Annotated in this window: 97 protein-coding genes and 2 tRNA genes (2 of these 99 only partly in view); 66 read left to right on the forward strand and 33 right to left on the reverse strand. The window is 65.7% G+C overall.

Annotation, left to right across the window (positions count from 1 at the left end; all coding sequences use genetic code 11):
- From GTP77_RS08735 to GTP77_RS08790, 12 genes are all read left to right on the forward strand, one after another.
- Positions 1–170, forward strand: the end of a protein-coding gene (locus tag GTP77_RS08735; protein WP_161071787.1) for a methyl-accepting chemotaxis protein. The gene continues 1,579 nt to the left of window position 1, outside the view; 170 of the gene's 1,749 nt are visible here — the last part of the coding sequence; its start codon lies off the left edge, out of view; its stop codon occupies positions 168–170.
- Between the two features lie 189 nt (positions 171–359).
- Positions 360–2,474 (forward strand): sodium-translocating pyrophosphatase, encoded by a 2,115-nt coding sequence (locus GTP77_RS08740; RefSeq protein ID WP_161071788.1) that lies wholly within the window; start codon positions 360–362, stop codon positions 2,472–2,474.
- Positions 2,475–2,671: 197 nt separating this feature from the next.
- Positions 2,672–3,160, forward strand: coding sequence for a hypothetical protein (locus GTP77_RS08745; protein WP_161071789.1), 489 nt, complete (start codon positions 2,672–2,674; stop codon positions 3,158–3,160).
- Positions 3,161–3,231: 71 nt separating this feature from the next.
- The gene (locus GTP77_RS08750) at positions 3,232–3,990 is read left to right on the forward strand and encodes a 3-hydroxyacyl-CoA dehydrogenase (RefSeq protein ID WP_161071790.1); all 759 of its coding nucleotides are present in this window, start codon (positions 3,232–3,234) and stop codon (positions 3,988–3,990) included.
- 72 nt (positions 3,991–4,062) lie between these two features.
- Entirely contained in the window at positions 4,063–5,838 is a 1,776-nt protein-coding gene (gene ggt / locus GTP77_RS08755) for a gamma-glutamyltransferase (protein ID WP_161071791.1), read from the forward strand.
- An 18-nt stretch (positions 5,839–5,856) separates the two neighbouring features.
- Complete coding sequence (locus GTP77_RS08760; RefSeq protein WP_161071792.1) at positions 5,857–7,026, forward strand: patatin-like phospholipase family protein; 1,170 nt, start codon at positions 5,857–5,859, stop codon at positions 7,024–7,026.
- Positions 7,027–7,080: 54 nt separating this feature from the next.
- Positions 7,081–12,030, forward strand: coding sequence for a two-component regulator propeller domain-containing protein (locus tag GTP77_RS08765; protein ID WP_161071793.1), 4,950 nt, complete (start codon positions 7,081–7,083; stop codon positions 12,028–12,030).
- Positions 12,031–12,135: 105 nt separating this feature from the next.
- Complete coding sequence (locus tag GTP77_RS08770; protein WP_161071794.1) at positions 12,136–12,858, forward strand: response regulator; 723 nt, start codon at positions 12,136–12,138, stop codon at positions 12,856–12,858.
- 78 nt (positions 12,859–12,936) lie between these two features.
- Positions 12,937–14,598 carry an AMP-binding protein gene (locus GTP77_RS08775; RefSeq protein ID WP_187358658.1) on the forward strand — a complete coding sequence of 554 codons (1,662 nt, stop codon included), beginning with the start codon at positions 12,937–12,939 and terminating at the stop codon, positions 14,596–14,598.
- Positions 14,599–14,611: 13 nt separating this feature from the next.
- Positions 14,612–15,100 (forward strand): MarR family winged helix-turn-helix transcriptional regulator, encoded by a 489-nt coding sequence (locus tag GTP77_RS08780; RefSeq protein WP_161071795.1) that lies wholly within the window; start codon positions 14,612–14,614, stop codon positions 15,098–15,100.
- A gap of 100 nt (positions 15,101–15,200) precedes the next feature.
- Positions 15,201–15,902, forward strand: coding sequence for a PEP_CTERM-anchored TLD domain-containing protein (locus GTP77_RS08785; RefSeq protein ID WP_161071796.1), 702 nt, complete (start codon positions 15,201–15,203; stop codon positions 15,900–15,902).
- Between the two features lie 89 nt (positions 15,903–15,991).
- Positions 15,992–16,438: a hypothetical protein gene (locus GTP77_RS08790; protein ID WP_161071797.1), complete on the forward strand. Its 447-nt coding sequence runs from the start codon at positions 15,992–15,994 to the stop codon at positions 16,436–16,438.
- Positions 16,439–16,440: 2 nt separating this feature from the next.
- Here GTP77_RS08790 and GTP77_RS08795 read toward each other — a convergent pair whose 3' ends face one another.
- The gene (locus GTP77_RS08795) at positions 16,441–17,874 is read right to left on the reverse strand and encodes an aldehyde dehydrogenase family protein (protein ID WP_161071798.1); all 1,434 of its coding nucleotides are present in this window, start codon (positions 17,872–17,874) and stop codon (positions 16,441–16,443) included.
- A 483-nt stretch (positions 17,875–18,357) separates the two neighbouring features.
- Between GTP77_RS08795 and GTP77_RS08800 the strand changes: the two genes are divergently transcribed.
- Positions 18,358–18,603 carry a hypothetical protein gene (locus GTP77_RS08800; RefSeq protein WP_161071799.1) on the forward strand — a complete coding sequence of 82 codons (246 nt, stop codon included), beginning with the start codon at positions 18,358–18,360 and terminating at the stop codon, positions 18,601–18,603.
- 255 nt (positions 18,604–18,858) lie between these two features.
- Here GTP77_RS08800 and GTP77_RS08805 read toward each other — a convergent pair.
- Positions 18,859–18,933 (reverse strand) — tRNA-Arg (locus GTP77_RS08805).
- Between the two features lie 132 nt (positions 18,934–19,065).
- Here GTP77_RS08805 and GTP77_RS08810 point away from each other — a divergent pair.
- From GTP77_RS08810 to GTP77_RS08875, 14 genes are all read left to right on the forward strand, one after another.
- Positions 19,066–20,976, forward strand: a complete 1,911-nt coding sequence (locus GTP77_RS08810; protein ID WP_161071800.1) for an ATP-binding cassette domain-containing protein — start codon at positions 19,066–19,068, stop codon at positions 20,974–20,976.
- Between the two features lie 122 nt (positions 20,977–21,098).
- A complete protein-coding gene (locus GTP77_RS08815; RefSeq protein WP_161071801.1) occupies positions 21,099–21,794 on the forward strand; it encodes a CAAX prenyl protease-related protein in 696 nt (231 codons plus the stop codon).
- 5 nt (positions 21,795–21,799) lie between these two features.
- Complete coding sequence (gene epsL / locus GTP77_RS08820) at positions 21,800–22,999, forward strand: XrtB/PEP-CTERM-associated polysaccharide biosynthesis outer membrane protein EpsL (RefSeq protein ID WP_161071802.1); 1,200 nt, start codon at positions 21,800–21,802, stop codon at positions 22,997–22,999.
- 8 nt (positions 23,000–23,007) lie between these two features.
- Positions 23,008–24,390, forward strand: coding sequence for an undecaprenyl-phosphate glucose phosphotransferase (locus GTP77_RS08825; RefSeq protein WP_161071803.1), 1,383 nt, complete (start codon positions 23,008–23,010; stop codon positions 24,388–24,390).
- A gap of 106 nt (positions 24,391–24,496) precedes the next feature.
- Complete coding sequence (locus GTP77_RS08830; protein ID WP_229202129.1) at positions 24,497–25,462, forward strand: EpsD family peptidyl-prolyl cis-trans isomerase; 966 nt, start codon at positions 24,497–24,499, stop codon at positions 25,460–25,462.
- A gap of 36 nt (positions 25,463–25,498) precedes the next feature.
- Positions 25,499–26,296 carry a polysaccharide export protein EpsE gene (gene epsE, locus GTP77_RS08835; protein WP_161071804.1) on the forward strand — a complete coding sequence of 266 codons (798 nt, stop codon included), beginning with the start codon at positions 25,499–25,501 and terminating at the stop codon, positions 26,294–26,296.
- A 9-nt stretch (positions 26,297–26,305) separates the two neighbouring features.
- Entirely contained in the window at positions 26,306–27,709 is a 1,404-nt protein-coding gene (epsF, locus tag GTP77_RS08840; RefSeq protein ID WP_161071805.1) for a chain length determinant protein EpsF, read from the forward strand.
- A gap of 13 nt (positions 27,710–27,722) precedes the next feature.
- Positions 27,723–28,592 carry a chain length determinant protein tyrosine kinase EpsG gene (gene epsG / locus GTP77_RS08845; protein WP_228896590.1) on the forward strand — a complete coding sequence of 290 codons (870 nt, stop codon included), beginning with the start codon at positions 27,723–27,725 and terminating at the stop codon, positions 28,590–28,592.
- Positions 28,593–29,540, forward strand: a complete 948-nt coding sequence (gene xrtB, locus GTP77_RS08850; protein WP_161071807.1) for an exosortase B — start codon at positions 28,593–28,595, stop codon at positions 29,538–29,540.
- Entirely contained in the window at positions 29,537–30,226 is a 690-nt protein-coding gene (gene epsI, locus GTP77_RS08855; RefSeq protein ID WP_161071808.1) for an exosortase-associated protein EpsI, B-type, read from the forward strand. The genes xrtB and epsI overlap by 4 nt, the downstream gene beginning before the upstream one ends.
- A 3-nt stretch (positions 30,227–30,229) precedes the next feature.
- Positions 30,230–31,816: an oligosaccharide flippase family protein gene (locus GTP77_RS08860; RefSeq protein WP_161071809.1), complete on the forward strand. Its 1,587-nt coding sequence runs from the start codon at positions 30,230–30,232 to the stop codon at positions 31,814–31,816.
- Positions 31,817–32,015: 199 nt separating this feature from the next.
- A complete protein-coding gene (locus GTP77_RS08865; RefSeq protein WP_161071810.1) occupies positions 32,016–32,843 on the forward strand; it encodes a heparin lyase I family protein in 828 nt (275 codons plus the stop codon).
- 19 nt (positions 32,844–32,862) lie between these two features.
- Positions 32,863–33,738 (forward strand): polysaccharide lyase family 20 protein, encoded by an 876-nt coding sequence (locus GTP77_RS08870; protein ID WP_161071811.1) that lies wholly within the window; start codon positions 32,863–32,865, stop codon positions 33,736–33,738.
- A gap of 94 nt (positions 33,739–33,832) precedes the next feature.
- Entirely contained in the window at positions 33,833–35,437 is a 1,605-nt protein-coding gene (locus tag GTP77_RS08875) for a hypothetical protein (RefSeq protein WP_161071812.1), read from the forward strand.
- A gap of 70 nt (positions 35,438–35,507) precedes the next feature.
- On the opposite strand, the gene GTP77_RS08880 is transcribed toward GTP77_RS08875, so the two are convergent.
- Positions 35,508–36,431 (reverse strand): glycosyltransferase family 2 protein, encoded by a 924-nt coding sequence (locus GTP77_RS08880; RefSeq protein WP_161071813.1) that lies wholly within the window; start codon positions 36,429–36,431, stop codon positions 35,508–35,510.
- A gap of 135 nt (positions 36,432–36,566) precedes the next feature.
- On the opposite strand from GTP77_RS08880, the gene GTP77_RS08885 reads away from it, so the two are divergent.
- From GTP77_RS08885 to GTP77_RS08910, 6 genes are all read left to right on the forward strand, one after another.
- Positions 36,567–37,712: a glycosyltransferase family 4 protein gene (locus GTP77_RS08885; RefSeq protein ID WP_223149317.1), complete on the forward strand. Its 1,146-nt coding sequence runs from the start codon at positions 36,567–36,569 to the stop codon at positions 37,710–37,712.
- A 71-nt stretch (positions 37,713–37,783) separates the two neighbouring features.
- Entirely contained in the window at positions 37,784–38,920 is a 1,137-nt protein-coding gene (gene wecB / locus GTP77_RS08890; RefSeq protein WP_161071814.1) for a non-hydrolyzing UDP-N-acetylglucosamine 2-epimerase, read from the forward strand.
- Positions 38,917–39,654 carry a WecB/TagA/CpsF family glycosyltransferase gene (locus GTP77_RS08895; protein ID WP_161071815.1) on the forward strand — a complete coding sequence of 246 codons (738 nt, stop codon included), beginning with the start codon at positions 38,917–38,919 and terminating at the stop codon, positions 39,652–39,654. The genes wecB and GTP77_RS08895 overlap by 4 nt, the downstream gene beginning before the upstream one ends.
- A gap of 22 nt (positions 39,655–39,676) precedes the next feature.
- On the forward strand, positions 39,677–40,957 hold the full coding sequence (locus GTP77_RS08900; RefSeq protein WP_161071816.1) for a nucleotide sugar dehydrogenase: 1,281 nt from the start codon (positions 39,677–39,679) through the stop codon (positions 40,955–40,957).
- A gap of 49 nt (positions 40,958–41,006) precedes the next feature.
- Entirely contained in the window at positions 41,007–42,149 is a 1,143-nt protein-coding gene (locus tag GTP77_RS08905; RefSeq protein ID WP_161071817.1) for a nucleotidyltransferase family protein, read from the forward strand.
- A gap of 15 nt (positions 42,150–42,164) precedes the next feature.
- Positions 42,165–43,592 carry a mannose-1-phosphate guanylyltransferase/mannose-6-phosphate isomerase gene (locus tag GTP77_RS08910; protein WP_161071818.1) on the forward strand — a complete coding sequence of 476 codons (1,428 nt, stop codon included), beginning with the start codon at positions 42,165–42,167 and terminating at the stop codon, positions 43,590–43,592.
- A gap of 75 nt (positions 43,593–43,667) precedes the next feature.
- Here the strand turns inward: GTP77_RS08910 and GTP77_RS08915 are convergent, their stop codons facing one another.
- The 3 genes from GTP77_RS08915 to GTP77_RS08925 form a co-directional block, all read right to left on the reverse strand.
- The gene (locus tag GTP77_RS08915) at positions 43,668–45,524 is read right to left on the reverse strand and encodes a PhoH family protein (RefSeq protein ID WP_161071819.1); all 1,857 of its coding nucleotides are present in this window, start codon (positions 45,522–45,524) and stop codon (positions 43,668–43,670) included.
- A 224-nt stretch (positions 45,525–45,748) separates the two neighbouring features.
- Positions 45,749–46,213: a peroxiredoxin gene (locus GTP77_RS08920; protein ID WP_161071820.1), complete on the reverse strand. Its 465-nt coding sequence runs from the start codon at positions 46,211–46,213 to the stop codon at positions 45,749–45,751.
- Positions 46,214–46,311: 98 nt separating this feature from the next.
- A complete protein-coding gene (locus GTP77_RS08925) occupies positions 46,312–46,686 on the reverse strand; it encodes an Mth938-like domain-containing protein (protein WP_161071821.1) in 375 nt (124 codons plus the stop codon).
- Between the two features lie 223 nt (positions 46,687–46,909).
- Between GTP77_RS08925 and GTP77_RS08930 the strand changes: the two genes are divergently transcribed.
- The 3 genes from GTP77_RS08930 (at position 46,910) to GTP77_RS08940 (ending at position 50,960) form a co-directional block, all read left to right on the forward strand.
- Positions 46,910–48,142 carry a pyridoxal phosphate-dependent aminotransferase gene (locus GTP77_RS08930; protein WP_161071822.1) on the forward strand — a complete coding sequence of 411 codons (1,233 nt, stop codon included), beginning with the start codon at positions 46,910–46,912 and terminating at the stop codon, positions 48,140–48,142.
- Between the two features lie 54 nt (positions 48,143–48,196).
- On the forward strand, positions 48,197–49,519 hold the full coding sequence (locus GTP77_RS08935) for a homoserine dehydrogenase (RefSeq protein ID WP_161071823.1): 1,323 nt from the start codon (positions 48,197–48,199) through the stop codon (positions 49,517–49,519).
- Positions 49,520–49,706: 187 nt separating this feature from the next.
- Positions 49,707–50,960, forward strand: coding sequence for a right-handed parallel beta-helix repeat-containing protein (locus GTP77_RS08940; RefSeq protein WP_161071824.1), 1,254 nt, complete (start codon positions 49,707–49,709; stop codon positions 50,958–50,960).
- A 91-nt stretch (positions 50,961–51,051) separates the two neighbouring features.
- Here the strand turns inward: GTP77_RS08940 and GTP77_RS08945 are convergent, their stop codons facing one another.
- Entirely contained in the window at positions 51,052–51,378 is a 327-nt protein-coding gene (locus GTP77_RS08945; RefSeq protein ID WP_161071825.1) for a BON domain-containing protein, read from the reverse strand.
- 307 nt (positions 51,379–51,685) lie between these two features.
- On the opposite strand from GTP77_RS08945, the gene GTP77_RS31040 reads away from it, so the two are divergent.
- Positions 51,686–53,287: a methyl-accepting chemotaxis protein gene (locus GTP77_RS31040; protein ID WP_161071826.1), complete on the forward strand. Its 1,602-nt coding sequence runs from the start codon at positions 51,686–51,688 to the stop codon at positions 53,285–53,287.
- A gap of 42 nt (positions 53,288–53,329) precedes the next feature.
- Here the strand turns inward: GTP77_RS31040 and GTP77_RS08955 are convergent, their stop codons facing one another.
- The 5 genes from GTP77_RS08955 to GTP77_RS08975 form a co-directional block, all read right to left on the reverse strand.
- Positions 53,330–54,691: a sigma 54-interacting transcriptional regulator gene (locus GTP77_RS08955; RefSeq protein WP_161071827.1), complete on the reverse strand. Its 1,362-nt coding sequence runs from the start codon at positions 54,689–54,691 to the stop codon at positions 53,330–53,332.
- The gene (locus GTP77_RS08960; protein ID WP_187358659.1) at positions 54,691–55,284 is read right to left on the reverse strand and encodes a hypothetical protein; all 594 of its coding nucleotides are present in this window, start codon (positions 55,282–55,284) and stop codon (positions 54,691–54,693) included. Before GTP77_RS08960 ends, GTP77_RS08955 begins: the two co-directional genes overlap by 1 nt.
- Positions 55,274–56,695, reverse strand: a complete 1,422-nt coding sequence (locus tag GTP77_RS08965; protein ID WP_161071828.1) for a sensor histidine kinase — start codon at positions 56,693–56,695, stop codon at positions 55,274–55,276. The genes GTP77_RS08960 and GTP77_RS08965 overlap by 11 nt, the downstream gene beginning before the upstream one ends.
- A gap of 165 nt (positions 56,696–56,860) precedes the next feature.
- Entirely contained in the window at positions 56,861–58,300 is a 1,440-nt protein-coding gene (locus tag GTP77_RS08970) for a sensor histidine kinase (protein WP_161071829.1), read from the reverse strand.
- Positions 58,300–58,995: a response regulator gene (locus GTP77_RS08975; protein ID WP_161071830.1), complete on the reverse strand. Its 696-nt coding sequence runs from the start codon at positions 58,993–58,995 to the stop codon at positions 58,300–58,302. Before GTP77_RS08975 ends, GTP77_RS08970 begins: the two co-directional genes overlap by 1 nt.
- Positions 58,996–59,185: 190 nt before the next feature.
- Here GTP77_RS08975 and GTP77_RS08980 point away from each other — a divergent pair, with 190 nt between their 5' ends.
- The 6 genes from GTP77_RS08980 (at position 59,186) to GTP77_RS09005 (ending at position 66,376) form a co-directional block, all read left to right on the forward strand.
- The gene (locus tag GTP77_RS08980; RefSeq protein ID WP_161071831.1) at positions 59,186–60,256 is read left to right on the forward strand and encodes a porin; all 1,071 of its coding nucleotides are present in this window, start codon (positions 59,186–59,188) and stop codon (positions 60,254–60,256) included.
- A 22-nt stretch (positions 60,257–60,278) separates the two neighbouring features.
- Positions 60,279–61,268, forward strand: a complete 990-nt coding sequence (locus GTP77_RS08985; protein ID WP_161071832.1) for a tripartite tricarboxylate transporter substrate binding protein — start codon at positions 60,279–60,281, stop codon at positions 61,266–61,268.
- 30 nt (positions 61,269–61,298) lie between these two features.
- Entirely contained in the window at positions 61,299–62,384 is a 1,086-nt protein-coding gene (locus GTP77_RS08990) for an ABC transporter substrate-binding protein (RefSeq protein WP_161071833.1), read from the forward strand.
- A gap of 67 nt (positions 62,385–62,451) precedes the next feature.
- On the forward strand, positions 62,452–64,227 hold the full coding sequence (locus tag GTP77_RS08995; protein ID WP_161071834.1) for an ABC transporter permease: 1,776 nt from the start codon (positions 62,452–62,454) through the stop codon (positions 64,225–64,227).
- A gap of 40 nt (positions 64,228–64,267) precedes the next feature.
- Positions 64,268–65,335, forward strand: coding sequence for an ABC transporter ATP-binding protein (locus tag GTP77_RS09000; RefSeq protein WP_161071907.1), 1,068 nt, complete (start codon positions 64,268–64,270; stop codon positions 65,333–65,335).
- A 6-nt stretch (positions 65,336–65,341) separates the two neighbouring features.
- Positions 65,342–66,376 (forward strand): AbrB family transcriptional regulator, encoded by a 1,035-nt coding sequence (locus tag GTP77_RS09005; RefSeq protein WP_161071835.1) that lies wholly within the window; start codon positions 65,342–65,344, stop codon positions 66,374–66,376.
- Positions 66,377–66,382: 6 nt separating this feature from the next.
- Here the strand turns inward: GTP77_RS09005 and GTP77_RS09010 are convergent, their stop codons facing one another.
- Positions 66,383–67,018 (reverse strand): energy transducer TonB, encoded by a 636-nt coding sequence (locus tag GTP77_RS09010; protein ID WP_161071836.1) that lies wholly within the window; start codon positions 67,016–67,018, stop codon positions 66,383–66,385.
- 147 nt (positions 67,019–67,165) lie between these two features.
- Here GTP77_RS09010 and GTP77_RS09015 point away from each other — a divergent pair, with 147 nt between their 5' ends.
- Together GTP77_RS09015 and GTP77_RS09020 are read left to right on the forward strand one after the other, a co-directional pair.
- Positions 67,166–67,807 (forward strand): response regulator transcription factor, encoded by a 642-nt coding sequence (locus tag GTP77_RS09015; RefSeq protein ID WP_228895528.1) that lies wholly within the window; start codon positions 67,166–67,168, stop codon positions 67,805–67,807.
- Complete coding sequence (locus GTP77_RS09020; RefSeq protein WP_161071838.1) at positions 67,807–69,090, forward strand: sensor histidine kinase; 1,284 nt, start codon at positions 67,807–67,809, stop codon at positions 69,088–69,090. Before GTP77_RS09015 ends, GTP77_RS09020 begins: the two co-directional genes overlap by 1 nt.
- An 8-nt stretch (positions 69,091–69,098) precedes the next feature.
- On the opposite strand, the gene GTP77_RS09025 is transcribed toward GTP77_RS09020, so the two are convergent.
- The 4 genes from GTP77_RS09025 to GTP77_RS09040 all read right to left on the reverse strand — a co-directional run bounded on the left by GTP77_RS09025 (position 69,099) and on the right by GTP77_RS09040 (position 75,021).
- Positions 69,099–70,553, reverse strand: coding sequence for a DUF3999 family protein (locus GTP77_RS09025; RefSeq protein ID WP_161071839.1), 1,455 nt, complete (start codon positions 70,551–70,553; stop codon positions 69,099–69,101).
- A complete protein-coding gene (locus tag GTP77_RS09030; protein WP_229202130.1) occupies positions 70,550–73,738 on the reverse strand; it encodes a DUF2339 domain-containing protein in 3,189 nt (1,062 codons plus the stop codon). Before GTP77_RS09030 ends, GTP77_RS09025 begins: the two co-directional genes overlap by 4 nt.
- Before the next feature lie 72 nt (positions 73,739–73,810).
- Positions 73,811–74,608: a DUF2145 domain-containing protein gene (locus GTP77_RS09035; protein ID WP_161071841.1), complete on the reverse strand. Its 798-nt coding sequence runs from the start codon at positions 74,606–74,608 to the stop codon at positions 73,811–73,813.
- A gap of 2 nt (positions 74,609–74,610) precedes the next feature.
- Entirely contained in the window at positions 74,611–75,021 is a 411-nt protein-coding gene (locus GTP77_RS09040) for a hypothetical protein (RefSeq protein ID WP_161071842.1), read from the reverse strand.
- Between the two features lie 128 nt (positions 75,022–75,149).
- Between GTP77_RS09040 and GTP77_RS09045 the strand changes: the two genes are divergently transcribed.
- The gene (locus tag GTP77_RS09045; RefSeq protein ID WP_161071843.1) at positions 75,150–75,881 is read left to right on the forward strand and encodes a helix-turn-helix domain-containing protein; all 732 of its coding nucleotides are present in this window, start codon (positions 75,150–75,152) and stop codon (positions 75,879–75,881) included.
- A gap of 95 nt (positions 75,882–75,976) precedes the next feature.
- Positions 75,977–77,863, forward strand: a complete 1,887-nt coding sequence (locus tag GTP77_RS09050) for an MFS transporter (RefSeq protein WP_161071844.1) — start codon at positions 75,977–75,979, stop codon at positions 77,861–77,863.
- An 87-nt stretch (positions 77,864–77,950) separates the two neighbouring features.
- Here GTP77_RS09050 and GTP77_RS09055 read toward each other — a convergent pair whose 3' ends face one another.
- Positions 77,951–79,465 carry a hybrid sensor histidine kinase/response regulator gene (locus tag GTP77_RS09055; RefSeq protein WP_229202131.1) on the reverse strand — a complete coding sequence of 505 codons (1,515 nt, stop codon included), beginning with the start codon at positions 79,463–79,465 and terminating at the stop codon, positions 77,951–77,953.
- Positions 79,466–79,467: 2 nt separating this feature from the next.
- A complete protein-coding gene (locus GTP77_RS09060) occupies positions 79,468–80,961 on the reverse strand; it encodes an ATPase domain-containing protein (RefSeq protein ID WP_161071845.1) in 1,494 nt (497 codons plus the stop codon).
- Between the two features lie 185 nt (positions 80,962–81,146).
- Between GTP77_RS09060 and GTP77_RS09065 the strand changes: the two genes are divergently transcribed.
- From GTP77_RS09065 to GTP77_RS09080, 4 genes are all read left to right on the forward strand, one after another.
- Positions 81,147–81,902, forward strand: coding sequence for a hypothetical protein (locus GTP77_RS09065; protein ID WP_161071846.1), 756 nt, complete (start codon positions 81,147–81,149; stop codon positions 81,900–81,902).
- A gap of 170 nt (positions 81,903–82,072) precedes the next feature.
- Positions 82,073–83,239 (forward strand): efflux RND transporter periplasmic adaptor subunit, encoded by a 1,167-nt coding sequence (locus GTP77_RS09070; RefSeq protein WP_161071847.1) that lies wholly within the window; start codon positions 82,073–82,075, stop codon positions 83,237–83,239.
- Between the two features lie 12 nt (positions 83,240–83,251).
- Positions 83,252–86,386 carry an efflux RND transporter permease subunit gene (locus GTP77_RS09075; protein WP_161071848.1) on the forward strand — a complete coding sequence of 1,045 codons (3,135 nt, stop codon included), beginning with the start codon at positions 83,252–83,254 and terminating at the stop codon, positions 86,384–86,386.
- Position 86,387: 1 nt separating this feature from the next.
- On the forward strand, positions 86,388–87,797 hold the full coding sequence (locus GTP77_RS09080; protein WP_161071849.1) for an efflux transporter outer membrane subunit: 1,410 nt from the start codon (positions 86,388–86,390) through the stop codon (positions 87,795–87,797).
- Between the two features lie 23 nt (positions 87,798–87,820).
- Here GTP77_RS09080 and GTP77_RS09085 read toward each other — a convergent pair whose 3' ends face one another.
- Entirely contained in the window at positions 87,821–88,309 is a 489-nt protein-coding gene (locus GTP77_RS09085; RefSeq protein ID WP_161071850.1) for a GNAT family N-acetyltransferase, read from the reverse strand.
- 125 nt (positions 88,310–88,434) lie between these two features.
- Between GTP77_RS09085 and GTP77_RS09090 the strand changes: the two genes are divergently transcribed.
- Together GTP77_RS09090 and GTP77_RS09095 are read left to right on the forward strand one after the other, a co-directional pair.
- Complete coding sequence (locus GTP77_RS09090) at positions 88,435–89,046, forward strand: TetR/AcrR family transcriptional regulator (protein WP_161071851.1); 612 nt, start codon at positions 88,435–88,437, stop codon at positions 89,044–89,046.
- Between the two features lie 8 nt (positions 89,047–89,054).
- Positions 89,055–89,765, forward strand: a complete 711-nt coding sequence (locus tag GTP77_RS09095) for a fumarylacetoacetate hydrolase family protein (RefSeq protein ID WP_161071852.1) — start codon at positions 89,055–89,057, stop codon at positions 89,763–89,765.
- Here GTP77_RS09095 and GTP77_RS09100 read toward each other — a convergent pair.
- Positions 89,762–90,604 carry an SIR2 family NAD-dependent protein deacylase gene (locus GTP77_RS09100; protein WP_161071853.1) on the reverse strand — a complete coding sequence of 281 codons (843 nt, stop codon included), beginning with the start codon at positions 90,602–90,604 and terminating at the stop codon, positions 89,762–89,764. The two genes, GTP77_RS09095 and GTP77_RS09100, sit on opposite strands and share 4 nt — an antisense overlap.
- Before the next feature lie 62 nt (positions 90,605–90,666).
- Here GTP77_RS09100 and GTP77_RS09105 point away from each other — a divergent pair.
- Positions 90,667–90,743 (forward strand) — tRNA-Pro (locus GTP77_RS09105).
- A gap of 421 nt (positions 90,744–91,164) precedes the next feature.
- The gene (locus GTP77_RS09110) at positions 91,165–91,878 is read left to right on the forward strand and encodes a sulfite exporter TauE/SafE family protein (RefSeq protein WP_229202132.1); all 714 of its coding nucleotides are present in this window, start codon (positions 91,165–91,167) and stop codon (positions 91,876–91,878) included.
- Positions 91,879–91,889: 11 nt separating this feature from the next.
- Here GTP77_RS09110 and GTP77_RS09115 read toward each other — a convergent pair whose 3' ends face one another.
- On the reverse strand, positions 91,890–93,401 hold the full coding sequence (locus tag GTP77_RS09115; RefSeq protein ID WP_161071855.1) for a CYTH and CHAD domain-containing protein: 1,512 nt from the start codon (positions 93,399–93,401) through the stop codon (positions 91,890–91,892).
- A gap of 288 nt (positions 93,402–93,689) precedes the next feature.
- Here GTP77_RS09115 and GTP77_RS09120 point away from each other — a divergent pair, with 288 nt between their 5' ends.
- Positions 93,690–94,055, forward strand: coding sequence for a hypothetical protein (locus GTP77_RS09120; RefSeq protein ID WP_229202133.1), 366 nt, complete (start codon positions 93,690–93,692; stop codon positions 94,053–94,055).
- A 45-nt stretch (positions 94,056–94,100) separates the two neighbouring features.
- Here GTP77_RS09120 and GTP77_RS09125 read toward each other — a convergent pair whose 3' ends face one another.
- Both GTP77_RS09125 and GTP77_RS09130 read right to left on the reverse strand, forming a co-directional pair.
- On the reverse strand, positions 94,101–95,057 hold the full coding sequence (locus GTP77_RS09125; protein WP_161071856.1) for a PDR/VanB family oxidoreductase: 957 nt from the start codon (positions 95,055–95,057) through the stop codon (positions 94,101–94,103).
- A gap of 12 nt (positions 95,058–95,069) precedes the next feature.
- Positions 95,070–95,999: a pyridoxamine 5'-phosphate oxidase family protein gene (locus tag GTP77_RS09130; RefSeq protein ID WP_161071857.1), complete on the reverse strand. Its 930-nt coding sequence runs from the start codon at positions 95,997–95,999 to the stop codon at positions 95,070–95,072.
- A 97-nt stretch (positions 96,000–96,096) separates the two neighbouring features.
- Here GTP77_RS09130 and GTP77_RS09135 point away from each other — a divergent pair, with 97 nt between their 5' ends.
- The 3 genes from GTP77_RS09135 to GTP77_RS09145 all read left to right on the forward strand — a co-directional run bounded on the left by GTP77_RS09135 (position 96,097) and on the right by GTP77_RS09145 (position 98,509).
- Positions 96,097–97,032: a LysR family transcriptional regulator gene (locus GTP77_RS09135; protein ID WP_161071858.1), complete on the forward strand. Its 936-nt coding sequence runs from the start codon at positions 96,097–96,099 to the stop codon at positions 97,030–97,032.
- Between the two features lie 103 nt (positions 97,033–97,135).
- Positions 97,136–97,507, forward strand: coding sequence for a DsrE family protein (locus GTP77_RS09140; protein ID WP_161071859.1), 372 nt, complete (start codon positions 97,136–97,138; stop codon positions 97,505–97,507).
- Positions 97,508–97,519: 12 nt separating this feature from the next.
- Positions 97,520–98,509 carry an alpha/beta fold hydrolase gene (locus GTP77_RS09145; protein ID WP_161071860.1) on the forward strand — a complete coding sequence of 330 codons (990 nt, stop codon included), beginning with the start codon at positions 97,520–97,522 and terminating at the stop codon, positions 98,507–98,509.
- Between the two features lie 25 nt (positions 98,510–98,534).
- Here GTP77_RS09145 and GTP77_RS09150 read toward each other — a convergent pair whose 3' ends face one another.
- The 3 genes from GTP77_RS09150 to GTP77_RS09160 form a co-directional block, all read right to left on the reverse strand.
- Positions 98,535–99,257 carry an apolipoprotein A1/A4/E family protein gene (locus tag GTP77_RS09150; RefSeq protein WP_161071861.1) on the reverse strand — a complete coding sequence of 241 codons (723 nt, stop codon included), beginning with the start codon at positions 99,255–99,257 and terminating at the stop codon, positions 98,535–98,537.
- Between the two features lie 83 nt (positions 99,258–99,340).
- Positions 99,341–99,655, reverse strand: coding sequence for a PEP-CTERM sorting domain-containing protein (locus GTP77_RS09155; protein WP_161071862.1), 315 nt, complete (start codon positions 99,653–99,655; stop codon positions 99,341–99,343).
- Positions 99,656–99,761: 106 nt separating this feature from the next.
- Entirely contained in the window at positions 99,762–99,941 is a 180-nt protein-coding gene (locus GTP77_RS09160) for a hypothetical protein (RefSeq protein WP_161071863.1), read from the reverse strand.
- Positions 99,942–100,027: 86 nt separating this feature from the next.
- On the opposite strand from GTP77_RS09160, the gene GTP77_RS09165 reads away from it, so the two are divergent.
- On the forward strand, positions 100,028–101,092 hold the full coding sequence (locus GTP77_RS09165) for a patatin-like phospholipase family protein (protein WP_161071864.1): 1,065 nt from the start codon (positions 100,028–100,030) through the stop codon (positions 101,090–101,092).
- Here the strand turns inward: GTP77_RS09165 and GTP77_RS09170 are convergent.
- On the reverse strand, positions 101,058–101,984 hold the full coding sequence (locus tag GTP77_RS09170) for a LysR family transcriptional regulator (protein ID WP_161071865.1): 927 nt from the start codon (positions 101,982–101,984) through the stop codon (positions 101,058–101,060). The two genes, GTP77_RS09165 and GTP77_RS09170, sit on opposite strands and share 35 nt — an antisense overlap.
- A gap of 99 nt (positions 101,985–102,083) precedes the next feature.
- On the opposite strand from GTP77_RS09170, the gene scpC reads away from it, so the two are divergent.
- From scpC to GTP77_RS09195, 5 genes are all read left to right on the forward strand, one after another.
- Positions 102,084–103,589: a succinyl-CoA:acetate CoA-transferase ScpC gene (scpC, locus tag GTP77_RS09175; RefSeq protein ID WP_161071866.1), complete on the forward strand. Its 1,506-nt coding sequence runs from the start codon at positions 102,084–102,086 to the stop codon at positions 103,587–103,589.
- A gap of 101 nt (positions 103,590–103,690) precedes the next feature.
- On the forward strand, positions 103,691–105,157 hold the full coding sequence (locus GTP77_RS09180) for a catalase (protein WP_161071867.1): 1,467 nt from the start codon (positions 103,691–103,693) through the stop codon (positions 105,155–105,157).
- A 147-nt stretch (positions 105,158–105,304) separates the two neighbouring features.
- Positions 105,305–106,429: a M14 family metallopeptidase gene (locus tag GTP77_RS09185; RefSeq protein WP_161071868.1), complete on the forward strand. Its 1,125-nt coding sequence runs from the start codon at positions 105,305–105,307 to the stop codon at positions 106,427–106,429.
- Between the two features lie 2 nt (positions 106,430–106,431).
- Entirely contained in the window at positions 106,432–106,896 is a 465-nt protein-coding gene (locus GTP77_RS09190) for a CYTH domain-containing protein (RefSeq protein WP_161071869.1), read from the forward strand.
- A 28-nt stretch (positions 106,897–106,924) separates the two neighbouring features.
- A complete protein-coding gene (locus tag GTP77_RS09195; RefSeq protein WP_161071870.1) occupies positions 106,925–107,224 on the forward strand; it encodes a CCDC90 family protein in 300 nt (99 codons plus the stop codon).
- A 71-nt stretch (positions 107,225–107,295) separates the two neighbouring features.
- Here GTP77_RS09195 and GTP77_RS09200 read toward each other — a convergent pair whose 3' ends face one another.
- The 5 genes from GTP77_RS09200 to GTP77_RS09220 all read right to left on the reverse strand — a co-directional run bounded on the left by GTP77_RS09200 (position 107,296) and on the right by GTP77_RS09220 (position 114,181).
- Positions 107,296–108,561: a DUF2863 family protein gene (locus tag GTP77_RS09200; RefSeq protein ID WP_161071871.1), complete on the reverse strand. Its 1,266-nt coding sequence runs from the start codon at positions 108,559–108,561 to the stop codon at positions 107,296–107,298.
- 203 nt (positions 108,562–108,764) lie between these two features.
- Positions 108,765–111,473, reverse strand: coding sequence for an aconitate hydratase AcnA (gene acnA / locus GTP77_RS09205; protein WP_161071872.1), 2,709 nt, complete (start codon positions 111,471–111,473; stop codon positions 108,765–108,767).
- Positions 111,474–111,530: 57 nt separating this feature from the next.
- Complete coding sequence (locus GTP77_RS09210; RefSeq protein ID WP_161071873.1) at positions 111,531–112,052, reverse strand: lysozyme inhibitor; 522 nt, start codon at positions 112,050–112,052, stop codon at positions 111,531–111,533.
- Positions 112,052–113,056 carry an HpcH/HpaI aldolase/citrate lyase family protein gene (locus tag GTP77_RS09215; protein ID WP_161071874.1) on the reverse strand — a complete coding sequence of 335 codons (1,005 nt, stop codon included), beginning with the start codon at positions 113,054–113,056 and terminating at the stop codon, positions 112,052–112,054. Before GTP77_RS09215 ends, GTP77_RS09210 begins: the two co-directional genes overlap by 1 nt.
- 135 nt (positions 113,057–113,191) lie before the next feature.
- Positions 113,192–114,181, reverse strand: coding sequence for a malate dehydrogenase (locus GTP77_RS09220; protein ID WP_161071875.1), 990 nt, complete (start codon positions 114,179–114,181; stop codon positions 113,192–113,194).
- A gap of 289 nt (positions 114,182–114,470) precedes the next feature.
- Here GTP77_RS09220 and GTP77_RS09225 point away from each other — a divergent pair, with 289 nt between their 5' ends.
- On the forward strand, positions 114,471–115,048 hold the 5' portion of the coding sequence (locus GTP77_RS09225; protein WP_187358660.1) for a GntR family transcriptional regulator. 268 nt of this gene lie beyond the right edge of the window; the window shows 578 of its 846 coding nt (coding positions 1–578); the start codon lies at positions 114,471–114,473; its stop codon lies off the right edge, out of view.

A 115,048-nucleotide genomic window follows, 5' to 3' on the forward strand; every position in this document is an offset into this window, starting at 1 on the left:
CGCCTGCCTCCGCTGCGCGCAAGCCGGCGGCCCGGCCGGTGGTCAAGGCCGCCGCCAAGCCAGCCGCCAAGCCCGCCGCGCAGCTGGTCCGTCCTGCCCCGGCGGCCAAGGCCGGCCCCGCGCGCAAGCCCGCCCCTGCCGCCGCCGGCGACGATTGGGAGGAGTTCTGACCGGGCGTTCACAAAATCCCCACATTGGAGAAAAATCAATTCACGTGTGAATTGCTTAATTTTCCACGTTTGCTGTAGACTCGATATCAACTTCTGTTTTAGCCCGCCAACAACCGGCGGGCGCGTCAGCGCAGTACGCAGTTCGTAAGGCTGTAGTGATCGAGCTTGATAACAAACGAAGGGGACAATATGACAGCAAGCCTTTGGTTCGCGGTAGCCTGCGGCGTGATCGCCGTGGTGTATGGTTTATGGGCGCGCAGCTGGATTTTGCGGCAGGATGCCGGCAACGCGCGCATGCAGGAAATCGCAACGGCGATCCAGGAGGGCGCCGCCGCCTACCTGGGCAGGCAATACAAGACCATCGCCATGGTCGGCATCGTACTGCTGATCGCCATCGGCGTGTTGCTGGACGTGAAAACCGCGCTCGGCTTTCTGATCGGCGCGGTGCTGTCCGGCGCCTGCGGCTTCATCGGCATGAACGTGTCCGTGCGCGCCAATGTGCGCACCGCGCAGGCCGCCACCAAGGGCATGAACGAAGCGCTCGACGTCGCCTTCCGGGGCGGCGCCATCACCGGCATGCTGGTGGTGGGCCTGGGCCTGCTGGGCGTGGTGCTGTTCTACGCGCTGCTGACCGGCCTGGCCTCCAACGGCTACCCCAATCCCACGCTGACCCCGCACGACGTGATCAAGCCGCTGATCGGCCTGGCCTTCGGCGCTTCGCTGATTTCCATCTTCGCCCGCCTAGGCGGGGGCATCTTCACCAAGGGCGCGGACGTGGGCGCCGACCTGGTGGGCAAGGTCGAAGCCGGCATCCCCGAGGATGACCCGCGCAACCCGGCCGTGATCGCCGACAACGTGGGCGACAACGTCGGCGACTGCGCCGGCATGGCGGCCGACCTGTTCGAAACCTATGTGGTGACCCTGATCGCCACCATGCTGCTGGGCGCGCTGATGATCGTCAATGCGCCGACCCAGGCCATCGTCTATCCGCTGCTGCTGGGCGCGGTGTCCATCCTCGCGTCCATCGTCGGCTGCTCCATGGTCAAGGCCAAGCCGGGCAAGAAGATCATGTCGGCGCTGTACACCGGGCTGTGGTGGGCGGCGGGCCTGTCGCTGGTGGGCTTTGCCGCCGTCACCTGGCAGGTATGGCCGGACGACGCCATGCGCTACAAGATGATGGGCTCGACCGTGGTCGGCATCGTGCTGACCGGGCTCATGGTCTACATCACCGAGTACTACACCGGCACCGACTTCCATCCGGTGCGCCACATCGCCGAGGCTTCCACCACCGGGCACGGCACCAACATCATCGCCGGGCTGGGCGTGTCCATGAAATCCACCGCCTATCCGGTGCTGGCCGTGTGCGCGGCCATCCTGGTGTCCTACCAGCTGTCCGGCCTGTACGGCATCGCCATCGCCGCCACGTCCATGCTGTCGATGGCGGGCATTGTGGTGGCGCTGGACGCCTATGGCCCGATTACCGACAACGCCGGCGGCATCGCCGAAATGTCCGGCATGCCGGATTCGGTGCGCGCCATTACCGATCCGCTGGACGCGGTGGGCAACACCACCAAGGCCGTCACCAAGGGCTACGCCATCGGCTCGGCCGGCCTGGCTGCGCTGGTGCTGTTCGCCGACTACACGCACGCGCTGGAGTCGGTGGGCAAGAGCATCACCTTCGACCTGTCCAACCCCATGGTGATCGTGGGCCTGATCATCGGCGGCCTGATACCGTACCTGTTCGGCGCCATGGCGATGGAGGCGGTGGGCCGCGCGGCGGGCGCCGTGGTGGTGGAGGTGCGGCGCCAGTTCCGCGACATCAAGGGCATCATGGATGGCACCGGCAAGCCGGAATACCACAAGGCGGTGGACATGCTGACCGCGTCGGCCATCAAGGAGATGATCGTGCCGTCGCTGCTGCCGGTGCTGGTGCCGGTGCTGGTGGGCATGCTGCTGGGTTCGGCGGCGTTGGGCGGGCTGCTGATGGGCACCATCATCACCGGCCTGTTCGTGGCCATTTCCATGACCACCGGCGGCGGCGCCTGGGACAACGCCAAGAAATACATCGAGGACGGCAATTTCGGCGGCAAGGGCTCGGACGCGCACAAGGCGGCCGTCACCGGCGACACCGTGGGCGATCCGTACAAGGATACGGCGGGGCCGGCGGTCAATCCGCTGATCAAGATCATCAACATCGTGGCGCTGCTGCTGGTGCCGCTGCTGCCTGCGTCGGGCTGGCTGTCGGTCACGCCGCAAGCGGCACACGCACCGCCAGCGCTGGTGGCGCCCGCGCCGGTACGGTAAGCGCAGGGCGGGTTAGGCCGAGGCGCAGCCTTGGCCGTAACCCGCAGGAGCCGCCGGAGCCGCCGCGCCGGCGGGTTACGCGGTTCCCGCTAACCCGCCCTACGGCCTGCGGCGTCCGGTGCCCGGTCCCCGGTCCGCGCGCCAAGGCGGGCCGGGTGGCGGTATCATGTCCTGTCGCCGCGCTGCGGGAGGATGCCATGAAGACCGTGTTTGCCGCACTGCTGGCCTGCCAGCTCATTTCCCCGGCCGCCGATGCCCGGCAGCCCGCCGCGCCGCTGCCGCGCGTGGTGCCGGATGCCGCGGGCGGCGAAGCGGCCGCCGAAGCCTTCCGCAGGCTGCCAGTCTGCTCGCTCGCCCCCGGCGGCAAGAAGCTGCTGGTCGAGCCTTGCCGCCCCGCGCCTTACCGCAACTTCGCCCAGCGCCGCCAGGCGGAGCAAACCGCGCCGCAACCCCGCTTGGCTCCGCCGCCATCCTCCCAGCCGCTGCCGCAGCTTTCGCGTCCGCCTGCCACCGCCTATGTTCCCGCCCCGGCGGCCCCCGCGCCATCCTCCATCCGTCCCCTGGGCACGTGCGACGCCGCCGGCTGCCGCGACGCCAGCGGCACCCGCTACCAGGGCACCGGCCCGGTGGTGCTGGACCCGTCCGGCCGTCCCTGCCGCACGGATGGCCACTGGGTGCAGTGTTGAGCTACAATTGGCATTTACGCTTACGTAAACGTAAAGTATGGTTTTCGCAAAACAACCGGATAGGGGAAGACATGCAAATCAAGGACAACGTATTCATCATCACCGGCGGCGCGTCGGGCCTGGGCGCCTCGACTGCGCGCATGATCGTGGACGCGGGCGGCAAGGTGGTGCTGGCCGATGTGCAGGCCGAAGCCGGCCAGGCGCTGGCTGCCGAATTGAAGGGTGTATTCGTCAAGTGCGACGTCACGTCGGAAGCGGACGGCAAGGCCGTGGTGGAAGCAGCCGCCGCGCTGGGCACGCTGCGCGGCCTCATCAACTGCGCCGGCGTGGCGCCGGCCGTGAAAACCGTGGGCAAGGACGGCCCGCATCCGCTGGACGTGTTCCAGCGCACCGTGAACATCAACCTGGTGGGCACCTTCAATATGTGCCGCCTGGCGGCGGACGCCATGGGCAAGACCGAAGCGGCCGAGCACGGCGAGCGCGGCATCATCATCAACACCGCCTCCGTGGCGGCCTATGACGGCCAGATCGGCCAGGCGGCCTATGGCGCCTCCAAGGCCGCCGTGGTGGGCCTGACGCTGCCCATGGCGCGCGACCTGTCGCGTAGCGGCATCCGCGTGATGACCATCGCCCCCGGCATCTTCGAAACCCCCATGCTGCTGGGCATGCCGGCCGAAGTGCAGGACGCGCTGGGCAAGATGGTGCCGTTCCCGCCGCGCCTGGGCAAGCCGTCCGAATACGCCATGCTGGCCAAGTCGATTATCGAAAACGTGATGCTGAACGGCGAAACCATCCGCCTGGACGGTGCTATCAGGATGCAACCGAAATAAACTTGCTGTAGGATGCGAAAGTCATCGGGCGCGCAGCCTTGGTTGCGCGCCCGATTTATTTTTGGAGCTTACATGATCAAGTTGCACGCGCTGGCATTGGCCGCACTGTTGGCCGCACAATCGGCATCCATCGCTTACGCCCAGGACAGCGCCCAGCGCGCGCCTGAAATCGCCACCGGCTACACCGAGAAAACCGGCGTCGTCGCCGAAAAATACATGGTGGCCTCGGCCAACCCGCACGCCTCCGCGGCGGGCTACGAGATGCTCAAGCAGGGCGGCAGCGCGATCGACGCGGCCATCGCCACCCAGCTGATGCTCACGCTGGTCGAGCCGCAGTCGTCTGGCATAGGCGGCGGCGCCTTCGTGATGCACTTCGACGGCAAGCGCGTGCAGGCTTATGACGGCCGCGAAACCGCGCCTTCGGCCGCGACCGAAAAACTGTTCCAGGACGCGAACGGCAAGCCGCTCTCGCGTGAAGCGGGCGTGGTGGGCGGCCGCTCCACCGGCGCGCCCGGCGTGCTGCGCATGCTGGAGCTGGCGCACAAGGAGCACGGCAAGCTGCCGTGGGCCACGCTGTTCGGCCCCGCCATCAAGCTGGCGGAAAACGGCTTTGCCGTCAGCCCGCGCCTGAACGGCCTGCTGACCTGGGACAAATACATCTCCCGCGACCCGGTGGCCGCCGCCTATTTCTACGGCCCGGACAAGAAGCCCTGGCCGGTGGGCCACGTGCTGAAGAACCCCGAGCTGGCGCGCACCCTGCGCGAAGTGGCCAAGGGCGGCGCGGACGCGTTCTACAAGGGCCGCATCGCCGGCGACATCGCCGCCAAGGTGGCGTCGCACCCGGGCAATCCCGGCCTGCTGACGGCGGCCGACATAGCCGCCTACCAGGCCAAGCGGCGCGACCCTGTGTGCTCCGACTATAAAACCTGGACCGTGTGCGGCATGCCGCCGCCGTCTTCCGGCGGCATCGCCATCGCGCAGATGCTGGGCGTGCTCGAGACCAAGGGCATGGAGCGCTACGCGCCGGTGAACGGCCAGCTGGGCGTGGAAGCCATCCACCTGTTCTCGGAAGCGGGCCGCCTGGCCTACGCCGACCGCGCCCGCTATGTGGCCGACACCGACTTCGTGCCGCTGCCCGGTAAGGGCGCGGCGGCGCTGCTGGACAAGCACTACCTGCAGCAGCGCGCCTCCCTGATCGGCGAGCGCTCCATGGGCAGTGCGCGCTTTGGCGTGCCGGACTCCGTCAATGTGGCCTGGGGCGTGGACAACGCCATCGAAAGCCCGGCCACCTCCCACCTGTCGGTGGCGGACGCCTACGGCAACGTGATCTCCATGACCACCTCGGTGGAAGACGCATTCGGCTCGCGCCAGATGGTGGACGGCTTCATCCTGAACAACCAGCTGACCGACTTCTCCTTCGATTCGGTGGACGAGAACGGTCCCATCGCCAACCGCGTCCAGCCGGGCAAGCGCCCGCGCAGCGCCATGTCGCCCACGCTGGTGTTCGACAAGGCCACCGGCAAGCTGGTGCTGTCGACCGGTTCGCCGGGCGGCTCGGCCATCATCAACTACGTGGCCAAGGTGCTGGTCGGCACGCTGGACTGGAAGCTGGACGTGCAGCAGGCCATCAGCCTGCCCAATTTCGGCAGCCGCAACGGCCCCACCGAGCTGGAAGCGGCGCGCGTGGCGCCGGCCGTGGTGGACGCGCTCAAGGCGCGCGGCCACGAAGTGCGCCAGTACGAGCAGAACTCCGGCCTGCAGGGCATCATGCGCGTCACGCGCAACGGCAAGGAAGTGTGGTTTGGCGGCGCCGATCCGCGCCGCGAGGGCGTTGTGCGCGGCGACTGACCCTGCTACTCTTGTCAGATGGGAATGAAAAAGAAAACAGGTCTGGTCCTCTCCGGCGGCGGCGCGCGCGCCGCCTACCAGGTGGGTGTGCTGCAAGCGATTAACGAGATCCTGTGGGAAGAAGGCTGGCCGCCTTCGCGCAATCCGTTCAACATCATCTGCGGCACATCGGCCGGCGCCATCAACGCCACGGCGCTGGCCTGCCGCGCCGACAATTTCAGCGAGGGCGTGCAGAAGCTGCTCGACGTCTGGCAGAACTTCTCGGTGGAGCAGGTCTACCGCGCCGACTCGCTGGGCGTGATCCGCTCCGGCGCGCGCTGGCTGTCACTGCTGTCCTTCGGCTGGCTGCTGCGCAAGTGGCGCGCTGCGCCGCCGCGCTCCCTGCTCGACAACACCCCGCTGGTCAGCCTGCTGCACCGCATGCTGGACCTGCCGCGCCTGGACACGGTGCTGCAGGAGGGCCTGCTGCACGCGCTGGCCGTCACCGCCTCGTCCTACACCGGCGGCCAGCACGTCACCTTTTTCCAGACCGCCGCCGAGATCGCGCCGTGGGTGCGCACCCAGCGCATCGCCATGCAGGACCAGATCGGCGTGGAGCACCTGCTGGCCTCGTCGGCCATCCCCTTCATTTTCCCAGCCACGCCGCTTTACCTGGGCGGCCAGCACGAATACTGCGGCGACGGCTCCATGCGCCAGCTGGCGCCCATCTCGCCGGCCATCCACCTGGGCGCCGACAAGGTGCTGGTGATCGGCGCGGGGCGCCTGTCCGAGCCGGTGCAGCAGCGCAGCGAGACCGCGCGCTACCCCAGCCTGGCGCAGATCGCCGGCCATGCGCTGTCCTCGATTTTCCTCGACAGCCTGGCGGTGGACATCGAACGCCTGGAGCGCATCAACAAGACCTTGTCGCTGCTGCCGCCGGAGTACCTGTCGCAAACACCGCTCAAGCCGGTCGAGCTGCTGGTGATCGCGCCGTCCGAGCGGCTGGACGATATCGCCAGCCGCCACATCGGCAGCCTGCCTGCGCCGATACGCACCATGCTGTCGGGCATAGGCGCCACCGAAACGCGCGGTTCCTCGCTCGCCTCCTACCTGCTGTTTGAATCGACGTACACCTGCGAGCTGATACGCCTGGGGCAGCGCGATACGCATGCGCGCAAGGCCGACGTGCTGGCCTTCTTCAATAGCTAGGACCTGCCTGTGCTGCTTGCGCTGCCTGTCCGCCGTGTTCTCTGCCTCGCAGCCATGCTGGCATGCGGCCTGCTGCCGCCGGCGCAGGGCGCCGCGCCGCCGCGCACGCTGCGCTTCGAGCAGCTGGACGTGCAGGACGGCCTGGCGCAGGAGTCGGTGCTGGCGGTGGCCCAGGACCAGCAGGGCTTCATGTGGTTCGGCAGCCAGGCCGGCTTGAGCCGCTACGACGGCGCGCGCATCCTGACCTACCGCAACGCCGTGTCCGACCCGCGCAGCCTGGCCGACAACTGGGTGCGCGTGCTGCACGTGGACCGCGCCGGCCGCATGTGGATAGGCACCGACGGGGGGCTGGACCGCTACGAGCCGCTTACCCAGAGCTTCACGCATTTCCCGCCCAGCGAGCCGGCCAAGCGCGGCAACGGCAACCGCCACGTGCGCGCCATCGTCGACGACGGCAGCGGCGGGCTGTGGATAGGCACCTCGGATGGCCTGCAGCACTTCGATCCGGCCACCGGCCGCTACACCTACTGGCACCACGACGCCGAGCTGCCGGGCAGCCTGGGCAGCGACCAGGTGAACGCGCTGGCGCGCGACGCCGCCGGCCGGCTGTGGGTGGGCACGGCGGCGGGCCTGGACCTGCTGGAACCCGGCGCGCAGGCCTTCCGCCACTTCAAGGTGGAGGCGGCGCCGGACACGCGCTTCGAGGCCGTGCTGTCGCTGTTCGCGGACAAGAACCATGTGCTGTGGATAGGCACCATGGCCGGCATCGAGCAATGGAAGCTGGCCAAGGGCGCCGAGGCGCCGCAGCGCCGCCGCCTGAGCGAGAAGCAGGGCCTGAAGCCGGGCGTGGTGACGGTGATCTACCAGGACGTCGAAGGCACGCTGTGGGCCGGCAGCCAGACCGAGGGCCTGTTCCGCTGGCGCCCTGCCGAGGACCGCTTCGTGCAGTACCGGCACCAGGTCTCCGACCCGCACAGCCTGGCGGACAACTACGTGTCGGCGCTGTTCCGCGACCGCCTGGGCACCATGTGGGTGGGCACCTGGTACAGCGGCGTGAGCCGGGTGGACCTGGGCAGCGGCGGCTTTGCGCGCCTGGTGCACGACGCCGAACGTCCGCGCTCGCTGAGCGACAACAAGGTGCGCGCCATCGTCGACGCCGGCGGCGGCAAGCTCTGGCTGGGCAACAACGACGGCCTCACCCTGTACGACCCGATCAGCGGCGAGGGCCAGGTGTTCCGCGATCCGGCGCCCGACTTTGCCGACGTGCGCGACCCGCAGGTGATCTCGCTGTGGAAGGAGAAGAACGGCAGCACGCTGTGGGTGGGCGGGCGCAACGGCCTGCGCCGCTTCGACACGGCCACGCGCCGCTACCAGCGCGTGCGCGCCTGGCACAGCGATCCCGACGGCGACAACGTGCGCAACATCGTGGGCGACCGCGGCGGCGTGCTGTGGGTGGCCACGCGCGGCGGCCTGCACCGCTACGATCCGAAGACCGGCGCCAGCCACACCTACCGCCACGACCCGGCCGACAGCAACAGCCTGGCCGACAACGTGGTGCGCCCCATCCTGGAGGACAGGCGCGGCGCGCTGTGGGTGGGCACGTTCAACGGCCTGGACCTGCTGGACCGCCAGAGCGGCCGCTTCCGCCACTTCCACCACGACCCCAAGGATCCTGCCTCCCTCAGCCATGACGAGGTGCACTACCTGTTCGAGGACAAGCAGGGCGTGATCTGGGTCGGCACGGCGGCGGGCCTGAACCGCATGGAGCAGGCCGCCGACGGCACGGTGCGGTTCAAGCGCTACCAGCGCAAGGACGGCCTGGCCGACGACGCCATCGCCGGCATACTGGACGACGAGCAGGGCCACCTGTGGCTGAGCACCAATACTGGCATCACGCGCTTGTCCGTGCCGGGCGGCGAGGTGCGCAACTACGCCGGCGCCGACGGCACCATCGAGGGCGCCTACTTCGACGGCGCGGCGCTGCGCACGCCCGACGGCACCATGTATTTCGGCGGCTTCAACGGCGTGACCGCTTTCGCGCCGGGCGAGATCCGCGAGAACAGCGTGGCGCCCACGGTGGCCATTACCGATTTCCAGATCTTCAACAAGTCGGTCAAGGCCGGCCAGGACGGCGAGCGCAGCGTGCTCAAAAGCGCCATCGAGCACACCGCCGCGCTCACGCTGCGCGAGGAGGACTCGGTGTTCTCGCTGGAGTTCGCCGCGCTGCACTACGCCGCACCGCAGCGCAACCGATACGCCTACCAGCTGCAGGGCTTCGACCACGACTGGGTGGTGACCGACGCCGGCAAGCGCTTCGCCACCTACACCAACCTCGATCCGGGCCGCTACGTGTTCCGCGTGAAGGCGGCCAACAAGGACGGCATCTGGAACGACAACGCGGCCACGCTGGAGATCACCATCCTGCCGCCGCTGTGGAAGACCTGGTGGTTCCGCGGCGGCATGGCGCTGCTGCTGCTGGGCAGCGCCTACGGCGTGTACCGCGTGCGCATGCGCCAGCTGCGCGGCCAGAAGACCCGCCTGGAGCAGCAGGTGGGCCTGCGCACGGCCGAGGTGGAGCTGAAGAACCAGCTGCTGCAGCAGCAGAAGATGGAGCTGGAAAAGCGCCGCCTGGAAGCGGAGGCGCAGCGCGCCGAGGCCGAGCAGCGCCATATGGACGCCGAGCGCCAGCGCCAGGAAGTGGAATTGCAGAAGGAGGCGGTGGAGCAGGCGCACCGCAATATTTCGGTGCTGAGCGAGATCGGGCGCGAAATGAGCGCCACGCTGGACATCGAGAAAGCCATGCGCACGCTGTACCGCCACGTGCGCCACCTGATGGACGCGCACATGTTCGGCATCGGCTTCTACCGCGAGGAGGAGGGCGTGCTGGAGTTCCCGTTCTCGATGGAGCGCGGCGTGCGCAGCCTGCCATACAGCCGCAAGGTGGACGACCCGGACCAGCTGGCCGTGTGGTGCTTGCAGCACCGGCACGACATCTTCATCAACGACTTCTTCGCCGAATACAGCCGCTACATGGGGCCGGCCGGGCTGGAAAAGCTCAAGCCGGTGCTGCTGGCCGACGGCAGCGAGCCCGATTACGCGCAGTCCATGCTGTACACGCCGCTGATCGTGAACGACCGCGTGGTGGGCGTGCTGTCGGTGCAGAGCAAGGAAACCCACGCCTACCGCCAGGTGCACCTGGACATGCTGCAAACGCTGGCCGCGCACGCCGCCGTGAGCCTGGACAACGCGCTGGCCTACCAGCGCCTGGAGGAAACGCTGCAGGAACTGCGCGAGACGCAGGTGGAGCTGATGCAGCAGCAGGCCAAGGTGCGGCTGCACACCGAGGAGCTGGCGCTGGCCAACCGCGCCTTGCAGGACAACGAGGAGCGCCTGCGCTACGCCAAGCAGAAGGCGGAAGACGCCACGCGCCAGAAGTCCGAGTTCCTGGCCAATATGAGCCACGAGATGCGCACCCCGCTGGCCGGCGTGATCGGCATGCAGGGCTTTGCGCTGCGCGACGCCACGCTGCAGGACGTGACGCGCGAGCAGATCGAACGGGCGCAGGTCAACGCGCAGGCGCTGCTGGGCATCATCAACGACCTGCTGGACTTCTCCAAGATCGAAGCGGGCAAGCTGAGTATCGAAAATATCGACTTCGCGCTGGCCGGCATGGTGCAGAACGTGGCCGCGCTGTTCGACGAGCAGGCCGCCGCCTACAGCGTGGGCTTCTCGGTGGAGCTGGACGAGAACCTGCCGGTGTACGTGCTGGGCGACCCGACCCGCTTGCGCCAGGTGCTGGTCAACCTGGTGGGCAACGCCTTCAAGTTCACTCAGCGCGGCGAGGTGCGCCTGCGCGTGGAGCGCTTGCCCGCGCCGCAGCCGGCGCCGGTGCGCCCGGGCGACAACCTGATCCGCTTCACGGTGGAGGACACCGGCATCGGCATCCCGGCCGACGCCATGCCGCGCCTGTTCCAGAAGTTCGAGCAGGCCGACACCACCACCACGCGCCGCTACGGCGGCACCGGCCTGGGGCTGGCCATCTGCCGCCAGCTGGTGGAGCTGATGGGCGGCGAGATCCGCGTGGCCAGCACGCCGGGCGTGGGCAGCGTGTTCACCTTCGAGCTGCCGCTGGCCGACGGCGTGGCGCCGCCCACGGTGGTGCATATGCCGCGCGAGCCGCACAGCCACCAGCTCAAGGTGCTGTGCGCCGAGGACTATCCCACCAACCAGATCATTATCCGCATGATGCTGGAGGAGCTGGGCCACAAGGTTGACGTGGCGGCCAACGGCCTGCTGGCGGTGGCCGCCTGCGCGCGCACCCGCTACGACCTGATACTGATGGACGGCCGCATGCCGGAGATGGACGGCCCCACCGCCACCCGTTTGATACGCGAGGGCGGCCCGGACGGCGCGCCGGTGCGCGACCAGGAACTGATGATCATCGCGCTGACCGCCAACGCCAGCGAGGAAGACCGCAGCCGCTACCTGGCGGCCGGCATGGACGATTTCCTGACCAAGCCTATCGACGAAGCTGCGTTGCACTATCAGCTGAGCCGCGCCATCGAGCGCCAGCTGCAGCGCGGCATCGTGCTGCAGCGCATGGGGCCGCGCGCGCCCAGCATCGATGAACTGGACGCCATGTTCGGCGTGCCGTCCGCGCCGGTCGCGCCGTCCGTCGCAGCCGCCGTGCACGGCCCGCGCGGGCATGACGACGATCCCTTGAAGGCGCGCCTGCGCGCCGCCTTCCTGGCCGACCTGCCTGCGCGCCTGGCCGACCTGGACGAGGCCATCGTCCACGGCGACAGCGACGGCGCGGCGCGCCTGTTCCACGGCATGAAGGGCAGCGCGGCCTACCTGGACGAACCGGAACTGCGCGACCTGTGCGGCGAACTGGAAGAACGCGCCGACCGCGCCGCGTGGGAAGAAATCGCCTTGCGCATGCCGCAGCTGCGGGTCCTGCTGGCGGCGACGGCCGGCATGGACGGCATGGCTCAAGCGGACTGACAGCGAACCGCTTATCGGTTATATTGACGTTAGTGCCACAGAACGGCGACAACTGACTGACAGCGCGTATCTGCAAAGGGGTACGGCAGGGCACTGGAGACCTACATGAAAGTTTTGGTAGTGGATGACGACGTGGTGTCGCGCATGGTGCTGATGCACCTGATCGACAGCTGCGGAAAATTCGACATCGTGGAAGCGGAAGACGGCGCGGACGCCTGGCAGCAGCTGGAAGACGGCTTGCGGCCTGCCATCGTCTTTTGCGACTTGCGCATGCCGCGCCTGTCCGGCATGGAGCTGCTGCAGCGCGTGAAAGGCAACCACGCCCTGAACGCCGTGCCCTTCGTGCTGGTGTCCTCGGCCACCGACAAGGAGACCGTGCAGCAGGCCACCAAGGCCGGCGCGGCCGGCTACATCGTCAAGCCCTTCCAGGCCGACCAGGTGCGCATCCACCTCACCGCCTTCCTCGACCAGGCCGCCAGCGGCTACGAGCACGTAGCTGAAACCCCGTCCGCCACGCAGCTGCGGCTGGGCATCAACGCCGACCGCCTGCTGGTCTACCTGACCGGCTTCCAGAACCAGCTCACCGTGGCCAGCGGCGAACTGGACGCCTTGTTCGCGCGCGGCGAGCAGCAGGAGGCGCAAGCCCGTATCGACCGTTTGCACGCCGGCTGCGTCACGCTGGGCCTGCACGGCGCGGCGGCGGCGCTGAAGAGTTTCGCGCCCGGATTTCTGTCCAGCGACGCGGTGCAGGCCGTGCTGTCGGACGTGATACGCGCCGTTATCCACCAGTCCGCGCTGGTGCGCAAATCGATTGGCGGCGGCAACTGAATCTGCTTGTGGCAGAAATGGTTTAGGTTTAAATTAGCCGTCAGGCTGACTTGAACCGACCATCTATCCAGGGCGACCATGAACAGACCCAATGCCGCACCCTTACCGGGGTTGAGCGACAGCGCACACGAAGACCCCTTCACGCGCATGAATCTGCCAGCAGCGGACCTGTGGCCCGAGCTGCGCTTCGACCTCCCCGAACTCAACTATCCGGAACGCCTGAACTGCGTGGCGGAACTGCTGGACCGCGCCCTGGCGGCAGGACAGGGTGGCCGCATCGCCATCCACTACGCGCACGGCGGCGCGGACCGCAGCTGGACCTATGCGCATCTGCTGGAGCAGGTGGACCGCATCGCCCACGTGCTGCGCGGCCCCATGGGACTGAAGACCGGCAACCGCGTGCTGCTGCGCGGCGCCAACAATCCCATGATGGCGACCGCCGTGCTGGCGGTGCTCAAGGCCGGGCTGGTTGCCGTGCCCACCATGCCGCTGCTGCGCGCGCGCGAACTGGGCGCCATCATGGCCAAGGCCAAGGTGGACGCGGTGCTGTGCGCCGCCAGCCTGCGCACGGAACTGGAAGCGGCCGAAGGCTTGCCCGCCCAGGTGGTCTGGTTCAACGCCGAGGCGGCGGATGATGCATCGCTCGAAGCCATGATGACGCTGCAGCCCGCCGGCTTCGCCGCCTGCGATACCGCTGCGGACGACGTCTGCCTGATCAGTTTCACCTCCGGCACCACCGGCGTCCCCAAAGGCACCATGCATTTCCACCGCGACGTGCTGGCCATTTGCGACTGCTTCCCGCGTTCGGTGCTGCGCTCCGAACCCGGCGACATCTTCATCGGCACGCCGCCGCTGGCGTTTACCTTCGGCCTGGGCGGCCTGCTGCTGTTCCCGCTGCGCGTGGGCGCCGCCACCGTGCTGCTGGAAAAGCTCACGCCCGAAACGCTGCTGCAGGCCATCCAGCAATACCGCGCCACGGTGTGCTTCACCGCTCCCACCTTCTACCGCCAGATGGCGCCGCTGGCCGCCAGGTACGACATCGCCAGCCTGAAAAAATCCGTCTCGGCGGGCGAAGCGCTGCCGCTGGCCACGCGCGAGGCCTGGCAGCAGGCCACCGGCCTGCGCATGATAGACGGCATAGGCGCCACCGAAATGCTGCACATCTTTATCTCGGCGGCGGACGGCGACATCCGCCCCGGCGCCACCGGCAAGCCGGTGCCCGGCTACCAGGCCTGCATCCTGGACCGCGACGGCAATCCGGTGGGGCCGGGCATGGTGGGACGGCTGGCCGTGAAAGGCCCGACCGGCTGCCGCTACCTGGCCGACGACCGCCAGCGCGACTATGTCCACCATGGCTGGAACCTCACCGGCGACGCCTATGAAATGGACGCCGACGGCTATTTCTTCTACCGCTCGCGCACGGACGACATGATTATCTCCGCCGGCTACAACATCGCCGGCCCCGAGGTGGAGGACGCGCTGCTGCGCCATCCGGCGGTGGCCGAATGCGGCGTGGTCGGCACGCCGGACGAGGAGCGCGGCCAGGTCGTCGAAGCCCACGTCGTGCTCAAACCCGGCTATGATGCGTCGCCGCAGTTGGCCGCCGAATTGCAGGAGTTCGTGAAGGGCCAGATCGCGCCTTACAAATACCCGCGCGCCATCCGTTTCCTGGCCGCCTTGCCGCGCACCGAAACGGGCAAGCTGCAGCGCTTCAAACTGCGCGCCAGTCCAAGTAAATAAGCAAGGAAGACTTATGCCATTACCCGAAAACCAGGACCTGGACCTGGCCAGCCGCCTTACGCAGGAACACCACCAGTCGCTCAAGCTGTGGCTGCGCATGCTGTCCTGCACGGTGAAGATAGAGAATGAAATCCGCAGCCGCCTGCGCACCACCTTCGGCATCACGCTGCCGCGCTTCGATCTGATGGCGCAGCTGGAACGCCACCCCGAGGGGCTGCGCATGGGCGAACTGTCCAAGCGCATGATGGTCACCGGCGGCAACATCACCGGCATCACCGACCAGCTGGAGCAGGAAAACCTGGTCATGCGCGTGCCCGATCCGAAGGATGGCCGCGCCTACAGCGTCAAGCTCACGCAGGAGGGCCGCAGCGCCTTCGCCAGGATGGCGGCGGTGCATGAAAGCTGGGTAGCCGAACTGCTGCAGCCCATGCCGGCGGCCGACAAAGGCCAGCTGATCGACCTGCTGTCGCAGATGAAGCGCCACCTGAACGCGCCGGAATAGGCGCTGTCTGCGGTGCGGCGGGCATTCTAATCCAATCGTGGCGACAGGCGCGCACCATTGTGATAGCGTTGAATCTTTTGCAATGGTTGATGGAGGTTGTATGTTGAACGCTGTGAAGGCCGCCACTGTGGCGGGCCTGCTCTGGAGCCTGGGGGCGGCGCCGGCGTATGCCACCCCCATCATGACGTCCGAATTGAAGACCCAGCTGCTGGGCTGGCTGGGCAGCGCGAATACTGAGCTGGACCAGCTGTTCGTCCGCAAGGACGGCGACAGCGCCGCGCAGTTCCATGCCGCCGCGGACGGCAAGGGCGCCACGTTCTCGCTGCTGCGCGCGCGCGACAGTGCCGGCAACATTTGGGTAATCGGCGGCTACAATCCGCAAAGCTGGAGTTCGGTGGACGGGGAGAACATCACCATACCCGAGTCCGAGCGCACCGCCTTTATCTTCAACGCCACCGCGGGCCATATGTACCGCCAGGTGCCCGCTCCGCCGGACCAGGGAGTGCCGGACTACGGCTCGCACCAGACCTATAACTGTGCCAAGTGCGGACCGGCCTTTGGCAGCGGCGCGGACCTGCTGGTGAATGAGGACCTGGCCACCGGCGGCAGCTCTTATCTGACCTCTTACTACAGCTTCGAGCCGGGCGCCGAGCCCTTTGGCGGCAGCGTGGCGGGCACCGGCCAGTTCACCTACCTGGCAATGGAGGTGTACGCCGTGCGTGCAGTGCCGGAACCTGGGACGCTGGCCTTGCTGGTGGCCGGATTGGGTGTCATGGCCTACGCCTGCCGCAAACCGAACTGAACGTTAGAGGGGAAAAAAATTCCCGCATCACGCGCGTTTCTTGGTGATATACTGCATTTGTTCTTGTCATTTGGAAATATATATTTCATATGGGCAATATAAATAAAGACGAAATCCTGCTCATGCTCGAGCGGATGGAAGACGAGCTGATGCTCGCCGAAGTGGAGCGCATGGCTGGCCTGGCCGAGGCGGGCGCGGTGCGCACCGAGCTGGCGCAGCGCGCCGATGCGGCCTTGCGCACGTGCACGGCGGTGATCGCGCGCGCGCAGGGCGGCTGCCTGGTGAGCGAGGCGAGCCGCAAGCTGTTCGACACGCACGCCGGCGTCACGCTGGAAGTGCGCCTGCGCGGCGCGGCCGACAGCCTGCTGACGGTCAGCCTGCACCTTCCAAGCGAAGGCGAAGCGTCGCTGGTGGCCGAGCGTTCCAGCGGCGGCCTGCGCTACTTCAGCGGCAAGCTGACCTTGCCCAGCGGCGCCGAACCGCAACTGAGCGCCATGCTGTCGCAGGCGCTGGAACACGCACTGCAGCCAGCCTGACGTTACAGCATCGGCAGGCGCAGTGCATCGACGATGGTGCGCATCAGGCCGGTGCGCCGCCCGGTGTAGGGTGGGAAAAACAGCTTGATGAGCATGAGCGGCGAGGCGCGCAGTACCGCGCGCTCGTGCGAGAAAGCCTTGAAGCCATACTCGCCGTGCGCGCTGCCCATGCCTGAATTATTCACGCCGCCGAACGGCAGATTGCCGTGCGCGAAATGTGCCACGCAATGGTTCACGCAGGCGCCGCCCGAGCTGGTCTGCTCCAGCACCTTTCCCACCGCGCGCCGGTCTGTGCTCCACACGTACAAGGCCAGCGGCTTGGGCGCCGCGTTGATGGCGGCGATCACCTGGTCCAGCTCCGTGTAGCCGATAATGGGCAGCAGCGGACCGAAAATCTCCTCCGACAGTATCGCCGCGCCGGCTGGTATCCGGTCCAGCAGCGTGGGCGCGATATAGCACTGATCTTCATCCACTTCGCCGCCTGCCAGCAGGCGCGCGCCGCGCTGCTGCGCATCCGCCAGCAGACTTGCCAGGCGTTGCGTGTGGCGCCGGTTCACAACGCGCGCCAGATCGGCGCTGGCCTTCTGCGCCGCCGGACCGGCGCCGTAGCGCTGCTGCAACACGGCGCGGCAGGCATCCACGAAAGCGTCTTTCACGGACGCGTGCACATAGACATGGTCGGGCGCCACGCAGGTCTGGCCGTTGTTCAGGAACTTCCCCCACATCAGCGTTTCCGCCGCCAGCTTGAGGTTGGCGCTGGCGTCCACGATGCTGGGCGACTTGCCGCCCAGCTCCAGCGTCACGCTGGCCAAGTGCCTGGCTGCGGCCGCCATCACCAGCTTGCCCACGGCGGGCGAGCCGGTGAAAAAGATGTGGTCGAAAGGCAGCTCCAGCAGCACCCGCGAGGTAGGCTGGCTGCCCTCGAACAGCGCCACCTCGTTGGCCGGGAATACGCTGGCGATAATGCGGCCCATCAGCGCGGACACGGCAGGCGTCATCTCGGACGGCTTGATGATGGCCGTGTTGCCCGCCGCCAGCGCCGACACCAGCGGTCCGAAGCACAAACTCAGCGGATAGTTCCACGGCGCCACGATCAGCACGCGCCCGCGAGGCTGGTACTGCACCGACGCGCGCGTGCCCAGCATGGTGGTGGTGGGCCATACCGTGCGCGGCTTCATCCAGCGTTTCAGGCGGCCCAGCGCATGGCGGATCTCATCCATCACCGGCAGGAATTCAGACGCCTCCACCTCCGCTGGCGGTTTGCGGTAATCCTGCGCGAACGCTGCGTAGAAAGCCTCGCGCTGCGCCATCATCGCATCGCGCAGGCGGCGGATGCGTCGCAGCCTTTGCTGCGCCGTGGACGTGCGCCACGCCAGCGCAGTGGCCAGCTGCGCATCAAATGTGGCCTGGATATCGAGAGGATCAGCTTCGCTCATGGGGCTGGAATGGTAAAAGTAATCCGGCCAGCGTAGCACGGCGGCGTTGCCGTTTTTTACATAAACCCTCTAATCGCCTCGCCAGGCAATGAACTTTTTGCGGCGGAGATTGTCTGTCATCAAACCGGCGGCTCCAATCGGGTTGTAGATTGACTTTTTCAACCCGGCAGACGATTAAATCATATGCGGGACGATAGCGCGGCTCGCCTGGAAATCTACTTTCGTCAGTATCGTGGCATTGCTCGTGCAATAGTTTTAGAAGAGCTACTTACGAGACACCCTGCGTTGCGCTTGAGCGATATCGGCCCCGGAGCACTGGAGCAAGCATCCGAATGGCATGATCGGCGGGTCGGGTGGAACTGGGACAGACTGTTGCGGCGAGCAAGGAAGCGGCCGAGGCGAATTGAACTGGCAATTTGGGTTCACTCCAGACTGTGTGGGTTGGCACTTGGCAGAGTCAGCGATGGCAAAGTCGTGGCGAGCTTGGACTGGCTGGAACGTGATCCGCATGCTGTGCATTTGGTTCGCTTCATCGAAGCGATCGCTACGCGCTACATTGAGACTATGGGCGCGCTCACTGGCTGCGATCAAGCTGTGCTGTGGCGGCCCGCGCCGGATCTGCTGGACTTCTATATAGACTTGGGCTACACCAGTGTAATAAGGCGAGGTGGTGCGGTGCTGGGCCTGCGGAAACGTCTTACTACGGCGCAAACGGCAACTGAGGACTGAATATGAAAGTTCGGATTGCAGGGAAAAAAATGGCCGCTGCATGCTTTAAAGATCGTGCAGTCGAGCAGCGAAAATTAGCTATGGAAATCGATGTCAGTAAGGAGGTCGAGCGCGCAAAGCCCTACGCTGACGCTACCAGAGACGATTTTTGGTCGAGAGTTGCATCGGCAGCGAGCCCAGTCAAAGGCTCCGAGGGAGCTTGCTTGGTGGGCGCGCCAACCCAGCATGGCGAATCTGCGCAGAGGAAGATGCTGGTGGTCCCCCCGACTGGAATCGAACCAGTATCCCACGCTTAGGAGGCATGTGCACTATCCATTGTGCTACGGGGAGGACGCTAGGCGAGCGCAATTATAGCCGATGGGCAGGCAAAAAATAGTCCCGCCTCCCCGATGTCGGTACAATGCTGGCTTCATTCATCTTTTCAGCGGCTTCCTCACCACGCCGCGCGCAGGCTTACTCACTATGGCAGTCATCTCTCTTTCTTCCGCGCAACTGGCGTTCGGCCACTTTGCGCTCCTTGACCATGCGGAATTTTCGCTGGAAACGGGCGAACGCGTCGGCCTGATCGGCCGCAACGGCACGGGCAAGTCGTCCCTGCTGAAAATCATTTCCGGCCGCTTCAAGCTCGACGACGGCTTGCTGGTGATGCAGCAGGGCCTGAAGATCGCCTACGTGGAGCAGGAGCCGGTGTTCGAGCCGGAGATGACGGTGTACGAGGCGGTGGCGTCCGGCATGGGCGACCTGCAGGACCTGCTGAAGGAGTACGACGCGCTGACCGGCCAGTTCGGCCAGGGCGACGACGACGCGCTGATGGAGCGCATGCACGACATCCAGGTCAAGCTGGACGCGGCCGATGCATGGAACCTGAAAAACAAGGTGGAAGCCACGCTGGACCGCTTGAACCTGGCCGCCGAGTCGCTGATGAAGACCCTGTCCGGCGGTATGCAAAAGCGCGTGGCGCTGGCGCGCGCGCTGGTGTCGGCGCCGGACGTGCTGCTGCTCGATGAACCGACCAACCACCTGGACTTCACCTCCATCATGTGGCTGGAAGGCCTGCTCAAGGACTACAAGGGCTCGGTGCTGTTCATCACCCACGACCGCTCCTTCCTGGACAACGTGGCCACCCGCATTATCGAGCTGGACCGTGGCCGCCTGCTGTCCTATCCGGGCAACTTCACCACCTACCAGGTGCGCAAGGCCGAACAGCTGGAGATCGAGGAAATCGAGAACGCCAAGTTCGATAAATTCCTGGCCCAGGAAGAAGTGTGGATACGCAAAGGCGTGAAGGCGCGCCGCACCCGCGACGAAGGCCGTGTGCGCCGCCTGGAGCGCCTGCGCGAGCAGCGCGCCGTGCGCCGCGACCAGCAGGGCCAGGTCACCCTGCAGGTGTCGGCCGGCGACCGCTCGGGCAAGATCGTGGCGGAACTGGAGAACGTGTCCAAGTCCTACAACCGTAAGATCGTCAACAATTTCAGCGCCACCATTCTGCGCGGCGACAAGGTGGGCCTGATCGGCGCCAACGGCGCCGGCAAGACCACCCTGCTCAAGCTGATTCTGGGCGAGGAAACGCCGGACAGCGGCACCGTCAAGCAGGGCACCAAGCTGCAGGTGGCGTACTTCGACCAGATGCGCACCCAGCTCAACGAGGAAGCCAGCCTGCTGGAAACCATCGCCCCGGGCAGCGACTGGGTGGAAGTGAACGGCCAGCGCAAGCACGCCATGAGCTATCTGAGCGACTTCCTGTTTGCGCCGGAACGCGCGCGTTCGCCGGTCAAGACCCTGTCCGGCGGCGAGCGCAACCGCCTGCTGCTGGCGCGCCTGTTCGCCAAGCCGGCCAACGTGCTGGTGCTCGATGAACCGACCAATGACCTGGATATCGACACCCTGGAGCTGCTGGAAGAGCTGCTGGAAGACTACCCGGGCACCGTGTTCCTGGTCAGCCACGACCGCATGTTCCTGGACAATGTGGTGACCCAGGTGATCGTGGCCGAAGGCGAGGGCAACTGGCGCGAATTCGTCGGCGGCTACACCGACTGGGAGCGCGTGCGCGACACCACGGCCACCGCCAAGGCCGCCGCCGCCAAGGCCGCCCCGAAAGTGGAGGCCGCCCCGGCCGCCGCTGCCGCCGCGCCTGCTGCTGCCAAGAAGAAACTGTCCTACAAGGAACAGCGCGAGCTGGACGAGCTGCCGAAGCAGATCGCCGCGCTGGAGGACGAGCAGACCGCGCTCAATCTGCAGCTGTCGGATCCCGATTTCTACAAGAAAAACGCGGCCGAAGCCAAGCGTGTGAACGCGCGTATTGAGCAAATCGAGGGCGAACTGCTGGAAGCTCTGGAAAAATGGGAAGCGATCGAGGCTCGCGCTAAGGGCTAGCAGCCGCCGCGCAGGCGTGCGCTGCTGCAGAGCGGAAAATTGTAAGATCTGCATTGTTGCTTAGCGGCCCGACCGGGCTGCGGCAGCAATGCAGATCTTTCAATTGGCCGAGGCGCACGACTGTGAAACCCTACCTCTCTACCGCCGAGCCCGCAGGTTCGGCCCCCGCCCTGGCACGGATTGTTCCGTTCGCCGTCTATCTGTTCTTTATTTTCATTGCCGACGTGCTGGTCCGCCTGGGCTATAGCGCGCAGGACACGCGCTGGCTGTACGGCGCAAAAATTCTCGCCGTCAGTGCCGCGCTGATGTTCTACTGGCGCCACTACGCCGAGCTGGCGTGGAAGGGCATGCGCGCGTCGCTGCTGGCGGCCAGCGTGGCCTTGGGCCTGCTGGTGTTCGTGCTGTGGATCAGCCTCGATGCGGGCTGGATGCAGATCGGCTCCGCGGCCGGTTTCGATCCGCGCGGCGCAGGCGGCGCCGTCAACTGGGGCCTGGTGGCGCTGCGCATCGCGGGCGCGGCCCTGGTGGTGCCGGTGATGGAGGAGCTGTTCTGGCGCTCGTTCCTGCTGCGCTGGCTCGATTCCCCCGATTTCCTCTCTGTCCGCGCGGCCGCCGTGTCGCTGAAGGCGCTCGCCATCACCGTGCTGCTGTTTGGCTTTGAGCACAACTTGTGGCTGGCCGGCATGGTTGCCGGCCTGGCCTACAGCCTGCTGTATATGCGCAGCGGCAATCTCTGGGCCGCCATCGTGGCGCACGGCGTCACCAATGGGGTGCTGGGCGCGTGGATCGTGGCCACCGGCAATTGGCACTACTGGTAAATCCCATGCGACTCCCTTACAAAAAACCACATCTGGCGCTGCTCATCAGTGCGATCGGCGCGGCGGCCTGCCTGCCGGCCGCGGCCGGCGTCAGCGACACCATCCACCCCTACCTGGCCGTGACGCGCTCCTACGACGCCAATCTGTTCCGGCTGGACGACAACACCCCCGGCCTGCTGGGGCCGCGCGGCGACACGCTGACGCAGACCCAGTACGGCGTGCTGATCGACATGCCCATCAGCCGGCAGAAACTCACCGGCCAGTTCAAGCAGTCGCGCGTGAAGTTCAACCATTACAGCGAACTGGACTACAGCGGCAAGGATTACCTGGCCGACCTCGAGTGGCACATCGGCAACCACCTGGAAGGCCACCTGGGCGGCCTGTATGCGCAAACGCTGACCTCCTTCAGCGACTTCCACAGCAACCAGCGCAACCTGCGCGTGCAGAAGCGCGAATACGTGGACGGCGCCTGGCGCTTCCATCCCAGCTACCGCGTGCGCGCCGCCGCCAGCAGCCAGAAATTCACCTACGACCTGCCGCAGCAGCAGTTCAACAACCGCACCGAGGACCAGGTCGACCTGGGCTTCGACTACCTGCCGCCCAGCGGTAGCCGCTTCGGCCTGCAGGCCAGCCAGCTCAAGGGAAAATACCCCAACCACCGCATCCTGGGCGGCACGTCCATCGACGACGGCTACACGCAGAACGAGCTGAAGGCCAATGTGTACTGGCTGTTCTCCGCCACTTCGCAATTCACCATGCTGGCCGGCTGGGCCGAGCGCAAGCACAGCTTCTTTCCCGAGCGCGACAGCAGCGGCCTGAACGGCCGGGCCTCGATGAACTGGTCCATGCTGCGCAAGCTGCGCATGCAGGCCTCGGCCTGGCGTGAATTCGCGCCGGTGGAAAGCAATGTCGTCAACAACAGCTTGAACAAGGGCGCGAGCTTCAGCACCACCTGGGACGCGACCGCCAAGATCAACGTGGTTGCTGCGGTGCGTCGGGAAAAGCGCGATTTTAGTACGCTGGAGGGCAGGATCGCGCCGCCCAATCTGCACGACAAGAGCCGCAACGCGTCCCTGGGCGTGAACTATGCGCCGCTGCAGTCGGTACGGCTGTCCGCCAATGTGTTTCATGAAGTCCGCAGCGGAAACGCCTCCACCAACTACCGCACGCACGGCGCCGCCGTCAGTGCCAGCATACAGTTTTGAGAATGACCATGACGGTTAACGACATTCCCCTGATTTCCTTCTTCCAGCGCGTGCTGGACCCGCTCATTATCATGGGCACGCTGTACCTGTTTTCCATGCTGTTCGCCGAACCCTTCACCGGCTATTCGCTGGTGCTGATGATACTGGCCTTCTTCATCTCGTCCTCGGTGTACCAGTACGTCGACCCTTACCGCACCTGGCGCAGCGGCCGCATGATGGCCTATGCGCGCGACATCGTGGTGGGCTGGGTGGTCACCGCGCTGATCCTGGTGTTCCTGGGCTCGGTCAGCGGCCTGTCCTACCACTACGACGAGAACGTGGTGCTGGTGTGGTTCTTCGCCACGCCCTTCGTGCTGCTGCTGAGCCACCTGGCCGCGCGCAAGCTCGGTTCCGATCCGGCCAAGGACAGCGAACTGCGCTCGGTGCTCATCATCGGCGCCAACGACGTGGGCGTGAAGTTCGCCAACACCATAGACCGTTTCCCGAACCTGTACATGAAGGTGTGCGGCTTCTTCGACGACCGCACCGACGTGCGCCAGCCGCGCACCATGCGCCACCCGGTGCTGGGCACGATGGACGACATCGCCGCCTATGTGCGCGAGCACCAGATCAAGATGATCTTCATCAGCCAGCCGATCTCGGCGCAGCCGCGCATCCGCCGCCTGCTCGACGAGCTGCAGGACACCACGGCCTCGGTCTATTTCCTGCCCGATATCTATGTGTTCGACCTGATGCAGGCGCGCTTCGACAACGTGGGCGGCATGCCGGTGATCGCCATCTGCGAAAGCCCGTTCACCGGCTTTAACAGCCTGGTCAAGCGCAGCAGCGACATCGTGCTGGCCGCGCTGATCACGCTGGCGCTGGTGCCGGTGATGGCGGTGATCGCCGCCGCCGTGCGCATCAGCTCGCCCGGCCCGGTGATCTTCCGGCAGCGCCGCTACGGCTTGTACGGCGAGGAAATCATCGTCTACAAATTCCGCTCGATGACGGTGGCCGAGGACGGCGCGAAAGTGGTGCAGGCGACCAAGAACGACCAGCGCGTGACGCGCGTGGGCGCCTTCCTGCGCCGCTCCTCGCTGGACGAGCTGCCGCAGTTTATCAATGTGCTGCAGGGGCGCATGAGCATCGTCGGTCCGCGCCCGCACGCGGTGGCGCACAACGAGCAGTACCGCAAGCTGATCAAGGGCTACATGCTGCGCCACAAGGTCAAGCCCGGCATCACCGGCTGGGCGCAGGTGAACGGCCTGCGCGGCGAGACCGAGACGCTGGACAAGATGGAGGCGCGCATCCGCTACGACCTGGACTACCTGCGCAACTGGTCGCTGTGGATGGATCTGCTGATCGTCATGCGCACGGTCAAGGTGGTGGCGGCGCGCGAAAACGCGCACTAGGCCGGGCGCCGGCGGCAGCGCCGCCAGTCGTGCGTCACGGTTGGCAATGTTTCGCTAAGATGTTTGTCTAATGACAATGTTGCAAAGCTTTCACAAAGGAACGATCATGAAAAATGCTTCCCCATCCAGCCGTTCGGCGGCCGTCTTGATGCTGGCGGCGGCGCTGGCCCTGTCCGCGTGCGGCGAGAAAGCCAAGAAGACCGGCCAGGCCCTGGCCAGCGTCAATGGCGAGGAGATCACGGTGCTGCAGCTGAACGAGGAAATGCAGCGCTCCGGCGTGCAGGCGGCGCAGCAGGAGACCGCCCGCAAACAGCTGCTGGAAGGCCTGATCGACCGCCAGTTGCTGCAAAACGAAGCGGCCAAGGACAAGCTGGAGCGCGACCCGCAGGTGATGCAGGCCATCGAGCGCGCCAAGGCCATGATCGTGGCGCAGGCGTATATGCAGAAGCGCATCGGCAGCCAGGCCCGTCCGGCCAAGGGCGAGGTGGAGCAGTACTACCAGCAGCATCCCGAGTTCTTCGCGAACCGCAAGCAGTTCGACATGCGCCAGCTGGTGCTGGCCACCAAGGACGTCAGCGAGCAGCTCAAGAGCCAGCTCGACAGCGTGAAGTCGCTGGAGGAGGCCGCCGCCTGGCTGGACGGGCACCAGATCAAATACGTGCGCGCCGGCCTGACCCGCACCAGCACCGATTTGCCGCCGGAACTGGGCGCGCGCCTGGCGGCCATGCCCAAGGGGCAGCTGTTCATCATCCGCGAAGGCGAGCGCAGCATGCTGATCCAGATCACCGACGTCAAGGACAGCCCGCTCAGCCTGGACGCGGCCACCGCGCAGATCGAGCAGTTCCTGTTCAACAAGAAGAACAAGGAAGCGGCCGAGGCCGAGATCAAGCGCCTGCGCTCGACCGCCAAGATCGAGTACTTCAACAAGGCGGACACGACCGCCGCCGCCGCGCCTGCGGCACCTGCCGCACCTGCCGCCGCTGCCAGCCCAACGCCGCCGGCCCAGCAGGCCGCCGCATCGCAGTCCTCCGCCGACGAGGCCGCCGCGCGCGGCGTGGCCGGCCTGAAATAAACGACCCGCATCCACCCCTCATCAAGTGAGCTCATCATGAAAAAACTCATCCTGTGGCTGGCCCTGGCCGCCAGCCTGGTCATGGCGCTGGTACTGCGTCCGGCCATGGCGGCCGACATTGTGCTCGGTTCCGGCGACGTGCTGAAAATCTCGGTCTACGGCAGTCCGGACCTGGCGCTGGAAACCCGCGTCAGCGACAGCGGCGGCATCACCTTCCCGCTGATCGGCCAGGTGGCCCTGGGCGGCCTGACGGTGCCGGCGGCGGAAAAGAAAATCGGCTCCCTGCTGGAAAGCGGCGGCTACGTGAAGCGGGCGCAGGTCAACATCCTGGTCACGCAGATCCAGAGCCAGCAGGTGTCCGTGCTGGGCCAGGTGAACCGCCCCGGGCGCTACCCGGTGGACGGCAAGCGCAGCCTGATGGACATGCTGGCCCAGGCCGGCGGCATCGGCCCCGAGGGCGGCGACACCGTGTCGCTGATACGCACCCGCGACGGCAAGACCACGCGCGAAGTGATCGACGTGGTGCAGATGGTGCAGGCCGCCGATTTCGGCCGCGACTACCAGCTGCAGCCGAACGACATCATCTACGTCGAGCGCGCGCCGCGCTTCTACATCTACGGCGAAGTGCAGCACCCCGGCGCGGTGCGCCTGGAGCGCGGCATGACGGTGCTGCAGGCGCTGTCGGCCGGCGGCGGCCTGACCCCGCGCGGCACCGAGCGCGGCATGCGCATCAAGCGCAAGGACGCCAGCGGCCAGCTGCAGATCATCAACGTGAAGCACGACGACCCGGTACAGGTGGACGACATCGTGTACGTCAAGGAAAGCCTGTTCTAAGGAAACGCCATGAATTTCGCCCAATTTTTATTGATACTGCAAGCGCGCAAGAAGATCGTGCTGGCCACGCTGATCGCCACCGTGGCGGTCACCGTGCTGGTCAGCCTGCTGCTGCCGGCCACCTACAAAGGCTCGTCCTCGGTGCTGCTCAACACCAAGGGCGTGGACCCGGTCACCGGCATGACCATGCCGGGCCAGCTCATGCCCAGCTACGTGGCCACGCAGATCGACCTGATCTCCAGCAAGAACGTGGCGCTGCGCGTGGTGGACCAGCTCAAGCTGGCGGCCAACCCGGCGGTGCAGGAGCAGTTCCGCGAAGACACCGGCGGCAAAGGCACGGTGCGCGACTGGCTGGCCACGCTGCTGCTGAAGAAGCTGGACGTGGTGCCCTCGCGCGAGAGCAGCGTGATCGAGATTAATTTCAAGGGCGCCGACCCGGCCTTCGTGGCGGCGGTGGCCAACGCCTTCGCCGACGAATACCAGAAGCTCAGCGTGCAGCTGAAGGCCGACCCGATGAAGAAGGCCACCGGCTACTTCACCGAGCAGATCAAGGGCCTGCGCGACCAGCTGGAGGCGGCGCAGAGCCGGCTGTCGAAGTACCAGCAGGAGAACGGCATCGTCAGCCTGGACAACCGCCTGGACGTCGAGTCGAACCGCCTGAACGACCTGTCGGCCCAGCTGGTGATGGCGCAGTCGCAGCAGATGGAAGCGAGTTCGCGCCGCAGCGTGGCCAGCGGCCGCGCGCTCGATTCGCCCGACGTGGCCGCCAGCCCGCTGGTGCAGAACCTGCGCGCGCAGCTGAGCATGGCCGACACCAAGCTGGCCGAAGTGGGCCAGCGCCTGGGGCGCAACCACCCGCAATACCAGAGCGCCAAGGCGGAGGCGGACCAGCTGCGCGCCAGCCTCAATTCGGCGGTGGCGTCGACCTCCAACAGCGTCGGCAACAACGCCCAGATCCTGGGCGCGCGCGAGGCCGCGCTGCGCGAGGCGCTGGCCGAGCAGAAGACCCGCATCCTGCAAATCAACCGCAGCCGCGACGAGCTCAATGTGCTGCAGCGCGACGTCGAGGCGGCCCAGCGCGCCATGGACGCGGCCTCGCTGCGCCTGTCGCAGACGCGCATGGAAGGGCAGTCCGACCAGTCCGACATCGCGCTGCTGAACCCGGCCGTGGCGCCGGTCGAGCCGTCCTCGCCGCGCCTGCTGCTCAACACCGTGCTGGCCCTGTTCATGGGCAGCCTGCTGGGCGTGGGCTTCGGCATGCTGGCCGAGATGCTGGACCGCCGCGTGCGTTCGCGCGCCGACCTGGCCGACCTGGTGCAGATCCCTGTGCTGGGCGAAATTCACTGGGGCCCGGCCCGTGCCCGCTCCAAGCTGGGCATGGCCTTGATGCCTCGCCGCGTGCGCCTGACCTGATATGGACAAGATTATGAACCACCCAGCCATGAAACCCGCGGCGCTGCCGCCCGCCGTCGACTCCAGCATAGGTGGGCTGCTGCTCGCCTCCGGCAAGCTGAGCCCTGAAAACGCCGAGCGCGTGCTGCGCATGCAGCAGGAGCTGGGCATCCGCTTCGGCGAGGCGGCCCAGCGCCTGGGCCTGATCTCCGAGGCCGACATCCAGCAGGTGCTGGCGCGCCAGTTCGACTATCCCTATCTGGCGCCGGGCGAGGGCGGCCTGTCGCCGCAGCTGGTGGCGGCCTACCACCCGTTCTCGGCGCAGGTGGAAGTGCTGCGCGCGGTGCGCAGCCAGCTGATGCTGCGCTGGTTCGGACGCGGCCGCAAGTCGCTGGCGGTGGCCGGCGTGGAGCCGGGCGACGGCGCCAGCCTGTTCGCCGCCAACCTGGCGGTGGTGTTCTCGCAGTTGGGCGAACAGACCCTGCTGGTGGACGCCAATCTGCGCACGCCGCGCCAGCAGGAAATTTTCGCCCTGAAGCAGCGCGCCGGCCTGTCCGACGTGCTGGCCGGCCGCGCCGATCCGGGCGTGGCGGAAAAAATCGACCAGATGGTGGACCTGTCGGTGCTGGTGGCGGGCACCTTGCCGCCCAATCCACAGGAGCTGCTGGCGCGCCCCGGCTTCGCCAGCCTCAATCTGCACCTGGAAGCGCGCCACGACGTGGTGCTGTACGACGCGCCGGCCTGCGTGCTGGGCTCCGATACGCTGGCGCTGGCCTCCCGCGTGGGCGGGGTGCTGCTGGTGGCGCGCAAGAACCGCACCTCGCTGGCCGCCATCAGCGCCAGCGTGGACCAGCTGCAGCACGCCGGCATCGCCGTGGTCGGCTCGGTCATGGTGGAGCACTAAATGCTGTCCGCCAGCACTCCGCTGCCGCCGGGCCGCGGCTCGGCCGCCGGGCCGGGCCAGGGGCAGCGCCGGGACAGCTTGCCGGCCTGCTGGCTGCTGGCCCTGGCGGGCCTGCTGGCCCTGTACCTGCCCACTTTCTACGACGCGCTGCAGGAAGTATGGGGCAGGGAAGAACAGGCGCACGGCCCCATTATTCTGGGCGTGTCGCTGTGGCTGCTGTACCGCAACTGGCCGGCCATGATGGCGGCCGGGACCGGCTCCGGCGCCGGCCGGCTGGCGCGCGGCGCCTCCTGGGGCTGGCCGCTGCTGGCCATGGGCCTGCTGAGCTATTTCCTGGGCCGCGTGCTCAACATCCAGTTCATCGAAATGTTTTCCTTCCCGTGCACGGTGCTGGCGGTGCTGTTGCTGCTGCAGGGACCGGCCGCGCTGCGGGTGCAGTGGTTCCCGCTGTTTTTCATGCTGTTCATGCTGCCGCTGCCCGGCCCCTTTGTTGACACCCTGACCATGCCGATGAAGATGGCGGTGTCCTGGTGCGCCGAGCACATCCTGTTCGCGGCAGGCTATCCCATCGCGCGCAGCGGCGTGGTGCTGCAGGTGGGCCAGTATCAACTTTTGGTTGCCGACGCCTGCGCCGGCCTGCACACCCTGTTCACGCTGGAAGCGCTCGGATTGCTGTATCTTAATATCGTGCGGCACGGCTCGTTTCTGCGCAATGTGGGCCTGGCGCTATTGATCGTGCCGATTTCATTTACCGCCAATATTATCCGCGTCATGACGCTGACCTTGATTACCTACCATTTCGGCGATGCCGCCGGGCAGGGTTTCCTGCATGGATTTGCCGGCATGGTGCTGTTTATCAGCGCGCTATTGCTGATCATCGGCGTCGATACGCTGTTGCGCGGCGCGGTGCGCCGCCGCAGCGCGTCCGCCTCCAGGAGTACGACATGAACCGCAGAACCGCCGCCGGCGCCATTCTGGCCACGCTGATGGGCGGCACCAGCGCCGCCGCCGCCTTGCTGAAACCGAAAAAACACGCCGCGCCCGAGATGGAAAAACTGGGCCTGGAAACCCTGGTTCCGGCCGAGTTCGCCGGCTGGCGCATCGACCGCAGCGTGGTGCCGGTGCAGCCGCCGCCCGAGGTGGAGGAGGTCATCGGCCAGCTGTACGACGAAACGCTGGCGCGCACCTACGTCAATGCGCGCGGCCAGCGGGTGATGCTGTCGATTGCCTACGGCGGCGACCAGAGCGGGCGGCTGCGCGTGCACCGCCCCGAGAAATGTTATTCCGCGCAGGGCTTCCGGGTCGACAATGTGGCCCAGCAGCAGCGCCAGGTGGGCGGCGCCAACGTCGTCGTCAACCGCCTGTACGCGGTGCTGGGCGCGCGCCAGGAGCCCATCAGCTACTGGATACGGGTGGGCGACGAGACCGTGTCCGGCACCCTGGCCCAGCGCATCACCCAGCTTCGCTTCAGCCTGAACGGGCAGATTCCGGACGGGCTGCTGTTCCGCGTGTCCAATATCGGGGCCGACCGCGACGCCGGCTACGCGCTGCAAGACAGCTTCATCGCCGACCTGGTGCGCAGCATGCCGCCCGCCGACGCGGCCAAATTGGTTGGCAATCCGGCAAGGCCATAGCACATGTCAGAAAATTATTCGGGCCGTGCTTTTAATCACAGCATAGCTTATTACGTAGGCGGCCGTTTTCTTAATGCACTGGCCGCTTTTTTTATTCTTATCTGGATTGCGCGCCAGCTTCCGGAGAATCAGTATATTAATTACGTCGCCGCTTATTCGATTATCGAAATGGGGATAGTTTTATCCGGATTCGGCATGGAATGGGTGACCGGTATTTATATCCCGCAAATCCGCATGCATGCCAGCGGGCGGGATTTATACCGTTTTGTGTGGCAAAGCGCGGCGCTGCAGGCCCTGCTGCTGGCGGGCGGCGCCTTGATACTGTTTTTTACAGCGCCGCTGCTCACGGCCTGGCTCGGCCTGCGCGACGCGCAGGGCGTGCTGCGCCTCTACGCGGGCGTGATGCTGATCGAAGGCGTGAGCCGGGTATTCCGCGACCAGTTGCTGTCCAGTTTGCTTTTGCAGAAAGCCGGCCAGGCCAGCCAGCTGCTGCGCAATGTGGCGCTGGCCGGCTACGCGGTGCTGGCCTTTTCGCACGAGGAATGGCGCAATGCGCACGCGCTGGCGGTCGGCGAGCTGATCGCGAGCAGCGGCAGCCTGCTGGTGGCCGCATGGTGCTTGCAGCGGCATTTGTGGCCGCTGCGCGCGCAAGCCGGCCGGCCGGCTGCGGCCCAGCCGGCCGCCACCGCCGGCATGCCCGGCGCCGAGCCGGCGTGGGCCATGCCGGCCTGGCGCGACATGCTGCGCGTGGGCCGCAACGCCTGGCTGAGCAATATTGCCAATCTGACCTGGAGCTGGCAGGCCGTGATCCTGCTGGCGACCCGTACGCTGGGGCCGGAGGCGGCCGCGCCGCTGGGCTTTGCCCGCAACCTGGCCGAGCAGGTGCGCAAATACCTGCCCAGTGAATTCCTGCTGGGCATCGTGCGCACCTTGCTGGTGGTGCGCTACGCGGCGGAGAAGGACAAGGACAAGCTGGGCCTGCGCGCCGGGCTGATCTACAAAGTCAACCTGCTGTGCCTGCTGCCGCTGCTGGTGCTGTGCGCGGTGCGCGGCGCCGAGCTGGCCGCCTTCCTCAGCAAGGGCCGCTACCCGGACGCGCACTGGCTGCTCACCGGCTGGCTGGCCGTGCTGGTGGTGCTGGCGCACCGCCGCCTGACCGACCTGATGGCGCACACGCTGGGCCGCTCGTCGGCCACCACGCGCGCCAATTTCGTGTTGCTGCTCACGCCGCTGGCGCTGCTGCTGGTGGCCCCGCAACAGCGCTGGAGCTGGCTGTTCGCCGTGCTGGCGCTGGCCGAAACCGTGTATTCGGCGCTGGTGTTGCGCCAGCTGCGCACGCCGGACTGGCATTACCGCCTGCACTGGAGCGGCCTGGCGAAATACCTGGTGGCCGGCTTGCTGGCGGCCATGGTGCTGGCCAGCCTGCCGGGCGGGGCGGACGCCTTCCACCTGGCGCTGGCGCTGTGCGCGGCCACCGGCGTCAGCTGGGGCGTGCTGTTGCTGCTGCGGCCGCTGTCCGCGGCGGAGCTGGCCCTGCTGCCGGCGCGCGCCCTGCGTCTGCTGCGCCAGAGTCCGGCTGTTTCAAGTTAATATAAATGAACCGGATATTCCAATTTAATATTATCTAAAATAAACAACCGTGATTTGTTTATCAATTGGCGTCTTTTCATTCAAAATTAACATGCAGCGATAATATGCGGAATTAATATGGCGTGTTGGTCTGTGGCAACGCTTAAAACAGCGGTTTCATGCTATCGTAATTAAATAACGAAACACGGAGGAAGCCGTTATGCAATTACCGAAACTTGGTTTTATTATTTTAAGCGCGCTGGCGTGCGCTTCGGCCTGGAGCCAGATCGACCCCACAGTGGGCGGCGCGGTGTCGCAGGCCGATTTTAATAAGCGCTATGCGCTGTATTCCGCCTGGAGCGGCAATCTGACCTTTGCCAGCGACCCGTCCGGCAGCGGCCGCACCGTGCTGCGCAGCCGCGTGCGCAGCACCGACGCCACGGTGAGTGGCAAGCTGCGCACCGATGTGCTGCCGCTGGGCGAGGAGGGCAAGAGCGGCCCGCGCTGGTATGGCCTGAGCGTGTATTTCCCCACCACCTGGGTGGCGCATCCGAATCCGGCCGTCGTGGCGCAAGTGGGGCCGGTGGCGCAGCTGTCCGGCTTGCCGGCGCCGCTGGCCATCGTGGTGCGCGGCACCGCGATCGAGCTGAACCTCGGCTTCAACCACCGTCCGCTGAGCGGCGCGGCGGACGTGGCCACGGCCGCCAATTCTGCGGTCAAGGCGGTCAAGCTGGGCACGCTGCAGACCGGCAAGTGGTACTGCTTCGCCGTGCGCTCGGAATGGTCGCCCACGCTGGGCAATGGGGCGCTGACGGTCTACCAGAACCGCGACAAGGTGTTCGATGCGCAGCGCGACATCAATTCCTATCCGGGCGGCGCGAGCAATGTGCCGCGCGTCGGGCTGTCTTTCCCCGGCCTGCTCGGCGTGGCCGAGCGCGTGCTGTACACCGACTTTATCCGCCTCGGCGGCCCGGACACCACCCTGGAAAAACTCCTGGCGGAAACGCCCTGCAAAACCACCAGCGCGACCACGGCGCTGGTGAAATAAGGACCTAGAGAGGTTGAGCATGCAATTGACGAACAAACTCATCGCGCTGGCGGCCCTGTGCGGCGCAGCGGCCGGCGCGCACGCGCAGATCGACCCGGCGCGCGGCGGCCCGGTCACCACCATGGCCACCAACCCCAAGACCTACCAGTACATCTCCTGGCTGCTGGCGGCCAACGCCACCGCCACCACGCGCTACTTTCCTGACTTCTACACGCTGAACAGCGGTTCGCCCAACAACGTTACACTGGTGGACGATCCGGCCGGCAGCGGCAGGAAGGTGTTCAACATGAAAGTGGCGAAGACCGATCCGCTGGTGCTGGGCGGCTCGCGCACCGAGATTTCCCCGCGCAACGAATACGTGAAGGAAGGCTTGCGCTGGTACACCTTCAGCATGTATTTCCCCAGCGACTGGGTGTTCCACAACTCGCCCACGCTGGTGGCGCAGCTGCACACCAGCCAGAACACGGCGGTGGTGTCGCCGCCCGCCTCGCTGACGGTGCAGGACCGTACGCTGTCGCTGGACTTCAACTACAACCACCGCAGCACCAGCGGCGGCACCGATCCGGCCACCCGCGCCAACTCGGTGGCCGAGTCCATCCGCCTGGGCACGGTGGAGCTGAACAAATGGTACTGCTTCGTGGTGCGCGCGGACTGGTCCTACAAGCCGGGCGTGGGGCAGATCCAGGTGTGGATGAACGGCGCCGAGGTGTTCAGCGCCAAGAACACCTACAACAGCTACGAAACCTGGCTGGGCAACTACGCCAAGGTGGGCCTGTATCTGCCGGGCACGATGATGGTGCCGCAGCGTAACCTGTACGCCGATTTCATCCACCTCGGCGGCGCCGCCAGCACCTACGACATGATGTACGCGCAGACCCCTTGCGGGCCGCGCTAAGCACCGAAAACGGAAGACCGCTTGCGCAATCGCGTGGGCGGTTTTTTGACGATATGATAAGTTACCTGGACTATAGATTTCCACGGTAATCATCATGAAGTTCCCCTCCGCGCCACGCCTGCCGGGCAAGCTGCGCTCCAGCCTGTCGGTGCTGCCCCTGGTCCTGGTAGGCCTGCTCAGCGTGCTGCTGTTCGGCGGCCTGGTCGGCCTTGGCGCCGGCGTGTTCGCCCTGGTGCTGGCTGCCCCGGTCCTGCTGTTCGGGCTGCTCCTGTTCACCAATTCCTTTTCCAGTTTCCGCTTCGGCGGCGAAGGCGTGTTCTGGCTGATGCTGGGCCTGACCTTGCTGACCGCGCTGGCCGACACGGTGTCGCCGCTGCGCACCCGCGGCGTGATGTCCATCGTGCTGATCCCGCTCGCCATCTACGCCTTGCGCGGCCTGTTTATTTTTGCCGGCAACTCCTGGCTCGGCAAGCTGATGGTGCTGGTGTTCGGCCTGTTCTTCGCGCTCGGCGCGGCCAGTTCCATCAGCGCCGGCCGCATCCACTGGCATCCCTTTTTCTACCAGATCGGCTACGACCTGAAGCTGCCCATCATGCTGCTGCTGGGCTTTAGCGTCACGCTGGGCGAGCGCGGCGAGCAGCGCTTCTGGCTGGTGGTCAAGCTGGTGCTGGTGCTGTGCCTGGCCGCGCTGGCCGTCGAGTTCGCCGCGCCGTCGGTGCACCACCTGATCGCGCGCAACGCAGGCGGCGGCCAGAACGGCAACCCGCTGCTGCCTGGCCTGCACCTGGCCACCGGGCCCTTCGTTCACCCCAGCGTGCTGGCCTCGGTCGGTTCGCTCTTTTTGTGCTGCGTGTTTGTGCGCCGCCTGTGCGGGCAGGGCAGCTCGGTGGGCAACTACGCGCTGCTGTGCGGCTTCATGCTGGTGCTGATGCTGGCCGGCGAGCGCCAGGAAATCTTCGACGCGCTGGCGGCCTGCGCCATCCTGCTGTTCACGGCGAAAATGAAGCCGCGCATCAGCGCGGTGCTGCTGGCGGTGGCGGCCGTGCTGCTCCTGCTGGGCGCCATGATGCTGGTGCTGGGGCCGGTGCACCGCGCCGAACTGGGATTGCAGTGGGGCTTGCTGCCGTCCTACCAGGCGCTGGCCAATCCGCGCACCGTGCTGTACATGGACGGTTTCCACCTGGCCAACACCTACTTCCCCCTGGGCACCGGCTTCGGCAAATTCGGCGGCGACGCCGCCCGCCTGTACGACCGCTCCGTGTATGAAATGCTGGGCTACAGCACGCGCTACTGGTGGTACCGGCAGGACCTGTACCTGCTCGACACCTACTGGCCCAACCTGTTCGGCGAGACCGGCTGGCTGGGCGGCGGCGCGGTCTTCCTGTTCGGCGGCGTGATGACCTTGTTCGCCCTGCAGCGTGCGTGGACGGTGCAGCACGTGCGCGAGCGCCTGCTGTGGCGCCTGGCCTTCGTCGGCCACTTCCTGGCCTTCACCGGCTCGCTGACGGCGCCGATTTACGGCGACCCCAACACCGTGGCCATCCCCTTCATGTTCTTTGGCATGGCCTTCGCCTACTCGCTGCAGCTGCGCCGCGCCGAAGCGGCCGCGCGCGCCAAGAACGGCGAGGGCAGCGAGGGCGGCCGCGCGCCGGGCCACGCGCTGCGTCCGGCGGGCGCGGCCACACCGTGGGCCGCTTGATGACGCGGTATTGGATGATGCGGTGTTTGAGGGAGGCGGGCGCAGGCGGCGCCCGGGGCAGGGTGGGAGCTTAGCGGTACCAGACCAGTTTTTCGTACTGGTGCACCAGCAGGATGCCCCAGCAGCGCGGGCTGCTCAGCAGCAGTTTGGCCAGGGCGAACCAGCGCTTGCCGTGCACGGCGGGCTTGAGCCGCGCCTTGGCGTCCAGGCCGCCGATCAGCCAGCCGCGCAGGCGCGCGGCCAGCCGGGTGCCCGGCGTCCAGCGCGCGCCGTACTGCTGCACCATGTCGCGCTGCAGCCGCAGCGGCGACACCGTGTCGGTCTTGGTCTGGCTGAAATTCTTTTCCGCCAGGCGCATGGTGTAGCGGTAGCCCGCGAAGGGCAGCAGCCCGGCGCGCGCGCCGGCCATCACCGCGTCCACCAGCAGCCGCCAGTCCTCGCCGAAACGCAGCGCCGGCTGGTAGCGCAGGCCGTGCTGGTTCAGCCAGGCGCGCCGGAACAGCGGCTTGGCCCAGCCCAGCGGCGCGCGCTGGCCCGGCAGATCCCACAGCAGCAGGTCGCGCATGGCGATGCGGTGCGGCTGGCGCACCCACGGCCAGCTGGCCGCCACCACCTTGTCCTGCGCCGCGTTGTACAGCGCCAGGCGGTCGCACAGCAGGTCGTACTGGCCCGATTCCATGTACGGCATAAAGCTGGCCAGCCTGTCCTCGGCCCAGGCGTCGTCCGCGTCCAGCAGCGCTATCCATTCGCCGCGCGCGGCGTCGAAGCCCGCGTTGCGCGCCACCGCCGGGCCGCCGTTGCGCGGCTGTTCGATCAGGCGGATGCGTTCGTCGGCCAGCGCCCAGCGCCGCACCAGCTCGCGCGTCTCGTCGCGCGAACAGTCGTCCACCACCAGCACCTCCCAGTCGCGGAAGGTCTGGTTTTGCACGGAGCGCAGCGCCGTCTCCAGGCAGGCGGCGGCGTTATAGGCGGGGATCACGATGCTGATTTTCATGCTCTGATTCTAGCATGGTGATTTGTTAAACTTGCTTGAAACATATCTTCTATCGTGCGCACCGAGCACTGTAGATTTGTCATGCATTGCTGCTATGATTCCTCCACATACTTTCATTTTAGTCATTAATTTTCCATGAGTTTAGCAAGCACTGCGTCGTCCCGCCGGCGCCGCATCCTGATGGTCGGCACCGGCCTGCAGGCCCATGGCGGCATCACGGCCGTGATCCGCTCCTACCTGGAGGTGGGCCTGTTCGAGCAGTGGGGCGTGCGCTATGTGTCCACCTACGAAGGCAAGGGCAAGCTGACCCAGCTGCGCACCATCGCGTCCGCGCTGTGCCGCATCACCGGCTTGCTGGCGGCGCGCCGCGTGGACGTGGTCCATGTGCACAGCGCCTCGCGCGGCAGCTTCTGGCGCAAGTCGCTGGTGGCGGCGCTGGCCTTCGTGTTCCGCGTGCCCTATGTGTTCCATCTGCACAGCGGAGAATTTCCCGACTTTTACGCGCATGGCTGCGGCCCGCTGGCGCGCGCCTGGGTGCGTCTGGTGCTGCGCCGCGCCGCCCGCGTGGTGGTGGTGGCGCCGCGCTGGCGCGCCGACGTGCTGCGCATCGAGCCGGCCGCGCGCGTGGCCGTGGTCGGCAATCCGGTGCGCGTGCCGCCGCTGCTGGCGCCGCTGCGCCCTGAGCGCGCGGACGGCGCGGCCACGGTGCTCTTCCTGGGCCGCCTGCATGAAAAGAAAGGCATCTTCGACCTGGTGCGCGCCATGCCGGCCGTGCTGTCCGTGCTGCCTGCCACCACCTTTGTGTTTGCCGGCGACGGCGAGACCGAGGCCATCCGCGCGCTGGCCACGGAACAGGGTGTGGCGCACGCGCTGCGCCTGCCCGGCTGGGTCGACGGCGCCGCCAAGCAGCAGCATCTGGAGCAGGCGGACCTGTTCGTGCTGCCCACGTATTTCGAGGCGCTGGGCGTGGCGCTGCTGGAGGCCATGGCCTGCGGCGTGCCCGTGATCGCCACGCCGGTGGGCGGCATTCCCGATTTTATCGACGACGGCGTGGAGGCGCTGCTGGTGCCGCCCGGACCGGGGACGGCGCTCGCCGCCGCCATCGTCGCGGCATTGCAGGACAGGGCGCTGCGCAGCCGCTTGCGCGAGCAGGCCTTTGCGCGTGTGGCCCGCGAGTATGCCTTCGACGCCGTGCTGGGCCAGCTGCGCGCGATTTACGCCGAGCTGGGCGTGCCGCTCGGCCCGGCCACTGTGGCCCCGGCTGCCGCGCGCACAGCCTGACTCAGCCGTGCGCCTGCAAATGCTGCACTGCGATTAATATGTTGTCTCTTTGATCTGTTTTTAGGAATGATATGGCTATGATTTACCTGGTCGCCGGCGCGCGGCCGAACTTCATGAAAATCGCGCCCATCGTGCGCGCGCTGCAGGCGCACGGCGGGCTGTCGTTCAAGATCATCCACACCGGCCAGCACTACGACCGGGAGATGAACGACGTCTTCTTCGAAGAGCTCGGCATTCCCCAGCCCGACCTGTTCATGGCCGCCGGCGGCGGCAGCCACGCCCAGCAAACCGCCAAGATCATGCTGGCCTTCGAGGAATTGTGCATTGCACAGCGCCCGGACGCCGTGCTGGTGGTGGGCGATGTCAATTCCACGCTGGCGTGCTCCATCGTCGCCAAGAAGCTGACCATTCCGGTGGCCCACGTGGAAGCGGGCCTGCGCAGCGGCGACATGAGCATGCCGGAGGAGATCAACCGCCTGGTCACCGACAGCATCAGCGACTGGTTCTTCGTCACCGAGCCCAGCGCGGTGGACCACCTGCGCCGCGAGGGCAAGCCGGAGGCGGCCGTGCACTACGTTGGCCACGTGATGGTGGACAACGTGCTGTTCCAGGCCGACAAGCTGGCCGCCAGTGGCGCGGTTGCCCACCTTGGCCTGGAAAGCGCCGCCATCAAGGCCGGCCTGGGCCTGGCGCCGGGCCAGCGCTACGGCGTGGTGACCCTGCACCGCCCCAGCAACGTCGACGATCCGGCCATGCTGGCCCAGCTGGCCGGCGCGCTGCGCGACATCGCGCGCGGGCTGCCGCTGGTGTTCCCGGTGCATCCGCGCACCCGCGCCAACCTGGAAAAATTCGATATCAGCCTGGGACCGGACATCACCCTGGTCGGCCCGCAAGGCTATATGGCCTTCCTCGACCTGTGGAAGGACGCCGCGCTGGTGCTTACCGACAGCGGCGGCCTGCAGGAGGAAACCACGGCGCTGGGCGTGCCCTGCATCACGCTGCGCGAGAACACCGAGCGCCCGGTGACGGTGGAAGAGGGCACCAATGTGCTGGCCGGAACCGTGCCGCAGGCCATTACCGCAGCGGCGGAGCAAATCCTGCGCGGCGAAGGCAAGCAGGGCCGCCGCCCGCACCTGTGGGACGGCAAGGCCGCCGAGCGCATCGTGGATGTGCTGGTGCAGGAATTGAAAAAAGAGCGCACGAAATGAGCGAACGCATAAACATGATGGGCTGCCAGGTCGATAATCTGACCATGGAAGAGACCCTGCAAACCATAGACGGCTTTATCCAGACCGGCCGGCCGCACCAGCACGTGGTGGTCAACGTGGACAAGCTGGTCAAGGCCGCGCACGACGCCGAGCTGCGCCGCATCATCAACGACTGCGCACTGGTGAATGTGGACGGCATGCCGGTGGTGTGGGCCTCGCGCCTGCTGGGCAAGCCGCTCAAGGAGCGCGTGGCCGGCGTGGACCTGTTCGAAGCGCTGATGCAGCGCTCGTCCAAGACCGGCTGGCGGGTGTTCCTGCTGGGCGCGCGCGAGGAAGTGGTGTCCGAGGTGAAGCGGCAGTACGAAATCAAATACCCGGGCCTGACCGTGTGCGGCTACCGCAACGGCTACTGGAAGCCGGAAGAAGAAGCCGGCGTGGTCGAGCAGATCCGCGAGGCCAGGGCGGACCTGCTGTTCGTGGCCATCAGCTCGCCGAAAAAAGAGCATTTCCTGGGCCAGTACCAGGCCCATATGAAAATCCCGTTCGCCATGGGCGTGGGCGGCACCTTCGACGTGGCGGTCGGCCGCGTCAAGCGCGCCCCGCTGTGGATGCAAAAGTCCGGACTGGAATGGTTTTACCGTTTTCTGCAGGAGCCGCGCCGCATGTTCCGGCGCTATTTTATCGAGGACATGGCCTTTGTCTGGCTGTTCCTGAAGGAAGCGGCGCGCCGCTGATCCCAACAAGAGGAAGAAAAAAATGACGACAGTTGCAGTGATTGGCCTGGGCTATGTTGGCCTGCCCCTGGTGATCGAGTTCGGCAAGCACGGCCGCACCATCGGTTTCGATATTTCGCAGGCCAAGGTGGACGCCTGCCGCCACGGCACCGACCCCTCGCGCGAACTGAGCGACGAGCAGATGGCCGCCTCCGTGCACGCCGAATACACCGCCGACCCGGCCATGCTGGCCGAGGCCGACATCATCGTGGTGGCCGTGCCGACCCCGGTGGACAACGCCCACAACCCCGACTTCACGCCGCTGGTGGGCGCCAGCAAGAGCGTGGGCAAGCACATGAAGGACGGCGCCATCGTGGTCTACGAGTCCACCGTGTATCCGGGCGCGACCGAGGAAGTGTGCATCCCGGTGCTGGAGCAGGCCTCCGGCAAGAAATGGAGGGAAGGCTTCAACGTCGGCTACTCGCCCGAGCGCATCAACCCGGGCGACAAGCACCACACCCTGACCACCATCCTCAAAGTGGTGGCGGGCGACACGCCGGAGACGCTGGAGCAGGTGGCCCAGCTGTACGAGCGCATCGTGGTGCCCGGCGTGCACCGCTGCACCAGCATTAAGGCGGCCGAGGCCTGCAAGGTCATCGAGAACACCCAGCGCGACCTGAATATTGCGCTGATGAACGAGCTGGCCATCATCTTCGACAAGATCGGCATCGACACCTCCGAAGTGCTGCAGGCGGCCGGCACCAAGTGGAACTTCCTCAAGTTCAGCCCGGGCCTGGTGGGCGGCCACTGCATCGGCGTCGACCCCTACTACCTGACGCACAAGGCCGAGCAGCTGGGCTACAACCCGCAGGTGATACTGGCCGGGCGCCGCATCAACGACGGCATGGGCAAATACATCGCCGAGCAGACCGTCAAGAACATGATCGCGGCCGGCAGCTACATCAAGGGCGCGCGCGTCAACGTGCTGGGCCTGACCTTCAAGGAAAACTGCGCCGACCTGCGCAACTCCAAGGTGGGCGACGTCATCAACGAGCTGCGCGACTTCGGCATCGAAGTGTTCGTGCACGACCCCTACGCCGACGCCGACGAGGCCATGCACGAGTATGGCGTGCGCCTGTACGGCTGGGACGACCTGCCGCGCGCGGACGCGGTGGTGGCGGCGGTCTCGCACGCCGAGCTGCTGGCGCGGCCGGTCGAGGACATCCAGAAAAAACTCATCAAGGGCGGCTGCTTTATCGACGTCAAAGCGGCGTTCGACAGCGCCGCGCTGAAAGACGCCGGGCTGTGCGTCTGGCGCCTGTAATTACACAAGGGGCCGGTTTCGGCCCCTTTTTAAATCAAGGAGTGCATGCATGAAAGCGATGATATTGGCAGCCGGCAAAGGCACGCGCGTACGGCCCCTGACGTATGACCTCCCCAAGCCCATGATCCCCATCCTGGGCAAGCCCGTGATGGCCTACCTGGTCGAGCACCTGGCCCGCTACGGCATCACGGAAATCATGGTCAACGTCAGTTATCTGCACGAGAAGATCGAGGAATATTTCGGCGAAGGCCACCAGTTCGGCGTGCAGATCGGCTATTCCTTCGAGGGCTACACCAACAACGAGGGCGAAGTCGTGCCCGAACCGCTGGGCTCGGCGGGCGGCATCAAGAAGATCCAGGAATTCGGCGGCTTCTTCGACGACACCACCATCGTGCTGTGCGGCGACGCCATTATCGACCTGGACATCAAATCGGCGCTGTTCGAGCACCGCCGCAAGGGCGCGCTGGCTTCCGTCATCACGCGCGAAGTGCCGTGGGACAAAGTGCCCAGCTACGGCGTGGTGGTGACGGACGCGGACGGCCGCATCCGCGCCTTCCAGGAGAAACCGAAGCAGGAGGAGGCGCTGTCCAATTTCGCCAGCACCGGCATCTACATCTTCGAGCCGGAAGTGATCGACCTGATCCCCACCGACCGTCCCTTCGACATCGGCTCCGAGCTGTTTCCCCTGCTGGCCGAGAAGGGCCTGCCGTTCTACGCCCAGCAGCGCAAATTCAACTGGATCGACATCGGCAGCGTGAAAGACTACTGGGAAGTGCTGCAAAGCGTGCTGCTGGGCGAGGTGGAAAACATGAAAGTGCCCGGCATCCAGGTCGACGAAGGCCTGTGGGTCGGCCTCAACACCAGCATAGACTGGAGCGGCGGCACCAAGATAGAAGGACCGGTCTACATCGGCTCCGGCGCCAGGGTGGAAGCGGGCGCCCACATCATCGGACCGACGTGGATAGGCCACGGCAGCCACGTTTGCAGCGGCGCGGAGGTGGTGCGAAGCGTGTTGTTCGAATATACTCGCGTGTTACCGGATGTTACCTTAGAAGAATTAATTGTCTTTAAGGACTATAGTGTCGACCGAGCTGGTGAAATGAAACACGTTTCAGAATATGAAACGGGTGAATGGGCAAATGCCCGCGACCGCCGTCGCCGCCGCAGGCAAGAAGAATTACTCTACAAATAATTGGACCATCACCGCATGAAAATTTATCCCGTCATTCTGTCCGGCGGCGCCGGTACCCGTTTGTGGCCGCTGTCGCGCGCCGTGCTGCCGAAGCAGTTGCTGCCGCTGGTTGCCGACAAGACCATGCTGCAGGAAACCGCGCTGCGCGTGGCCGGCCGCGCCGCCACCAGCGCCGAACTGATGCCGCCGCTGGTCGTGTGCGGCAATGAGCACCGCTTCCTGGTGGCTGAACAGATGCGCGAAATCGGTGTCAAGCCGCTGGGCATCCTGCTCGAGCCGGTCGGCCGCAACACCGCGCCGGCCGTGGCCGCAGCAGCCCACTACCTGAAGGCCATCGACGCCGACGCCATCATGCTGGTGCTGCCGGCCGACCACGTCATCAACGACGTGGACGCCTTCCACCAAGCCGTGGAGCGCGCGCTGGTGATGGTCAAGGACGGCTCCCTGGCCACTTTCGGCATTGTGCCGACCGCGCCGGAAACCGGCTACGGCTACATCCAGAGCGGCGCCGGCGCAGGCGCCGAGCAATGCTTCAAGGTGGACCGCTTTGTTGAAAAGCCGAACCGCGAAACCGCCGAAGGCTTCGTCGCCGCCGGCAACTACTACTGGAACAGCGGCATGTTCCTGTTCCGCGCCGACGCCTACATCGCCGAACTGGCGAAATTCCAGCCCGAAATCGCCGCCGCCGCCGAAGCTGCCGTGCTCAAGGACTACCGCGACCTGGACTTCTGCCGCCTGGACGAGGCCGCCTTCACCGCCTGCCCGTCCGACTCCATCGACTACGCCGTGATGGAGAAGACCCAGCACGCCGTGGTGGTGCCGGCCGACATAGGCTGGAACGACGTCGGTTCCTGGTCTGCGCTGCACGACGTGCTGCCCAAGGATGCCAACGGCAACGTGACCCGCGGCGACGTCTACCTGGACGGCGTGCAGGGCACGCTGGTGCGCGCCGAGAGCCGCATCGTGGCCGTGGTGGGTGTGAAGGACCTGGTCGTGGTGGAAACCAACGACGCCGTGCTGGTAGCCCACAAGGACCAGGTGCAGCGCGTCAAGCAGATCGTCGACCACCTGAAGACCAAGGACCGCACCGAGCACCTGCACCACACCAAGGTTTACCGTCCGTGGGGCTGCTATGAAGGCATCGACATCGGCGAGCGCTTCCAGGTCAAGCGCATCACGGTCAATCCGGGCGGCAAGCTGTCGCTGCAGATGCACCACCACCGCGCCGAACACTGGATCGTGGTCAGCGGCACCGCCCGCGTCACCTGCGGCGACAAGGTCACGCTGCTGACGGAAAACGAATCGACGTACATCCCTATCGGCATGAACCACCGCCTGGAAAACCCGGGCAAACTGCCGCTGCACCTGATCGAAGTGCAGTCCGGCAGCTACCTGGGCGAGGACGACATCGTGCGCTTCGAGGACGTGTACCAGCGCGCCTGATACGCCTCCTGAAAGCCCATGAAAAAACCCCGCACGCTTCGCAGCGTGCGGGGTTTTTTTGTGCCTGAACGTGAGTTACAGCACGTCGCTGGCGTGGTCCGCCAGGCGCGAGCGTTCGCCGCGCGCCAGGGTCACGTGGCCGCTGTGCGACCAGCCTTTGAAGCGGTCCACCACATAGGTCAGGCCGCTCGAACCTTCGGTCAGGTAAGGCGTGTCGATCTGTGCGATGTTGCCCAGGCACAGAATCTTGGTGCCGGGACCGGCGCGCGTCACCAGGGTCTTGACCTGCTTCGGCGTCAGGTTCTGCGCCTCGTCGATGATCAGGAACTTGTTGACGAAGGTGCGGCCGCGCATGAAGTTGAGCGACTTGATCTTGATGCGCGAGCGTATCAGGTCCTGCGTCGCCGCGCGGCCCCATTCGCCGCCGTCGCTGTCGGACTTGTTCAGCACTTCCAGGTTGTCGTCGAAAGCGCCCATCCACGGCGACATCTTCTCTTCCTCGGTGCCCGGCAGGAAACCGATGTCTTCGCCCACCGGCACCGTGACACGGGTGACGATGATCTCGTTGTACAGCTTGGTCTCCAGCACCTGCGCCAGGCCGGCGGCCAGGGCCAGCAGGGTCTTGCCGGTACCGGCCTGGCCCAGCAGGGTGACGAAGTCGCACTCCGGATTCATCAGCAGGTTCAGCGCGAAGTTCTGCTCGCGGTTGCGCGCGGTCACGCCCCACACGCTGTTCTTGTTGTGAGAGTAGTCGCGCAGGGTTTGCAGCACGGCGGTTTTGCCGTTGATCTGCTTGACCTGGCCGTAGAACGGCGCCTCGCCGCTGGCCGGCTCCAGGAACACGAACTGGTTCACCAGCAGCGTCGGGATGACGGGGCCGGTCACGCGGTAGAACGTGGCGCTCTGGCCGTTCTTGTTCTCCTGCCAGGATTCCATGTCCTTGCCGTGCTTGTTCCAGAAGTCGTCCGGCAGCTGCACGATGCCCGAGTACAGCAGGTCGGTGTCTTCCAGCACGTGGTCGTTGAAGTAGTCCTCGGCCGGCAGGCCCAGCGCGCGCGCCTTGATGCGCATATTGATGTCTTTGGACACCAGCACCACGGCGCGGCCCGGCTGCTCATCTTCCAGCGAACGCACCACGCCCAGGATCTGGTTGTCGGCCTTGCCTTGCGGCAGGCTGGACGGCAGTTCGGCGATCTGCAGCTTGGTCTGGAAGAACAAGCGGCCCTTGGCGTCCTTGTTGCCCAGCTTGGACAGCGGAATGCCGTTCTCGATGGCGTCGTCGTCGGTGCTGCCGACCAGCGCGTCCAGCGTGCGCGAGACCTGGCGTGCGTTGCGCGCCACCTCGGTCATGCCTTTCTTGTGGTTGTCCAGCTCCTCCAGCGTCATCATCGGCAGGTAGACGTCGTGCTCCTCGAAGCGGAACAGCGAGGACGGATCGTGCATCAGCACATTGGTGTCGAGCACGAACAGCTTGGTGCTGCCTTCCTGGTCGGCATGGCGGCTGGTGGACGACTTGAGCACCACTTCCACCGGCTTGTGCTTGGCTGGATGCGGCGCTTCGGCCAGCACCGGCGCGCTCTTGCCGCGCGGCGACTTGGCCTTCGGTGCCGGTGCAACGGCGGGTGCTGGCGCTGCGGCGGGCGCCGGCGCGGCTTTCAGCAGGGCGGCCTTCTTCGCCACCGGCTTGGCGGCGGCGGTCTTGGCCTTGGCGGCCGGTGCGGCGACAGCGATAGGCGCTGCGACCGGTGCGGGTACTGGAACGGCTTTGGCGGCCTTGGCTGCGGGCGCGGCCTTGACCGGGGTTTTCTTCGGTGCGGCGACAGGCGCCAGTTCAACAACAGGCAAAGGCTGGGGACGAACGCCGCTGGCCTTCGGGTAATCTTTTGCGAGCAACAGGGTTGCTGGCTTGGTAGGCAGTTTTGGCAGTGGCATCAGGATCTCGATCTAAAAAATGCTGGAAGGGTCCGCCCATAGGACGCGCCGCGCAGATAGCGGCGCATGGGGTGGATGCTGACGAAAAGGAATATAAGAACTGCCGCGGGCGGGTAGCGCCCGTTGAATGTACCGGTTGGTGGCCGCAGCCACCTGGTACAGTTGGTGGGAGAACTTTGCAGACTCAAAATCTCTATTTTGGTGCGTCGATTGATTGGTGCGTTCTATGATTTCACAAATTCCAGTACTTCATCCACGTGACCGGCAACCTTCACGCCTCTCCATTCTTTCACCAATCGGCCGCTACCGTCAATGACAAACGTACTGCGCTCAATACCGCGCACGGTCTTGCCATACATCTGCTTCATCTTCATGACGCCGAACAGCTGGCAGACAGCCTCGTCCGGGTCGGAAATCAGCTCGAAAGGCAGGCCCAGCTTGGCTTTGAAGTTCTCGTGCGACTTCAGCGAGTCGCGGCTGATGCCCACCACCTCGGCGCCGGCGGCCAGGAATTGCTCGTGCAGGTCGCGGAAGGCCATGTTTTCCGTGGTGCAACCCGGAGTATTGTCCTTGGGATAGAAAAACAGCACGGTATGCTTGGCCGGGCGGCCGGACAGCTGGAAGGTCTTGCCGCTGGTCATGGCGGCGGAAAAATCGGCGACGGTTGCTACGGATGGGCTATCAGCCACAGGTGCTCTCCTGGACGGTGGCGCTGGCGCGTGGACATGCTGGTTGCTGGCAGCGTACCCAGCGGCGCGTAGGTGGGGACGAAAGTTTGTTATTCAAGCTATTTTTCGATGATCAGGGCCAGCGTCACTTTGCGGCCCTCCGCCATCAGGATGTTGTAGGTGCGGCAGGCGGCGTTGGTGTCCATGCACTCCACGCCGATATGCCGGTTCACCAGCGGGGCGCTCAGTTTCGGATGCACAAAGCGCTGGCGCTCGCCGGTGCCCAGTATCACCACGTCCGGCGCGTCGGCCAGCAGCTGCTCGAAATGCTCGGTCGTCAGCTGGTCGAAACTGGCCACCGGCCAGGCGCGCGGCGGCGTTTCCGGCAGCACGACCAGGCTGTAGTCGTAGGGCAGGGCGTTGATTTCTACGCCGCCGGCGAAATAGCCGGTGACAGTCTGGTAGGCCTGGGTGCTGTTGGCGTGGAGCTTCATAATTAAGTCTATGCGTAAGTAACTGTACGTAAAGTGGCGTAAAGGGACGCGATACAGACCGTTATTGTAACGTTTTCCCTTGATCTGCGGCCCGCGAAGGTTGATTTAATGAAGCGCTTTCGGCAGAATGGGTATTTTCGCAATGCACCATTTGCGCGCATCGCCCCATGTGGCGGCCTTCAGGGGCCGGCGACGGGGCCCGTTTTCTCGATAGGATTAGATTTTGCGACCGATTACCAAGTCGAACAAGCTGGCCGAAGTTTGCTATGAAATCCGCGGTCCCGTGCCGGAGAAGGCGCGGCAGATGGAAGAAGAAGGCCACAAGATCACCAAGCTGAACATTGGCAACCTGGCCGTGTTCGGCTTCGACCCGCCGGATGAAATCGTGCATGACATGATGGTCAACCTGCACAACGCGGCCGGCTACACCGACTCCAAGGGCATGTTCGCGCCGCGCAAGGCGGTCATGCATTACACGCAGGGCAAGAACATTCCCGGCGTGGCGATCGACGACATCTACCTGGGCAACGGCGCCTCCGAGCTGATCGTGATGGCCATGAACGCGCTGCTCAACACCGGCGACGAAGTGCTGGTGCCGGCGCCGGACTACCCGCTGTGGACCGCCGCCGTGAGCCTGTCCGGCGGCACGCCCGTGCATTATGTGTGCGACGAGCAGCAGGACTGGTATCCGGACATCGACGACATGCGCCGCAAGATCACCAGCAACACCAAGGCCATCGTCGTCATCAACCCGAACAACCCCACCGGCGCGCTGTACCCGAACGAGGTGCTGCTGCAGATTATCGAACTGGCGCGCCAGCACCAGCTCATCATCTACGCCGACGAGATCTACGACAAGGTGCTGTACGACGAAGCCCAGCACACCTCGATCGCCTCGCTGGCGGACGACGTGCTGATGGTCACCTTCAACGGCCTGTCGAAGAACTACCGCGCCTGCGGCTACCGCGCCGGCTGGATGGTGGTGAGTGGCGAGAAACGCCATGCAAAAGATTACATCGAGGGGCTGAACATGCTGGCCTCGATGCGTTTGTGCGCAAACGCGCCGGGCCAGTTTGCCATCCAGACTGCGCTCGGCGGCTACCAGAGCATACAAGACCTGGTGGGCCCCGGCGGGCGCCTGTTAAAGCAACGCGATCTGGCCTACAAGCTGCTGACCGATATTCCGGGCGTCACTTGCGTCAAGCCGAAAGCCGCGCTGTACATGTTCCCGCGTCTTGATCCGAAGATCTATCCGATCGCGGACGACCAGCAATTCGCCTACGACTTGCTGGCAGAAACCAAAGTACTGATAGTCCAGGGCACCGGATTCAACTGGATTGCGCCCGACCACTTCCGCGTGGTGTTCCTGCCGAACACCGACGACATGACGGAAGCGTTCGGCCGCATCGCGCGCTTTATGGAAGGCTATCGCAAGCGCCACGGCAGCCCCATCTGATCAACACAGCGCCGCGCCGGCGCCGCCGGCCGCGCTGCAAGGAACTCACCAATTATGAAACCCATCAAAGTAGGCCTGTTAGGCGTCGGCAATGTCGGCTCCGGCACGTTCAACGTACTGGAACGCAACCAGGAAGAAATTCGCCGCCGCGCCGGGCGCGGCATTGAAGTGGTGGCCGTCTCGGCCCGCAACCTGGAACGCGCCAAGCAGCGTACTGGCGGCAAAGTGAACGTGGTCGCCAACCCGTTCGACATCGTCAACGACCCGGAAATCGACATCGTCGTTGAGCTGATCGGCGGCTACGACGAAGCCAAGGCCCTGGTGCTGCAAGCCATCGCCAACGGCAAGCACGTGGTCACCGCCAACAAGGCGCTGCTGGCCGTGCACGGCAACGAAATTTTCGCCGCCGCGCAAGCGAAGGGCGTGATGGTGGCGTTCGAAGCGGCCGTGGCCGGCGGCATCCCCATCATCAAATCGCTGCGCGAAGGCCTGACCGCCAACCGCATTGAATGGCTGGCCGGCATCATCAACGGCACCACCAACTTCATCCTGTCCGAGATGCGCGACAAGGGCCTGGACTTCGGCACCGTGCTGAAACAGGCGCAGGAGCTGGGCTACGCCGAAGCCGACCCCACCTTCGACATCGAGGGCGTGGACGCGGCGCACAAGGCCACCATCATGTCGGCCATCGCCTTCGGCATTCCGGTGCAGTTCGACAAGGCGCACGTGGAAGGCATCTCCAAGCTGGACGCAGTGGACATCAAGTACGCCGAGCAGCTGGGCTACCGCATCAAGCTGCTGGGCATCGCCAAGCGCGCCAAGGTCAACGGCACCGAAGGCATCGAGCTGCGCGTGCACCCGACGCTGATCCCGTCCAAGCGCCTGATCGCCAACGTGGAAGGCGCCATGAACGCCGTGCTGGTGCAGGGCGACGCCGTCGGCGCCACGCTGTACTACGGCAAGGGCGCGGGCGCCGAGCCGACCGCCTCGGCCGTGATCGCCGACCTGGTCGACATCACCCGCCTGGCCACGGCCGATCCCGAGCACCGCGTGCCGCACCTGGCCTTCCAGCCGAACGCCATGACCGACATCCAGATCCTGCCGATGTCCGAGATCACCACCAGCTACTACCTGCGCCTGCACGTGGTGGACCAGCCGGGCGTGCTGGCCGACCTGACCCGCATCCTGGCCGACGCCACCATCTCGATCGACGCCATGATGCAGAAGGAACCGGCGGACAACGAGACCCACACCGACATCATCATCCTGACGCACCAGACCCAGGAGAAGAACGTCAACGCCGCCATCGCCAAGATGGAAGCGCTGAGCACGGTGGTGGGCAGCGTGACCCGCATCCGCTTGGAAAACCTGAGCTGACCGGCTCTGGCATGGCGGGTTACGCGGCGACGCCGCTAACCCGCCCTACGGTTCCTGTGCCGATTGCAATTCGTAGGGCGGGTTAGCGCGGCAGCGCGTAACCCGCCAAGCCGCCGCAATAATCAGCAATTCGATCATCCGCCGCCCATGGCCGGTGCTACTCTTGGCGCTCTCACCGGAGCCCGCCTTGAAGCCACTCATCCTCGCCCTGCTTGCCGCCGGCCACGCCAGCGCCGCCACCTGGTACGTTTCCCCCACCGGCAACGACGCCGCCAGCGGCGCCCAGGACGCCCCGTGGCTCACTTTCGCCCGCGCGCAGGACGCCGCCGCCCCCGGCGACACCATCTACTTCCGTGGCGGCCGCTACGCCTACACCGCCGCCGCCACCGCCTGCGCCAGCCGCACCGCCGTAGTGGACGCCGTCACGCTGAACAAAAGCGGCCAGGAAGGCGCGCCCATCCGTTACTGGGCCTATCCCGGCGAAACCCCGGTGTTCGACTTCTCCGCCATCAAGGACGACTGCCGCGTGAAAGGCATCAACGCCTCCGCCAGCTGGCTGCACCTGAAAGGCCTGGAAATCACCGGCGCGCCGCAGCAGCCCGAAAACCGCCTCAACCACGAATCCTGGGGCCTGTGGATCAAGGGCAGCCACAACATCTTCGAACAGCTCAACACCCACCACAACATGGGACCGGGCGTGTTCATCGCGGACGGCAGCCACAACCTGGTGCTCAACAGCGACTCGCACCACAACTACGACCCCTACACCTCCAACGGCGCAGGGCAGAGCGCGGACGGCTTCGGCGCCCACATCAAGCCCAACCAGCCCGGCAACGTGTTCCGCGGCTGCCGCGCCTGGGCCAACACCGACGACGGCTTCGACCTGATCAAAGCCTACTCGCCGGTCACCATAGAAAACTCGTGGGCCTGGCAGCACGGCTACCTGCCGGGCACCAGCACGCCGCTGGCGGCGGGCAACGGCAATGGCATCAAGGCCGGCGGCTACGGCGGCGTGTACGTGGCCAACGGCGTCAAGCACACCGTGCGCTTCTCGGTGGCCTTCAACAACAAGGCCGCCGGCTTCTACGCCAACCACCACCCGCTGGCGATCGACTTCTTCAACAACACCGCCTTCGGCAACGGCGCCGACTACGACATGCGCGGCATCGCCCCCGACGGCGGACCGGCCAGCTTCGGCCTGCTGCGCAACAACATCGGCCGCACCATCCGCAACGCCGCCGGCGCCGACCAGGCCCACAACAGCTGGACCCTGCCGCTCACCGTCGGCGACGCCGACTTCGACAGCGTCTCCGCCGAAGGCTGGGACGCGCCCCGCCAGCCCGACGGCAGCCTGCCCGTGCTGCGCAGCTACCACCCGCGCCCCGGCAGCGCCCTGATCGGCCTGGGTGCTTTTGCGGCCGCCGTGCAAGAAAAAAAATAGCCGGGCTGCGCAAAACGCGGCCCGGCGAAAAGGTCTTACTCTGGGTAGGTACTACAACTACAACTTCAACTGCGGGTGCTACGAAACGGAATTACTTGCTGGCGACGGTCAGTTCGCTTTTTACTTCCTTCACGCCTTCAACGGCGGAAGCGGCCTGGATGGCTTTGGTGCCAATGTCGGTGTTGGCAACCTGGCCGGTCAGCGTGACCACGCCCTGGGCTGCGGTGACGCCCACGCCTTTGTAGTCGCTCAGCGCGGCCTGGACTTTCTTGCTCAGCGCGCCATCGGTGGAATTGGCGGCGGTGCCCACGCCTGCCATGGTGCCTTCTTGCTGCGGCACGGCGTAGGCGGCGGTAATCGAAGCGGCGCTCAGGGCGGCGGCGGCGAGCAGGCGGGTGATCATTTTGGTGTTCGTCATGTTTGCTACTCCATAAAGTTTTAAGGGAACGCCTTGTGACGTTATCCTCTCCATTGCAAGCGGTGTGCCAGCTCTAAAAAGTCCAATGAAATCAAAGGCTTGGCATTTTTGCCAAGATTGACTTGCCGACAGGCAGCAAATTTGTCACATGATTTGTCGTGATACGGCGACACATTCCACGGTGGTTTTCCCAAGTTGTTGAAAACAAAGGGTTTTTTTCTGTCGCCGCCGCACGACAGAAAAAAACACTATGGCCCGCCGCACGGTGATTGGGTAGAGTCTGAACACCAGTCATAGGAGACCGCTCATGCAATTGTCCAACTACAAAACCTCAACCAAGCTGGTGCTGGCATTCATCGCGGTGGCGACGATAGGCGCGCTGCTGGGCGCCTACGCCATCTACAACATGAAGCGCATCAACGACGCCGACACCCGCCTGTACCAGCAGGAATTGATGGGCCTTTCCTACTTCAAGGAAGCCAATGTGGAGCGCCTGAAGGCCGTGGTCGGCCTGCGCGACGCCATCCTCGCCACGTCCCAGGCCGAGCGCGACAGCGCCAACGCCCGCATCGCCGACGGCCGGGCCAAGAGCCAGGCCTTCATCGCGCAGGCCAGCAGCTTGTTTACGACAGAGGAAGGCCGGCGCCAGGTGGCGCAGCTGCAGGACGTCATCAAGACCGACCAGGCCGCCGCCGACGGCCTGATCGCCCGCATCAAGGCCAGCGACATGCACGCCGACAGCGAACTGCAGCAATACATGCGCGCCAACGTGGTCCAGCCCAGCGTGCAGCTGGGCGTGGCCATGACCAAGCTGTCCCAGCTCAAGGAAAGCGAAGCCAAGGCCGTGGCCGAAGCCAATACGGACCTGTACGCCAGCAGCCGCAACGTGACCATCGTTCTGGTGCTGGCCGGGCTGGCGGTGGGCGTGTTCCTCGGCTTCGCCGTCAGCCGCCACGTGACCAATCCGCTGGCGGTGGCGGTCGGCAGCGCGCACCGCATGAGCGAGGGCGACATGACCGTGGCCATGCAGGTGGAAGGCAAGGACGAGACGGCGCAGCTGCTGCAGGCGCTGGAAAACATGCGCGCCAGCCTGCAAGGCATCGTCGCCACGGTGCGCGAGGATGCGGACGGCGTGGCCACCGCCAGCAGCGAGATCGCCCAGGGCAACCTGGACCTGAGCGCGCGCACCGAAAGCCAGGCCAGCGTGCTGGAAGAGACGGCGGCGTCGATGGAGGAAATCAGCTCTGCGGTGAAGCAGAACGCCGACAGCGCGCGGCACGCCAACCAGCTGGCGTCCAACGCGGCCACGGTGGCCGTGCGCGGCGGCGAAGTGGTGGCGCAGGTGGTGTCCACCATGCAGGGCATTAACGACGCCTCGCGCAAGATCGAAGACATTACCGGCGTGATCGACGGCATCGCCTTCCAGACCAACATCCTGGCCCTGAACGCGGCCGTGGAAGCGGCGCGCGCGGGCGAGCAGGGCAGGGGCTTTGCGGTGGTGGCGTCCGAGGTGCGCAACCTCGCGCAGCGCTCGGCGGCGGCGGCCAAGGAAATCAAGGCGCTGATCAGCGATTCAGTGGAGCGTGTGGACCTGGGCGCCAAGCTGGTGGACCAGGCCGGCGCCACCATGACGGAAGTGGTGGCCAGCGTGCAGCGCGTGAGCTCCATCATCGGCGAGATTGCGCTCGCCAGCAGCGAGCAGACCACCGGCGTGGAGCAAGTGAACCAGGCGATTATCGAAATGGACCACGTAACGCAGCAGAACGCCGCGCTGGTGGAGCAGGCGGCGGCCGCCGCCAAGGCCATGCAAGACCAGGCGGCCAGCCTGGCGCAAGCGGTCAGCGTGTTCAAGATCGAAGCCGGCGCCGTGCGCCGGCATGCCCCGGGCCGCGCCCTCGCGCTCAGGTAACTTGCGCCGCCGTCGGGTGGTCAGGGCGGGTTACAACCCGCCCTACGAATCAGCCACGCCGTCGGCGCGGAACTGGGCCGCGTTCAAGTCATACTTCTGCAGCAGGCGGTAAAACTCGGTGCGGTTGCGCTCGGCCAGGCGGGCCGCGTCGGCCACGCTGCCGTCGGTCAGCTTGAGCAGCTGCACCAGGTAGTTGCGCTCGAAGCGCTGCTTGGCCTCCGTATAGCTGAGCACCTCCAGCGAGGGCACGCGCAGCGCGCGCTGCACCAGCGTGAGCGGCACCAGCGGCGCGGTCGCCAGCGCGCACACGTGTTCGACCACGTTGTACAGCTGCCGCACATTGCCCGGCCAGGACGCCCGCGTAAGCGCCTCCAGCGCGCCCGGCGCAAAGCCGCTCACCGTCTTCTGGTACTTGGCCGCCAGCGCGTGCAGAAAGCGCGTGGCCAGCAGCGCCACGTCCTCGCGGCGCTCCGACAGCGGCGGCAAGGTCAGCGTGATGACATTCAGCCGGTAGTACAAATCCTCCCGGAACTGCCCCTCCAGCATGGCCGCGTCCAGGTCGCGGTGGGTGGCGGACAGGATGCGCACATCCACCGGCCGGCCCTGGTCCGAGCCAAGCTGGCGCACCACGCGCTCCTGCAGCACGCGCAGCAGCTTCACCTGCAGCAGCAGCGGCATGTCGCCGATCTCGTCCAGGAACAGCGTGCCGCCGTCGGCCGCCTGCACCAGGCCTTCGCGGCTGTTCACCGCGCCCGTGTACGCGCCTTTCACATGCCCGAACAGTTCGGACTCCAGCAGCTGCTCCGGGATTGCGCCGCAATTGACGGCGATGAAGGGCGCTTTCGCGCGCCGGCTGGCGCGGTGGATGGCGCGCGCCAGCAGCTCCTTGCCGGTGCCGCTCTCGCCGCGTATCAGCACGCTCGCATCGGACGCCGCCACCAGTTTGGCTTCGGCCAGCAGCTCCGCCATGGACTGGCTGCGGCTGATGATCTCCTCGCGCCAGCGCTCGTCGCCGCCGCCCTGCGCCGGCGCCGGCGCGGTGAGGCTCAGCGCGTGCTCGATGCGGTCCAGCAGCACCTTGGCGTCGAAAGGCTTGGTCAGATAGGCGTAGGCGCCCAGCGTGGTGGCCTCCACCGCGTCCGGTATGGTGCCGTGCGCGGTCAGCAGTATCACCGGCAGCGCGGGATACTGCGAACGGATTTCCTGGAACAGCGCCATGCCGTCGCGGCCGGGCAGTCGGACGTCGCTCACCACCAGCTGCGGCAGCTCGATCGACAGCCGCGCCAGCGCCGCCTCCGCGCTGTCGGCCGACGTGACGCGGTAGCCGTTGGCGGTGAGGCGCAGCGACAGCAGCCGCAGCAAGTCCGTATCGTCGTCCACCAACAGTATGTGCGCGCCGGCCATCAGCGGCCTCCCTGGGCGGACGATTGCGGCGGCGGCCGCACCGGCAGATTGCGCTCGATGGCCTTCAGGCCTTCCAGCATGTCGTTCAGCTGTTCGGTCTTGCGCTGGTTTTCCTTGAGCTGCGTGCTCAGTTTCTCGTTGTGCTCGGACAGCCTGCGCGCCTCCGCGCAATGGCTGGACAGCAACTGCGCCAGCGGCTTGAGCGACTGCGCAGCCGGCTCGCCGGAGGTGGCCACGCTGTCGAACTGCGCCTGCGCGCGCGCCAGGTCGCCGCTGCCGCGCGTGAGCATCAATATCATGCCGATCTGCAGCGACAGCTTGGGCGTGGCCTGCTGCAGGCTCAAGCCGCTCAGTTCTTTCAGCAGCTCGCCTTGCGCCATGCGGCGCAGGCTTTGATGGTAGGCCAGCAGCGGCGCGGCCTCGTCCTGCGGCGACACATGCGTGATCGGCGTTTGCGCCAGCGGTGCAACGGCAGGCGGCGGCAGCGCGACCTGTGGCGGCGGGGCCTGGGTGACGCACGCGGCCAGCACCAGCGGCAGCGCGGTAATCAGCACCGCAGTGAGTGGCGGAGGAATAGGCAATTTAATGGTCATAAGGAAGTTCAATCCGAAAATGGGCTCCCGCCTGGGAGGGAAGCAGTTGAAGAGCGCCGCCGTGCGCCTGCACGTACTCGCGCACGATGGACAGGCCGATACCGTTGCCACGCCGCGCACCGGGCGGCTGGCGCTCGCCCTGGTAGAACGGCTCGAACACGCGTTCCGCGTCCTCCGGCGCCACCCCCGGCCCCTGGTCTATGCAGTCGATGCGCAGCATGTCCTGGTGCTCGTCCAGTGCAAAGCGCACCACGCCGCCTGGCGGGCTGAAACGCAGCGCGTTTGACAGCAGATTGCCCAGTGCGGCGGCTATCTTGTCGCGGTCCAGCGGCAGCGTGCGCGGCGCGCCCTCCACCAGCGCCTGCAAGCCGCGCGCCTGCATCTGCAGTTGCTGGTTGGCGACCACCTCGTGTACCAGCGCCGCCGGATCGCAGGGCGTGCGCAGCAGGTGCTGGGCCTCGAAATTGGCGGCGTTGTAGCGCAGCAGGTCTTCAATCTGGTTCTGCAGCGAGGCCGTGTTGTGGCGCAGGATGGCGGCGATCTCGCGCTGTTGCGGCGTGAGCGCGCCCAGCACCTGGTCCTCCAGCAGCGCCACGCCCTCCACCAGCGCGGCCAATGGCGTCTTCAGCTCATGCGAGATATGGCGCAGGAAGCGCGACTTGTCGGCCTCCAGGTCGGACAAGCGCTGGCGCAGCCAATTCAACTGCTGACCCAGCCGCCGCAAATCGTTTGGCCCCTCGACTGCGATGGCGTCGCCGTAGCGGTTCTCGCCCAGCCTGTGGATGGCCTGCTCGATCTGTTTCAGCGGGCGCGACACCCAGGCCCCGAAGCCCACCGCCAACAGCGCCGCCAAGGCGATGGCGGCGGCCACCTGGCCGGTCAGGACGCCGCGCCGCTGGTCAAGTTCGTCAAGCAGCAACTGGTTGCGGCGCTCCACCTCGCGCTTCACCTCATCCTCCAGGCGCTGGCTGATGGCAGGCAGGCCGCTGAGCGCCTGGTTCAGTGCCTGCACCCGGCTGGCGCGGCGGGCGCGCGGCGTCTGCAGCACGGTCCACGCAGCGTCGCTGCGCTGCGCCCAGTCGGCGAAAGTGTGCGGCGGCGCGCCGGGCAGACCGGCCGACACTGCCGCCAAGGCTGTTTGCGCGTCGCGCCAGGCCTCGGCATAGCGCTGGCGGAAGGCCGGATCGTCCAGCACCAGATACTGGCGCGCGCTGCGCTCCATGGCCACGCTGCGTTCGGCCAGGCGCTGTGCATTCTCGGTCAGGGCGACGGCATGCTGGCCGGCCTCGCGGCTATGGGCGGCGAGGCGGTCCAGGATCAGCAGGGCATGCACCGACGTCGCGCTCAGCAGCACGGCGACCAGCAGAAACACGCCCAGCAGCAGATGGCGGAAAGACAGCTTGGGAAACATAGGAAACGGAGGCCGGACGGCTCAGCAGCGTATCCACTGCATCATAGGGGAAAAGCCCGAAACTCCGCGTCCGATTGGTATAGCGAGCTGAGCCGCATTCCCTCCAATTTGGGGTCTGACCCCGGATTGGGGTAAATGCGGCTCAGCTCGCTTGTAGGAAGGGGACTAGGGAGGGAAGCTTATGCTGACTTTCAGGCCTTGGCCGTGGGCGCCGTCGGCGAGGGCGATGGTGGCGCCGTGCAATGCGGCAATGTCGCGCACGATGGCCAGGCCCAGGCCGGCGCCGCCGGGGTTGCGCTGCATGGAGGCGGCGGCGCGGTAGAAGGGGGAGAACACGCGCTCGCGCTCGCTTTCCGGGATGCCGGGGCCGCTGTCTTCCACTTCCAGCACGCGGCCCGGGCCGATCCGCAGCGTGACGCCGCCGCCGTCCGGCGTGTAGCGCAGCGCGTTGTCGACCAGGTTGGCCACCATTTCGTGCAGCAGCAGCGCCTGGCCGGGCACCACCAGTTCCTGCTCCGCTTCCAGCGCCAGGTCGATATTGCGGCTCACCGCCGGCACCGCCTGCTCCAGCGCCACCTGCCGCACCAGCGCGCGCAGCTCCACCGGCACCGGCTCCACGCCGCCGCTGTGCTCGATGCGCGCCAGCATCAGCAGGCGGTTGGCCAGGTGGACCGCCGAGTCGGTGGTGGCGGCGATGCCTTGCACCATGGCGCGCAGCGCCGCCGCGTCGCAGGGCGCGCGGTCCGCTTCGCGCAGCGCCAGTTCGGACTGCGTCTTGAGCACCGTGAGCGGCGTGCGCAGCTGGTGCGAGGCGTCGGCGATGAAGCGGCGCTGGCTGGCGATCAGGTCCTGGATGCGGGACATGGAGCCGTTCATCGCCTCCACCAGCGGCCGCACTTCCTTGTGCACCAGCGCGGGATCGACGTCGGACAGGTCGGACACGCTGCGCGTTTCCACTTCCACTTTCAGGCGCATCAGCGGCTTGAGCACCAGCCGCACCGCGAACCACACCAGCAGGCCGGTGGCCAGGACCAGGCCGGCCTGCCACAGCAGCGTGTCGAGCAGGATCTGGTTGGACAGGCCGCGCCGCGCGTCCAGCGTTTCGGCCACCTGGATCAGCGCGATGCCGCGCATGCTGTCGTCGTACACCGGCTGCAGCAGCGCGGCAATGCGCACCGGCTGGCCGTTGTATTTGGCGTGGTAGAAGCGCACCAGCGCGGGATAGGCTTCCGAGCGCGGCACATTGGCCGGCACCGGTGGCAGGTCGCCAAAGCCGGACACGGTCTCGCCATTGATGCCGCTGACCTTGTAGAAGATGCGGCCCAGCGTGTCGGTCTCGAAGCTGTCCAGCGCCACGTAGGGCACGTCGGCCACCACCTTGCCGTCCTGTACCGAGACGCGCTCGGCCAGCGCGCGGGTGGAGGCCAGCAGCGAGCGGTCGTAGGCCATGTCGGCCGCGTCCAGCGCGTTGCGGTAGACCGAGACGGCGTCCAGCGCCATCAGGCAGATCAGCGGCACCAGCAGCCAGCGCAGCAGCTGGCCGCGCAAGCTGCCCAGCGGGGCGTTGTACCTCGCGGGCTGCTGCGGTGGCGGCGCGCGCTCCATTACTCGGCCGGCTCGCGCGGCTGCAGCAGGTAGCCGATGCCGCGCAGGGTGGTGATGGCGGCGCCGCCGGGCTGGCCGCTCTCGAGCTTTTTGCGCACGCGGTGGATGTACAGGTCGATCGCGTCCAGGTTGGCGTCGTCCGCCAGCGCGAACACTTCGTCGAACAGCTTTTCCTTCGACACGGCGCGGCCGCTGCGGCTGATCAGCGCTTCCAGCACCGCGTGCTCGCGCGGCGTGAGCGCCAGCGCCGCGCCGTGGTAGCTGAACATGCGGGTGATGGTGTCGAAGCTGAGCGCGCCGCAGCTGTGCACCAGCGCCTCGTTGCCCACGCTGCGGCGCAGCAGCGCCTTGACGCGCGCTTCCAGCTCGGCCAGCTCGAAAGGCTTGGCCAGGTAGTCGTCCGCGCCCAGGTTCAGGCCCTGCACGCGTTCCTCCAGGCCGCCGCGCGCGGTCAGGATCAGCACCGGCGTCTTGCCGCGCGGGCCGCCGCGCGCGCGCAGGCGCTTGAGCACCTCCAGCCCGTCCATGCGCGGCAGGGTAAGATCGAGTATCACCAGCGCATAGTCCTGCGTGTGCAGCAGGGCGTCGGCGTCGGCGCCGTTGTCGGCGCACTCCACCGTCAGGTGGGCGTCGCGCAGGGCCTTGGCCAGCCAGTGCTGCAGTTCGGTATGGTCTTCTACGAGGAGGATGCGCATGGTTTTCGTGTTGCCGGGTGTATGCTCAGGCCTGCATCTTCCTCGCCGCGCCGCCAAAAGTAAATTCTTTGTGGTGACGTGGCGACAATATTGGCAGTGAAAGAGAATTGAAAGGAAGTGAAACCTATAGTGGAGCCCTGATTTCAGTGATCAGGCATATCACCAACAATTATATCTATAGGAGACACCCATGAAGAAGTCCACTTTGGCGCTGGCCGTTGCCGCTGCCGCCGTTAGCGCCCTGGGCGGCGCGGCGCACGCGCAGTCGAATGTGCAAGTCTATGGCTTGATCGACGCCGGCGTTGAAAACGCTTCGAATGCCACGCCTGCGGGTGGCTCCAAGACCAGCGTGATTTCCGGCGGCATGAACACCTCGCGCTGGGGCCTGCGCGGCACCGAAGACCTGGGCGGCGGCCTGAAAGCCGTGTTCAACCTGGAAGGCGGCATCCTGCTCGACAGCGGCGCGCAGGACGGCCCGCTGTTCAAGCGCCAGGCCAACGTCGGCCTGGAAGGCAGCTTCGGCCGCGTGGTCATCGGCCGCTCCTTCACCACCGTGTACGACACCGTCATCTCCTACGATCCGATGGGCTTTGCGCCTTACTACTCGTGGGCCACCAGCGGCCCGGCCACCGGCCCGAGCAAATACGGCTTCACCACCGCCTTCGACAACCTGATCAAGTACACCGGCAGCACCGGCGACTTCAAATACGGCGCCACCTACGGCATGGGCGAGCAGACCACCGGCCAGTCCGACAGCCGCAAAATGGCGGGCAACGTGGCCTACGCCGCCAATGGCCTGGGCCTGATGGCGACCTGGGAGCGCATCAACGGCAACACCGTGGCTGTCACCGGCCGCCGCGACGAGAACACCGTCTACCACTTGGGCGCAAGCTACGAGACCGGCCCGTTCAAGTTCTACGGCGTGATGCGCGACTACAAGCTGGTGGCCGGCAAAGCCGCTACGGCGGACGTGAAGGCGACCACCTGGTGGGCCGGCGTGGCGTACAAGGCCATTCCGAACACCACCATCACCGGCGCCGTGTACCGCGTGAACGTGAAGAATGTGGCCAGCGGCAAGGACGCCGATCCTGTGATGTACGTGGCGCGCTACCGCTACGCGCTGTCCAAGCGCACCGACGTGTACGTGGCTGCCGCCTACGCCAAGGCCAAGCACGGCCAGCTGACCGGCCTGTCGCGCGACGACGCTGGCTTCGACACGAACCAGCGCGGCGTGGTCACCGGCATCCAGCACCGCTTCTAATCAGCCTAGCGAGCACCGCGCCATGAAAGCCCTGCCAACCTTGCTGTTGCCGCTTGCCTTGCTGGCGGCGGGCGCGCACGCGGCCAAACCGCCGCAAGGCGTGCCGGCCGGCCGTGTCGAGTGCATCGTGCCGTCCAAGCCGGGCGGCGCGATGGACCTGACCTGCAAGCTGGCGCAGAAGGGCTTGCAGGCGCTGGCCGGCGAGGCGCAGCGCGATGTGCACATCAGCTACGTGCCCGGCGGCATAGGCGCGGTGGCCTGGCACTCGCTGATGTCGCAGCGGCGCGCCGATCCGAACACGCTGGTGGTGTTCTCGGGCGGCTCGCTGCTCAATCTGGCGCAGGGCAAGTTCGGCAAGGCCAAGGCGGACGATGTGCGCTGGGTGGCGGCGCTGGGCGCGGACTACGGCATGATCGCCGTGCGTTCCGACTCGGCCTACAAATCGCTGGCGGACCTGGTGTCGGCGCTGAAGAAGCATCCCGAAAAGGTGCTGATCGGCGTGTCCGGCACCATCGGCAGCCAGGACTGGCTGAAGATCGCGCTGGTGATGCGCGCCGCAGGCGTGGACCCGAAAGTGCTGCGCTTCGTGGCCCTCGAGGGCGGCGGCGAGGCCTTCACTGCCATGGACGCGGGCTTTGTGCACGTGGTGTCCGGCGACGCGTCGGAAGCCACGCTGTACGCGGCCAAGGGCAAGACGCGCGTGCTGGCGGTGCTGTCCGAACAGCGCCTGCCCGGCGTGCTCGCTGCCGTGCCCACCGCGCGCGAGCAGGGCGTGGACGTGGTCTGGCCCATCATCCGCGGCGTGTGGATGGGACCCCATGTGCCCGAGGCGGATTACCGCCAGTGGGTGCAGGTGTTCGAGCGCATGATGGCCACGCCGCAATTTGCCGAAGCCCGCATGGCTTACGGACTGTATCCCTTTGCACTGACCGGCGACGCGCTCGCCGACTATGTACGCAAGGCCGTGGACAACTACGGCAAGCGCGCCAGCGAATTCGGCCTGGTGCGCTAAGCAAGCAAAACACTCTAACCGGAGACTTATATGTTCAAGAAATCGACCCTGGCCGTCGCGGCTTCCCTGTTCGCATCCGCAGCATTCGCCCAAGTACCGGCCGGCTATCCCGCCGACTATCAGAAGCTGATCGACGGCGCGAAGAAGGAAGGCAAGCTGGTTGTCTACGGCGCCACCGACAGCAAGGCGACCCAGCCGCTGATCAAGGAATTCAACGCCATCTACCCCGGCATCACCGTCGAGTACAACGACATGAATTCGACCGAGGTGTACAACCGCTTCATCTCCGAAGCGGCCGCCGGCGGCAACACCGCCGACGTGATGTGGTCCTCGGCCATGGACCTGCAGATGCGCCTGGCCTCGGACGGCCACGCGCTGAAATACAAATCGGTTGAAGCGCCGAAGATCCCCGGCTGGGCGGTGTGGGACGACCAGGCCTACGGCACCACGTTCGAGCCGGCCGCCATCGTCTACAACAAGCGCCTGGTGGACGCCAAGGAAGTGCCGCAGACGCACGCCGATTTCGCCAAGCTGATCCAGCAGCCCAAGTTCAAGGACAAGGTCACCACCTACGACATCGAAAAATCCGGCGTGGGCTTCATGTTCATGACCCAGGACGCGAAGGAAAATCCGAAGTTCATCGATCTGGAGAACGCATTCGGCGTGGCCAAGGTGCGCGTGCAGTCGTCCACCGGCACCATGATGGAGCGCATTTCCTCGGGCGAGAACCTGATCGGCTACAACGTGCTGGGCTCCTACGCGCTGGTGCGCGCCAAGACCGACCCGTCCATCGGCGTGATGCTGCCGAAGGACTACACGCTGATACTGTCGCGCGTGATGTTCATCAACAAGGCCGCGAAGAACGTCAACGCCGCCAAGCTGTGGCTGGACTTCATGCTGTCCCATCGCGGCCAGACCGTGATCGCGAACGAATCCAAGCTGTACGCCATCCGCGCCGACGTGACCGGCGAAACCACTTCGGCCGACCTGATCAAGCAGATCGGCAAGGACAACGTCAAGCCGGTGCCGGTGCACCCCATCATTTTGCAGTTCCTGGGACCGGCCAAGCGCATGGCCTTCCTGAAGCAGTGGAAAGAGACCGCCGGTAAGAAGTAAGCAGGATGGCGGGTTAGCGCAGCGTAACCCGCCAAGCAGCAGCCAACCGTTGAATCGAGACCCGACCATGCAAACATTGACCCTACCCTCAAGCGGCCGCCGCAGCCTGAACTGGCCGCGCGGCGTGGTGGTGACGCTGACCGCGATCGCCATCTTCCTGCCGCTGTACCTGATCTTCTATCAGAGCTTCCTGTCGGCGCCGTTCTTCATGCCGAACAAGGTGCTGAGCCTGGAAGCCTACAGCTTCATCTTCGACGACCCCGATTTCGCGCAGGCGTTCTGGAATGGCCTGATCCTGGCCACCGGCCTGGCAGCCATCGCCGTGCCGCTGGGCGGCGCGCTGGCCTTCCTGATGATACGCACCGACCTGCCTGGCCGCGGCTGGATCGCGCCGCTGCTGCTGGTGCCCATCTTCGTCTCGCCCATGGTGATGGGCTTCGGCTACGTGGTCTCCATGGGGCCGGTGGGCTTCTACTCGATCTGGGCCAAGGAGCTGCTCGGCTTCATTCCCTGGAATATCTACTCCTTCACCAGCATCGTCATCATTGCCGGTCTCACGCACGTGCCGCACGTTTATCTGTATGCCTCGTCCGCGCTGAAAAGCCTGGGCTCGGACGTCGAGGAAGCGGCCCGCGTGGCAGGCGCCTCGCCGTGGCAGGTGATGATGAACGTGTCGCTGCCGATGATCATGCCCGCGCTGTCCTACGCCGGCGTGCTGGTGTTCTTCCTCGGCTTCGAGGTGTTCGGTCTGGTTCTGGTGCTGGGCGATCCGGAAGGCCACCTGGTGCTGGCCACCTATCTGTACAAGCTGACCAACAAGCTGGGTACGCCGTCCTACCACCTGATGGCCGCCGTCGCCGTCTGCCTGGTGATGGTGACCATGCCGCTGGTGATGATGCAGCGCTGGCTGCTCAAGTCGGCCAATAAATACGTGTCCATCAAGGGCAAGGGCGCGCGCACCAAGGCCATGCCGCTCGGTAAATGGAAATGGCTGGCCTTCGGCCTGCTGTTCGCCTGGCTGCTGTTCACCATCATCCTGCCGCTGACCGGCATCGTGCTGCGCTCCTTCGTGCAGTACTGGGGCGAGGGCGTGAAGCTGGCCGACGTGCTCACGCTGCAGCACTTCCGCGACATCTTCGAGCAGCACTCGCTGATGCGCGGCATCCTGAACACGGTGCTGATCGGCGTGATCGGCGGCGGCCTGGCCGTGGCCTGCTACTGCGCCATTGCGCTGGCCATGCACCGCAAGCCGGACGGCATCACCCGCATGCTGGACTACAGCGTGCTGGTGCCGCGCGCCGTGCCTGGCCTGCTGGCCGGCCTGGCCTTCCTGTGGGTGTTCCTGTTCGTGCCTTCGTGGCTGGACGGCATGCTCAAGGGCATGGACAACGGCCTGGCCCTGTGGCTGAGCGAGCACCTGATTCCCGCGCTACGTTCCCTGCGTTCCACCATCTTTGCGGTGTGGCTGGCGTACTCGGTGGTGTGGCTGGCTTACGGCATGCGCTTGATTTCGACCGCGCTGCTGCAGGTGGGTCCCGAGCTGGAAGAAGCGGCGCGCGCCGTGGGCGCCAAGCGCGGCCAGGTGACGCGCGACGTGACGCTGCCGCTGATCAAATACGGCCTGCTGGGCGCATGGCTGATGGTGTTCCTGATCTTCGAGCGCGAATACTCGACCGGCGTGTACCTGCTCTCGCCGGGCACCGAGGTGATCGGCGCCATGCTGGTGTCGCTGTGGGCGGGCGGTTCGACCGACCTGGTGGCGGCGCTGTCCTTCATCAATATATCGCTGGTGGCCGTGGGCCTGGGCATCGCGCTGCGCTTTGGCGTGAAGCTGCACAACTAAGTGCATAACTGAGAGAATAATCATGAAACGAGACCTCGCCATGAATGAATTGACCGTCAACGACCTGCACCTGGAATACGGCCAGGGCGCCACAGCCAACCCCATCCTCAAGGGCGTATCGATGCACCTGCAGAAGGGCGAAGTGGTGGCACTGCTAGGCCCTTCCGGCAGCGGCAAGACCACCTTGCTGCGCGCCGTGGCCGGCCTGGAAAGCCCGAAGCTGGGCACCATCAACATCGGCGACCGCAATGTGTTCGACGGATCGAAATCCTTCGAGATGCCGGCCGAGCAGCGCAACCTGGGCCTGGTGTTCCAGTCCTACGCGCTGTGGCCGCACAAGACCGTGTTCGACAACGTCGCCTACGGCCTGAAGCTGCGCAAGATGCCATCGTCCGAAATCAAGGAGCGCGTGAACGAGGTGCTCAAGCAGCTGGGCCTGGGCCACCTGGGCGAGCGTTTCCCGCACCAGATGTCCGGCGGCCAGCAGCAGCGCGTGGCGATTGCGCGCGCGCTGGTGTACAACCCGCCCGTAATCCTGCTGGACGAACCGCTGTCCAATCTGGACGCCAAGCTGCGCGAAGAAGCGCGCGCCTTTCTGCGCGAGCTGATTGTGCGCCTGGGCCTGTCCGCGCTGATGGTGACGCACGACCAGGCCGAAGCCATGGCGATTTCCGACCGCATCCTGCTGCTCAACAACGGCAAGATCGAGCAGCAAGGCACGCCCCAAAGCATGTACGAAACGCCGGAAACGCTGTTCACGGCGGAGTTCATGGGCAGTAACAACCGCCTCCCGGGCAAGGTGCTGTCGCGCGACGGCGCCAGCGTGGTGCTGGAAGTGACTGGCCAGAAGCTGCGCGGCACTGCTCGCGGCGCGGGCATGGCCGATTCGGCCACGCTGATACGCGTGGAGGAGGTGCGCATCAGTTCCGAGCAGGCAGAGAACGCTATCCAGGTGCCGCTGTTCACCTGCATGTACCTGGGCGACCGTTGGGAATGCCTGTTCCAGAGCGCCAATGGCGACATCAGCCTGCGCGCCTACTCGAAGTACAAGCTGGACGCAGGTAGCTACTGGCTGCAGCTGCCGGCCGAAAAGCTCTGGGTGTTCTGAGGCAGCGTGGAACCCGGGCGGGCCTTTCTCTCCGCGCTGGCGGCCGGCATCGCCGCCGCGCTGCTGTGCGTGGTCCTCAACACGCCGCTGCCGTGGATGATAGGCCCGCTGTTTGCCACCGCAGCAATGCGCTTGTGCGGCATTGATTTAAGCGCGCCGGTGCGCGTGCGCGAAGCGGGACAGTGGGCCATCGGCACCGCGCTCGGCCTGTACTTCACCGCGCCGGTGCTCGCCGTGCTGGCTGCGCGCGCGGGCTGGATCGCCGCCGCAGTCGCCTTCGCGCTGCTGCTCGGCTGCTTTTGCGCCTGGCTGCTGCACAAACTCTCCCGCACGGACCGCACCACGGCTTTCTTCGCCATGGCCATAGGCGGCGCTTCCGAGATGGCGGTGCAGGGCGAGCATCACGGCGCCAACGTGGAGCGCGTGGCGGCCGCGCACAGCCTGCGCATCATGATGGTGGTGGGGATTATCCCGTTTGCCATACGCTACTGGGGCCAGCATGGCCTGGGCATGGGGACAGACCTGTTCGTGCCGGGCGCGCGCAGCGTGGAGCCGGCGGGGCTGCTGGTGCTGATACTGCTCACCAGCGCCGCCGCGCTGGCGCTGAAGAAGGGCCGCTTGCCGAATGCGTGGGTGATCGGCCCGCTGCTGATGGCGATGGCGCTGACCGCCTTCGGCATCCACCTGAGCCGCCTGCCCGAATGGATGGTGAAAGCAGGGCAGCTGTTCATCGGCATATCGCTCGGCACGCGCTTCACGCCGGGCTTTCTGCACACCGCGCCGCGCTACCTCGCCAGCGTAGCGGCCTGCAGCGCGCTGGCGCTGGCCCTGGCCGCCGCCTTCGGCCTGCTGCTGGCGAAGATGGCGGGCCTGAACCCCGGCACCGCCATCCTCGCCACTTCTCCCGGCGGCATCGCCGAAATGTCATTGACGGCGCAGACCCTGCATCTCGGCGTACCTATTGTCACCGCTTTCCACGTGGCGCGCATGGTGATCCTGGTGCTGGCGATAGGGCCGCTGTTCCGCCGCATGCGCTCCTAGCGCCGTTCAATCATCCAGATTCCACACGTATTGCATGCGCGTCCAGGACTGCTGAGGCACGCCGTCTATGGTGCCGGGCTTGAACCTGCACAGGCCCAGTCCCACCTGCGCGGCGCGGTCCAGGTCGCGGAAGCCGCTGGACTTTACTATTTTTGAATCCGCCACCCGGCCGTCGGTGCCGATCAGCAGGGCCAGCGTGACCGCGCCGGAGTCGCCGTTGCGCAGCGCGCTTTTCGGGTAGTCCGGCTTGGCGCAGTTGGCTGCGTCCACCACCGCAGCCACATGCACCGGCGCCCTGGTCGGCGCCACGCGGGCGGCGCCGGTGTCTGCGCTGGCCACCACCGGGCCGGGAGTCGACGGCTGCGCGCTGTCCGTCAGCGGACGGGCGGTGACGTTGGACTGCTGCTGCGGAATATGGTCCGGCACGGGCGGCACGTAGATGTCGGGCTGGCGCGGCGCGTCCATCGGCAGGTCGGTGTATTCCACTTTGCGCGGCGGCTCCACCACTTCCTTCACCAGATCCACGGTGGTTTCCGGCAAATGGAACACCGTGATGCGGGAACTGCTCATCACCAGCACGGCCAAAGCCACGTGCAGGGCTGCGACCACCGTGATGCCGGTCAGGTTTTTTTCGTTCTTCATGTGCGCTCCTGTTCATGTGGAACCTAAAATTGCTAGGTTGTGGAATTATATTATTCTATCAAATAGAAAACGAAAAGCAGTTTCAGTGGAAATGCATGGTGTGATATGCTTCTAACCAGTGGAAATTATTTTTGCGACTGGATGGAAATGGAACGAAAAACACGGGTTCTGCTGGCGGATGACCATCCGATTGTCATGACGGGCTTTGCCATGTCACTGGAGAGCCACGGCATGGACGTGGTGGGGCAGGCGCGCACGCCGGCCGACGCCATCGCGCAGTTCGCGGCCCTGCAGCCGGACGTGCTGGTGCTGGACATCCGCTTCGGCGAGGAGCTGACCGGGCTGGACGTGGCCAAGCAGGTGCTGGCGCAGACGCCGTCGGCCAAGATCGTGTTCCTGAGCCAGTTCGACCAGGACAGCCTGATCAAGGAAACCTACCGCCTCGGCGGGCGCGCCTTCATGACCAAGGATTGCGATCCGGCCGATTTGGCGGCGGCGGTGCTGCGCGCGCAGGAGGGTGGGCTGTACTTCGCGCCGCAGATCGCCGAGCGCCTGGCGCAGCTGTCGGTGCAGGGCGAGCAGTCGCCTCAGGCGCAGCTTGACGAGCGCGCGCTGGAGATCTTCACGCTGATGGCCGAAGGCCTGACCAACGCGGAGATCGCCGAGAAGCTGGACGTATCCACCAAGACCATCAGCAATATCAGCCAGGCCGTGAAGGAGAAGCTGGGCGTGCACCGGCCCGCGCTGATCACGCGGCTAGCCGTCAAGCACGGCCTGATTGAACCCTGATGGCGCTGGCCTTCTGGCGCGGCTGGAGCGTGCGCGCGCGGCTGCTGTCCATTATCATCGTGCCGGTGGCGTATATGTTCGTCACCTTTGTGGCCTACGCCTGGCAGTCGCGCCTGACCGAGGTGCGGGAGGAGCTGGCCGAGCGCGGGCCGCTGGTCGCCAAGGTGGTGGCAGACAGCAGCGAATACAGCATCAGCCTGGGCAAGCTCGATGAGCTTCGGTCCAGCGTCAGCCGCATGATGCAGTCGGACAGCAGCATCCACAAGGTGGAGTTGTTCGACAAGGCGCGCAAGCCCTTGCTGCAAGTGGCCAGCCGCAGCGGCGGCCAGCCGGAGCCGAACTATTACGAGACGCCCATCCTGCGGCGCCTGGTCTGGATGAATATGCAGAGCCTTGCGCCGGGACCGGAGGGTATGACGGTGGAGACGGTCGGCCACGTGCGCGTGACCATGTCCTCCACCGCCATGCTGCGCAAGCAGACCGGCCGCTTCTGCTTTGCGCTGCTGGTGGCGAGCCTGGGGCTGCTGGTGTGCGCGCTGCTGGCCTGGCATCTGGCCAAGCAGTTCAGTCATTCGCTGAACGCCTCCATCCGCGCCTTGCGCGAGGCCGACGCGGAGAAGCGCCGGCTGATACGCAAGGTGAACAGCGCGGTGGAGGAAGAGCGCAAAAGCATCGCGCTGGAAATTCATGATGAGCTGAACGCCACGCTGATCGCGGTGCGGCTGGAGTCGCAGCGGGTGGTGGATTTGTCGCGCAAGCTGGAGCAGGGGCCGGAGGCGCAGGAGATCGCTGCGCGCGCGCAGGGCGTGATCCAGCTGGCGCTGGGACTGTACAACAGCGGCCGCGCGCTGGTGCGGCGCTTGCGGCCAGAAGTGCTTGAGATGCTGGGCCTGCAAGGCGCGCTTGAAGAAATGGTGCGCCACTACGACCGCGCAGGCGCAGGCTGCCGCTTCGAGTTCCAGGCCGAAGGCGACTTCTCAAAACTGGACAGCGCAGTCGCCATCTCCGCGTACCGCACGGTGCAGGAAGCCTTGTCCAACGTGGTCAAGCACGCCCGTGCCACGCGCGTGACAGTCTCCTTGCGGCAGGCGGCCGGTCCGCAAGGCAGCACGCTGTTGATCGAGGTGGCCGACAACGGCAAAGGCTATGACCCGGCGCAAGCGTCGCCCGGCATCGGCATCATCGGCATGCGCGAGCGGGCCGACGCGTTCGGCGGCAGCCTGGCCATCGCCACCGGCCACCAGGGCACCACCATCGCCATCCGCCTGCCGCTGGGGATGTAGGCCGGAACCTATTTCGACTGCTGGCTGCCGTTCATCTGGCGCAGCAGGGTGCGTGCGAAGTAGGCCAGCAGGGCGATCCCGGCCAGCAGCACTGTCCAGAGGATGACGGTGCGCTGCGTGACCTTGGATTCCGGAGGCGCGGCGCCGGGGATGCCCGGCGCCGGTTGAGCGGCAGGCGGTTCGGCGTGCGCTTGCGGCAGGGCGCGCAGTTCGTCGGCGCTGAAGCCGGGCGCGATCTGGGACGGTTGCAGCGCGGCCCGTTCGGTGTCCGCGCGGCCGAAAGCAAGCCGGTAGGGGCCTTTGCCGTTGGCGAGCAGCAGCAGCGTGGACGGCGTCCAGGAAACGCGTAGCGCCGGCTGCACCGCCGAGGCGTGCTGCGTCTTCGCGACCCAGGTTTCCGTGTGCGTCTCTTCGATGGCGGCATCGTCCGATTTGCGTTCCACGCCTTGCTGGCTGATGCGGTAAAAGGTGGTGTTCAGCACGGGAATGAACTGCCATACCGGCTGGGACTGGTGCCTGCGGTGCCGGCTTGGCAGCTGCTCGTAGCGGCCCAGTACAACGGGGAAGACAACGTTGGCGGCGTCAAACTGCATGCCGATGCGCTCCACCGGGATGGCGATGCTGCTGCGGTACACGAGGTCCGTGCCGTTCCTGGCCGTCGTGGGCTGCAGGGTGATGGTATCCAGCGGCGTGCCTGTTTTGGCTGTGCTGGCGCTTTCGGCCACAATGCGTGCGAACACCAGCGGCGTGCCGCTGCGCCAACTGATGCGCGCATAGCGGAAGCGGGCGGCTTGCAGCACCATGCGGCTGTTCGACAGCGTGTCGGCATTTGCATTGGCGAGCCAGTTCAATTCGGCGGCGCCGGTGGATTCCCAATGCTGCAGGTCGTCGCTGGTTTCCAGCCAGAGCTGCGCGCTGTAGCTGGGTGTGCCCGGTGGGAGTTCGAAGCGCAGCGCCGATATTGCAGGCGCTTCGCCGCGCGCGTCCTTGTCGCTGCCGATATCCAGTATCAGGTTCGACAGCCTTTCCTGCGCGGCGGCGGCTGGCGATGCCGGGCTGTTTGCGACGGACAGCAGGCGTCCGCTGCCGTCGGTGCGGATATCCAGCCGCGCGCCTGCCGCTTCGCCGGCCGTACCCACTGCCGATTTCAGCGGGAAGATCTTCACCGGCAGCTCGGTCACCGTGGTGCGCGTTTGCACCGGCGGCGCGAGCAGCGCGAATGGCACGGCTGCCCCGGTGCTGTCGAACACGATCAAGTCGCCCAGCGATGACGACTGGGAACCGAGGTAAACCTGTTGCGGCAGGCGCAGCGCCGCCAGGCCGCTGTCCTTATCCACGTTGACGGCGATGGTGTGGCTGTAGCCGGCGGTGCTTGCCGGAGCGGCCGCGTGGCAGGCGCCCGCCAGCAGCAGTGCCGCAAGGGCGGCGTGGCGCGGGATGAGACGCAGGACGGCGCGCTTCACACGGCCTCCGCACGCTGGGCGGCAGGCGGCAGCGGCGCCACGTAGCCTATGGCCACCATCAGCAAACCGGCGCCGATGAAGGATATGATGCGCTCTATGCCGCCCGCGTTGGACAGGTCGACCGCGAACAGTTTGAGTACCACCACAGCCAGTAGCGCCGCGCCTAGGCCCCATAGCGTGCGCAAGCCGCGCTGCGCCGCCATCCGCATGAGCAGCATGGCGCTCACGGTCCATATCAGCGAGAGCAGCGCTTGCACGAATTGCGATGCCATCAGCGCATGGAAGCGGTAGGGCACATCCATGTAGTTGGACACGGAGCGCAACAGGATCAGGTTGAACCACACGTAGCCGGCGCCGGCTGCCGCCAGCCTGAGTTGCGCGGCGTAGCGGTGTTCCCGGAACGCGGCGGCCGCCAGCAGCAGTGCGAAGCCGGTTGTCAGATCCAGCGGGTTAAGCAAGGGCAGATAGGGCAGCGGTTCCATGGCGCCGCTGTACAGCAGGTTCCAGCGCGCCGCCAGCAGCAATGTCCACGCTGCGGCGATCGGCAGCAGCACGCTGCGGTGCCAGCCGTTCAGGGGCTGCAGCGGCCAGTCGTCCTTCGCCGCGCAGCGCAGCAGGAAGGCGGTGGCGGCCATCATGGCCCATGCGGGCAGGTAGCGCGCCCAGCCTCCGCTGACTTCCCAGCCGTCCAGCAGCAAGCGGGTCTGCGCTTCGGTGCTGCCCGCCAGCAGCGCGCCGCTGATGGCGTGGTTCAGTACCGGCCAGATCATCAGCCAAGGCACGGCGATCCGCAGCAGATGGAGTGCCACCAGCGCGGCGCGCGGCAGCGGCCATGCCATGCGCGTCCAGGTGCGCAGCGTGTATTCTGCGGCGGCCCATGCGATGGCGTAAGCGCTCCATGCCAGTGCACCGGGCGTTTGGCTTGCCATGTACATCACCAGCAGCATGGCGGCACCGATACCGGCCAGTGCGAGCCACACCGGCGCTGCCAGCGCGCGCAGGCCGCTCCAGTCCAGGCGTCGCGCCAGGTATTGCAGGACCAATGCGAGCACGCTGGCGGCGATGGCGTAGAACGATGCCATGGCTGGCACGGCAAGGCTCTGCGGCAGGGAATACTGGTCCGCCAGCCAGGAGGCCAGGGGCGCCAGTGCCATGCCGAACCAGGCCAGTCCCACTCCGGTCAGCAGGGCGTCGGAAGTGAGGGCGAGCGCGTCCCGGTCATCCTGGGCGGCGCTGCGTTGGGCGCGACGGCGGAACGACAGGCTGGAGAGGAACAGGCCGGCGCCCAGCATGGCAGCGCTGAGGAATGGGCCGTCGAGCAGGGGGATCCGGCCGTCAATCCAGTACCAGTTCGTGCGGTACAGGAACACGGCGGCGGCCAGGAGCTGTACCGCCACGGTGTAACTGCCCGCCATGCGCCAGCGCAAGCGGCCGGCAATCACACCGAGCAGGGCTGCCACCATGAGCGCGCTCGCGGTGAGCAAGTTAAGCTGCAGTGCGCCGCTGCTGCGGCTGAACACTTCGTTCCAGGCGCCCGCCAGCAGCCAGGCGGCTGCCACGGCCAGCAGGAGCGGGGCCAGTTGGCTGCGCAGGTCTGCCGGCACGGCGTCGTCCGCGCCGCGCAACTGAACGGCGGCGATAAAGGTGCTGGCGGCCAGGATCAGGAAGCCTAGCCAGATATTGGTGCCGGCCACGATGGTGGCATCGGGCGTGACAATGTCGCCGAGGAAGCCGATCCAGGCGGCGGCTTGGACCAGCAGTCCGAAGATCCATGCCAGCTTGCGCTGCTGGCGCAGGCCCACCCACACCAGGCCGGCGCCTTCCAGCGCCCAGGCGGTGGCGGTCCAGCGTCCGTCCAGCGCAAAGGGCAGGGCCAGCGTGCCGAACACCACGCCGAGGGCCAGGAAAGATTCGGCCAGCAGACGGCCGCTTGCGCCCATGCGGCGCCACAGCGCGAGCGCCAGGCCGGTGTAGAGCAGGCCCATGGCGAGGGCCGACCAGGCCATACCGAACTCCATATGCTGCACCAGCCCGTGCTGCAGGCCGATGACCGCCAGCGGGGTGCCGAACACCAGCGTGCCGTCCACGTAGTGCGCCAGCTTGGGCGCTTGCCGCTGCGCGTAGAAGACGGCGATGGCGATGTACATCAGCAGGAACAGTCCGAGGAACAGCTGGGCCGACAGGTAGTTTTCCGGCGCGTAGCGCAGCACGCCCCAAGCGGTGCCGAGCACGAAGGTGCAGGCGAAGCCGAGCACGTTGAGGGCGCGCCAGGATTTTTTGGTGGCGATGCAGAGTATGCCCGTGTTCAGAGTCGCGCAGTAGCTGAACAGGGCAACGTGGTTGCCGCTGCCGGTGGAGATCAGCACTGGGGCCGCGAAGCCGCCGATGATGCCGAAAACGGCCAGCCAGACGGCGTCTTGCAGCACTGCCAGCACGCAGGCGAAGGCAACGAAGACGATGAGCAGCGCAAAGGCCGGCGTGGCGGGCAGCAGATGGTAGATGCGGAAGGCCGCAAAGGTCGTCAGGATCAGGACCGCAATCGCCGTGCCTTGCACGGGCAGGCTCATGCCGGGCCGGGTCTCGCGGATGCGCCAGCCCCAGGCCAGCAGCGCCATGTCCGCCAGCGCCACGGTGCTCAGGCGCAGCTCGATGGGGGTGTTGAAATTGGCGGCGGTGTACTTGAGCAGGAAGCCCACGCCCATGAACAGGATCAACAGGCCAAGCTTGGCGACGATGTTGCCGCCCAATAGCCATGCGTGCGCGGCCGTCAGCCATGCCGGCGGCGCACCCAGTGATCGGGTGTAGAGCGGGATATCGTCAGCGGCTGCGGCGGGAGAATCGGCCGGAGCGTCGGCCGGAGCGTCGGCGGGTGCAGCGGCAGGTACAGCGGCAGGTACAGCGGCAGGTACAGCGGGGCGTGCAACCGGCGGTGCGGCGGGTGGTGCAGTGGGCGTTGCAGCGGTGGGCGCACTTGCTGCAGGAGCAGCCTGCGCGTCCTGCCTGGCGGCCGGCGGCTCGGCCGTGACCGTCGGGGCGGGCGGAATGGTTGGCGCGCGTTTTGCCGACAGTTCCCGCACCTGCATCCGCAATTCGTCAACCAGATGGCGCAGCTGCAGCAGATCCCGGTCGTTGCTCTCTGCATGCCGGCTGGCGCGCCGCGCGGCGAGGATGCAATAGACCGGCATCCCGATTAAATACAACCCAAGCGCTAAAATCCCGAGGATGATTGTTTCCATGACAGCTCCTGCCAATGTGGTTCAGCGTATCGTGATCGTACGTGCTTGCTTGTCCTGCGCCTTGATGAAACGCACAACCGAGTCCACCGTTACGGTGTCGATCTGGCCCGCCATGCGGCGCTCGTAGGGATGGTCGTCGAAAGCCACGTTGGCGCGGAACATGCGCGCGCCCAGGCGCGTCATGGCGGGGATCTCGACCGTGATGGGGCGGAAGCCGGACTGCTGCAGCCAGGCTTGCGCTTCGGCGCGCGTTTCCACCCGGCCCGGCTCCGCGCTTGCGGCGGCGTAGGTTTCCAGTACCCACTGGTTGGAATTCTGGTAGCGCGTGGAGTAGGCGTAGGACAGCATGTTGTAGCTGCTCTGATGCAGCTTGCGCGGCGTGCTGGCGGACAGCACGCGCGCCAGCCGGGCTTGCATTTCCGGGCTGGGGATCACCAGCTGCGCCTCGTACAGGAACATATCGTCGAGGAAGAAGTTGCCCAGGCCTTCATTGAACAGGGCGGACGTGGCGCTGCCGCAGTCGTTCAGTTCGTGCACCACCAGCCAGCGCTGGCGTTCCTCGTCGCGCCACGCCAGCGCCATGTGCGAGTAGCGCAGGCGGTATTTGCTCAGGTCCTGCCCGGCGCGCGCGATGAAGGCGACCTGCGCGCCGCTCTCGTCCAGCGCGCGGCTGGTGCGCAGCGCCAGGTCCATGCCCTTGACGATGGATTGCAGTTCCAGCGGCTTGTCCTCGCAGCTGTTGCCTGCCCGCGCCGCGTGCGGGAGCAGGACCAGGAGGAGGGCGGCCAGCGCTGCGGCCGGCATGATCAGGCGGCGCATGATTATTGCCCCACACGGCTATGGTGTATCAGCGCCTGCCCGATTTCGTTGGGGATGAAGGCGATGGCCTTGCCGGACATGACCAGCACGTGGCCGGTGGAGATGGCCGTCACCGTGACGGCCTGCCCGGCCGCGCGCGACAGGCCTTCAGCCGCCTTGGCGCTCAGCTTGACCGAGGCGGTGGCGCCGTCCGACGCGCCTTTCAGCACGATCACGCTGCCGTCGGCCACCGCGTCCACGCTGGCGATAAGCACGTAACCAGATGCGGCCACCGCCGACATCGATCCCAGCACGACGATACCGGCCGCGCCGGACAGCGCTTCCGAGGCGCGCGACAATTCGGAGTTGGCGCCGTTCGCATTGGCGGCGGCAGTGGTGAGGCAGAGCAGGGAAAGCAGCAACAGGCGTTTCATTTGGGTCTCCGGTGGGTTGATGGCGCATCTTGGACCCGGCCAGCCTGGCTGGCAATATTTTCGATACTAGTTGTCAGAATTGGGGCGCGTGGTATTATTTTTCGATACTTTTGGCGCAAAGCTAGCCCATGTCCCATTCCAGCCTCATGATCGACGCACTGAAACGGCAGTTGAAGGCCAAGGCGGTGACGTACGCCGAACTGGCCAAGCGCATCGGCTTGTCCGAAGCGAGCGTCAAGCGCATGTTTGCGCAGCGCAGTTTCACGCTGGAGCGGCTGGAGCAGATACTGGAGGCGGTCGGCATGGATTTCGCCGAGCTGGTGCAGGCCGCCACCGACGCCCCCCAGCTGATTGCGCAGCTGAGCTATGCGCAGGAGCAGGAAATCATCGGCGACACGAAATTGCTGATCGTGGCAGTGGCGTCGCTGAACATGATACCGCTGGAGGAAATCGTGGCGGTGTACAAGATCAGCGAGGCGGAAGCGGTGAAGTACCTGCTGCGGCTGGACAAGACCGGCTTCCTCCGGCTGATGCCGAACAACCGCGTCAAGCTGCTGGTGGCGCGCACCTTCAGCTGGATACCGAACGGCCCGATCCAGACCTGGTTCCGGGGCGAGGCCTACGGCGATTTCCTCGACGCGCGCTTCGCCGGCGAGCAGGAGATCATGAAGCTGGTGAGCGTGATGCTGTCGCAGCGTTCCACCAGGGCGCTGCTGGAGCGCTTGAAGCAGGTGGCCGACGAGTTCTCGCGCCAGCATCAGGACGATGCCCGCCTGCCGTATGAACAGCGGCATTCGCTGACCTTCATGCTGGCGGCGCGGCCGTGGATGCCGAAGGCGTTTCAGTCTTTGATGCGTTAAATCAAGCTTCGCCCGGTCACGGGCCGCTTGCCGGACCATGCTTCCTGATATATTTTGTCTATGTTCAACATTTAACTTTTGCAAAGACCGCCACCATGAGCAAGCCCAGCCAGTTTTCCCTGCTGACGCAGCGCCGCTTCGCCCCCTTCTTCTGGGTGCAGTTCCTGGGCGCCTTCAACGACAACCTGTTCAAGACCGCGCTGATGGTGATCCTGGGCTTCGAGGCGGCCAGCTGGACCAGCATGTCGCCCTCCACGGTGACCAATCTGATTCCCGGCCTGTTCATCCTGCCTTACGTGGTGTTTTCCGCCACGGCCGGCCAGATCGCCGACAAGTTTGAAAAGGCGGGCCTGTCGCGGCTGGTGAAATGGCTGGAGGTGGCCATCATGCTGATGGCCGGCGCGGGCTGGATGACGCATACGCTGTGGCTGCTCATCGCCGCCGTGGTTGGCATGGGCGTGCACTCCACGCTGTTCGGCCCGGTCAAATACGCCTATCTGCCGCAGCAGCTCAAGCCCGAGGAACTGATGGGTGGCAACGGCGTGATCGAAATGGGCACTTTTGTCGGCATCCTGCTGGGCCAGGTGCTGGGCGCGGTGCTGGTGGCCTACAAAGGCATAGGCATAGAACTGGTGGCCGGGGCCACGGTGGCGGTGGCGGTGATAGGCCTGCTCGCCAGCTACCGCGTGCCGCTCACGCCGGCGTCGGCGCCTGACCTGAAAATCAACTGGAACCCGGTGAGCGAAACCATCCGCAATATCGGCTTCTCCAGGCAGAACCGCAGCGTGTTCCTGTCCATGCTGGGCAACTCCTGGTTCTGGTTCTATGGCGCGCTGATCCTCGCCCAGTTCCCGGTCTACGCCAAGGAATTCCTGCACGGCGACCATAGCGTGTTCGTGCTGCTGCTGACGGTGTTCTCGCTGGGCGTGGGTACCGGCTCGCTGCTGTGCGAGCGCCTGTCCGGGCACAAGGTGGAGATCGGCCTGGTGCCGTTCGGCTCCATCGGCCTCACGCTGTTCGGCGTGGACTTGTATTTCGCCAGCATGGGCTACACCAACACGGCGGCCGTGCAGTGGCTGGGCTTTGTGGCGCAGGACAGCGCGCTGCGCATCCTGTTCGACGTGGTGATGATAGGCGTGTTCGGCGGCTTCTTCATCGTGCCGCTGTTCGCGCTGATCCAGATCCGCTGCGAGCCGGCCCATTTGTCGCGCACCATCGCCGGCATGAACATCCTGAACGCGCTGTTCATGGTGGCGGCGGCCGGCGTCGCCATCGTGCTGCTGGGGCAGGGCTTCACCATCCCGCAGCTGTTCCTGGCCACGGCCGTCATGAACGCGGTGGTGGCGGTGTACATCTTCTCGCTGGTGCCGGAGTTCCTGATGCGCTTCCTGGCCTGGATGCTGATCCATACGCTGCACCGCGTGAAGACCATCGATGCCGACCGCATTCCCGAGAGCGGCCCGGCGGTGCTGGTGTGCAACCACGTCAGCTACGTCGACGCCATCGTGATCGGCGCGGCCAGCCCGCGTCCGATCCGTTTCGTGATGGACCACCGCATCTTCAACACGCCGCTGCTGGGCTGGATCTTCCGCACCGCCAAGGCGATCCCGATCGCCCCAGCCAAGGAAGATCCATGGCTGATGGAGAAGGCCTTTATCGACATTGCGCAGGCGCTGCACGAGGGCGACCTGGTGTGCATCTTCCCGGAAGGGCGGCTGACCACCACGGGCGAGCTCAACGAGTTCAGGGGCGGCATCGCCAAGATTATCGAGCGCAGCAAGGTGCCGGTAATCCCGATGGCGCTGCGCGGCCTGTGGGGCCACCTGCTCAGCCGCAGCAAGGACAATGTGTTCGAGCGCGCCTTCCGCAAAGGCTGGCGCTCGCGTCTGGCGCTGGCCGTCGGCCAGCCGGTCGCACCGCTCGACGCTACCCCCGAACTGCTGCACGCCCAGGTTGCGGAATTGCGAGGCGATTGGAAATAATTCCTACAAGCGAGCTGAGCCGCATTTTCTCTCATCCGGGGTCAGACCCCGAATTGGGGGAAATGCGGCTCAGCTCGCTTTGAGGGGTTAGTGGGATGCGGCGGCCAGGCGCAGCAGGTCGTCGAAGTCGACCGGCTTGATCAGGTGCTGGTCGAAGCCGGCGTCCTGGGTGCGGCTGCGGGCGTCGCGCTGGCCCCAGCCGGTCAGCGCCACCAGCTGGATCGCCTGGCCGCCCGGCTGCTGGCGGATCAGGCGCGCCGCTTCGTAGCCGTCCATGCCGGGCATGCCCAGGTCCATCACGATCAGGTCGGGCTGCTGCTGGTTGGCGGCGGCCACCGCCGCGTAGCCGTCGTAGGCGGTGTGCACGTCGAAGTTGCGCATCTCGAACAGCGCGCCCAGCGAGTCGGCGGCGTCGCGGTTGTCGTCCACCACCAGCACTTTGGTGCGCCGGCTGGACGCCGCTTCGGCAAGGCCGGCCGGCGCCTCCCGCGCCTGTTCGGGCGCCTGCGTCGGCTGTTCCGGCAGCGGCAGCTTGATGAGGAATTCGCTGCCCAGGCCTATGCCCGCGCTGTGCGCTTCGATGGTGCCGCCGTGCATCTGCGCGAACTGGCGCGCCAGGCTCAGGCCTATGCCCAGGCCGCTGGACATCTGCCCGCTGACCGTGCGGCTTTGCTCGAACATATTGAAGATCTTGGACAGCGCTTCCTGCTCCAGGCCGATGCCGCTGTCGCACACGCTCACGCACAGCATGCCGTGCTCGGGCCAGGCGCGCAGCGCCACGCGGCCGCCCTGCGGCGTGAATTTGATGGCGTTCGACAGCACGTTGGAATAGATCTGCACCACGCGCGCGTAGTCCGCGTCCAGCACGATGCCTTCGTCCGGCAGCTGCTGTTCCACGCGGATGCGCTTTGCCAGCGCGGCCTGCTGGCTCAGCTCCATCACGTGCCGCAGCACGTCGGCCAGCACGATGGGCTGGCGCTGCAGCGCGATCTTGCCGCTGGTGATGCGGGCCACGTCGAGCAGGTCGTCCACCAGCCGCGTCAGGTGCACCACCTGCCGCTCGATCACATCCTTGATGCGCCCGGCCGGCGCCGACTGCGGGAACAGGTGCGGCAGCAGCGCGGCCGAGGTGCGGATGGGCGCCAGCGGGTTGCGCAGCTCGTGGCCCAGGCTGGCCAGGAATTCGTCCTTGCGCCGCGTCGCTTCGCGCATCTGGTACTGCCGTTCCCGCGCGCGCAGCTGGGCATGCAGCGCGGCGATCAGGGTGACGGTGCGCACCGGCCGCTCCAGCAGCGTCAGGTTGCCCAGGCTGATCACCGCGCGCCGCACCAGCAGCGAGTCGCCGCCGCGCGCCAGCAGCAAGATCGGCAGGTCGGACCAGTTGGGCTGCTGCGCCACGTATTCGCTCAGCAGGCGGAAGCTGCTGGCGGTCAGCGCCTCTTCCACCGTCAGCACCGCGCCGGCCCCCAGCAGCAGCTCCTGGCGCAGCTCGCCCAATGTCTCGCACACGTGGCTGGCGATGCCGGCCACCTCCAGCACCTTGTGGCACAGGGCGGCGTTCTGCCCGGTGGGCGCATAGATGAGGATGCGTTTTTCCATCATGCTCAAGGCTTGCCGCGAGGCGGCGCGTCCTGCCCGCTGCTGGTTGGTACGCCGGTCAGCACGCCGTGCAGGCCGGCCAGCACGTCGCCCACCTGGATGCCCCCCATGCCGATACGGAAGGCGCGCAGCGTGCGTTCGTGGCTGCTGCCGCGCTTCTTGAACACGGCGACGGCCTGCCGCACTTCGCCTTGCATTTCGTAGTAGCGCAGGGTGATGATGTTGTCGGCGATGTAGCTGGCGTCCACCGCCGTGGTCATGGCGCCGCCCATCAGGCCGGCCTGCACGCCCACCACGATGGCGACCACGCCGCGCTGGCCCAGGTAGGTGAGCAGTTCGTGCAGGTAGGTGGACAGGAACTGCTCGTCGGGCACGGCGTTCAGGTAGCCGTTCAGGCTGTCGATGACGATCACGCGCGCGCCGCCGCTGGCCGCTTCCACCACCGCCTGCGTGAACTGGCCCGGCGTCAGCTCGGCCGGGTCCACCTGCTGCACCGTGAGCAGGCCGTCCTCGACGGCCTGGTTCAGCTTCATCCCCAGGCTTTCGGCGCGGTTCAGCATATTGTTGCGCGCCTCCTCGAACAGGAACATGGCGGCGCGTTCGCCGCGCGCGCAGGCGGCCGCCACAAACTGCGCCGCCACGGTGGACTTGCCGCTGCCCGGCGGCCCCGCCACCAGTGTGCTCATGCCTTCCTCCAGGCCGCCGCCCAGCAGGTGGTCCAGCTCCGGCAGGCCGCTCGAGAGCTGGCGCCGCAGACTGGTGACGCGCGACTCGGCCGCCACCAGGCGCGGGTAGACCTGCAGCCCGCCGTACAGGATGCGGTAGTCGTGCGAGCCGCCCCGGAAAGCGACGGCGCGGTATTTCACGACCCGCAGGCGGCGCCGCTCGGTGCCGTAGGACTGGCTGGCCAGGTCCAGCGTGATCACGCCGTGCGCCACGCTGCGCACTTGCAGGTCGGTGCTGAGGGCGGTGCGGTCGTCCAGGAAGATGGTGGTGCAGTTGCGGCTGGCCAGGTACTGCTTCAGGGCCAGCACCTGGCGCCGGTAGCGCAGCGGGTTTTCGGCCAGCAGCTGCAGCTCGGACAGCGAGTCGAGCACGGCGCGCGTGGGCTTGTAGCGCTCCACCGCCGCCAGGATGCGCTGCGTGGTCGTGCCCAGCTCGATTTCCGAGGGGTGGAAGATGGAGTACTGCTGTTCCGGCGCGAGCGCGGACTGGTCGGGGATGATCTCCTCGACGTGGATGCCGTCCAGCGTCCAGCCGTGCGAGTGGGCCACGGAACTGAGTTCCACGATGGTTTCCGCCAGGGTGATGTAGAGCACGGATTCGCCCAGGCGCACGCCTTCATTGAGAAATTGCAGCGCCAGCGTGGTCTTGCCCGTGCCCGGCTCGCCTTCGATCAGGTACAAACGGTCGCGCGTCAGCCCCCCGGCAAGGATGTTGTCCAGGCCGGGAACGCCGGAAGACAGGGTGCGGTTGTGGTCTTCATTTTGCTGTTCCATAGCGACTCGCAGATACGGAGATTAGTTGTGGAAATAATAGCGCAGGGTATGAAAACACAATGTACGGTAGGCCACATTTTGCAATTAGTTCAGTATGGAAATCTACAAATGGTTACAATTGTGACGGTTTCTGCAATGCAGTTTTCATACAATGTGCGCTCCTATAACAACAGGGGATAAATCCGATGAAACAATTGATCAAGCCGTCGGCCCTGGCCGCTGGCATCGCCGCCATCGCCGCCGTGCTGTCCGGCTGCGGCGCGGGCGACTATCCGGGGCCTGCGGTGCCGCAATCCGGTCCGCCGCCGCCCACCGTGCCGGTCGCTGTGAAAATCACGGCGGATTTCGGCCAGAGCATTGAAGGCTGGAAGGGCGAATCGACCGACTACGGCGACGGCGACGCGCCGGATTTCGTGGTCTTCGAACAGCGCACCGTGGACGCGCCGCTGACCGGCAAGGGCTATTACATGGCCGGCCATAACCGCAGCGACGACATGTTCTTGTATGTAAAGAAACAGTTCGGCGGTTTCGTGCCATCCACCAGCTATAAAGTAACCTTTAGTGTCAAATTTTCCACCGACGTGTCCTCCGGCTGCTCCGGTGTGGGCGGCGCGCCGGGCGAATCGGTGTTTGTCATCGGCGCCGCTTCGGCCACTGAACCGAAATCGGTGCTGAAGGACGGCCGCAACACCCTGAACCTGGACCGCGGCAACCAGGGCACCGGCGGCAAGGACGGGCAGGTACTGGGCAATATCGGCAACACGCAGGAATGCGGCGTGACGAAGGCCGAGTTCAAGACCGTCAAGAGCGCCGAGCCGCTGATCGTCAAGACCGACGCCGATGGCAAGATGTGGCTGCTGGCGGGCATCGATTCCGGCTTTGAAGCCGCTTCCCGTATCAATATCCAGACCGTGGTGGTGGATGCCGATCCGGTGAAATAAGCCAGCGCCTTACATACAGTTTCACTCCCGCTGCAGTCTCCCCTGCTGCAGCCTTTCGGGCCAGCCCTCGCATTTCGAGGGCTGGCCTTTTTTTGTTTCATTAGTAAATAATTGCTTGACAGTCTTAGAATGATCGTTCATTCTATAAAAAGATAAATGTGAGGTGAACAATGAAACCTATTTCCCTGGTCCTGATTTCCGTAGCCGCGCTGAGCGCAGGCTGCCAACCCACCACTGCCGGAGCACCTGGCGCCGGGAAACCGGCGCAGGTGGCGGCCGTGGGCGTGCATACGGTCGCGCCGCAGAGCCTGTCCATCACCACCGAGCTGCCGGGCCGCACCACCGCCTACCAGGTGGCCGAAGTGCGCCCGCAAGTGGGCGGCTTGATCCAGAAGCGCCTGTTCGCCGAAGGGGCGGACGTGAAGGCCGGCGCCCAGCTGTACCAGATCGATCCGGCCACCTACCAGGCCGCCTACAACTCGGCCAAGGCCGCGCTGGCCAAGGCCAAGGCCAATCTGGCCGCCGCCACGCCGAAAGTGGCGCGCTACAAGGAGCTGGTGGCCATCGAAGGCGTGAGCCGCCAGGACTATGACGACGCCGTGGCCGCCGCCGAGCAGGCCAGGGCCGACGTGGAGGCCGCAGCGGCCGCGCTGGACAGCGCCCGCATCAATGTGGACTACACCCGCGTGGCGGCGCCGATTTCCGGCCGCATCAGCCGTTCCAACGTCACGCCCGGCGCGCTGGTGACCGCAGGCCAGGCCAACGCCCTGACCACGGTGCAGCAGCTGGACCCGATCTATGTGGACGTGACCCAGTCCAGCACCGACATGCTGCGCCTGAAGCGCGAGCTGGAAAGCGGCAGCCTGAAGAAAAACGGCGGCCAGGCCAGGGTGACGCTGCTGCTGGCCGACGGCAGCAAATACGCGCAGGAAGGCAAGCTGCAATTCTCCGACGCCAGCGTGGACCCCGGCACCGGCAACGTGGTGCTGCGCGCGCTGTTCCCCAACCCCAAGCATGATCTGCTGCCCGGCATGTTCGTGCGCGCCGTGGTCGACAGCGGCGTGGACGAGCAGGCCATCCTGGTGCCGCAGCAGGGCGTGACGCGCAACCCGAAAGGGGAGGCGACCGCCATGGTGCTGAACAAGGAAGGCAAAGTGGAGCAGCGCGTGCTGGCCACCGGCGCCACCGTCGGCGACCAGTGGCTGGTGAAGTCCGGCCTGTCCGCCGGCGACCGCGTCATCATCGACGGCCTGCAGAAAGTGCGCCCCGGCGCGCCTGCGCAAGTGGCCGCCAAACCCGCCACTACCGCAGCGGCAAACCAGCGCGCGGCGCAATAAGCGAGGTATTCCATGGCACGTTTCTTTATCAATAGGCCGATCTTCGCCTGGGTGGTGGCCATCGTCATCATGCTGGCGGGCCTGATCGCCATCCTCGGCCTGCCGGTGTCGCAATACCCGAGCATTGCGCCGCCCGCCATCACCATCAGCGGTTCCTACCCGGGCGCCTCGGCCAAGACGGTGGAAGACGCCGTCACCCAGGTCATCGAACAGAAGATGAAGGGCATCGACGGCTTGCGCTATATGAGCTCGAGCAGCGATTCAACCGGCGGCATCAGCATCACGCTGACCTTCAAGAACGGCACCAATCCGGACATCGCGCAGGTGCAGGTGCAGAACAAGCTGCAGCTGGCCACGCCGCTGCTGCCGGCCGCCGTGACGCAGCAAGGCCTGGTGGTCTCCAAGTCCACCAAGAACTTCCTGATGGTGCTGGGCTTCGTGTCCGAAAACGGCAGCATGAAGCAGGCCGACCTGGGCGACTACGTGGCCGCCAACGTGATCGACCCGCTGAGCCGCGTGGAAGGCGTGGGCGACGTGACGCTGTTCGGTTCCCAATACGCCATGCGCATCTGGCTGGACCCGACCAAGCTGCAAAGCTTCCAGCTGACCCCCGCCGACGTGAGCGCGGCCATCACCGCGCAGAACACCGAAGTATCGGCCGGTGAACTGGGCGGCGCGCCCGCCATGCCGGGCCAGCAGCTGAACGCCACCGTGTCGGCGCAAAGCCGCCTGCAGACCGCCGAGCAGTTCGGCGCCATCCTGCTGAAGACTTCCGCCAGCGGCGCCACCGTGCATTTGCGCGACGTGGCCCGCATGGAGCTGGGCAGCGAGAACTACAACACCGTGGCGCGCTTCAACGGCAACGCCGCCACCGGCGTGGCGATCAAGCTGGCCACCGGCGCCAACGCGCTCGATACGGCCAAGGCCATCCGCGCCAAGATCGACCAGCTGTCCAAGCAGTTCCCGGCCGGGATGAAGGCCGAAGTGGCTTTCGACACCACGCCTTTCGTCAAGCTGTCGATTGAAGAAGTGGTGAAGACGCTGGTGGAAGCCGTGGTGCTGGTGTTCCTGGTGATGTATCTGTTCCTGCAGAATTTCCGCGCCACGCTGATCCCGACCATGGCGGTGCCCGTGGTCCTGCTGGGCACTTTCGGCGTGCTGTCCGCGCTGGGCTATTCCATCAACACCCTGACCATGTTCGCCATGGTGCTGGCCATCGGCCTGTTGGTGGACGACGCCATCGTGGTGGTGGAAAACGTTGAACGCGTGATGACGGAGGAGGGCTTGCCGCCGAAAGAGGCGACCACCAAGTCCATGAGCCAGATCACCGGCGCGCTGGTGGGCATTGCCCTGGTGCTGTCGGCCGTGTTCGTGCCCATGGCTTTCTTCGGCGGCTCCACCGGCGTGATCTACCGCCAGTTCGCCGTCACCATCGTGTCGGCCATGGTGCTGTCCGTGCTGGTGGCCATGGTGTTCACCCCGGCGCTGTGCGCCACGCTGCTCAAGCCTGTGGCCAAGGGCCACCAGCCCGCCAGCACCGGTTTCTTCGGCTGGTTCAACCGCACTTTCGAGCGCGGCAGCGGCAAGTACGAAGGCGTGGTCGGCGCCATGCTCAATCGCGGCAAGCGCTCCATGCTGCTGTACGCGGTGCTGCTGGCCATCCTGGCCGCCGCCTTCATGCGCCTGCCCACTTCCTTCCTGCCGGAAGAAGACCAGGGCGTGCTGTTCGCGCAGATCCAGTTGCCTGCCGGCGCCACGCAGCAGCGCACACTGAAAGTGATCGAGCAGGTCGAGCAGCATTTCCTGACCGAGGAAAAGCAGAACGTCGCTTCCATCTTCACGGTGGCCGGCTTCAGCTTCGGCGGCAACGGCCAGAATACCGGCATCGCCTTCGTGCGCCTGAAGGACTGGTCCGAACGTCCCGGCCCGGCGGGCAATGTGAAAGCCGTGGTCGGCCGCGCCATGGGCAGCTTCTCGCAGATCCGCGACGCCTTTGTGTTCGCCTTTGCGCCGCCTGCGGTGCTGGAGCTGGGCAATGCCAGCGGCTTCGACCTGCAGCTGCAGGACCAGGCCGGCCTGGGGCACGACGCTCTGATGGGTGCGCGCAACCAGCTGCTGGGCATGGCTTCCAAGAGCCCGCTGCTGGTGGGCGTGCGCCCCAACGGCCAGGATGACACGCCGCAGTACAAGATCACCGTGGACCAGCAGAAGGCCACCGCGCTGGGCTTGTCCATCGCCGAAGTGAACCGCGTGCTCAGCACCGGCTGGGGCTCGTCCTATGTGAACGACTTCGTCGACCGCGGCCGCGTGAAAAAGGTCTACCTGCAAGGCCAGCCGGATTCGCGCATGGCGCCGGAAGACCTGGGCAAATGGTTCGTCCGCAACAGCCAGGGCGAGATGGTGCCGTTCTCCGCCTTCGCCAGCGGCCAGTGGATCTACGCCTCGCCGCGCCTGGAGCGCTTCAACGGCCTGTCGTCGATGAACGTGCAGGGTGCGCCGGCGCCGGGCGTGAGCTCGGGCGCGGCCATGGCCGAGGTGGAAAAACTGGCGGCCCAGCTGCCGCCCGGCATAGGCTTCGAGTGGAACGGCCTGTCGGTGGAAGAGCGCGATTCCGGCTCGCAGACCACGGTGCTGTACACGCTGTCGCTGCTGATGGTGTTCCTGTGCCTGGCCGCGCTGTATGAAAGCTGGTCGGTGCCGTTCTCGGTGCTGCTGGTGGTGCCGCTGGGCGTGATCGGCACGGTGCTGGCCACCTGGGGCTTTCACCTGGCCAACGACGTGTACTTCCAGGTGGGCCTGCTCACCGTGGTCGGCCTGGCGGCGAAGAACGCCATCCTGATCGTGGAATTCGCCAAGGAGCTGCAGGAGCAGGGCATGGAGCTGAAGGCCGCCACGCTGAAAGCTGTGCGCCTGCGCTTGCGCCCCATCCTGATGACCTCCATCGCCTTCGGTCTCGGCGTGCTGCCGCTGGCCATCGCGAGCGGCGCCGGTTCGGGCAGCCAGAACGCCATCGGCGTGGGCGTCCTGGGCGGCATGCTGACGGCCACCTTCCTCGGCATCTTCTTTGTGCCGGTATTTTTCGTGCTGGTGCGCGGCCTGTTCAAGCAACGCCAAGCCGCCGCCAGCACCGCAGCAGGAGTGCATTGATATGCAAAAGACTTTATTTTCCCTGGCCGCTGCCGCGCTGCTCAGTGCATGCAGCCTGGCCCCGGTGTATGAACGTCCGGCCGCGCCGGTGACGGCAGGCTGGCCGCAAGGCGACGCCTACAAGCCGGCCCCGGTGGCGGCGGACGCCAAGCCCGCCGCGGACATCGCCTGGCGCGACTACTTTGCTGACGAGCGTCTGCGCGAAGTGATCGCGCTGGCGCTGGCCAACAACCGCGACCTGCGCGTCTCGGCGCTCAATATCGAGAAGGCGCGCGCGCAGTACGGTATCCAGCGCGCCGCGCTGGTGCCCAGCGTGAGCGCCTCCGGCGGCCAGAACGCCACCCGCACGGCGGACAATATGAGCGCCGGCGGCCAAGGCCAGATCAACCGCCAGTACACGGCCAGCCTGGGCGTGTCCTACGAGCTGGACTTCTTCGGCAAGGTGCGCAGCCTGTCCGAGGCGGCGCTGCAGCAATACCTGGGCACCGAGGAAGCGCGCCGCGCGCAGCAAATCAGCCTGGTGGCCGAAGTGGCCAACACCTGGCTGTCCTTGCAGGCCGACCGCGAGCGCCTGGGCCTGGCTGCGGACACGCTGAAAAGCCAGCAGATCAGCTATGAGCTGAGCAAGCGCCGCTTCGCAGCGGGCGCCACCTCCGGCCTGGACATGTACGAAGCGCAGACCAGCGTGGAAGCGGCCCGCAACGACATGGCGGTCTATACCGCGCAAGTGGCGCAGGGCGAGAACGCGCTGGCGCTGGTGGTGGGCACGGTGGTGCCGGCCGAGCTGCAACAGCAGCAGGCGCCGCTGGCCAGCGTGGCGGCGATGGCCGAGCTGCCCGCCGGCCTGCCGTCCGAAGTGCTGCAGCGCCGCCCGGACGTGCTGGGCGCGGAACGCAGGCTGCAAGCGGCCAACGCCAATATCGGCGCGGCGCGCGCGGCCTTCTTCCCCAGCATTTCGCTGACCGGCAGCGCCGGCAGCGCCAGCAGCAATCTGTCCGGCCTGTTCAAAGCCGGTTCCGGCACCTGGAGCTTCCTGCCGCAGATTAATCTGCCCATCTTCAACGGCGGCGCCAACACCGCCAACCTGAAGGTGGCCAAGGTGGAGCGCGACATCGCCGTGGCGCGCTACGAGCAGGCCATCCAGTCGGCCTTCCGCGAAGTGGCGGACGCGCTGGCCCAGCGCGGCACGCTGGACGAGCGCCTGGCCTCGCAGGCCGCGCTGGCCGACGCGTCGCAAAAGAGCTACCGCATCCACGAGGCGCGCTATCAGAAGGGTTCGGAGTCTTACCTGAACGCGCTGGTGTCGCAGCGCGCGCTGTACGCGGCCCAGCAAAGCCTGATCTCGGCACGCCTGGCGCGCGCAAGCAACCAGGTGACGCTGTACAAGGTGCTGGGCGGCGGCTACCAGTAAGCAGTGAGGCGGCCGGGCAGGGCTCAGGCCGGCGTCCACTCCATGGTGGCGTACAAGCCGTCCAGGCCCTGCATCACGAAGTCGCAGCGCTGGCACAGGCGCTGCACCGGATTGCCGAGCAGGACGTTGAGCCGCACCGGCAGGTGCAGGCGCTGGCCGTGCGATTGCAGGCCGCGCAGCAGGCCGCGCCCTATGCCGCGTCCACGGTATTCTGGCAGCAGCGTGATATCGATCAGCCGCACTTCGGTCTCGTTGTACTGCACGTACAGCCGGCCGATGGGGCGCTCGCGCTCGACGATGATGGTGGCCTCGGCGTCCGGGTACTGCAGTTGGAAATCGGTTTGCTGGGCCTTGCACTGGACCGCCTGCAGCATGGCTTCGGTGGCCGCGTCGCAGCCGTGCAGGCGGAATTCCATGCCGCGCGTGCTGGCGTAAAGACGCAGCAGGAAATGCTGATCGGCCGCCGTGGCCGGGCGCAATTCGATCGATGGCGCGGTCTTGTAGGTCGTCATGGGCAACACCCTGGGCTGGTTGATGTTGTCTTTATGGTATCACCAATCCAGTCCGATGTTGCACGCCAAATTGACAAAATGCGCGGGCTTGGCCACAGTACCGCATCGAACACGAGGAATTCTGCATGAGCACCACCGAAAAACGCCATATCGACCCGGACCGCGCCCTGGTGCGCCGCAAGCAGGTACTGGATGCGGCGGCGGCCTGCTTCGGGCGCAGCGGCTTTCATGGCGCCAGCATGGCCGAGATTTCGAAGGCGGCCGGCATGAGCGCCGGCCATATCTACAACTACTTCGACAGCAAGGACGCCATCATCGCGGCCTTCGTCGAGCAGAACGTGGAGCGCGTATCGCAACTGATGCGCGACCTGGAGCAGCAGGCCGACCCGCTGCAGTCGATGGTGGACGACGCGCCGCGCCATGTGCGCGAGCACCTGGACCCGAACACCTGGCCGCTGGCGCTGGAGATCTCCGCCGAGGCAGCGCGCAATCCCAAGATCGCCGAAGTGGTGCGCGACGCCGACGTGCGCGCGCGCGTGCAGTTCCGCGCCATCCTCAAGTCCTCCCGCGAGCGGCACGGCCTGGCCGTGGACAGCGACACGCTGGACGGCCTGCTGGATGCCATGATCAGCCTGTTCCAGGGGCTGGACGTGCGCGTGGTGCACAATCCGAATGTCAACGAGCCGGCGCTGGCGCGCTATATGGGCATCGCCATGAAGGCGATGCTGTTTTCATAAAGGCAGCAATGAACTCTCCTTACATCTTCCCCGCCCACGGCATCGTGGGCCTGCCGGTGGCCGGCGCCGACGCGCTGTTCCCGGTGCGCCGTATCTACTGCGTCGGCCGCAACTACGCCGGCCACGCGCGTGAAATGGGTTCCGACCCGACGCGCGAGCCGCCGTTCTTCTTCTGCAAACCGGGCGACGGCATGGCCGTGCTGCCGGTGGCGCCGCAAGGCGTGGCCGAGCTGCCGTATCCGCCCCGCACCAGCAACTACCACTACGAGTGCGAGCTGGTGGTGGCCATCGGCAAAGGCGGCAGCGACATCGCCGTGGCGGACGCGCTGCAGCACGTGTTCGGCTACGCGGTCGGCCTGGACATGACACGCCGCGACCTGCAGGGCCAGATGAAGGACGCCGGCCGCCCGTGGGAAATCGGCAAGGCCTTCGACTACTCGGCGCCGATAGGCGTGATCACGCGCGCAACCGAGGCGGGCGCCATCGAGCAGGCCGCCATCACGCTGGAAGTGGACGGCGCGGTCAAGCAGTCCAGCCATATCACGCATCTGATCTGGTCCGTCAGTGAAACCATCGCCAACCTGTCCACGCTGTTCACGCTGCAGCCGGGCGACCTGATTTTCAGCGGCACGCCGGAAGGCGTGGGCGCTGTGGTGCGCGGCCAGACCATGGTGGCCAGCATCGAGGGCCTGGCGCCGATCGCACTGAAAGTGGTTTAAAGCCGGGCGAGGGCGGCGGCGATGGCCCGCAGGCCGTCGAGCGCGCCCATGGCGATGCCCGCGTCCAGCGAGCCGGCCACCTGCGGCTCGCGCGGATTGATGCGCACCAGGCGCCCGCCGTGGCGCTGCACCACGCTATGGCTGAAATGGCGCACCGACGGTATCGCCGTCCCGGCGCCCAGCTCTATCACCACAGGGCGGCGCGTCCGCGCCAGCCAGGCCTGCAAGCGCGCCTGTTGTTCCTCCGCGCGCCGCTCCAGCCAATCTCCGTCGCCAAACATCAGGATATTCGGCCGCGCCAGCCCGCCGCAGTGAGGGCAGGCGGGCGGGGCGTTGCGCAGGCGGCAGGCGTTCGCATCCACATCCGGCACGAAGTCCTGCGCGCTCCAGATGGCGCCGCAGGCGTGGCTGCGGTGGGGCCGCATGCATTGCAGGTGGTGGATGGAACCGTGGCACTCGAATACGCGCTGCGGATCGAAGCCCGCCAGCTGGAACTGGCCGTCCACATTGCTGGTGAACACGCTGGCGCCATGCTCCATGCGCTCGCCCCAGGCGCGCAGCAGCGCAAAGCCCGCGTGCGGCACGGTGGCCCGGTACAGCGCCAGCCGATGGCCGTAGAAGCCCCAGGCCAGCGCGGGATCATCCCGGAACGCCTGCGGCGAAGCGATGCTGCTGAAATCCATCCGCGCGCGGCCGAGCGCAGGATAGGCCTGCCAGAAGCCCTGGTTGCCGCGAAAGTCCGGCAGTCCGGAGTCCACGCCCATGCCAGCGCCGGCCGCGACTATGAGGGCGTCGGCCTGCGAAACCAGCTCGGCGGCAAGGTTTATGGAATTAATCATATGTTAAGCATAAAGCACTCTTACCAAAATCCCAAAGCTGCTGCTATAATGCATGCGTTCGTCGGGGCGTAGCGCAGCCTGGTAGCGTACTTGCATGGGGTGCAAGGGGTCGGAAGTTCGAATCTTCTCGCCCCGACCAACAACTAAAGATTCAGCGAAACCGGCCTTGGCCGGTTTTTTCGTTTTCGGGTTCGGTGCACGCCAAGTGCACACATTTACAGATTTACGCTGCTGCTTGCAGGGGCCGAACTACTCGCTCTTGGCCGCCAGGCTGATCCCGAGGGCAAGCGCAGCGCTGCCACGGACGTTGCCCTGCGACGCAGGCTGGTAATGTTGAATTTCTTGCGGCGGCAGCCGCTGTACCGTGTTCCGGGTCGGCATGACTGGTATCGGCTCGTGTCTCGAGGCCGCGGAAGCGCGCCGCGTGTGCATTTATCACTTACGGCGGCAAGGGATTTTGGCGGCGGTTTTGCGACTAAAATTCGGTTTTCAGCCTTTACCGTGCGTTACGCATTATGCAGTTGAGCCTACAAGTGATCGGCGTTTCCATGGCCGCCGTCATGGCCATCGGATTTATGAAAGGCGCGTTCGGCGGCGGCTTTGCCATCATCGGCATCCCGCTGCTGGCGCTGGTCATGGACCCCATTAAGGCGGGCAGCTTGCTGGCTCCTTTGTTCGTTGCCATGGACCTCTACGCTTTGCGCTTCTGGCGCCCCCACACCTGGTCCAGGCCTGACCTGGCCTTGCTGGTTCCGGGGCTGGTGGTTGGCATTGGCGGCGGTTACTTGCTGTTGGAGTATCTGGACCGGCATGTGGTTGAAATCCTGATGGCGCTCACCACGCTGCTGTTCGCCTTCCTTTGGTGGCGTGGACGGAATACCGCCGTCGCGCGCCCGCGCTCCAGGGCCAAGGGGCTGCTGGCCGGCACCGCGTCCGGCGTGACGACCATGGTTGCCCACTCGGGCGGCCCGCCGCTGGCGATGTATCTGCTGCCGCTGGGATTGTCGAAGGAGGTCTACGCGGCAACCACCAGCCTGTTTTTCACCATCGGCAACCTGCTGAAGGCGGGGCCGTGGCTGGCCGTGGGCGACTTGTCGGACGGCTCCTGGATGCTGATGGCCATCTGCTTGCCTGCAGCGCTACTCGGCGTCTGGGGCGGGTGGAACTTGCACGGCCGCCTGAACCAGGAGCAGCTCTACCGCATTTGCTATGGCATGCTGGTCGTCACGGCGTTCAAGCTGCTGTGGGATGGCAGCATGGGCCTGCTGTACTAGGCCGCCGGCGGCTACTCGGCCATGCGCAGCCCGGCCACCGCCTTGAGCGGCGGGCCAAGCTGATCGATGCCGTGCCTTGCTTGCGCTGTCAAATAGCCGTGAGCGTATGCTGCTTCGTGCGCCAGCTGGCCGTGGCCGTGCTGGAGCTCGGGCAGCAGCCGTGCCGCCACGGCCAAGTCGTTCAGCAAACCGAGCCTGTCCTGCAGCGCTGACAGGCGACTGATGTAGCGTGCCGTGTTTTTTTTATCGAGCAGGTCGCGGAAGAATTCGGCGCCATAGCGCGCTTTCTTGGCGGCGATGCGCACCCGGTGCAATGCCGGCGGGTCTTGCGGATCCAGGCCCGCGATGCGCTTGCGCAGCCGCCGCTCCGCCTTGCGCAGCAGTGGCATGGCGCTGCGGATGGCGCACTTGTCCATGGCGGTGCGGCCGGTGGGCGTGGCCTGCGCGCGCCACTCGTGGCCGCGTATCCAGCTGTTCAGCCGCAGCATGAGTTCCGTGAAGCGGGGCGCATGCAGCGTCTGCGCCATTGCGCCGTGCAGCTTGGCGGCTTTCGCGCGGCTGGAGTCGCGCAAGGCCCGCATTTCGGCGCCGTCAATGCGATCCAGCGTGGCGCTGGCCAGCACATCCCAGTCACGGGTTGCGCCCAGCTCACCGGCCAGCCAGTCCAGGCCTTCGCTGATATCCGGCGGCGCCGGGATCAGCGGCTCGAACATATCCAGCAGCGCGCGCAGGCGGCGCAGGCCGACCCGCATCTGGTGCAGGCTTTCGACATCCTTGGCCAGTACGCCCGAGATGTTGGCTTCCATCTGCTCCACGCAATTCACGCTGATGCGCCGCAGCGCTTCTTCCGTCACGATTTTTTTTGCCAGCTTGACTGGCTTGGCCTTCACGGCCGACGGTCCGGTCGAGCCGAGCAGCGCGTAGCCGCGGGCAGCCTTGCTGTCGTTGGCCAGCTCCAGTGGAATCTCGCGGTGCAGGGCCAAGGCAAAATCGAACAGCTTGTCGGGGGCGCCGTCCTTCAATTCCAGTTCCAGTTCGGAGATGTTGGCATGGTGTTCGCCACCCCTGAAATCGCCGGCGTCGATGGCGCATTCGACCTCTTCTCCGCCGGGCAGTCGTAGCTGCCAGGTGGTGCGCCGCGTGACGCCGGAAAACATGGGCTGCAAGCGCTGCTGGATCTCGGGGGACGACAGCAGCTGGGCCAGCTTGGCGTCCTTGATCTGCCGCGCCAGCAGGGCAGGCTGAATTTTTCCGTCGGGCAGTTCGCACTCCCATTCGCCGCGCCGGTGCAAGGCGGTGGCATGGTTGTCGACGGTTTTGACCGTTTGGATAAATGTGCCGCCTGCCGAGCGCACCCTCAGCGTTGCGCCGTGTTCCCACAGCTGGTGTTCAGGCGTGTCGTAATAGATGTCCGTGTGCTCATGCTCGGTCGGTCCCGCCGTGGCATGCGCTGCCAGGATAGCGTGCGACCGCATGCGCTCCGAGTCGGCAGGGCGTAGCGTCAGTTTGAGTTCGGTTTCCATGGCTGTCCCCCTCCGTTTGACTATACACCGCCCGCCAATACGGGTGATCTTGCGCTTGGGTATGGTGCACGGGGCGAGCCATGTCATGAATTGGTGCCGGTATGTTTCCCGACCGCCGGCGCCGGTAGAGCTGCCATCGGATGGCGCTGTGGTTCAGCTTTTGAACCGGCTCAAATCATAACGGTCAAATGTGACGGGCGTTTGACGTGGCCGTATGTCATGCCGATGTCATCTACGGATGACATGATCGCAGACTGAAGTTGGCCAGCGTAGCGGCTCGATGCTTCTATGAATCTCAACCTGGGAGTTGCTATGCATAATGCCGATATTTCCTTCGCACGCGTTCTCGGGGTAGTTGAGATGACACTCTGTGTCGATGGCGTCGCCGTGGCGCGCACCGCCAGTCCGGAGTCTGTCGTGCGTGAACTGCAGATACGTGGCGGGCGGGAGCTGCGTCTGGAAGGCGGGCTGGTGCTGGAATTGCCGACAACACTGAAGACCCTTGATATGGCGTCAGGCCTGGCATGGAGCGAGCCGATGGCGGCCCTTAAATTGATTGCCGCCTGTTGCGATTTGGGGGAAATCCCCATTTTTTCTTATCCGGAGCGCCGGGCCAGGCCGCGCGCAGAAGCGACAGCAATTGGCATGGCCTAGCGCCTTATGTGCTTCCCTCAACTGCTGCTTGCCCGCACTAACGCCTTATAGCTCCAGCACCAGCCGGCCCGGCGCGGCCCAGGAGACGCAGGTGCACATGCCGGTGGTGCGCATGGATGGAGTGAGGCACACGTCGCGGTGTAGCGGCTGCCCTTCAAGCACCTGTGTGTAGCAACTGCCGCATTCGCCGCGCTTGCAGTCGTAGGAGACAAAGATGTCGGCTGCGATCAGCGCATCCAGGATGGGCGTACCGGGCTGCACTTCCAGCGTGATCTGGGACAGCGATAGTTCGACGGTGAGCGGCGCGTCGTCCGGCTGAGCGCGGGCGCCGAAGCTTTCGAAGTGCATGGCGCTTGCGGGCCAGCCTTGTTGCGCGCTGGCCGCAGCCAGCGCTTGCAGCAGCGGCGCAGGCCCGCAGGCGTAGAAGCTGTCGCCTTCGTGGTAGGCGCCGAGCAGGGCGGTCAGGTCTGCGCGTCCGGATTCCTGCGAGATGTGCTCCGTCATGGCGCCGTGCGGGATGGTGCGCAGTTCATCCATCAGCACCAGCTTGTCCCGGCTGTGCGCCAGGTAGTGCAGTTCAAAAGACTGGCCGCGCGCGCCCAGCGCATGCGCCATCGAGACCATGGGCGTGATGCCGATGCCGCCTGCGATGAGCAGCGTGCGAGGCGGAACCTGGGATGGCGGCTGCGCCAGCAAGGGGAAGCTGTTGAATGGACCGCTCAGGGCGACCTCGCGGCCGGGGCCGAACTCGTCGTGCAGGGTGCGCGAGCCTCCCTTGCCATGCTCCTCGCGCTGCACGGCGATGCGGTAGCTGTCCGCCGGCCCGGGCATGCCGATCAGCGAGTAGTGGTTTTCGTATGCCTTGCCGCCGGCGTCGGCGAAGCGCAGCACGATGTGCGAGCCGGGCTTCCATCCGGGCAGCGGCGCGCCGTCTTTGCGGCGCAGGTGGAATTCCTTGACGCTGCCGCCAAGCTGGGCTGCGTGGGTGATGACGTGGCTCATAATGTCCCCCGCTCAGTACGGCGTGCCCGGATTGAAGGGCGAGGCGTCCAGGTATTCCCATTCCAGCTGCTGGGGCGTGTCGCGCAGTATCCATTTTTGCACCTTGAACTCCCAGTAGCGCCTGGTGCCGCCGGTTTCGTCTTCTGGATCGTCCTGGTCCCACTGGACGGAGGCGGTGCCGGTCAGCTGCAGCAGCTGGCCGTGCGCGAAATCCGGGATGCACAGCCCCGCGTGCGGGTCGGCGGCGATATTGCCGAGCGTGTTGAACAGGCTGTTGCCGTGGTAATCGGGGATGCGCAGCGTGGTTTCATCCACCACTTTCACAAAGCCGGGATTGCCGCCGCGGTGCGAGGCGTCGGCGCCGCTGCCGGAATGGCGGCTTGCCACGAAGACGGTGTCGGCCTGCCGGATGATGTCCTCCACGGTGCCGCGCAGCACGGTTCCATGCGCGGCCTGCACCGGCAGTGCCGGTTCGCCCAGCTGGCGCAGGTGGCGGCGCTGGATGTATTTGGGGCAGTTCGGGTAGGCCTCGCGTATCGCTACCTCCGCGCCGCTTGCGTCGAGCTGCTGCACTGTGCCGTTCACGCGGTAGCGGCGGCGCGAGCCCAGCTCGATGAACAGCATGCCGATGTCGGGTTGGAAGGCCAGGTTTTCCCACAGCGGGTCGGCCAGGTCGCGCTCCTTCTCCGGCAAGTCGATCTGGATGGTGCGGCCGCTGTCGGTGTGCAAAAAACCGGGTTTGCCGAACACCAGGGAGGACCATACCTGGCCTTCCGCATCGACGCTGGCCAGCGCCGCCATGAACTGCTTGGCGATAAAGGGCCGGGCGCCGGCGATGACGGTGTCCGACAGGACCGCGATGTTGCGGTCGGCAATGGCGCTTTCGCCGGCGCGTTCCTGGACTGCGCGCTCGCCTTCGTGGAAACTGCTGTGCACGTTCATTGTTATCCCCCGGTTGATGATGCTTGTATTTTGCGAAATAATCGGGCAAACAAGAATGGGTGTCCCACGCAAATCACTATTTCGCCTGGAGTAAGGAATGGATCAGGTCCACTTGATGAATGTGTTTGTGGCAGTCGGGGAGGAGGAGAGCTTTGCTGCGGCGGCCCGGCGCCTGGATTTGTCCCCTGCGGCGATTACCCGCGCGGTCTCGGCCCTGGAGGAGCAGCTGGGTGTGAAGCTGCTGCTGCGGACCACGCGCAATGTAAGGATGACCGAGGCGGGCCGCCGCTATATGGACGATAGCCGCAATATTCTTGCCAGTATAGTGGAAGCCAACGAGGCCGCCGCCGGTGTCAATTCCGCGCCCAAAGGCAATCTGTCGGTAACGGCCTCCGTGCTGTTCGGCAAGGCCTTTGTCATGCCTTGCATCGTGCGTTTCCTCGAGATGTATCCCGAGGTCGACGTGTCGGCCTATTTTCTGGACCGGGTGGTCAACCTGGTGGACGAGGGCATGGACGTGGCCGTGCGCATCGGCCATCTGCCCGATTCCAGCTTGAAGGCACTGCGCGTGGGCCAGGTGCGCCGCGTGCTGTGCGCCTCGCCGGAGTATCTGGCGAAACACGGCGTGCCCCAGCATCCGGCGGATTTGCTGCGCCATACCATTATTGCCGCCAGCGGAATCTCGCCGCGCGTGGAGTGGAAGTTCGGCGCGGTGGACGACCCCACCATGGTGCGCATGCGGCCTCGTTTGATGGTCACAAGCAACGACTCGGCCATCGACGCGGCGATAGGCGGGCTGGGCATTTGCCGCTTGCTGTCCTATCAGATCGCCACGGAGCTGGGCGAAGGGCGCTTGAAAATCATCCTGGCCGAGTATGAGGAAGCACCTTGGCCGGTACATGTGATGCATCGCGAAAGCAAGTTCGGCTCGTCGAAAGTGCGCAATTTCATCGATATGCTGGTGCAGCATCTGCGCGCGCACCCGCACTTGAGCATGCCCATGGGCGTTTCCCGCAGCGAAATAATGAATTGACGGTGGCGCGGTTTCTCTCTCGTTTCTTAGTACCTAGAATGGACTCATCCGCTGAACGACATGGCGGCAGACCAGACTGACCATCAAGCGAAAGGGAACCATCATGAAAGCAGCCATCATCATCTTGTCCGATCCAAAAGCTGGCGAAGAGGCTTTGGGCCGCATGTTCAACGGCCTGGCGGCCGCTTACGATTTCAAGCAAAAAGGCACGGAAACCGGGATCTACTTCCAAGGCACCGGCACCCGCTGGCCGGGCGTGCTGGCTGCGTCCAGCCATCCTATCCACGCGCTGTACAAGGCGTTGGAGGACAAGGTGGTGGGCATTTCCTGCGGCTGTGCCGATGTGTTCGGCGCCCGCGAGGAAGTGGAAAAAGCCGGCTTCGACCTGATTACCGACAACAGCGTGCCCGGCACATCGGGACTGCCCAGCATCGCCCAGATCTCGGCCGACGGCTACACTGTCTTCATCTTCTGAAGAGGGCGAGCCGTGAACACTAGCCGCACCCTGGCCGCTGCCGCATTGAGCCTGGCCCTGCTGGGCGCCGGCGGCGCCGCGCCTGCCTTTGCCGCACCGGCGGCGCCCAGCGCGAATGTCGCCAGCACCGCCAGCGTCAGCTACCGCACTGTGAAGGTGGACGGCGTCAATATTTTCTACCGCGAGGCGGGACCGAAAAATGCGCCCACCTTGCTGCTGTTGCACGGCTTTCCCACTTCGTCGCAGATGTTCCGCAACCTGATCCCGCAGCTGGCGGACCGCTACCACGTGATTGCGCCCGACTATCCCGGCTACGGCCAGAGCGATATGCCGACCATGGACAAGTTCACCTACAGCTTCGACAACATGGCGCGCGTGGTCGAGAAGTTCACCGAGGCGGTTGGCGTGTCGCGCTACGCGCTGTATGTGCAGGATTACGGCGCGCCGATAGGCTTCCGGCTGGCGGCGGCCCATCCGGAGCGGGTGTCGGCCATCGTGGTCCAGAACGGCAATGCCTATGAAGAAGGGATCGCCAACGAGTTCTGGCAGCTGCCGCGAGCCTACTGGGCCGACAAGTCCGAGGCGAACGGCGCCAAGCTGCGTCCCTTGCTCGAGCTGGGCGGCACCAAGTGGCAATACACGGAGGGCGCGCGCGACGTGCAGCGCATCAGCCCGGACGCATGGACTGTGGACCAGGCTTATCTCGACCGTCCGGGCAACAAGGACATTCAGATTGAAATGTTCTACAGCTATGGCAGCAATCCGGGGCGCTATCCGGAATGGCAAGCCTACTTCCGCAAGCATCAGCCACCCATGCTGATTGTCTGGGGCAAGAATGACAAAATCTTCCCGCCCGCTGGCGCTCACCCGTATTTGCGTGACTTGCCGAAAGCGGAATTGCATCTGCTTGACACCGGTCACTTCGCGCTGGAGGAGGACAGCACGGCCATCGCCGGCTATATGCGCGCTTTCCTGGGGCGCACGCTCAAAGGCGGGAAGTAAGCTGCTTCTGCGGCCAGGCCGGCCGTCAGATATTCAGGTAGGGGCGCGCGAACAGTGCGGCGGTAGCCACCAGATAAGTAAAGAACAGGCCCATCACCCAGCGGTTCATGCGGTCGGTCTTGCTGTCGAGGCGGTGTATTTCGCGCTGTAGCGCTTCCCAGATGGATTGCTGCGAGTCGGTTATTTGTTTCAGGTTGTCGCGGAACACGTCGCAGCTCTTTTCGAGGGAGGCATCCAGCGCGTCACTGCTGTGCTGCAGCTTGGCCCGCAGCTCATCGCCATCGTGCTGCAGCCGCGCGCTGAGTTCATCGCTACTGTGCTGTAGCCGGGCGCTGAACTCTTCGCTAAGTCGCTGGAGTTTATCGCGCAACTCATCGCCATCATGCTGCAGTCTCGCGCTGAGTTCATCACTACTGTGCTGTAGCTTGGCGCTGAATTCCTCGCTATGCCGCTGCAGCTTATCGCTGAGCTTGTCGCTATCGTGCTGTAGGGCAGCGCGCAGCGCGTCGCTATGATGCTGTTGCGAAGAACTAAGGGATTCCATGACACGCAGATGCTCGGCATGCAATTCTTTTGCGGTGTCGGCGATAAGTGCCATTGTGGTTTTGTGGCTCTCGTCCACGCGTTCTTGCATGGATTCCAGCGTCACGCTCACGTTGCTCATCTGGACCTCCAGCCGGATGATACGGGTATCGTGTTCATGGTGGTCCGCAAGCGTAGGGCTGTCAAGCGGCGGGATGTCGTTCATATTGCGCTCCAGTGTGGTCCATCCCGTGAGGATGCCGCCACTGGAGGCAGGTGGTTTTGCGCCGGCGCAAAGCTGCGCGGGGATTAAGTTTCTGTACTGAATTTTGGAGGCGGCGATGAACGCCGCGCCACCAGGCTCACCAGGCCCACGCCTATCAGCAGCATGATGTAGACGGGCGGCTCGGGAATGGGGCTGACGGCGGGCTGCTGCGCTTGCGCGGTGGCGGGGACTGTCACGCTGAGCAGATCCGCTTCGTTGAGGTAGCTGGCTTCGCCGGGAACGGGCGGCAGCAAGGCCTTGTTGCTGGCCTGGTGAACAAGGTCCGCCGCGTGCGCGGTGCCAGCGGCGGCTCCTGCCAGCAGCATCGCCAGCAGGGATTTTTTCAGTACAGTATGCATAGCGGCTCCTAAAGCGATAACGTTTCTTCATCCACATTAGCACCAAATTTTCAGGCGTGTCGCTTGATTAAGAATTTCATTTTTGCAATGTTTCCATTGCGATTTGTTAGTGTCTGCGGCGCAGCTCGGGGTAAGCCAGAACGCGCATGATGACCCCGGCAGGCACCGCCTTGTGCAGCATATACGCCCAGGCGTTGGCCGCGCCGATGCGGCTATCGATGGTCAGTCCTTCGTCGACGCAGCGGGCCAGGATCTGGTTGCTGCGCTGTGGCTGCTGAGTATGCATGGTTGCTCCGTCCGTTTTGTTGAGATTGGGTACAATCACTCTATACCCCATCACCCGGAGAGCAAGTGAAACCCAACGCAGCGGCTATGCCGGGAAAAGTTGTGCTCGTATTGCAAGGCGGCGGCGCGCTCGGCGCCTACCAGCTGGGCGTGTACCAGGCGATGAACGAAGCCGGCATCGAGCCGGACTGGGTGATCGGCACCTCCATCGGCGCGCTCAACGGCGCTATTATTGCCGGTAACCCGCCGGAGCGGCGCGTGCAAAGGCTGCGCCAGTTCTGGACCATGATGGAGCAGCATTCGGCGCTGTATCCCGGCATGCCGCGCGAATTCGCCAATGCGCTCACGATGTCGCAGGGCATCCCCGCCTTCTTCGCGCTGAACCCGGCCACCTGGTGGAATCCGAACGCCAAGGTGGGCGTGGAAAACGCATCCTTCTACCGCACCGGCCCGCTGCACAAGACGCTGGCCATGCTGGTGGATTTCGACTACCTGAACAGCAACGGCACCCGCTTCACGGTGGGCGCGGTGAACGCCCGCAACGGCGAGATGCGCTATTTCGACAGCCAGAAGGAAACGCTGAGCGTGGACCACGTGATGGCCTCCGGCGCCATCCCGCCCGCGTTTCCCGCCGTGCGCATAGACGGCGAGCCCTACTGGGACGGCGGCATCTATTCGAACACGCCGATCGAGGCGGTGCTGGACGACGAGCCGCGCCGCGATTCCGTGATTTTCTCAGTGCAGGTGTGGAACCCGGACGGCAAGGAGCCGCAAAGCGTGCTCGACGTGCTGGAGAAGCACAAGGAGATCCAGTACGCCAGCCGCGTCAGCAATATCGAGCAGCAGCGCCGCATGCACCGGCTGCGCCATGTGATACGCCAGCTCACCATGCACTTGCCCGCCGAGCAGCGCCGCAGCGCGGAGGTGCGCGAGCTGGCCGGCTGGGGCTGCGGCACGCGCATGCACATCGTCATGCTCAAGGCGCCGCGCCTGGACAGCGAAGACCACACCAAGGACATCGACTTCACCGCCACCGGCATCCACAGCCGCTGGCAGGCCGGCTACGATGACACCCGGCGCGCGCTGGCCGCCAGGCCGTGGGACGGCGCGGTCGATCCTATCGAAGGCGTGGCGATACACGAGCATTTCTGAGCGCGCCGGCGCGCGGCCCCAGTACTTCGCCGCACACCTCCAGCCAGGCGCGCGCCGCGTGCGACAGGTAGCGTCCGTTCCACACGTGCGCCACTTCCCATTCCAGCGCCGGTTCCACGATGCGCACCGCGTGCAGGCGCTCGTCGGCCAGCCGGTGCACAAAGGGCTCCGGCAGCAGGGCCACGCCTATCCCGGCTGAAGCCATTTCCACCAGCCAGTCCCACTGTCCGCTTTGCGCGGCAATCGCAGGCTCGATGCCGGCGGCGGCGAAGGCGCTGCGCAAGGTGCGGGTGAGGGCGAAGTCGTCGTTCAGCAGCACTAGCGGCAGCGCGGCCAGCTGCTTGAGCCTGAGCGTGCGGCGCGCGCGCTGGAAGGTGCCGGCGGCGGCCAGCGCATACAGCGGATAGCTGGCGATGCGGCCGGTCTGCAGTTCCATCTCCGGGTCGGCCGGCAGCACCGTCATGCCTATCTCCAGTTCGCCCGCCGCCACGCGGCGCTCTATGCCCTGGCCGGTGTCCTCGCTGAGCGCGAGCGCAATGCCGGGATGGCGCTCGCGGAAAGCCTTCAGCACTGGCGTAAACAGCAGGTTGATCATGGGCGGGATGCCGATCGCCAGCGTGCCGCGCTGGCGCGCCTGGGTATCGCGCACCTCGAGCTGCAGCTGGCGCAGGGTGGCCAGCATTTCGCCGCCGCGCGCGTAGACCACGGCGCCGGTGTCGGTCAGCGTGAGCTTGCGGCCGTCGCGCACCAGCAGCGGCGCACCCACCTCGTCCTCCAGCTGGCGCACCATCTTGCTGATGGTGGACTGGGTGACGTGCAGCGTCTCGGCGGCCTGGGTAAAGCTGCTCAGGCGGGCGGTTTCGATGAAGTAGCGCAGCGACCGGATATCCATGAGTTTTTCGACTGGAATGGTGGAATTTAAGTCATGCAATGCATGAATCTCCGATTCTATACTGGCTTCATCAAAACCATAAATGATCTGGAGCACATCATGCATGAGGACAGAATTCGCCTGCCGGCGCTGATGGACAAGGTAATGACGGCCGCAGACGCCGCGCGGCTGTTCCGCAACGGCATGACGGTGGGCATGAGCGGCTTCACCCGCGCCGGTGACGCCAAGGCGCTGCCGCTGGCGCTGGTGGAACGCGCCCGCAGCGAGCCGCTGGCGCTTACGCTGATCACCGGCGCCTCGCTGGGCAGCGACAGCGACGGCCTGATGGCCAATGCCGGCGTGGTGGCGCGCCGGTTGCCGTTCCAGTCCGACGCCGCGCTGCGCCGCAAGATCAACAGCGGCGAGGTGATGTTCATCGACCAGCACCTGTCCGAAACCGCCGAGCAGCTGCGCGGCGGCAGCCTGAAGCCGGTGGACATCGCCGTCATCGAAGCGGTGGCCATCAATGCGGACGGCGGCATTGTGCCCACCATGTCGGTCGGGAATTCGGCCAGCTTCGCCGAGCAGGCCAAACAGGTCATCATCGAAATCAACCTGAGCGCGCCGCTGGCGCTGGAAGGCCTGCACGACATCTACCTGCCCGCGCAGCGCCCGGATCGCGCGCCGATTCCGCTCACGCGCACCGGCCAGCGCATCGGCACCTCCACCATCCATATCGACCCGGCGCGTATCGCCGCCATCGTCATTACCGACAGCCCGGACAGCCCGTCCAACGTGCTGCCGCCGGACGCCGAAACCCAGGCCATCGCCGGCCACATCGTGGCCTTCCTGGAGGCCGAGGTGGCGGCGGGGCGCATGGGGCCGGAGCTGTTGCCGCTGCAGGCGGGCATAGGCACCATCGCCAACGCGGTGCTGCATGGCCTGACCGGCTCGTCCTTCCGCAACCTGTCCATGTACTCGGAAGTGCTGCAGGACAGCGCCATCGCGCTGCTGGATTCGGGCCAGCTGGCGATGGCCTCCGCTTCGTCCATCACGCTGTCGGCGTCCATGCACGAGCGCTTCCTGCGCAACATCGAGCGTTACCGGGACCGCATCGTGCTGCGTCCGCAGGAGATCAGCAACCATCCGGAACTGGTCAAGCGCCTGGGCGTGATCGCGCTGAACACGGCGCTGGAGTTCGACATCTACGGCAACGTGAACTCCACCCACGTGGGCGGCACGCACATGATGAACGGCATAGGCGGTTCGGGCGACTTCGCGCGCAATGGCCAGCTGTCCTTCTTCGTCAGCAAATCCGTGGCCAAGGACGGCGCCATCTCCAGCGTGGTGCCGATGGCGCCGCACGTCGACCACACCGAGCATGACGTGGACGTGCTGGTGACCGAATGGGGCCTGGCCGACCTGCGCGGCCTGGCGCCGCGCGAAAGGGCGCCGCTCATCATCGAACGCTGCGCCCATCCGGACTACCGCGCCCAGCTGCGCGCCTACCTGGACGAAGCGCTGCCGCGCGGCGGCCAGACCCCGCACGTGCTGGAAAAGGCCTACTCCTGGCACGCCCGCTACCGCGAGCACGGCACCATGCGCGAGCTGTGGCAATGCCGGTGATTTGAAAAAGCTATTGCATCGATAAAATCAATTGCCTTTGTTAATCTTGCTTGCTTATCTAGAATGTAGTCACCCCGAACAACATTCCAGAGGAGCAAGCAATGAGCCAGCAGCCACCAATCACAACCGCGTCCGGCATTCCGGTCGCGGACAACCAGAACTCCATCACCGCCGGCCCGCGCGGCCCGGTGCTGCTGCAGGACTTCCACCTGATCGAGAAGCTGCAACACTTCAACCGCGAGCGCATTCCCGAGCGCGTGGTGCACGCCAAGGGCTCGGGCGCCTACGGCACCTTCACCGTCACGCACGACATCACCCGCTACACCAAGGCCAAGCTGTTCTCGGCCATCGGCAAGCAGACCGATACCTTTGTGCGCTTCTCCACCGTGGGCGGCGAGAAGGGCAGCGCCGACACCGAGCGCGATCCGCGCGGCTTCGCGGTGCGCTTCTATACCGAGGAAGGCAACTGGGACCTGGTGGGCAACAACACGCCCATGTTCTTCATCAAGGACGGCATCAAATTCCCGGACTTCATCCACACCCAGAAGCGCGATCCGCAGACCAACCTGAAATCGCCCACCATGATGTTCGACTTCTGGAGCAAGGCGCCGGAAAGCCTGCACCAGGTGACCATGCTGTTCTCGGACCGCGGCACGCCGGACGGCTACCGCCACATGGACGGCTTCGGCAGCCACACCTATAGCCTGATCAACGAAGCGGGCGAGCGCGTGTACGTGAAGTGGCACTTCAAGACGCGCCAGGGCATCAAGAACCTGGCTGCGGCCGACGCCACCCGCATCGCCGGCGAAGACCCGGACTACGCGCAGCGCGACCTGTTCGGCGCCATCGCGGCCGGCAATTTCCCGCAGTGGGAAGTGAAGATCCAGGTCGCCACCGACGCCGAACTGGCGGCATGGGGCGAGCGCACCGGCTGGAATCCGTTCGACCTGACCAAGGTCTGGCCGCACGGCGACTTCCCGCTGCAGCCGGTGGGCGTGTTCGAGTTGAACCGCAACCCGGTCAATTACCACGCGGAAGTGGAGCAGGCCGCGCTGTCGCCGTCGAACGCGGTGCCGGGCATGGGCTACTCGCCGGACAAGATGCTGCAGGCGCGCCTGTTCGCCTATCACGACGCGCAGCTGTACCGCGTGGGCACCAACCACCAGCACCTGCCGGTGAACGCGCCGCGCTGCCCCTTCCACAACCAGCAGCGCGACGGCGCCATGGCCATCAGCAACGGCGGCTCGGCGCAGAACTACGCGACGGTGGACGCGGCGGGCGTGCACGGCAAGGGCATGGGGCACGGCGAGCCGGAGCTGGCGCTGGCCGGCGCGGCGGCGCGCTACGACGGCCGTGGCCATGAGGACGACTACACCCAGGCCGGCAACCTGTTCCGCCTGATGCCGGCGCAGGAGCGGCAGAACCTGTTCGACAACCTGGCCGGTCCCATGAGCCAGGTCAGCGACGAGATCATCCAGCGCCAGCTGGGGCATTTCGACAAGGCCGACCCGGCCTACGGCGCCGGCGTGCGCGCGGCCCTGAAGGCGCGCGGCCGCAACGTGGGCTGATGCGGTTGGCGGGTTACGCGGCTTCGCCGCTAACCCGCCCTACGAGCCGTCGTGGTCCGTAGGGCGGGTTAGGCACGTAACCCGCCATGCTCTGCCGCCGTATCATTTAAAATAGCGGTCTTGGATCTATCTCTACACAGGACCGCCATGACCATCAAAATCAGCCAGAACTTCGACTCCGGCGCCATCGAAGTGGTGCGCGCAGACAGCGCCGCCACCATAGAACTGAATCTGCGCAACGACAACGCGGCCGATATCCGCCAGTGGTTCCACTTCCGCCTGCAAGGCGCGCGTGGCCAGGCCGTGACCATGCGCGTCCTGAATGCCAGCCAGGCTACCTACGCCAAGGGCTACGAAGGCTACAACGCCGTGGCCAGCTACGACAGCGAGAACTGGTTCCGCGTGCCGACTTCCTTCGACGGCGAAGTGATGACCATCAAGCACACGCCGGACCTGGACAGCGTCTACTACGCCTACTTCGAGCCGTATTCGTGGGAACGCCACCTGCGCCTGCTGGGCGAAGTGGCCGAGAACCCGGCCGCGCGCGTGCTGGACCTGGGCTCGACGGTCGACGGCCGCGACATGAACCTGGTCGTCATCGGCGAACCGGAAGCGGAGAAAAAGATCTGGGTCATCGCGCGCCAGCACCCGGGCGAATCGATGGCAGAATGGTTCGTCGAAGGCCTGGTCGACTCGCTGCTGGACGACGCCAATCCCATCTCGCGCAAGCTGCTGCAGCGCTGCTGCTTCTACATCGTGCCTAACATGAACCCGGACGGCTCGGTGCGCGGCAACCTGCGCACCAACGCGGCGGGCGCCAACCTGAACCGCGAGTGGATGACGCCGACGCTGGAGCGCTCGCCTGAAGTGCTGTGCGTGAAAAACAAGATCCATGAAACCGGCGTTGACATGTTCTTCGACATCCACGGCGACGAAGCGCTGCCTTACAACTTCGTGGCCGGCAACGAGATGCTGGAGAACTTCACGCCGCAGCAGGCCGCCGCGCAGAAGGCCTTCATCGACCGCTACAAGAACGCCAGCCCGGACTTCCAGGATACCGTGGGCTACGCCGCCAGCAAGTACAAGGAAGACATGCTGACGCTGGCCTCCAAGTACATCGGCCACCACTTCAAGTGCCTGGCGCTGACGCTGGAAATGCCGTTCAAGGACAACGCCGACCTGCCGGACGCGCACGTGGGCTGGAACGGCGCGCGCAGCGCCGCGCTGGGCCGCGCCATCCTGCAGCCCATCCTGCTGTCGCTGGACGACTGACCGTGGGCGTCGAGATCGAACGCAAGTTCCTGGTCACCAGCGACGCCTGGATGCAGCAGGGCGAACCCGTGCTGCTGCGCCAGGGCTATCTGTCCTCGCATGCGCAGCGCGTGGTGCGCGTGCGCATCGAAGGCGAGCGCGCGGTGATAACCATCAAGGGCAAGAACGTGGGCGCCAGCCGGGGCGAGTGGGAGTACGAGATCCCGATGGCGGACGCGCAGGAGTTCCTTGAGAAGCTGTGCGAGCAGCCCATCATCGAAAAATACCGCCGCCGTATTCCCTACGCGGGCTTTGTGTGGGAAGTGGACGAGTTCCTCGGCGTGAACGCCGGCCTGGTGGTGGCCGAGATCGAGCTGCCGTCCGAAGACCAGCCCTTCGACAAGCCGGACTGGGCAGGGGAAGAAGTGACGCACGATATGCGCTACCTCAACTCCAACCTGATCAAGCACCCCTACTCGGCTTGGTAAGTCCCGTCTTCCATCCTAAACTGGAGGGATGGAAGACGACTGGAAAATCTTCGCCGCCCGCATGGAGGCCATACTGCCGACCTTGGCAACCAAGGCGGACGTGGAAGCGCTGCGCGCCTACATCGAGTCGATAAGGGCCGACATCGCGCGCTGGACGTTGGCAACCGTGATAGGCCTGTTTATCGGCTTTGGCGGCTTGTTCATGGCGATGACGAATGCCTTGAAACCCGCGCCTGTACCGGCGCCGCAGGCGCAGCCCATCGTCATCTACACGCCCGCCGCCGCGCGGCAGGAAGCCCCGCCGGAACAGCGGCCCCAGCAAAAATAAAGCCCTCTTGCGAGGGCTTTATCGTAGGGCGGGTTAGCGGGGCACGCCCCGCGTAACCCGCCGAAGCGTGCTTAGTGGAAGTGCTCGTTGCCGGCCGGTGCGTCTTCCGGCATTTCAGCGTGGACCAGTTCGCCCGTCGGGTCGGCGAACAGCGGCGCGCCGCAGTCGTCGCAGTACTCGGACACGTAGCGCTCGCCCAGCTTCTTCACCTGCGTAACGCCCAGCGCGTTCAGGTGCTCGACGATCTCCTCAACCGGTGTGCGCGGCTTCAGCAGCTCGGCGATGCTGCCGGAAATCGGGCCTTCCGGCGGCGTGCCTTCCTCGTCTTCCTGGCCGTACAGCGGCCAAACCACGCCGTACACCACGTCCGCGCTCTGGCGCGGCGTGAAGGCGACGCGGTACTCGTCGATCTGGCCGTCGGCCGCTTCCTCGCCAAAGCCGGCGATCACGGCGCGCAGTTCGGACGGCTCCACCGCCAGCGAATGCGTCAGGTAGTGCACCGCCGCGCGGATCGATACCGGGCGGATCAGCTTGTCCGCTTCGCGGCAGGCCATGTAATACGCTTCCGGCAGCAGCAGCTCCACGCCGCAGCCCGGCAGCAGGCGGTTCACGGTCGGCAGCGCCTGCGTGCGCCATTGCTCCAGCGCGGCTTTGCGCTCCTCGGCGAAGTTCGCCTGCGCGGCCGGCATCTGCCAGCGGAACAGCGGGCCGCCGTGCGGCGCCACCACGGCCACCAGCAGGTAGCGCGTGTCGGCCAGGAAGGGCGCCGTTTCCGGCGCCTTGGCTTCCGACTTGAAGGCCACGCCTTTCAGCGCGGCCTGCGCCAGCTTGACGGTCTTGCTGTAGGCCTCGGCATGGCTGCGCGGCAGCTGGTCGATGGAGTACAGCATGGAGGCCATGGCCATATGGGTGCCGTCGGCCAGCAAGTGGGCCGAGAAGTGCGCCGACAGCGTGTTCAGCACGTCGGCGGGAATGGCGCCGGAGGCGATGGAAAAACGGGTCCAGGCCAGCACGGGGGCGGCCACCAGCAGCACGTCGTACTGGGTGCTCACGCCGTCCGCTTCCACCGTGATGGTGCTCGATTCGCTGACCGCTTCCACGCCGTCCATCAGCACGTCGTAGGCGTTCAGGTCGTCGCGGAACAGGCCGTTCAGGGCGGCGTCGACGGTGTCCTGGTGGCCGGACTTGAGCAGCTTCTGCAGTTGCAGTTCCAGGGTGTGCTCCCAGGTGCGCTCCTCGAGGCGGCTGGCGGCCTGGCCTACGGCCTGGGCGAGGGTAACGAGGCGCTGGCTGTCGGCAGTTAACTTGTGTTGCGATTCTTTGGATGGGCGACGCATAGCGCTTACTAGTCTCTGGAAAGTTCGGTTATCCGTATTGTAGTGGATTCGGGCCGGGGCGGCGGCCCAAATAAAAAACGCCGGACGAATCCGGCGTTTTTGGCGGAGCTGGCGGGTTACGCTGCGCTAACCCGCCCTACGAATCGTCACGAATCGTCGCGATCCGTAGGGCGGGTTAGGCGCAGCCGTAACCCGCCGCTGCATTATGCGGCCAGCAACTGGCGCAGCACGAACGGCAGGATGCCGCCGTGCTTGTAGTAGTCCACTTCGATCGGGGTGTCGATGCGCAGCAGGACTTTGACTTCCTGCGACGAGCCGTCGGCGCGGTGGATGACCAGGGTGGCCAGCTGTTGCGGCTTGATCTCGCCTTCCAGGCCCTTCAGGTCGTACACTTCCTTGCCGGTGATGCCCAGCGATTCAACCGAATCGTTGCCGATGAACTGCAGCGGCAGCACGCCCATGCCGACCAGGTTGGAGCGGTGGATGCGCTCGAAGGAGCGGGTGATCACGGCCTTCACGCCCAGCAGCTGGGTGCCCTTGGCGGCCCAGTCGCGCGAGGAGCCGGTGCCGTATTCTTCGCCGCCGAAGATCATGGTCGGGGTGCCTTCGGCCACGTACTTCATGGCCGCGTCGTAGATCGACAGCTGTTCGCCGCTAGGCTGGTGGATGGTGATGCCGCCTTCCACCGCCGAGCCGTCCGCCTTGGCCGGGATCATCTTGTTCTTGATGCGCACGTTGGCGAAGGTGCCGCGCATCATGATCTCGTGGTTGCCGCGGCGCGAGCCGTAGGAGTTGAAGTCGGCCTTCAGCACGCCGTTGTCCTTCAGCCATTTGCCGGCCGGGCCGTCTTCCTTGATCGAACCGGCCGGGGAGATGTGGTCGGTGGTGATCGAGTCGCCGAACACGCCCAGCGCGCGCGCGCCGGTGATGCCGGCAGCGGCCGCTTTCGGGGTCATCTCGAAGCCGTCGAAGAACGGCGGCTCGGCGATGTAGGTCGAGTCAGGCCAGTTGTAGACCTGGCCTTCGGTCGACGACACGGCTTCCCACAGCTTGCCCGGTGCGCCCTTGACGTCGGCGTAGTTGTCCTTGAACACCTTCGAGTTCATGGCGAACTTCATCAGCTTGCCGATTTCCTGCGAGGTCGGCCAGATGTCGCCCAGGTACACGTCCTTGCCGTTGGTGCCCTTGCCGACAGGCTCGGTCATCAGGTCGCGCGTCATGTTGCCGGCGATGGCGTAGGCCACCACCAGCGGCGGCGAGGCCAGGAAGTTGGAGCGGATGTTCGGGTGGATGCGCGCTTCGAAGTTGCGGTTGCCCGACAGGACGGCCGAGGCCACGATGTCGTTCGACGTGATCGCCGCGTTCAGTTCCGGGGTCAGGTCGCCGGCGTTGCCGATGCAGGTGGTGCAGCCGTAGGCGGTCACGCCGAAGCCCAGTTTTTCCAGGTAGGGCAGCAGGCCGGCGGCGGTCAGGTATTCGGTCACCACGCGCGAGCCTGGCGCCAGCGAGGTCTTGATGTGCGGCGCCACGGTCAGGCCGGCTTCCACGGCCTTCTTGGCCAGCAGGCCGGCGGCCAGCAGCACCGAAGGATTCGAGGTGTTGGTGCAGGAGGTGATGGCTGCGATCAGCACGTCGCCGTTGTGCACCTTCACGCCGTTCGACGTGGTGTACTCGGTGGTCAGGTCGGCGGCGTCCTTGTTGAAGCCGTTTTCGGTGGTCGGTTTCGAGAACAGTTCGGTGAAGTTGTTCTTCACGTTGCCGATTTCGATACGGTCCTGCGGACGCTTCGGACCGGCCAGGGAGGGCGTAACGCTCGTGAGGTTCAGTTCCACCACGCGGGTGTAGTCGATGTCGCCGGCTTTCGGCACGCCGAACAGGTTCTGCGCCTTGAAGTAGGCTTCGAAGGCGTCGATTTCCGCCTTGGTGCGGCCGGTGCCCTCGAAGTAGGCTATGGTCGCTTCGTCGACCGGGAAGAAGCCCATGGTCGCGCCGTATTCAGGCGCCATGTTGGCGATGGTGGCGCGGTCGGTCAGCGACAGCGTCTCGGTGCCTTCGCCGAAGAACTCGACGAATTTGCCCACGACTTTTTCTTTGCGCAGCAGTTCGGTGATGGTCAGCACCAGGTCGGTCGCGGTGCAGCCTTCGCGCAGCACGCCGGTCAGGTTCACGCCGATCACGTCCGGGGTCAGGAAGTAGACCGGCTGGCCCAGCATGCCGGCTTCCGCCTCGATGCCGCCCACGCCCCAACCCACCACGCCGATGCCGTTGATCATGGTGGTGTGCGAGTCGGTGCCCACCAGGGTGTCCGGGTAGTACACGCCGTCGGCGGCCTTGTGCACGCCGCGCGCCAGGTACTCCAGGTTCACCTGGTGCACGATGCCGAAGCCCGGCGGCACCACGCCGAAGGTGTCGAAGGCCTGCATGCCCCACTTCATGAACTGGTAGCGCTCGTTGTTGCGCGAGAATTCCAGCTTCATGTTCAGGTCCAGCGCCCTCGGCTCGCGGAAGTGGTCGATGGTGACCGAGTGGTCCACCACCAGGTCAACCGGCACCAGCGGCTCGATCTTTTTCGGGTTCACGCCCATTTTCGAGGCGACGTTGCGCATCGCGGCCAGGTCGGCCAGCAGCGGCACGCCGGTGAAGTCCTGCAGCACCACGCGGGCCACCACGAAAGGAATCTCGTCGGTGCGCTCGGCGGTCGCGCCCCAGCTGGCCAGCTGTTTCACGTGCTCTTCAGTGACCTTTTTGCCGTCGCAGTTGCGCAGCACGGATTCCAGCACCACACGGATCGATACCGGCAGGCGGGAGACGTTGATACCCAGGCTCTTTTCCAGTGCCGGCAGGGAGTAGAACTTCCCCTTTTTGCCGGCAATGTTGAAATCCTTCAGCGTGTTCAGTGTGTTGCGGGACATGACCTCTCCTTCAGTGGGTATCGTCTGTTGTTAATTCTGTTGCTAACGTGATGCGGATCAGCCTTGCGTGGCCGGCGCAGCGGGGGCGGCGGCGGCCGGTTTCATCTGTTCTGCGTTGCGGCATTCATTGGCCAGCTGGCGGTTCTGCTTGGAGTCCAGCAGCATGCCCTTGGCCGGGATGCCGATCCAGATCAGGCCGTACAGCTTGTTCTCGAAGCGGTTGGCGCCGGTGGTGGTGCCGACGCGCTTCAGGCGGTGCAGGCGTTTTTTCCAGCGCAGGGCGATGAAGTTGTCGTCGCCGGCGTTCTGGTAAATGGTGATCTTGTTGCCCAGCTCGCAGTCGAAATCGACCACGGTGGAGCCTTCCACGCCCGGTTCGGCGGCTTCTTCGGCTTCCTCCGGCGTGGTGGGCGACACGGCCGGCGCAGCGCCCGTTTCGGACGGCTTGGCCGCCTTCTTGGCGCCTTTGACGGCCTTCTTGGCGGTGGTGTGGACTTCGGCCTGGGCGGCTGGCGCCATGCACAGGGACAGCGAGCCGAGCGCGAAGCTGCAGGCCAGGAATAATTTGGAGATGGACATTACTTGGATTCCGTTACGGGTTCGACAGGGTTGAGCAGGGCGGCGGCCGCTTCCGGCAGCGCCAGGCCCGCCAGGCGCGCGCGTTGCAGCACGGTCCAATAATAGCGGTAGCTGGCGCGGTCGTGCAGGCGGCCGTTCTGCGAGATCGGTCCCCACTGCACGCGCTCGGCGTCCTGCAGGATATGGGTGGCTTCGTTCACTTCGGACAGGCGCGGCGTGAAGGCCTTGATCACCGGCTTGATCTGGTTCGGGTGGATGCTCCACATGCGCGTGTAGCCGAATTCGGCGGCGGCGCGCTGGGCGTCGTTGGCCACCACGGCCGGGTCCTTGATCTCGGTGGTCACATTGTGCGACGGCACCTTGCCGTGCGCGTGGCAGGCGGCGGCGATTTCCAGCTTGGCGCGCACCACCAGCGGGTGCGTGAACTGGCCCGGCGTGCGCATGGCGTTGCCCGGCACCGCGCCGTAGTGGCTGGACACGAAGTCCATGATGCCGAAGGACAGGCATTCCACCTGGGGCAGGGCGGCGATGGCGTACACGTCGTGCAGGGCGCCGTGGGTTTCGATCAGCACGTGCACCGGCAGGCTGCCGGCGCGGCCGGCCTTCTGCGCATGGGTGTTGATGATGTCGATGGCGCGCTGCACGTCCTGCACGCCGTCCGGCTTGGGCAGCACGACGTAGGCCAGCTTGTGCGCGGCGGCGCCGCAGATGATTTCCACGTCGCGCTCGAAGTGCGGGCTGCGCAGGTCGTGCATGCGGGCGCCGATGCGGTGGAATTTGTTGTCGTCGCTGAGCAGCAGCTCGGCCACGAGGCGCGCGTGCGCCTCCTCGTTGCCGGCGGAGGCGCCGTCTTCGCAATCGAAGGTGATGTCGAACAGCGGGCCAAGTTCTTGTTGCAAGGCAATCGATTTGCGCATCAGCTTTTCGGAGCCGGCGTAGTGGTCGCAGGCCGGCAAGAGCAGCGGCTGGCGAGTGCCCTGGAATAAAACCTCGGATGGATGCATGCGGGAAGAAGAAGGGGACTGGGACGGGGAGGGGGCTGCGGCGGGCGCAGACGGAGACGCCGCACTGCTCTCGGCAGTGCGGCGGGTGCGGCGTATGGTCGGCTTAACCGGTTCCACAGTCGCCAGGCGGGCTGATTATGGCAGCAGGTGCTTCACGCCTTCACGCTCTTCGGTCAGTTCCTTCAGCGTGATGTTGATGCGCTCTTGCGAGAAAGCGTCGATTTCCAGGCCTTGAACGATGGTGTATTCGCCGTTCGCGGTGGTCACCGGGAAACCGAACATGGTGCCTTCGGGGATGCCGTAGGAGCCGTCCGATGGGATGCCCATGGTGGTCCACTTGCCGTTGGTGCCCAGTACCCAGTCGCGCACGTGGTCGATGGCGGCGTTGGCGGCCGAAGCAGCCGAGGACAGGCCGCGCGCTTCGATGATGGCCGCGCCGCGCTTGCCCACGGTAGGCAGGAAGGTGTTGGCGTTCCATTCCTGGTCGTTGATCAGGTCCTTGACCGATTTGCCGTCCACGGTGGCGAAACGGTAGTCGGCGTACATGGTTGGCGAGTGGTTGCCCCATACGCACAGCTTCTCGATGTCTTTCACCTGGGTGCCGGTCTTGGCAGCCACTTGCGACAGCGCGCGGTTGTGGTCCAGGCGCAGCATGGCGGTGAAGTTCTTCGCCGGCAGCGAAGGCGCCGATTTCATGGCGATGTAGGCGTTGGTGTTGGCCGGGTTGCCCACCACCAGCACTTTCACGTTGCGCGAAGCGACGGCGTCCAGCGCCTTGCCCTGCACGGTGAAGATCTGGGCGTTGGCTTCCAGCAGGTCTTTACGTTCCATGCCTGGGCCGCGCGGACGGGCGCCGACCAGCAGGGCCACGTCGGCGTCCTTGAAGGCGGTCATCGGGTCGGAGTGGGCGGTCATGCCGGCCAGCAGCGGGAACGCGCAGTCGTCGATTTCCATCATGACGCCTTTGAGCGCTTTTTGCGCTTTTTCGTCAGCGATTTCAAGCAGTTGCAGGATGACCGGCTGGTCTTTGCCCAGCATGTCGCCGTTGGCGATGCGGAACAGCAGGGAATAGCCGATCTGGCCGGCGGCGCCGGTAACGGCAACACGCATTGGGGTTTTAGCCATGATGAATCTCCAAAGTGGAATAGAAAACGATCTTGAAGCTGGGCCTACGCTTGCGGAAAACTATAATGATACCAAAACCGGCAAGGTTTATTGTTTGCCTTTGACCGGTGCAACGACTATGCTCTTCTTGTTCCGATGCGCGCTGCGCGCGGGCGGACAAAGAGGGCATAGCCGCCGAGTGTAGGCCGGTCTTCTGCTTCTGTCAATCATATCTTATGTCTTATATAAGACAGATAAGTTGTCGTGTTTTGCTGGACGCCACCGGGCTTTTGTGGTGAAATCCGGGTCTATGAATTCCGCCCCGTCCAATCTGACCAACCAAGGCGCCGCCGCGAGCGGCACGGTCAGCCCGACGGCGCCGTCCGCCGGCCCGCTGGCGCCCGCCGCCGCAGGCCAGGCGGCCTCTCCATCCGCATCCTCCCCCACGTTTTCCCCGCTGTACCAGCAGATCAAGGCCCTGATCACGCAAAGCCTGCAGTCGGGCGAGTGGAAGCCGGGCGAGCTGATACCGAGCGAAGTGGAACTGGCGGCGCGCTTCAAGGTCAGCCAGGGCACGGTGCGCAAGGCCATCGACGAACTGGCGGCGGAAAATCTCGTGATGCGCAAGCAGGGCAAGGGCACCTTCGTGTCCACCCACCACGAGGCGCGCGCCCATTTCCGCTTCCTGCGCCTGATGCCGGACGAAGGCGTGCCGCACTACCCAGAATCCAAGTTCATTGAAGTCAAGCGCACCCGCGCGCCCGCCGACGTGGCGCGCCTGCTGGAGCTGAAGTCCGGCGACGCCGTGGTGTTCATCAAGCGCGTGCAGTCCTTCGACGGCATGCCCACCATCGTCGAGGAGCTGTGGCTGCCCGGCCTGATCTTCAA

It is taken from the genome of Pseudoduganella aquatica (assembly GCF_009857595.1).
Taxonomy (GTDB): domain Bacteria; phylum Pseudomonadota; class Gammaproteobacteria; order Burkholderiales; family Burkholderiaceae_D; genus Rugamonas; species Rugamonas aquatica_A.

Bases quoted from the DNA above. Each gene is read 5' to 3' on its own strand.
- GTP77_RS08885 (WP_223149317.1), top strand. From the start codon at position 36,567: ATGAGTTTAGCAAGCACTGCGTCGTCCCGCCGGCGCCGCATCCTGATG.
- GTP77_RS08770 (WP_161071794.1), top strand. From the start codon at position 12,136: ATGAAAGTTTTGGTAGTGGATGACGACGTGGTGTCGCGCATGGTGCTG.
- GTP77_RS08825 (WP_161071803.1), top strand. From the start codon at position 23,008: ATGACGGTTAACGACATTCCCCTGATTTCCTTCTTCCAGCGCGTGCTG.
- GTP77_RS09040 (WP_161071842.1), bottom strand. From the start codon at position 75,021: ATGAAACGCCTGTTGCTGCTTTCCCTGCTCTGCCTCACCACTGCCGCC.
- GTP77_RS08915 (WP_161071819.1), bottom strand. From the start codon at position 45,524: ATGCCACTGCCAAAACTGCCTACCAAGCCAGCAACCCTGTTGCTCGCA.
- GTP77_RS09180 (WP_161071867.1), top strand. From the start codon at position 103,691: ATGAGCCAGCAGCCACCAATCACAACCGCGTCCGGCATTCCGGTCGCG.
- scpC (WP_161071866.1), top strand. From the start codon at position 102,084: ATGCATGAGGACAGAATTCGCCTGCCGGCGCTGATGGACAAGGTAATG.
- GTP77_RS08945 (WP_161071825.1), bottom strand. From the start codon at position 51,378: ATGACGAACACCAAAATGATCACCCGCCTGCTCGCCGCCGCCGCCCTG.
- GTP77_RS09135 (WP_161071858.1), top strand. From the start codon at position 96,097: ATGGATCAGGTCCACTTGATGAATGTGTTTGTGGCAGTCGGGGAGGAG.
- GTP77_RS09085 (WP_161071850.1), bottom strand. From the start codon at position 88,309: ATGACGACCTACAAGACCGCGCCATCGATCGAATTGCGCCCGGCCACG.
- wecB (WP_161071814.1), top strand. From the start codon at position 37,784: ATGGCTATGATTTACCTGGTCGCCGGCGCGCGGCCGAACTTCATGAAA.
- GTP77_RS08830 (WP_229202129.1), top strand. From the start codon at position 24,497: ATGAAAAATGCTTCCCCATCCAGCCGTTCGGCGGCCGTCTTGATGCTG.
- GTP77_RS09075 (WP_161071848.1), top strand. From the start codon at position 83,252: ATGGCACGTTTCTTTATCAATAGGCCGATCTTCGCCTGGGTGGTGGCC.
- GTP77_RS08790 (WP_161071797.1), top strand. From the start codon at position 15,992: ATGGGCAATATAAATAAAGACGAAATCCTGCTCATGCTCGAGCGGATG.
- GTP77_RS09150 (WP_161071861.1), bottom strand. From the start codon at position 99,257: ATGAACGACATCCCGCCGCTTGACAGCCCTACGCTTGCGGACCACCAT.
- GTP77_RS09090 (WP_161071851.1), top strand. From the start codon at position 88,435: ATGAGCACCACCGAAAAACGCCATATCGACCCGGACCGCGCCCTGGTG.
- GTP77_RS08900 (WP_161071816.1), top strand. From the start codon at position 39,677: ATGACGACAGTTGCAGTGATTGGCCTGGGCTATGTTGGCCTGCCCCTG.
- GTP77_RS09170 (WP_161071865.1), bottom strand. From the start codon at position 101,984: ATGGATATCCGGTCGCTGCGCTACTTCATCGAAACCGCCCGCCTGAGC.
- GTP77_RS09015 (WP_228895528.1), top strand. From the start codon at position 67,166: ATGGAACGAAAAACACGGGTTCTGCTGGCGGATGACCATCCGATTGTC.
- GTP77_RS08935 (WP_161071823.1), top strand. From the start codon at position 48,197: ATGAAACCCATCAAAGTAGGCCTGTTAGGCGTCGGCAATGTCGGCTCC.
- GTP77_RS09030 (WP_229202130.1), bottom strand. From the start codon at position 73,738: ATGCCGGTCTATTGCATCCTCGCCGCGCGGCGCGCCAGCCGGCATGCA.
- GTP77_RS09155 (WP_161071862.1), bottom strand. From the start codon at position 99,655: ATGCATACTGTACTGAAAAAATCCCTGCTGGCGATGCTGCTGGCAGGA.
- epsI (WP_161071808.1), top strand. From the start codon at position 29,537: ATGAACCGCAGAACCGCCGCCGGCGCCATTCTGGCCACGCTGATGGGC.
- GTP77_RS09080 (WP_161071849.1), top strand. From the start codon at position 86,388: ATGCAAAAGACTTTATTTTCCCTGGCCGCTGCCGCGCTGCTCAGTGCA.
- GTP77_RS08880 (WP_161071813.1), bottom strand. From the start codon at position 36,431: ATGAAAATCAGCATCGTGATCCCCGCCTATAACGCCGCCGCCTGCCTG.
- GTP77_RS09125 (WP_161071856.1), bottom strand. From the start codon at position 95,057: ATGAGCCACGTCATCACCCACGCAGCCCAGCTTGGCGGCAGCGTCAAG.
- GTP77_RS09020 (WP_161071838.1), top strand. From the start codon at position 67,807: ATGGCGCTGGCCTTCTGGCGCGGCTGGAGCGTGCGCGCGCGGCTGCTG.
- GTP77_RS09110 (WP_229202132.1), top strand. From the start codon at position 91,165: ATGGCCATCGGATTTATGAAAGGCGCGTTCGGCGGCGGCTTTGCCATC.
- GTP77_RS09215 (WP_161071874.1), bottom strand. From the start codon at position 113,056: ATGCATCCATCCGAGGTTTTATTCCAGGGCACTCGCCAGCCGCTGCTC.
- GTP77_RS08960 (WP_187358659.1), bottom strand. From the start codon at position 55,284: ATGACCATTAAATTGCCTATTCCTCCGCCACTCACTGCGGTGCTGATT.
- GTP77_RS08965 (WP_161071828.1), bottom strand. From the start codon at position 56,695: ATGTTTCCCAAGCTGTCTTTCCGCCATCTGCTGCTGGGCGTGTTTCTG.
- GTP77_RS09055 (WP_229202131.1), bottom strand. From the start codon at position 79,465: ATGATGGAAAAACGCATCCTCATCTATGCGCCCACCGGGCAGAACGCC.
- GTP77_RS08795 (WP_161071798.1), bottom strand. From the start codon at position 17,874: ATGAGCGAAGCTGATCCTCTCGATATCCAGGCCACATTTGATGCGCAG.
- GTP77_RS09195 (WP_161071870.1), top strand. From the start codon at position 106,925: ATGGAAGACGACTGGAAAATCTTCGCCGCCCGCATGGAGGCCATACTG.
- acnA (WP_161071872.1), bottom strand. From the start codon at position 111,473: ATGTCCCGCAACACACTGAACACGCTGAAGGATTTCAACATTGCCGGC.
- GTP77_RS09210 (WP_161071873.1), bottom strand. From the start codon at position 112,052: ATGTCCATCTCCAAATTATTCCTGGCCTGCAGCTTCGCGCTCGGCTCG.
- GTP77_RS08955 (WP_161071827.1), bottom strand. From the start codon at position 54,691: ATGGCCGGCGCGCACATACTGTTGGTGGACGACGATACGGACTTGCTG.
- GTP77_RS08870 (WP_161071811.1), top strand. From the start codon at position 32,863: ATGCAATTGACGAACAAACTCATCGCGCTGGCGGCCCTGTGCGGCGCA.
- GTP77_RS08765 (WP_161071793.1), top strand. From the start codon at position 7,081: ATGCTGGCATGCGGCCTGCTGCCGCCGGCGCAGGGCGCCGCGCCGCCG.
- GTP77_RS09140 (WP_161071859.1), top strand. From the start codon at position 97,136: ATGAAAGCAGCCATCATCATCTTGTCCGATCCAAAAGCTGGCGAAGAG.
- GTP77_RS09185 (WP_161071868.1), top strand. From the start codon at position 105,305: ATGACCATCAAAATCAGCCAGAACTTCGACTCCGGCGCCATCGAAGTG.
- epsE (WP_161071804.1), top strand. From the start codon at position 25,499: ATGAAAAAACTCATCCTGTGGCTGGCCCTGGCCGCCAGCCTGGTCATG.
- GTP77_RS09100 (WP_161071853.1), bottom strand. From the start codon at position 90,604: ATGATTAATTCCATAAACCTTGCCGCCGAGCTGGTTTCGCAGGCCGAC.
- GTP77_RS08750 (WP_161071790.1), top strand. From the start codon at position 3,232: ATGCAAATCAAGGACAACGTATTCATCATCACCGGCGGCGCGTCGGGC.
- GTP77_RS08760 (WP_161071792.1), top strand. From the start codon at position 5,857: ATGGGAATGAAAAAGAAAACAGGTCTGGTCCTCTCCGGCGGCGGCGCG.
- GTP77_RS08980 (WP_161071831.1), top strand. From the start codon at position 59,186: ATGAAGAAGTCCACTTTGGCGCTGGCCGTTGCCGCTGCCGCCGTTAGC.
- epsL (WP_161071802.1), top strand. From the start codon at position 21,800: ATGCGACTCCCTTACAAAAAACCACATCTGGCGCTGCTCATCAGTGCG.
- GTP77_RS08995 (WP_161071834.1), top strand. From the start codon at position 62,452: ATGCAAACATTGACCCTACCCTCAAGCGGCCGCCGCAGCCTGAACTGG.
- GTP77_RS09035 (WP_161071841.1), bottom strand. From the start codon at position 74,608: ATGCGCCGCCTGATCATGCCGGCCGCAGCGCTGGCCGCCCTCCTCCTG.
- ggt (WP_161071791.1), top strand. From the start codon at position 4,063: ATGATCAAGTTGCACGCGCTGGCATTGGCCGCACTGTTGGCCGCACAA.
- GTP77_RS08810 (WP_161071800.1), top strand. From the start codon at position 19,066: ATGGCAGTCATCTCTCTTTCTTCCGCGCAACTGGCGTTCGGCCACTTT.
- GTP77_RS09045 (WP_161071843.1), top strand. From the start codon at position 75,150: ATGTCCCATTCCAGCCTCATGATCGACGCACTGAAACGGCAGTTGAAG.
- GTP77_RS09120 (WP_229202133.1), top strand. From the start codon at position 93,690: ATGAATCTCAACCTGGGAGTTGCTATGCATAATGCCGATATTTCCTTC.
- GTP77_RS08745 (WP_161071789.1), top strand. From the start codon at position 2,672: ATGAAGACCGTGTTTGCCGCACTGCTGGCCTGCCAGCTCATTTCCCCG.
- GTP77_RS09000 (WP_161071907.1), top strand. From the start codon at position 64,268: ATGAATGAATTGACCGTCAACGACCTGCACCTGGAATACGGCCAGGGC.
- GTP77_RS08990 (WP_161071833.1), top strand. From the start codon at position 61,299: ATGTTCAAGAAATCGACCCTGGCCGTCGCGGCTTCCCTGTTCGCATCC.
- GTP77_RS09050 (WP_161071844.1), top strand. From the start codon at position 75,977: ATGAGCAAGCCCAGCCAGTTTTCCCTGCTGACGCAGCGCCGCTTCGCC.
- xrtB (WP_161071807.1), top strand. From the start codon at position 28,593: ATGCTGTCCGCCAGCACTCCGCTGCCGCCGGGCCGCGGCTCGGCCGCC.
- GTP77_RS08910 (WP_161071818.1), top strand. From the start codon at position 42,165: ATGAAAATTTATCCCGTCATTCTGTCCGGCGGCGCCGGTACCCGTTTG.
- epsF (WP_161071805.1), top strand. From the start codon at position 26,306: ATGAATTTCGCCCAATTTTTATTGATACTGCAAGCGCGCAAGAAGATC.
- GTP77_RS08985 (WP_161071832.1), top strand. From the start codon at position 60,279: ATGAAAGCCCTGCCAACCTTGCTGTTGCCGCTTGCCTTGCTGGCGGCG.
- GTP77_RS09010 (WP_161071836.1), bottom strand. From the start codon at position 67,018: ATGAAGAACGAAAAAAACCTGACCGGCATCACGGTGGTCGCAGCCCTG.
- GTP77_RS09095 (WP_161071852.1), top strand. From the start codon at position 89,055: ATGAACTCTCCTTACATCTTCCCCGCCCACGGCATCGTGGGCCTGCCG.
- GTP77_RS08785 (WP_161071796.1), top strand. From the start codon at position 15,201: ATGTTGAACGCTGTGAAGGCCGCCACTGTGGCGGGCCTGCTCTGGAGC.
- GTP77_RS08865 (WP_161071810.1), top strand. From the start codon at position 32,016: ATGCAATTACCGAAACTTGGTTTTATTATTTTAAGCGCGCTGGCGTGC.
- GTP77_RS09115 (WP_161071855.1), bottom strand. From the start codon at position 93,401: ATGGAAACCGAACTCAAACTGACGCTACGCCCTGCCGACTCGGAGCGC.
- GTP77_RS08780 (WP_161071795.1), top strand. From the start codon at position 14,612: ATGCCATTACCCGAAAACCAGGACCTGGACCTGGCCAGCCGCCTTACG.
- GTP77_RS09070 (WP_161071847.1), top strand. From the start codon at position 82,073: ATGAAACCTATTTCCCTGGTCCTGATTTCCGTAGCCGCGCTGAGCGCA.
- GTP77_RS08775 (WP_187358658.1), top strand. From the start codon at position 12,937: ATGAACAGACCCAATGCCGCACCCTTACCGGGGTTGAGCGACAGCGCA.
- GTP77_RS08875 (WP_161071812.1), top strand. From the start codon at position 33,833: ATGAAGTTCCCCTCCGCGCCACGCCTGCCGGGCAAGCTGCGCTCCAGC.
- GTP77_RS09220 (WP_161071875.1), bottom strand. From the start codon at position 114,181: ATGGCTAAAACCCCAATGCGTGTTGCCGTTACCGGCGCCGCCGGCCAG.
- GTP77_RS09130 (WP_161071857.1), bottom strand. From the start codon at position 95,999: ATGAACGTGCACAGCAGTTTCCACGAAGGCGAGCGCGCAGTCCAGGAA.
- GTP77_RS09200 (WP_161071871.1), bottom strand. From the start codon at position 108,561: ATGCGTCGCCCATCCAAAGAATCGCAACACAAGTTAACTGCCGACAGC.
- GTP77_RS08905 (WP_161071817.1), top strand. From the start codon at position 41,007: ATGAAAGCGATGATATTGGCAGCCGGCAAAGGCACGCGCGTACGGCCC.
- GTP77_RS08740 (WP_161071788.1), top strand. From the start codon at position 360: ATGACAGCAAGCCTTTGGTTCGCGGTAGCCTGCGGCGTGATCGCCGTG.
- GTP77_RS08970 (WP_161071829.1), bottom strand. From the start codon at position 58,300: ATGGAGCGCGCGCCGCCACCGCAGCAGCCCGCGAGGTACAACGCCCCG.
- GTP77_RS08895 (WP_161071815.1), top strand. From the start codon at position 38,917: ATGAGCGAACGCATAAACATGATGGGCTGCCAGGTCGATAATCTGACC.
- GTP77_RS31040 (WP_161071826.1), top strand. From the start codon at position 51,686: ATGCAATTGTCCAACTACAAAACCTCAACCAAGCTGGTGCTGGCATTC.
- GTP77_RS09065 (WP_161071846.1), top strand. From the start codon at position 81,147: ATGAAACAATTGATCAAGCCGTCGGCCCTGGCCGCTGGCATCGCCGCC.
- epsG (WP_228896590.1), top strand. From the start codon at position 27,723: ATGAACCACCCAGCCATGAAACCCGCGGCGCTGCCGCCCGCCGTCGAC.
- GTP77_RS09060 (WP_161071845.1), bottom strand. From the start codon at position 80,961: ATGGAACAGCAAAATGAAGACCACAACCGCACCCTGTCTTCCGGCGTT.
- GTP77_RS08925 (WP_161071821.1), bottom strand. From the start codon at position 46,686: ATGAAGCTCCACGCCAACAGCACCCAGGCCTACCAGACTGTCACCGGC.
- GTP77_RS09165 (WP_161071864.1), top strand. From the start codon at position 100,028: ATGCCGGGAAAAGTTGTGCTCGTATTGCAAGGCGGCGGCGCGCTCGGC.
- GTP77_RS08860 (WP_161071809.1), top strand. From the start codon at position 30,230: ATGTCAGAAAATTATTCGGGCCGTGCTTTTAATCACAGCATAGCTTAT.
- GTP77_RS09160 (WP_161071863.1), bottom strand. From the start codon at position 99,941: ATGCATACTCAGCAGCCACAGCGCAGCAACCAGATCCTGGCCCGCTGC.
- GTP77_RS08975 (WP_161071830.1), bottom strand. From the start codon at position 58,995: ATGCGCATCCTCCTCGTAGAAGACCATACCGAACTGCAGCACTGGCTG.